This is a genomic window from Streptomyces sp. NPDC053076 (assembly GCF_044546845.1).
Taxonomy (GTDB): domain Bacteria; phylum Actinomycetota; class Actinomycetes; order Streptomycetales; family Streptomycetaceae; genus Streptomyces.
The window spans coordinates 364,959-480,065 of record NZ_JBITZL010000002.1 but is presented as its reverse complement, the minus strand read 5'-3'; the positions used below and the strand labels follow the sequence as shown (position 1 = coordinate 480,065).

96 protein-coding genes, 3 tRNA genes and 3 pseudogenes (1 of these 102 cut by a window edge) are annotated in these 115,107 nt (G+C 71.3%); 56 read left to right on the top strand and 46 right to left on the bottom strand.

Annotation, left to right across the window (positions count from 1 at the left end):
- Nucleotides 1–1,621: the 5' portion of a valine--tRNA ligase gene (locus tag ACIGYR_RS09440; protein WP_399596016.1), read on the bottom strand. The gene continues 1,004 nt to the left of window position 1, outside the view; the window shows 1,621 of its 2,625 coding nt (coding positions 1–1,621); it begins with the start codon at nt 1,619–1,621; its stop codon lies beyond the left edge, outside the window.
- Between the two features lie 137 nt (nt 1,622–1,758).
- Here ACIGYR_RS09440 and ACIGYR_RS09435 point away from each other — a divergent pair, with 137 nt between their 5' ends.
- Nucleotides 1,759–2,694, top strand: a complete 936-nt coding sequence (locus tag ACIGYR_RS09435; protein ID WP_399596018.1) for a hypothetical protein — start codon at nt 1,759–1,761, stop codon at nt 2,692–2,694.
- Between the two features lie 65 nt (nt 2,695–2,759).
- Here ACIGYR_RS09435 and clpX read toward each other — a convergent pair whose 3' ends face one another.
- From clpX to ACIGYR_RS09410, 5 genes are all read right to left on the bottom strand, one after another.
- Nucleotides 2,760–4,046, bottom strand: a complete 1,287-nt coding sequence (gene clpX / locus ACIGYR_RS09430) for an ATP-dependent Clp protease ATP-binding subunit ClpX (protein ID WP_014672712.1) — start codon at nt 4,044–4,046, stop codon at nt 2,760–2,762.
- A gap of 170 nt (nt 4,047–4,216) precedes the next feature.
- Nucleotides 4,217–4,882 (bottom strand): ATP-dependent Clp protease proteolytic subunit, encoded by a 666-nt coding sequence (locus ACIGYR_RS09425; RefSeq protein ID WP_391838310.1) that lies wholly within the window; start codon nt 4,880–4,882, stop codon nt 4,217–4,219.
- Between the two features lie 69 nt (nt 4,883–4,951).
- Complete coding sequence (locus ACIGYR_RS09420; protein WP_202516528.1) at nt 4,952–5,557, bottom strand: ATP-dependent Clp protease proteolytic subunit; 606 nt, start codon at nt 5,555–5,557, stop codon at nt 4,952–4,954.
- Nucleotides 5,558–5,998: 441 nt separating this feature from the next.
- Nucleotides 5,999–7,387 (bottom strand): trigger factor, encoded by a 1,389-nt coding sequence (tig, locus tag ACIGYR_RS09415; RefSeq protein WP_399596022.1) that lies wholly within the window; start codon nt 7,385–7,387, stop codon nt 5,999–6,001.
- 179 nt (nt 7,388–7,566) lie between these two features.
- A tRNA-Pro gene (locus tag ACIGYR_RS09410) sits at nt 7,567–7,643 on the bottom strand.
- A 161-nt stretch (nt 7,644–7,804) separates the two neighbouring features.
- Between ACIGYR_RS09410 and ACIGYR_RS09405 the strand changes: the two genes are divergently transcribed.
- A tRNA-Gly gene (locus ACIGYR_RS09405) sits at nt 7,805–7,875 on the top strand.
- A gap of 69 nt (nt 7,876–7,944) precedes the next feature.
- On the opposite strand, the gene ACIGYR_RS09400 is transcribed toward ACIGYR_RS09405, so the two are convergent.
- Nucleotides 7,945–8,310, bottom strand: coding sequence for a tyrosine-type recombinase/integrase (locus ACIGYR_RS09400; RefSeq protein ID WP_399596524.1), 366 nt, complete (start codon nt 8,308–8,310; stop codon nt 7,945–7,947).
- Between the two features lie 95 nt (nt 8,311–8,405).
- On the opposite strand from ACIGYR_RS09400, the gene ACIGYR_RS09395 reads away from it, so the two are divergent.
- Nucleotides 8,406–9,209 (top strand): tetratricopeptide repeat protein, encoded by an 804-nt coding sequence (locus ACIGYR_RS09395; protein WP_399596023.1) that lies wholly within the window; start codon nt 8,406–8,408, stop codon nt 9,207–9,209.
- A 171-nt stretch (nt 9,210–9,380) separates the two neighbouring features.
- Here ACIGYR_RS09395 and ACIGYR_RS09390 read toward each other — a convergent pair whose 3' ends face one another.
- The gene (locus ACIGYR_RS09390; RefSeq protein ID WP_030345093.1) at nt 9,381–9,575 is read right to left on the bottom strand and encodes a hypothetical protein; all 195 of its coding nucleotides are present in this window, start codon (nt 9,573–9,575) and stop codon (nt 9,381–9,383) included.
- A gap of 532 nt (nt 9,576–10,107) precedes the next feature.
- Between ACIGYR_RS09390 and ACIGYR_RS09385 the strand changes: the two genes are divergently transcribed.
- Nucleotides 10,108–11,202 (top strand): acyltransferase family protein, encoded by a 1,095-nt coding sequence (locus ACIGYR_RS09385; protein ID WP_399596025.1) that lies wholly within the window; start codon nt 10,108–10,110, stop codon nt 11,200–11,202.
- On the opposite strand, the gene ACIGYR_RS09380 is transcribed toward ACIGYR_RS09385, so the two are convergent.
- Nucleotides 11,192–11,671 carry an HD domain-containing protein gene (locus tag ACIGYR_RS09380; protein ID WP_399596026.1) on the bottom strand — a complete coding sequence of 160 codons (480 nt, stop codon included), beginning with the start codon at nt 11,669–11,671 and terminating at the stop codon, nt 11,192–11,194. The genes ACIGYR_RS09385 and ACIGYR_RS09380 overlap by 11 nt on opposite strands.
- Before the next feature lie 245 nt (nt 11,672–11,916).
- Nucleotides 11,917–13,086 carry a PP2C family protein-serine/threonine phosphatase gene (locus ACIGYR_RS09375; protein WP_399596027.1) on the bottom strand — a complete coding sequence of 390 codons (1,170 nt, stop codon included), beginning with the start codon at nt 13,084–13,086 and terminating at the stop codon, nt 11,917–11,919.
- A gap of 160 nt (nt 13,087–13,246) precedes the next feature.
- On the opposite strand from ACIGYR_RS09375, the gene ACIGYR_RS09370 reads away from it, so the two are divergent.
- Nucleotides 13,247–14,488 (top strand): GNAT family N-acetyltransferase, encoded by a 1,242-nt coding sequence (locus ACIGYR_RS09370; RefSeq protein WP_399596028.1) that lies wholly within the window; start codon nt 13,247–13,249, stop codon nt 14,486–14,488.
- Nucleotides 14,489–14,504: 16 nt separating this feature from the next.
- On the opposite strand, the gene ACIGYR_RS09365 is transcribed toward ACIGYR_RS09370, so the two are convergent.
- Both ACIGYR_RS09365 and ACIGYR_RS09360 read right to left on the bottom strand, forming a co-directional pair.
- Nucleotides 14,505–15,314: an Fpg/Nei family DNA glycosylase gene (locus ACIGYR_RS09365; RefSeq protein ID WP_399596029.1), complete on the bottom strand. Its 810-nt coding sequence runs from the start codon at nt 15,312–15,314 to the stop codon at nt 14,505–14,507.
- Nucleotides 15,315–15,349: 35 nt separating this feature from the next.
- On the bottom strand, nt 15,350–15,838 hold the full coding sequence (locus ACIGYR_RS09360) for a ribose-5-phosphate isomerase (protein ID WP_399596030.1): 489 nt from the start codon (nt 15,836–15,838) through the stop codon (nt 15,350–15,352).
- A gap of 256 nt (nt 15,839–16,094) precedes the next feature.
- Here ACIGYR_RS09360 and ACIGYR_RS09355 point away from each other — a divergent pair, with 256 nt between their 5' ends.
- Nucleotides 16,095–17,513: an amino acid permease gene (locus ACIGYR_RS09355; RefSeq protein WP_399596032.1), complete on the top strand. Its 1,419-nt coding sequence runs from the start codon at nt 16,095–16,097 to the stop codon at nt 17,511–17,513.
- A gap of 120 nt (nt 17,514–17,633) precedes the next feature.
- On the opposite strand, the gene ACIGYR_RS09350 is transcribed toward ACIGYR_RS09355, so the two are convergent.
- Complete coding sequence (locus ACIGYR_RS09350; RefSeq protein ID WP_399596033.1) at nt 17,634–18,221, bottom strand: biotin transporter BioY; 588 nt, start codon at nt 18,219–18,221, stop codon at nt 17,634–17,636.
- Nucleotides 18,222–18,657: 436 nt separating this feature from the next.
- On the opposite strand from ACIGYR_RS09350, the gene ACIGYR_RS09345 reads away from it, so the two are divergent.
- From ACIGYR_RS09345 to ACIGYR_RS09310, 8 genes are all read left to right on the top strand, one after another.
- Nucleotides 18,658–19,857: an ROK family protein gene (locus ACIGYR_RS09345; RefSeq protein ID WP_399596035.1), complete on the top strand. Its 1,200-nt coding sequence runs from the start codon at nt 18,658–18,660 to the stop codon at nt 19,855–19,857.
- 205 nt (nt 19,858–20,062) lie between these two features.
- Complete coding sequence (locus ACIGYR_RS09340) at nt 20,063–21,106, top strand: ABC transporter substrate-binding protein (protein WP_399596036.1); 1,044 nt, start codon at nt 20,063–20,065, stop codon at nt 21,104–21,106.
- 5 nt (nt 21,107–21,111) lie between these two features.
- Complete coding sequence (locus ACIGYR_RS09335) at nt 21,112–21,951, top strand: ABC transporter permease (RefSeq protein WP_399596038.1); 840 nt, start codon at nt 21,112–21,114, stop codon at nt 21,949–21,951.
- Nucleotides 21,927–22,661, top strand: coding sequence for an ABC transporter ATP-binding protein (locus ACIGYR_RS09330; RefSeq protein ID WP_399596040.1), 735 nt, complete (start codon nt 21,927–21,929; stop codon nt 22,659–22,661). Before ACIGYR_RS09335 ends, ACIGYR_RS09330 begins: the two co-directional genes overlap by 25 nt.
- Entirely contained in the window at nt 22,658–23,992 is a 1,335-nt protein-coding gene (locus tag ACIGYR_RS09325; RefSeq protein WP_399596042.1) for an LLM class flavin-dependent oxidoreductase, read from the top strand. The genes ACIGYR_RS09330 and ACIGYR_RS09325 overlap by 4 nt, the downstream gene beginning before the upstream one ends.
- Before the next feature lie 11 nt (nt 23,993–24,003).
- The gene (locus tag ACIGYR_RS09320) at nt 24,004–24,894 is read left to right on the top strand and encodes a TauD/TfdA dioxygenase family protein (RefSeq protein WP_391845553.1); all 891 of its coding nucleotides are present in this window, start codon (nt 24,004–24,006) and stop codon (nt 24,892–24,894) included.
- A 122-nt stretch (nt 24,895–25,016) separates the two neighbouring features.
- A complete protein-coding gene (locus ACIGYR_RS09315; RefSeq protein WP_399596045.1) occupies nt 25,017–26,402 on the top strand; it encodes an amino acid permease in 1,386 nt (461 codons plus the stop codon).
- Nucleotides 26,403–26,531: 129 nt separating this feature from the next.
- Nucleotides 26,532–27,179 (top strand): superoxide dismutase, encoded by a 648-nt coding sequence (locus ACIGYR_RS09310; RefSeq protein WP_399596047.1) that lies wholly within the window; start codon nt 26,532–26,534, stop codon nt 27,177–27,179.
- Between the two features lie 378 nt (nt 27,180–27,557).
- Here the strand turns inward: ACIGYR_RS09310 and ACIGYR_RS09305 are convergent, their stop codons facing one another.
- Entirely contained in the window at nt 27,558–28,220 is a 663-nt protein-coding gene (locus tag ACIGYR_RS09305; RefSeq protein WP_391845547.1) for a DsbA family protein, read from the bottom strand.
- A gap of 140 nt (nt 28,221–28,360) precedes the next feature.
- Here ACIGYR_RS09305 and pepN (ACIGYR_RS09300) point away from each other — a divergent pair, with 140 nt between their 5' ends.
- The 3 genes from pepN (ACIGYR_RS09300) to ACIGYR_RS09290 all read left to right on the top strand — a co-directional run bounded on the left by pepN (ACIGYR_RS09300) (nt 28,361) and on the right by ACIGYR_RS09290 (nt 33,198).
- The gene (gene pepN, locus ACIGYR_RS09300) at nt 28,361–30,943 is read left to right on the top strand and encodes an aminopeptidase N (RefSeq protein WP_399596050.1); all 2,583 of its coding nucleotides are present in this window, start codon (nt 28,361–28,363) and stop codon (nt 30,941–30,943) included.
- Nucleotides 30,944–31,150: 207 nt separating this feature from the next.
- Entirely contained in the window at nt 31,151–32,191 is a 1,041-nt protein-coding gene (locus ACIGYR_RS09295; RefSeq protein ID WP_399596052.1) for a hypothetical protein, read from the top strand.
- 197 nt (nt 32,192–32,388) lie between these two features.
- Entirely contained in the window at nt 32,389–33,198 is an 810-nt protein-coding gene (locus ACIGYR_RS09290) for an SGNH/GDSL hydrolase family protein (protein ID WP_399596054.1), read from the top strand.
- A gap of 79 nt (nt 33,199–33,277) precedes the next feature.
- Here the strand turns inward: ACIGYR_RS09290 and ACIGYR_RS09285 are convergent, their stop codons facing one another.
- The 5 genes from ACIGYR_RS09285 to ACIGYR_RS09265 all read right to left on the bottom strand — a co-directional run bounded on the left by ACIGYR_RS09285 (nt 33,278) and on the right by ACIGYR_RS09265 (nt 37,882).
- Nucleotides 33,278–34,471, bottom strand: coding sequence for a glycosyltransferase (locus ACIGYR_RS09285; protein WP_391845618.1), 1,194 nt, complete (start codon nt 34,469–34,471; stop codon nt 33,278–33,280).
- Between the two features lie 151 nt (nt 34,472–34,622).
- A complete protein-coding gene (locus tag ACIGYR_RS09280) occupies nt 34,623–35,762 on the bottom strand; it encodes a serine hydrolase domain-containing protein (protein WP_399596056.1) in 1,140 nt (379 codons plus the stop codon).
- Between the two features lie 208 nt (nt 35,763–35,970).
- A complete protein-coding gene (locus tag ACIGYR_RS09275; protein ID WP_391845537.1) occupies nt 35,971–36,438 on the bottom strand; it encodes an NUDIX hydrolase in 468 nt (155 codons plus the stop codon).
- On the bottom strand, nt 36,423–37,400 hold the full coding sequence (locus tag ACIGYR_RS09270; protein WP_399596058.1) for a pyridoxamine 5'-phosphate oxidase family protein: 978 nt from the start codon (nt 37,398–37,400) through the stop codon (nt 36,423–36,425). Before ACIGYR_RS09270 ends, ACIGYR_RS09275 begins: the two co-directional genes overlap by 16 nt.
- Before the next feature lie 2 nt (nt 37,401–37,402).
- Nucleotides 37,403–37,882: a VOC family protein gene (locus ACIGYR_RS09265; protein ID WP_399596060.1), complete on the bottom strand. Its 480-nt coding sequence runs from the start codon at nt 37,880–37,882 to the stop codon at nt 37,403–37,405.
- A gap of 126 nt (nt 37,883–38,008) precedes the next feature.
- Here ACIGYR_RS09265 and ACIGYR_RS09260 point away from each other — a divergent pair, with 126 nt between their 5' ends.
- Both ACIGYR_RS09260 and ACIGYR_RS09255 read left to right on the top strand, forming a co-directional pair.
- A complete protein-coding gene (locus ACIGYR_RS09260; protein WP_399596062.1) occupies nt 38,009–38,551 on the top strand; it encodes a CGNR zinc finger domain-containing protein in 543 nt (180 codons plus the stop codon).
- Between the two features lie 154 nt (nt 38,552–38,705).
- On the top strand, nt 38,706–42,041 hold the full coding sequence (locus tag ACIGYR_RS09255) for a S8 family serine peptidase (RefSeq protein WP_399596064.1): 3,336 nt from the start codon (nt 38,706–38,708) through the stop codon (nt 42,039–42,041).
- Nucleotides 42,042–42,350: 309 nt separating this feature from the next.
- Here ACIGYR_RS09255 and ACIGYR_RS09250 read toward each other — a convergent pair whose 3' ends face one another.
- Nucleotides 42,351–43,622: a hypothetical protein gene (locus tag ACIGYR_RS09250; protein WP_399596066.1), complete on the bottom strand. Its 1,272-nt coding sequence runs from the start codon at nt 43,620–43,622 to the stop codon at nt 42,351–42,353.
- A gap of 1 nt (nt 43,623) precedes the next feature.
- Complete coding sequence (locus ACIGYR_RS09245) at nt 43,624–44,208, bottom strand: RNA polymerase sigma factor (RefSeq protein WP_399596525.1); 585 nt, start codon at nt 44,206–44,208, stop codon at nt 43,624–43,626.
- Between the two features lie 329 nt (nt 44,209–44,537).
- Here ACIGYR_RS09245 and ACIGYR_RS09240 point away from each other — a divergent pair, with 329 nt between their 5' ends.
- Nucleotides 44,538–45,563, top strand: coding sequence for an aspartate-semialdehyde dehydrogenase (locus ACIGYR_RS09240; protein ID WP_399596068.1), 1,026 nt, complete (start codon nt 44,538–44,540; stop codon nt 45,561–45,563).
- Between the two features lie 438 nt (nt 45,564–46,001).
- Nucleotides 46,002–46,238, top strand: coding sequence for a hypothetical protein (locus ACIGYR_RS09235; RefSeq protein WP_391845527.1), 237 nt, complete (start codon nt 46,002–46,004; stop codon nt 46,236–46,238).
- 138 nt (nt 46,239–46,376) lie between these two features.
- Here ACIGYR_RS09235 and ACIGYR_RS09230 read toward each other — a convergent pair whose 3' ends face one another.
- Entirely contained in the window at nt 46,377–46,853 is a 477-nt protein-coding gene (locus ACIGYR_RS09230) for a DUF1203 domain-containing protein (RefSeq protein WP_391845525.1), read from the bottom strand.
- A 112-nt stretch (nt 46,854–46,965) separates the two neighbouring features.
- Here ACIGYR_RS09230 and pepN (ACIGYR_RS09225) point away from each other — a divergent pair, with 112 nt between their 5' ends.
- Nucleotides 46,966–49,539 (top strand): aminopeptidase N, encoded by a 2,574-nt coding sequence (gene pepN, locus ACIGYR_RS09225; RefSeq protein ID WP_399596071.1) that lies wholly within the window; start codon nt 46,966–46,968, stop codon nt 49,537–49,539.
- 147 nt (nt 49,540–49,686) lie between these two features.
- Here pepN (ACIGYR_RS09225) and ACIGYR_RS09220 read toward each other — a convergent pair.
- A pseudogene (locus ACIGYR_RS09220) lies at nt 49,687–49,967 on the bottom strand (LysR substrate-binding domain-containing protein); the annotation flags it as partial.
- Between the two features lie 173 nt (nt 49,968–50,140).
- On the opposite strand from ACIGYR_RS09220, the gene ACIGYR_RS09215 reads away from it, so the two are divergent.
- Nucleotides 50,141–51,661: a catalase gene (locus tag ACIGYR_RS09215; RefSeq protein WP_391845521.1), complete on the top strand. Its 1,521-nt coding sequence runs from the start codon at nt 50,141–50,143 to the stop codon at nt 51,659–51,661.
- Nucleotides 51,662–51,717: 56 nt separating this feature from the next.
- Here ACIGYR_RS09215 and ACIGYR_RS09210 read toward each other — a convergent pair whose 3' ends face one another.
- Together ACIGYR_RS09210 and ACIGYR_RS09205 are read right to left on the bottom strand one after the other, a co-directional pair.
- A complete protein-coding gene (locus ACIGYR_RS09210; RefSeq protein ID WP_399596073.1) occupies nt 51,718–52,116 on the bottom strand; it encodes a hypothetical protein in 399 nt (132 codons plus the stop codon).
- Between the two features lie 37 nt (nt 52,117–52,153).
- Nucleotides 52,154–53,116 carry an EamA family transporter gene (locus ACIGYR_RS09205; RefSeq protein ID WP_399596075.1) on the bottom strand — a complete coding sequence of 321 codons (963 nt, stop codon included), beginning with the start codon at nt 53,114–53,116 and terminating at the stop codon, nt 52,154–52,156.
- Between the two features lie 117 nt (nt 53,117–53,233).
- Between ACIGYR_RS09205 and ACIGYR_RS09200 the strand changes: the two genes are divergently transcribed.
- The 4 genes from ACIGYR_RS09200 to ACIGYR_RS09185 all read left to right on the top strand — a co-directional run bounded on the left by ACIGYR_RS09200 (nt 53,234) and on the right by ACIGYR_RS09185 (nt 59,014).
- On the top strand, nt 53,234–53,734 hold the full coding sequence (locus ACIGYR_RS09200) for a MarR family winged helix-turn-helix transcriptional regulator (RefSeq protein WP_399596077.1): 501 nt from the start codon (nt 53,234–53,236) through the stop codon (nt 53,732–53,734).
- A gap of 282 nt (nt 53,735–54,016) precedes the next feature.
- Nucleotides 54,017–54,784: an SDR family NAD(P)-dependent oxidoreductase gene (locus tag ACIGYR_RS09195; protein ID WP_399596080.1), complete on the top strand. Its 768-nt coding sequence runs from the start codon at nt 54,017–54,019 to the stop codon at nt 54,782–54,784.
- A 28-nt stretch (nt 54,785–54,812) separates the two neighbouring features.
- A complete protein-coding gene (locus tag ACIGYR_RS09190) occupies nt 54,813–57,731 on the top strand; it encodes a BTAD domain-containing putative transcriptional regulator (protein ID WP_399596082.1) in 2,919 nt (972 codons plus the stop codon).
- 86 nt (nt 57,732–57,817) lie between these two features.
- A complete protein-coding gene (locus tag ACIGYR_RS09185) occupies nt 57,818–59,014 on the top strand; it encodes an FAD-dependent monooxygenase (protein ID WP_399596084.1) in 1,197 nt (398 codons plus the stop codon).
- A 186-nt stretch (nt 59,015–59,200) separates the two neighbouring features.
- On the opposite strand, the gene ACIGYR_RS09180 is transcribed toward ACIGYR_RS09185, so the two are convergent.
- Nucleotides 59,201–59,707 carry a MarR family winged helix-turn-helix transcriptional regulator gene (locus ACIGYR_RS09180; protein WP_399596087.1) on the bottom strand — a complete coding sequence of 169 codons (507 nt, stop codon included), beginning with the start codon at nt 59,705–59,707 and terminating at the stop codon, nt 59,201–59,203.
- A 116-nt stretch (nt 59,708–59,823) separates the two neighbouring features.
- On the opposite strand from ACIGYR_RS09180, the gene ACIGYR_RS09175 reads away from it, so the two are divergent.
- From ACIGYR_RS09175 to ACIGYR_RS09155, 5 genes and pseudogenes are all read left to right on the top strand, one after another.
- Nucleotides 59,824–60,417 (top strand): malonic semialdehyde reductase, encoded by a 594-nt coding sequence (locus tag ACIGYR_RS09175; protein ID WP_399596089.1) that lies wholly within the window; start codon nt 59,824–59,826, stop codon nt 60,415–60,417.
- Nucleotides 60,418–60,504: 87 nt separating this feature from the next.
- Nucleotides 60,505–61,149, top strand: a pseudogene (locus tag ACIGYR_RS09170) (MFS transporter); the annotation flags it as partial.
- A gap of 202 nt (nt 61,150–61,351) precedes the next feature.
- Nucleotides 61,352–61,735 carry an MFS transporter gene (locus tag ACIGYR_RS09165; protein ID WP_399596091.1) on the top strand — a complete coding sequence of 128 codons (384 nt, stop codon included), beginning with the start codon at nt 61,352–61,354 and terminating at the stop codon, nt 61,733–61,735.
- A gap of 48 nt (nt 61,736–61,783) precedes the next feature.
- A complete protein-coding gene (locus ACIGYR_RS09160; RefSeq protein WP_391845503.1) occupies nt 61,784–62,305 on the top strand; it encodes a cupin domain-containing protein in 522 nt (173 codons plus the stop codon).
- Between the two features lie 398 nt (nt 62,306–62,703).
- Nucleotides 62,704–63,297: a TetR family transcriptional regulator gene (locus tag ACIGYR_RS09155; protein WP_399596094.1), complete on the top strand. Its 594-nt coding sequence runs from the start codon at nt 62,704–62,706 to the stop codon at nt 63,295–63,297.
- 107 nt (nt 63,298–63,404) lie between these two features.
- Here the strand turns inward: ACIGYR_RS09155 and ACIGYR_RS09150 are convergent, their stop codons facing one another.
- From ACIGYR_RS09150 to ACIGYR_RS09135, 4 genes are all read right to left on the bottom strand, one after another.
- The gene (locus tag ACIGYR_RS09150) at nt 63,405–63,686 is read right to left on the bottom strand and encodes a hypothetical protein (protein WP_391845500.1); all 282 of its coding nucleotides are present in this window, start codon (nt 63,684–63,686) and stop codon (nt 63,405–63,407) included.
- Nucleotides 63,687–63,916: 230 nt separating this feature from the next.
- Nucleotides 63,917–66,007, bottom strand: coding sequence for a 4-alpha-glucanotransferase (malQ, locus tag ACIGYR_RS09145; protein ID WP_399596096.1), 2,091 nt, complete (start codon nt 66,005–66,007; stop codon nt 63,917–63,919).
- A complete protein-coding gene (locus tag ACIGYR_RS09140; protein ID WP_399596098.1) occupies nt 66,008–66,298 on the bottom strand; it encodes a hypothetical protein in 291 nt (96 codons plus the stop codon). It abuts the gene before it with no gap.
- A 379-nt stretch (nt 66,299–66,677) separates the two neighbouring features.
- On the bottom strand, nt 66,678–67,214 hold the full coding sequence (locus ACIGYR_RS09135; RefSeq protein WP_391845494.1) for an HNH endonuclease: 537 nt from the start codon (nt 67,212–67,214) through the stop codon (nt 66,678–66,680).
- A 316-nt stretch (nt 67,215–67,530) separates the two neighbouring features.
- Between ACIGYR_RS09135 and ACIGYR_RS09130 the strand changes: the two genes are divergently transcribed.
- From ACIGYR_RS09130 to ACIGYR_RS09055, 16 genes are all read left to right on the top strand, one after another.
- A complete protein-coding gene (locus ACIGYR_RS09130; RefSeq protein ID WP_391845492.1) occupies nt 67,531–68,643 on the top strand; it encodes a mechanosensitive ion channel family protein in 1,113 nt (370 codons plus the stop codon).
- A gap of 402 nt (nt 68,644–69,045) precedes the next feature.
- Nucleotides 69,046–69,873, top strand: a complete 828-nt coding sequence (locus ACIGYR_RS09125; protein WP_399596101.1) for a hypothetical protein — start codon at nt 69,046–69,048, stop codon at nt 69,871–69,873.
- Between the two features lie 314 nt (nt 69,874–70,187).
- The gene (locus tag ACIGYR_RS09120; protein ID WP_399596103.1) at nt 70,188–71,399 is read left to right on the top strand and encodes an ROK family protein; all 1,212 of its coding nucleotides are present in this window, start codon (nt 70,188–70,190) and stop codon (nt 71,397–71,399) included.
- Between the two features lie 59 nt (nt 71,400–71,458).
- Nucleotides 71,459–72,802, top strand: a complete 1,344-nt coding sequence (locus tag ACIGYR_RS09115; protein WP_399596105.1) for an ABC transporter substrate-binding protein — start codon at nt 71,459–71,461, stop codon at nt 72,800–72,802.
- Nucleotides 72,802–73,743, top strand: coding sequence for a carbohydrate ABC transporter permease (locus ACIGYR_RS09110; RefSeq protein WP_391845484.1), 942 nt, complete (start codon nt 72,802–72,804; stop codon nt 73,741–73,743). The genes ACIGYR_RS09115 and ACIGYR_RS09110 overlap by 1 nt, the downstream gene beginning before the upstream one ends.
- Nucleotides 73,744–73,745: 2 nt before the next feature.
- The gene (locus ACIGYR_RS09105; protein ID WP_391845482.1) at nt 73,746–74,639 is read left to right on the top strand and encodes a carbohydrate ABC transporter permease; all 894 of its coding nucleotides are present in this window, start codon (nt 73,746–73,748) and stop codon (nt 74,637–74,639) included.
- A 7-nt stretch (nt 74,640–74,646) separates the two neighbouring features.
- A complete protein-coding gene (locus tag ACIGYR_RS09100) occupies nt 74,647–75,912 on the top strand; it encodes a 6-phospho-beta-glucosidase (protein WP_399596108.1) in 1,266 nt (421 codons plus the stop codon).
- On the top strand, nt 75,903–76,925 hold the full coding sequence (locus ACIGYR_RS09095) for an N-acetylglucosamine kinase (RefSeq protein WP_399596110.1): 1,023 nt from the start codon (nt 75,903–75,905) through the stop codon (nt 76,923–76,925). Before ACIGYR_RS09100 ends, ACIGYR_RS09095 begins: the two co-directional genes overlap by 10 nt.
- 32 nt (nt 76,926–76,957) lie before the next feature.
- Nucleotides 76,958–78,409 carry a purine-cytosine permease family protein gene (locus tag ACIGYR_RS09090; protein ID WP_399596112.1) on the top strand — a complete coding sequence of 484 codons (1,452 nt, stop codon included), beginning with the start codon at nt 76,958–76,960 and terminating at the stop codon, nt 78,407–78,409.
- A 218-nt stretch (nt 78,410–78,627) separates the two neighbouring features.
- Nucleotides 78,628–80,121 (top strand): hypothetical protein, encoded by a 1,494-nt coding sequence (locus ACIGYR_RS09085; RefSeq protein WP_399596114.1) that lies wholly within the window; start codon nt 78,628–78,630, stop codon nt 80,119–80,121.
- A gap of 14 nt (nt 80,122–80,135) precedes the next feature.
- The gene (locus ACIGYR_RS09080) at nt 80,136–81,167 is read left to right on the top strand and encodes a glutamate ABC transporter substrate-binding protein (RefSeq protein WP_399596527.1); all 1,032 of its coding nucleotides are present in this window, start codon (nt 80,136–80,138) and stop codon (nt 81,165–81,167) included.
- Between the two features lie 41 nt (nt 81,168–81,208).
- Nucleotides 81,209–82,489, top strand: a complete 1,281-nt coding sequence (locus ACIGYR_RS09075; protein ID WP_391845472.1) for a hypothetical protein — start codon at nt 81,209–81,211, stop codon at nt 82,487–82,489.
- Nucleotides 82,486–84,966, top strand: a complete 2,481-nt coding sequence (locus tag ACIGYR_RS09070) for a tetratricopeptide repeat protein (RefSeq protein WP_399596117.1) — start codon at nt 82,486–82,488, stop codon at nt 84,964–84,966. The genes ACIGYR_RS09075 and ACIGYR_RS09070 overlap by 4 nt, the downstream gene beginning before the upstream one ends.
- 4 nt (nt 84,967–84,970) lie before the next feature.
- Nucleotides 84,971–86,293, top strand: coding sequence for a PP2C family serine/threonine-protein phosphatase (locus ACIGYR_RS09065; protein ID WP_399596119.1), 1,323 nt, complete (start codon nt 84,971–84,973; stop codon nt 86,291–86,293).
- A 115-nt stretch (nt 86,294–86,408) separates the two neighbouring features.
- The gene (locus ACIGYR_RS09060) at nt 86,409–87,770 is read left to right on the top strand and encodes a VWA domain-containing protein (protein ID WP_399596121.1); all 1,362 of its coding nucleotides are present in this window, start codon (nt 86,409–86,411) and stop codon (nt 87,768–87,770) included.
- 57 nt (nt 87,771–87,827) lie between these two features.
- On the top strand, nt 87,828–89,759 hold the full coding sequence (locus ACIGYR_RS09055; protein WP_399596123.1) for an FHA domain-containing protein: 1,932 nt from the start codon (nt 87,828–87,830) through the stop codon (nt 89,757–89,759).
- Between the two features lie 27 nt (nt 89,760–89,786).
- On the opposite strand, the gene ACIGYR_RS09050 is transcribed toward ACIGYR_RS09055, so the two are convergent.
- The gene (locus tag ACIGYR_RS09050; protein ID WP_399596125.1) at nt 89,787–90,764 is read right to left on the bottom strand and encodes a methyltransferase domain-containing protein; all 978 of its coding nucleotides are present in this window, start codon (nt 90,762–90,764) and stop codon (nt 89,787–89,789) included.
- Nucleotides 90,765–90,840: 76 nt separating this feature from the next.
- On the opposite strand from ACIGYR_RS09050, the gene ACIGYR_RS09045 reads away from it, so the two are divergent.
- Nucleotides 90,841–91,245: a globin gene (locus ACIGYR_RS09045; protein ID WP_399596127.1), complete on the top strand. Its 405-nt coding sequence runs from the start codon at nt 90,841–90,843 to the stop codon at nt 91,243–91,245.
- A 171-nt stretch (nt 91,246–91,416) separates the two neighbouring features.
- On the opposite strand, the gene ACIGYR_RS09040 is transcribed toward ACIGYR_RS09045, so the two are convergent.
- From ACIGYR_RS09040 to ACIGYR_RS08995, 10 genes are all read right to left on the bottom strand, one after another.
- On the bottom strand, nt 91,417–92,208 hold the full coding sequence (locus ACIGYR_RS09040) for an ABC transporter permease (RefSeq protein ID WP_399596129.1): 792 nt from the start codon (nt 92,206–92,208) through the stop codon (nt 91,417–91,419).
- Nucleotides 92,205–93,278, bottom strand: coding sequence for an ATP-binding cassette domain-containing protein (locus tag ACIGYR_RS09035; RefSeq protein ID WP_399596131.1), 1,074 nt, complete (start codon nt 93,276–93,278; stop codon nt 92,205–92,207). The genes ACIGYR_RS09040 and ACIGYR_RS09035 overlap by 4 nt, the downstream gene beginning before the upstream one ends.
- A gap of 26 nt (nt 93,279–93,304) precedes the next feature.
- Nucleotides 93,305–93,970, bottom strand: coding sequence for a DUF4097 family beta strand repeat-containing protein (locus tag ACIGYR_RS09030; RefSeq protein WP_399596133.1), 666 nt, complete (start codon nt 93,968–93,970; stop codon nt 93,305–93,307).
- Nucleotides 93,971–94,513: 543 nt separating this feature from the next.
- Nucleotides 94,514–95,191, bottom strand: coding sequence for a hypothetical protein (locus ACIGYR_RS09025; protein ID WP_399596134.1), 678 nt, complete (start codon nt 95,189–95,191; stop codon nt 94,514–94,516).
- Nucleotides 95,188–95,601, bottom strand: a complete 414-nt coding sequence (locus ACIGYR_RS09020) for an acyl-CoA thioesterase (protein WP_391845450.1) — start codon at nt 95,599–95,601, stop codon at nt 95,188–95,190. The genes ACIGYR_RS09025 and ACIGYR_RS09020 overlap by 4 nt, the downstream gene beginning before the upstream one ends.
- A 6-nt stretch (nt 95,602–95,607) precedes the next feature.
- A complete protein-coding gene (gene ettA, locus ACIGYR_RS09015) occupies nt 95,608–97,272 on the bottom strand; it encodes an energy-dependent translational throttle protein EttA (protein ID WP_391845448.1) in 1,665 nt (554 codons plus the stop codon).
- Between the two features lie 131 nt (nt 97,273–97,403).
- Nucleotides 97,404–98,759, bottom strand: a complete 1,356-nt coding sequence (locus tag ACIGYR_RS09010) for a Cys-Gln thioester bond-forming surface protein (protein ID WP_399596529.1) — start codon at nt 98,757–98,759, stop codon at nt 97,404–97,406.
- Nucleotides 98,760–99,121: 362 nt separating this feature from the next.
- Nucleotides 99,122–99,598: a single-stranded DNA-binding protein gene (locus ACIGYR_RS09005; RefSeq protein ID WP_399596136.1), complete on the bottom strand. Its 477-nt coding sequence runs from the start codon at nt 99,596–99,598 to the stop codon at nt 99,122–99,124.
- Nucleotides 99,599–100,066: 468 nt separating this feature from the next.
- A complete protein-coding gene (locus tag ACIGYR_RS09000; RefSeq protein WP_400014204.1) occupies nt 100,067–102,064 on the bottom strand; it encodes a GTPase in 1,998 nt (665 codons plus the stop codon).
- 714 nt (nt 102,065–102,778) lie between these two features.
- Entirely contained in the window at nt 102,779–104,386 is a 1,608-nt protein-coding gene (locus tag ACIGYR_RS08995; protein WP_391845444.1) for a dynamin family protein, read from the bottom strand.
- Nucleotides 104,387–104,704: 318 nt separating this feature from the next.
- On the opposite strand from ACIGYR_RS08995, the gene ACIGYR_RS08990 reads away from it, so the two are divergent.
- Nucleotides 104,705–104,777, top strand: a tRNA-Arg gene (locus ACIGYR_RS08990).
- Between the two features lie 90 nt (nt 104,778–104,867).
- Here ACIGYR_RS08990 and ACIGYR_RS08985 read toward each other — a convergent pair.
- From ACIGYR_RS08985 to ACIGYR_RS08975, 3 genes are all read right to left on the bottom strand, one after another.
- A complete protein-coding gene (locus ACIGYR_RS08985) occupies nt 104,868–105,284 on the bottom strand; it encodes a tyrosine-type recombinase/integrase (protein WP_399596138.1) in 417 nt (138 codons plus the stop codon).
- 2 nt (nt 105,285–105,286) lie between these two features.
- Nucleotides 105,287–105,583: a hypothetical protein gene (locus tag ACIGYR_RS08980; protein WP_399596140.1), complete on the bottom strand. Its 297-nt coding sequence runs from the start codon at nt 105,581–105,583 to the stop codon at nt 105,287–105,289.
- 342 nt (nt 105,584–105,925) lie between these two features.
- Complete coding sequence (locus ACIGYR_RS08975; protein ID WP_399596141.1) at nt 105,926–106,705, bottom strand: GntR family transcriptional regulator; 780 nt, start codon at nt 106,703–106,705, stop codon at nt 105,926–105,928.
- 18 nt (nt 106,706–106,723) lie between these two features.
- Here ACIGYR_RS08975 and ACIGYR_RS08970 point away from each other — a divergent pair.
- Together ACIGYR_RS08970 and ACIGYR_RS08965 are read left to right on the top strand one after the other, a co-directional pair.
- Nucleotides 106,724–107,189, top strand: a pseudogene (locus ACIGYR_RS08970) (NUDIX hydrolase).
- Nucleotides 107,190–107,198: 9 nt separating this feature from the next.
- Nucleotides 107,199–107,618 (top strand): hypothetical protein, encoded by a 420-nt coding sequence (locus tag ACIGYR_RS08965; protein WP_399596143.1) that lies wholly within the window; start codon nt 107,199–107,201, stop codon nt 107,616–107,618.
- 8 nt (nt 107,619–107,626) lie between these two features.
- Here ACIGYR_RS08965 and ACIGYR_RS08960 read toward each other — a convergent pair whose 3' ends face one another.
- Nucleotides 107,627–109,396 (bottom strand): IS481 family transposase, encoded by a 1,770-nt coding sequence (locus ACIGYR_RS08960; RefSeq protein WP_399596533.1) that lies wholly within the window; start codon nt 109,394–109,396, stop codon nt 107,627–107,629.
- A gap of 1,005 nt (nt 109,397–110,401) precedes the next feature.
- On the opposite strand from ACIGYR_RS08960, the gene ACIGYR_RS08955 reads away from it, so the two are divergent.
- Together ACIGYR_RS08955 and ACIGYR_RS08950 are read left to right on the top strand one after the other, a co-directional pair.
- Nucleotides 110,402–110,659 (top strand): hypothetical protein, encoded by a 258-nt coding sequence (locus tag ACIGYR_RS08955; protein ID WP_399596144.1) that lies wholly within the window; start codon nt 110,402–110,404, stop codon nt 110,657–110,659.
- A 289-nt stretch (nt 110,660–110,948) separates the two neighbouring features.
- Nucleotides 110,949–111,626, top strand: a complete 678-nt coding sequence (locus ACIGYR_RS08950) for a hypothetical protein (RefSeq protein WP_399596146.1) — start codon at nt 110,949–110,951, stop codon at nt 111,624–111,626.
- A gap of 219 nt (nt 111,627–111,845) precedes the next feature.
- Here the strand turns inward: ACIGYR_RS08950 and ACIGYR_RS08945 are convergent, their stop codons facing one another.
- Nucleotides 111,846–112,433 (bottom strand): hypothetical protein, encoded by a 588-nt coding sequence (locus ACIGYR_RS08945; RefSeq protein ID WP_399596147.1) that lies wholly within the window; start codon nt 112,431–112,433, stop codon nt 111,846–111,848.
- 402 nt (nt 112,434–112,835) lie between these two features.
- Between ACIGYR_RS08945 and ACIGYR_RS08940 the strand changes: the two genes are divergently transcribed.
- On the top strand, nt 112,836–113,279 hold the full coding sequence (locus tag ACIGYR_RS08940) for a hypothetical protein (RefSeq protein ID WP_399596148.1): 444 nt from the start codon (nt 112,836–112,838) through the stop codon (nt 113,277–113,279).
- Nucleotides 113,276–115,107, top strand: a 1,832-nt coding sequence (locus ACIGYR_RS08935; protein WP_400014181.1) for a tetratricopeptide repeat protein, incomplete at its 3' end; no start/stop codon positions are given. The genes ACIGYR_RS08940 and ACIGYR_RS08935, both read left to right, overlap by 4 nt.

The following is a 115,107-nucleotide window of genomic DNA, read 5'->3' as shown; positions in this document are numbered from 1 at the left end:
TGACCGCGTTGCCGAAGGACTTCGACATCTTCTTGCCGAACTGGTCGCGGACCATGCCGTGCAGGGCGATGGTGTGGAACGGCGGAGTGCCGTCCATCGCGTACAGGCCGAACATCATCATCCGGGCGACCCAGAAGAAGAGGATGTCGTAGCCGGTGACCAGGACGGAGTTCGGGTAGAACTTCGCGAGCGACTCGGTCTGTTCGGGCCAGCCGAGGGTGGAGAACGGCCACAGGCCGGAGGAGAACCAGGTGTCGAGGACGTCGGTGTCCTGGTGCCAGCCCTCGCCGGTGGGCGGCTGCTCGTCCGGGCCGACGCAGACGACCTCGCCGTTCGGGCCGTACCAGACGGGGATGCGGTGGCCCCACCACAACTGGCGCGAGATGCACCAGTCGTGGAGGTTATCGACCCAGTCGAAGTACCGCTTCTCCATCTCCTGCGGGTGGATCTTGACGCGGCCGTCACGGACGGCGTCGCCCGCCGCCTTCGCCAGCGGGCCGACCTTGACCCACCACTGCATGGACAGGCGCGGCTCGATGGTGGTCTTGCAGCGCGAGCAGTGGCCGACGGAGTGGACGTACGGCCGCTTCTCGGCGACGATCCGGCCCTCGGCGCGCAGCGCGGCGACGATCGCCGAGCGGGCCTCCAGGCGGTCCATGCCCTGGAAGGGGCCGTGGACGGTGATGACGGCGTGCTCGTCCATCACGGTGATGGACGGCAGGCCGTGGCGCTGGCCGATCTCGAAGTCGTTCGGGTCGTGGGCCGGGGTGACCTTGACGGCGCCGGTACCGAACTCGGGGTCGACGTGCTCGTCGGCGACGACCGGGATGGAACGGTCGGTCAGCGGCAGCCTGATGAGCTTGCCGACGAGGTGCTTGTAGCGCTCGTCCCCGGGGTGGACGGCGACGGCGGTGTCACCCAGCATCGTCTCGGCACGGGTGGTGGCGACGACGATGGTCTCGTCACCCTCGCCGTACTTCATGGAGACGAGCTCGCCGTCGTCGTCCTGGTACTCGACCTCGATGTCCGAGATCGCCGTCAGACAGCGCGGGCACCAGTTGATGATGCGCTCGGCGCGGTAGATCAGCTCGTCGTCGTAGAGCTTCTTGAAGATGGTCTGGACGGCCTGGGACAGGCCCTCGTCCATGGTGAAGCGCTCACGCGACCAGGCGACGCCGTCGCCGAGGCGGCGCATCTGCCCGGAGATCTGTCCGCCGGACTCGCCCTTCCACTGCCAGACGCGCTCGACGAACGCCTCCCGGCCGAGGTCGTGCCGTGACTTGCCCTCCTTGCCCAGCTCGCGCTCGACGACGTTCTGGGTGGCGATGCCGGCGTGGTCCATGCCGGGCTGCCACAGCGTCTCGAAGCCCTGCATGCGCTTGCGGCGGGTCAGGGCGTCGATGAGGGTGTGCTCGAAGGCGTGGCCCAGGTGCAGGCTGCCCGTGACGTTCGGCGGCGGGATGACGACGGTGAACGGAGGCTTGTCGCTCTTCGCGTCCGCCTCGAAGTAACCGCGCTCTACCCAGCGCTCGTACAGCGGCCCCTCTACATCGGCCGGCGCGTACTGGGTCGGCAGTTCGGAGTCGGGCGCGGGTGGCTGCTGCTGAGCGTTCTCGGTCACGGGGGTCAGTTTAGAGGTGTCACGGGGCGGTCCCGAAACGCGTTTGTTCTGTAACGGTGCGGCCCCCGGTGCCGTGCGTCCTCCGGGCCTGGGTCAGGATGTCAGGAACACATAAGCTTCTGGAGGGGAACCCAGGAATGAGTCACAACCAGCCGGGCCCGTACGGCCAGCAGCCCCAGCAGCCGGGCCCGTACGGCCAGCAGGGGCAGCCTGGGCCGTACGGCCAGCCGGGCCCCTACGGCCAGCAGCCGCAGGCTCCGCAGCCCGGCTATGGGTACCCCCAGCAGGCTCCCGCGGCCCCGCCGCAGCCCGGTTACGGCTACCCGCAGCAGGGCGTACCGCAGCAGCCGGCCCCGTACGGCCAGCAGCAGCCGTTCGGCGTGCCCCAGCCCCCGCAGCCGGCCGGCGGGAAGAAGAAGACGGGTCTGATCATCGGCGCGGTGGCCGTGGTCGCCGCCCTGGCTGTGGGTGCGTACTTCGTGATCGGCGGCAGCGGCGGCGTCGCGGACGACGGGCCGCACAAGCTCACGGCTCCGGAGACGGTGCTGACGGAGTACAAGAAGAAGGACGGCAAGAGCGACACGATGACGGACGAGGATCTGAAGGACGCCGAGAAGTGGGGCGTGCACGATCCGCAGGACGTCAGTGCGCAGTACCAGTCCGGGGACGACGACAATCCGCTGAGCCTGAAGATGATCCAGTTCGGCGGTGTCTACGGCACGATCGACGACCCCGAGAAGACCGTCGACGCGATGTTCGCCTACATGAAGAGCGAGTCCCAGAAGGACAGCGACAGCAAGGACGTCGCCCTGAAGGGCGAGCCGAAGAAGTACGAGCCGGCCGGGCTCAACGGCGCGGTCCTCAAGTGCCAGCAGGCCACGGCACCCACGGGCAGCAGCTCCGGCGGGCCCAAGGACGTGACGATGTCGATCTGCATCTGGGGCGACCACAGCACCCTCGGCCTCGTCATGCCGATGGATATCGCAAGCCTCGCGGCGGGCAGGAGCGGCGACCCGGCCGTCGACGCCGAACTGGCCGCCAAGTTCCGCAACGAGGTCCGCGTCAAGGTCTGACGTCGTCGTGAGACACGCGAAGGGCCCCGGCCGGTCGGCCGGGGCCCTTCGCGTGCGTCCGTCTGTTACGCCGTCTTCTGCTCCCCCGAGCCCCGCCCGCGGGCGTCGCGCGGGATGAGGGTGGGGTTGACGTTGGAGAGGACCACGTCGGCGGTGATGACGACGCGGGCGACGTCCTTGCGGGACGGGACCTCGTACATCACGCCCTGGAGGACCTCCTCCATGATGGCGCGCAGGCCGCGGGCGCCGGTCTGGCGGAGGATGGCCTGGTCGGCGATGGCCTCCAGCGCCTCGCGCTCGAAGTCCAGCTCCACGCCGTCGAGTTCGAACAGGCGCTGGTACTGCTTGACCAGCGCGTTGCGGGGCTCGACCAGGATCTTCAGGAGCGCTTCCCGGTCCAGGTTGTGGACCGAGGTGATGACGGGGAGACGGCCGATGAACTCGGGGATCATGCCGAACTTGACCAGGTCCTCCGGCATGACGTCCTCGAAGACGTCCTTGGCCTCCAGCTCGCGCTTCGAGAGGATCGTGGCGCCGAAGCCGATGCCCTTCGCGCCCGCCCTCGCCTCGATGATCTTCTCCAGGCCGGCGAAGGCACCACCCACGATGAACAGGACGTTCGTCGTGTCGATCTGGATGAACTCCTGGTGGGGGTGCTTGCGGCCGCCCTGGGGCGGGACGGAGGCCGTGGTGCCCTCGAGGATCTTCAGCAACGCCTGCTGGACGCCCTCGCCGGAGACGTCGCGGGTGATCGACGGGTTCTCGCTCTTGCGGGCGACCTTGTCGATCTCGTCGATGTAGATGATGCCCGTCTCGGCCTTCTTGACGTCGTAGTCCGCCGCCTGGATGAGCTTCAGCAGGATGTTCTCGACGTCCTCGCCCACATACCCCGCCTCCGTGAGCGCCGTGGCGTCGGCGATCGCGAACGGCACGTTCAGCATGCGCGCCAGCGTCTGCGCGAGGAGGGTCTTGCCCGAGCCCGTGGGGCCCAGCAGCAGGATGTTGGACTTCGCCAGCTCGATCGCGTCGTCCCGGCCGCTCGCGCCGCCGTTCTCACCGGCCTGGACCCGCTTGTAGTGGTTGTACACCGCGACGGACAGGGCCTTCTTGGCGGCCTCCTGGCCGACCACGTAGCCCTCGAGGAACTCGTAGATCTCGCGGGGCTTGGGCAGCTCCTCCCAGCGGACCTCGCTGGTCTCCGCGAGCTCTTCCTCGATGATCTCGTTGCAGAGATCGATGCACTCGTCGCAGATGTACACACCGGGCCCTGCGATGAGCTTCTTGACCTGCTTCTGGCTCTTGCCACAGAACGAGCACTTGAGCAGATCGCCGCCGTCACCGATGCGTGCCACGGTGTGCTTCCCCTTCGCCTGGGAGACGCCTGGACGTTACAAGTCCAGCGGCTCCTGGTGCTGCCTTATGTCCGACGGTACCTTGCCGGACCGGGTGTTCGGGCCCCCCTTGGCAGGGTTCACTTTGACGTGCACCGCGCCAAGGGGGGCCGGAAGTGCTCGGTTCCGCGTCAGCGGACCGCGCTGTTGTTCAGCTTGCGGGTGGAGATGATCTGGTCGACGAGGCCGTACTCCAGCGCCTCCTCGGCCGTGAGGATCTTGTCGCGCTCGATGTCCTCGCGGATCTTCTCGAGCGGCTGGTTCGAGTGCTTGGCCAGCATGTCCTCCAGCTGCTCACGCATCCGGGTGAACTCGTTGGCGATGATCTCCAGGTCGGAGAGCTGACCGCGGCCGGTGGAGCCGGCCGGCTGGTGGATCAGTACGCGCGAGTTCGGCAGCGCCATGCGCTTGCCGGGCGTACCGGCGGCGAGCAGGATGGCCGCGGCGGAGGCCGCCTGGCCCATGCAGACCGTCTGGATGTCGGGCTTCACGAACTGCATCGTGTCGTAGATCGCCGTCAGGGCGGTCATGTCGCCACCGGGGCTGTTGATGTAGATCGAGATGTCCCGGTCCGGGTCCATCGACTCCAGGCACAGCAGCTGCGCCATGACGTCGTTGGCGGAGGCGTCGTCGATCTGGACGCCCAGGAAGATCACCCGCTCCTCGAAGAGCTTCGCGTACGGATCGTACTCGCGGATGCCCTGGGAGGTGCGCTCGACGAAGCGCGGGATCACGTAGCGGCTGTCGGGGCGGGGCCCTTCGTACATGCCGCTGGCGGCGCCGGGGAAGTTGGTCATGGGGTGTTCACCGTCCTGGTGGCGTTCTGGGGGCTTCGGTCTCGGCCGTGCGTGGCGTGGCCGGGCAGGTCAGGCACCGGTGCCGCCGCCTCCCGGAACACCCGAGGCGTGCGTGATGATCTCGTCAATGAGACCGTACTCCTTGGCCTCTGCCGGGGTGAACCAGCGGTCGCGGTCGCCGTCGCGGACGATCGTCTCGACGGACTGGCCGGAGTGGAGCGCGGTCAGCTCGGACATGGTCTTCTTGGTGCGCAGCAGGTACTGGGCCTGGATCTTGATGTCCGAGACCGTACCGCCCAGGCCCGCGGAGCCCTGGTGCATCATGATGTCCGTGTGCGGCAGGGCGAAGCGCTTGCCGGCGGTGCCGCCGGTGAGCAGGAACTGGCCCATCGAGGCCGCCATGCCCATGCCGATCGTGACCACGTCGTTCGGGATGTACTGCATGGTGTCGTAGATCGCCATGCCGGCCGTCACCGAACCGCCGGGGCTGTTGATGTAGAGGTAGATGTCCTTGTCGGGGTCGGCCGCAAGGAGAAGCAGCTGTGCGGTGATCTTGTTGGCGATGTCGTCGTCAACCTGCTGGCCGAGGAAGATGATCCGCTCGCCGAGCAGCCGGTTGTAGACCTGGTCGCCGAGGCCACCACCGATGGAAGGCTCGCCGGCGGCGGAGGGCATCAGATTCGTCACGTATCCACCTGCTCGTCTTACGACGGCGCCGGGCCGTCTCACGTCGTCCTGCCGGAGGCTTGGAGGGGGGTTTCAGGAGACTCCCCTGCCCCCGTATTCATGGACCCTAACGCTCAGGTCCCTTCGGGGAATCCCGGAGATGGGAGTGTTCGCCGGGGGCGTAGCGCTCGCACGGGGGCCAGGGCGGTTCGTGGAGGGGCGGGCGGCGCCCCGCGTCGCCGGGCCGCGGGCGCGTGGTGGCGGCTGGGCGGCGCCCTGCGTCGCCGGGCCGCGGGCGCGTGGTGGCGGCGGCTGGCACTCGCGCCGCCGGGCCGCGTGCCGCATCGCCCCAGGCCCCTGCGGCCGGGCCGGCCCACCGGGGGACGACACGGGCCCCCGGGAGACACTCCCAGGGGCCCGTCCGCGTCGTCAGAGGCGCCGTAGGGCGGTTCAGCCCTCGGTGCTCTCCTCGGAGGTCTCCGACGTCTCGGCGGTGGCCGACGCCTCGGCGGCCTCGGTCTCCTCCTCGTCGTCGCCCAGGTCGACGACCTCGCCGTTGGTGTCCTTCACCGTGGCGGCCTCGACCACGACGGCCAGGGCCTTGCCACGGGCCACCTCGCCGACCAGGAGCGGCACCTGGCCGCCCTCGACGACGGCCTGGGCGAACTGGTCGGGGGACATGCCGGAGGAGGCCGCACGCCGCATGAGGTGCTCGGTGAGCTCCTCCTGGTTGACGTTCAGCTGCTCCTTCTTGACCAGCTCGTCGAGGACGAACTGGGTCTTGATGCCCTTGACCGCGGCCTCGCGGGTCTCGGTCTCGAACTCCTCGGCGGTCTTGCCCTGGATCTCCAGGTACTTGTCGAGGGTGAGGCCCATCTGGCCGAGCTGGTGGTGCTCCAGGTTGTGCTTGCGGGTGTTGATCTCGTCCTCGAGGAGCTTCTCGGGGACGGGGACCTCCACCAGCTCCAGCAGCTTCTCCAGGACGCGCTCCTGGGCCTGCGTGGCCTGGTCGAACTGCTTCATGTTGGCGAGGCGCTTACGGCTGTCGGCCTTCAGCTCCTCCAGGGTGTCGAACTCGGAGGCGAGCTGCGCGAACTCGTCGTCCAGCTCGGGCAGTTCACGGGCGGCGACCTGGGTGACCTTGACGGTGACCTCGGCCTCCTTGCCCGCGGCGGAGCCACCCTTCAGCTCGGAGGTGAAGGTGGCCTCCTCGCCGGCGGACTTGCCCTTGACGGCGTCGTCGATGCCGTCCAGCAGCTCGCCGGACCCGATGGTGTAGGAGACGCCGTTGGCGATGCCGTCCTCCAGCACCTCGCCGTCGACCTTGGCCTCCAGGTCGATGGTGACGACGTCGCCGTCCTCGGCCGCGCGCTCCACCGGGGAGGTGGAGGCGAAGCGCTCACGGAGCTGCTCGACCGACTTCTCGATGTCCTCGTCGGTGACCTCGACGGCGTCGACCTCGACCTCGATACCGGAGTAGTCCGGGATCTCCACGGCCGGGCGGACGTCGACCTCGGCGGTGAAGTTCAGCGTCTCGCCGTCCTTCAGCTCGGTGATGTCCACCTCGGGCTGGCCCAGCGGGCTCAGCTCGGCCTCGTTGACCGCCTCGGTGTAGAACTTGGGCAGCGCGTCGTTGACGGCCTCCTCCAGCACCGCACCGCGGCCGAACCGCTGGTCGATCACTCGGGCGGGGATCTTGCCCTTACGGAAGCCCTTCACCGTGACCTGCTGGTTGATCTTCTTGTACGCCGCGTCGAGGCTGTCCTTGAGCTCCTCGAAGGGCACCTCGACAGTGAGCCGAACCCGGGTCGGGTTCAGGGTCTCCACGGCGCTCTTCACGGTTCGGTCTCCTTGTGGCTGACTTCTTGGGTTCTGCCGGAGCCAGACTGGTCCGGCGGATTTCGCCGCCCGGAGGAGTTCGTAGGCCGAGTGGGCCGGGACACACGGGCGGGCAGCTTGCATAGTAACCGCAGCCGGTCAGCGCCCCAAAAGGCGATCATCCCGACGTCATGTGCCGGTGGTCGGGGTGGCGGGATTTGAACCCACGGCCTTCCGCTCCCAAAGCGGACGCGCTACCAAGCTGCGCCACACCCCGTCTGGTGCGACACGTAGGGTACATGCCCCGGCCCTTCCCGTCGGCCGTATTCCTCCAGGCGGCACGCCCGGATCGCCCGGTGCCGAAGTCGTTGGCCTCGGCGCCCGGCGACCCGCTACGATGCCTTCAGTGCCGCGGTCACCGACCTGCGGCGCCCTGCTGCGGGCGTAGCTCAATGGTAGAGCCCTAGTCTTCCAAACTAGCTACGCGGGTTCGATTCCCGTCGCCCGCTCTGTGTGCCGAAGGCCCAGGTGAGAGGTTGATCTCCTCTTCCTGGGCCTTCGGCCGTTCCGGGGGTCGCTCAGCCGTCCGTGTCCCCCGCGTGCCCCTTCGGCCGGCGACGCCGCTTCAGAGCGTTCACGATCACCCCGTCCACCGCGTCGGCGATCTCCCGTTCACGGCGGTCGGAGGTGTGCTGATAGATCAGCGCCGCACGGGTCGAGCTGTGGCCGAGCCGGGTCATCAGCTCGCGCGTGCCGGCGTTCGTCTGGGACGCCAGCGTGTTGCCCGTGTGCCGAAGATCATGAAATCGGAGCCCCTTGATGCCCGCCTCGGCGCACGCCTTGTGCCACAGCCCGTTGAAGTGGTTCCGGCGAGGTGTGGCCCCTTTCGCGCCGACGAAGACGCGACCGACGACGCCGGCCGCCCGCTCCCGCCCGAGAGGCAGTCACACAGTGCATGAGGTCAGAACACGTCGTGGCTGGGACGGTCGGCTAATGGCCCCGCCTGTAGCCCGCCGGACAACGGTCTTAAAGTCTGTGCATGCATCTGGACGAGGGACGAAGGGCCGCCGAGGCCGGGGACTGGATAGCCGCGGGGCACGCCTTCGTCCGAGCCGCCATGGAGGGCAGTGCGCAGGGCGCCGAGCTGGCGACTCGGGTAACCGTCGAACTCGTACCGCTGGCGGACAGCGGGTCGGTGGAGGCCGCCGCGCTGCTCGCCGGGATCTATCTGGAGTATTCCCACGAGTCGGCCCTGCCCATGGCCGTGCGTTATGCGCGCGCGGCGGCCGAGGCCGGGCACCCGGCCGGACAGCGCACCTACGGGTACATGCTGATGATGGGTCTCGGCGTCGAAGAGGACCGCGAGCGTGCCGCCGAGCTGTTCCGGGCGGCTGCCGAGGGCGGGGACGCCTACGGCAGGTTCAACCTCGCCCAACTGATCGACGATCCCGACGAGTCCCTACGGCTGTTCGAGGCTGCCGCGCGGGAGGGGATCGTCGTCGCCGGTGCCGTGCTCGCAGACCGGCTGTCAGCGCTGGACCGGGACGAGGAGGCACTGGGTTGGTACGTCTGGGCGGCCGAGCGCGGGCATAAAGGGGCGATGAATGCCGCCGCCTGCTGGTACCGCGACGGCTTCGGCACCGCGCCGGACCCGGTTCAGGCGGTGCGCTGGTTCTTCGTCATGCTCGCGCACGGCGACGGAGACGGCATCCACGAGGCGATCCAGCTGGCGAAGGCCGGGGCCCTGGACGAGGAGCAGATGCGCGAGGCCGGGCGGCTCGCCGGCGATCCCGGGGCGGCGGAGGCCCTGATCAGCACGGTCCTGGGTGATGGTCGGGCCTGAGGCCCTGAAAGCGCGGCGGACACCGCGCCTTCGGAGATCGACACGCACGTGTGGGTCGGCGGCCGGGAACGTGTGGTCCGGCGGCCGGGGCAGAGCACTCGCACGAGTGACGTCCCGGCTCGGCCATCCGCGGACGGTGTTCAGCTCGGGCCCGCCGGCTCCCCCACCGGGTCAGAACCTGATCGAGTTGATGGACTCCGCTATCGAGTTCAGGAAGCGGTCGATCGATGGCGCCATGCCGGTCGAGGCCAGGAAGAAACCGAAGAGGATCGCGACGATGGCGGGGCCGGCCTTGATGTTCCCCCCTCGGATCAGCACCACCAGGATGATCGCCAACAGCAGCACCACAGACAGTGAAATGGCCACAACTGATCACACCCTCGGTCGGTCCGCTCTCCCGGCCCGGAGGTACGGCCCGCGCACCCCCGCCAGAACCATCGTGCCACCAACCCGGCCGCCGTATGCGGCTCGTGACACAACGTCGGACGACGACCCGGTTCGGGCGATCTTCCGCACAGTAATTCGAGCGGCCACCCACACGTGACTCACCGATGAATTACGCGACTTCGTTTCCGTGTCCACACATCTTGTGCGCAGGTAATTCGAATTGACGGCACAGGGGTCACGTATGCCCCAATTAGTCAGGATCAATCGGGACATCAAGGGCGAACTGGCGACCCGCGTGTGCGCACCATCACGTGAACACGGGAGGCAAGTTCGGTAAATCAATGGGCATCCGAACGCGATAACCAGGAATGACCGGGACGTTTTACGAAATCCCTCGGCCGGCGCTAGGGTGCCTGAGATGTTTGACGCCGCCTCGTCCCCCGGCCAGAACCGCAGGCCGCTCCCCCCGGCACAGTCGCCGGCGGACGGAGTGCCCGGTCCGCGTACCCCGATGAGTACGCAGGAGCAGCCGCAGCGGCAGACGGCGCCCGACAGACCCGGCAGACAGCGCGACGCGTTCTTCGACAACGCCAAGTACCTGGCCATCGTGCTCGTCGCGATGGGCCACTCGTGGGAGCCGCTGAAGGACGACAGCCGGATCCTGGAGGCCGCGTACACCGTCGTGTACGGCTTCCACATGCCGGCGTTCATCCTCATCTCCGGCTACTTCTCGCGCAGTTTCGACATGCGCCCGGACCGGCTGAAGCGGCTCATCACCGGAGTCGCCGTGCCGTACGTCCTGTTCGAGACGGCGTACCCGCTCTTCAAGAACCTCGTCACCGGCTCCCACGAGGACATCAGCCTTCTCGACCCCTGGTATCTGACCTGGTTCCTGGTCGCCCTGTTCGTCTGGCGGCTGACCACGCCCGTCTGGAAACTGATGCGCCGGCCGCTGCCGGTGGCCCTGGCCATCGCCATGCTGGCGACCGTCAGCCCGGACATCGGTGACGACCTCGATCTCCAGCGCGTCCTGCAGTTCCTGCCGTACTTCGTGCTCGGCCTGTGCATGAAGGCCGAGCACTTCCAGCTGGCGCGCCGCCGTTGGGTGCGGATCGCCTCGGTGCCGGTGTTCGGGGCGGCGCTGGCGTTCGGCTGGTGGGCGGTGCCGCGCATGAGCACCGGGTGGTTCTACCACCGTGACTCGGCACAGGAGCTGGGCGCCCCCTGGTGGTGCGGCCCGGTGATGACGCTCGCGATAATGGGCTGCTCGCTGGCGCTGACGGCCTGCTTCTTCGCCTGGGTGCCGGGCCGGAAGACGTGGTTCACGGCGCTCGGCGGGGGCACGCTCTACGGCTACCTGCTGCACGGCTTTCTGGTGAAGTTCGGCGACTACCGCGGCTGGTTCGAGCACTCCTGGCTGCACCGTCCGTTCGGCGAGATCCTGGTGACCGTGCTCGCCGCGGCCGCCGTCACGGTGCTGTGCACGCGGCCGGTGCAGCGTGTCTTCCGCTTCGCGATGGAGCCGAGGATGGAGTGGGCGTTCCGGCAGGACGCGGCCGGCCTGGCCCGCGAGCGGCACCGGCAGCGGGAGAAGGTCAGCGCCTAGCCGGGTCCGGTTCGGGGTCCGGTTCCGGTTCCACGCCGAGAAGTGCGCGCATCCGTGCGTACTTCTCGGTCAGCCGCTTCCGGGTCGGCTCGTCGAGCACCGCGAGGCGCCGCGGATCGGCGTTGTGCGCCAGGTCGGCCCGCTTCACCAGCAGCGCGCCGGGGGTGGCGAGGATCCGGTCGGCGTACGCCTCCGGCGGCTCGCCGGGCCGCTTGGTGAGGGCCCGCACGACGGCCTTGGTGCGCTCGGTGAGGGCGGCCGTGGCCAGCCATTCCTCGCTCAGCGCGGCGTCCTCCACGGAGTCGTGCAGCCAGGCCGCCGCGATCTGCTCCGGGTCGCCGCCGCGGACGCGGACGCCCTCGGCGACGGCCGCGAGGTGCTCGGCGTACGGCCGTCCGGCCTTGTCGCTCTGGCCGTCATGGGCGGCTCGGGCGAGGGCCTCGACCTCGGCGAGGGTGAGGTGGGTCATGCCCTCAGTGTCTCCTGCCGGGGTGCGAGGCGGAGGGGTTTCGCCTGCCCGCGGCCCGAGGGCGGGGGGACGCGCGGCGGGAGCGCGGGCAACCGGGCCTCCAGCCCCCTCCGCCCACGGCCGCGCGGCATCCCGGGGCATCACCGCCGCCGACCCCGCCTTCTGATTCAGCGGGGGAACCGGGCGTCCGCCCCCTCCGCCCACGGCCGGGCGAGGGCGTCATCTGCGCCGTCCCCGCCTTCGGCTCAGCGGGCGGCGGCCGCCTCGCGGCAGATCAGCAGCAGCGCCCGGTCGTCGTTGACGTCCTTGGCGACCGCTTCGATGAGATGCCAGGCGGCGCCGTGGAAGCCCCCGGCCACATAGCGGTCGGCCTCGCCGGTGAGCCGGTCGATGCCCTCCACGATGTCCCGGTCGGAGGTCTCCACCAGTCCGTCCGTGAACAGCATCAACACGTCCCCGGGGCGCAGCGAGCCCTTCACGGGGTCGAACTGGGCGCCGTCGTACACACCGAGCAGCGGACCCTCGGCCACCTTCTCCTCCCAGCGCCCGCTGCCCGCGCTCAGCTGGAGCCCCGGCGGATGGCCGGCGGAGTACAGCTCGTAGTCCCCGGAGTCCAGGTCCAGGACCAGGTGGATGGAGGTGGCGAAGCCCTCGTCCCAGTCCTGGCGGAGCAGATAGCCGTTGGCGGCCGGCAGGAAGGCGTGCGGGGGCAGGGAGCCGACGAGACCGCCGAAGGCGCCGGACAGCAGCAGGGCGCGCGAGCCGGCGTCCATGCCCTTGCCGGACACGTCGGTCAGCACGACCTCCAGCGTCCGGCCGCCGTTCGTGCGGGACGCGACGACGAAGTCACCGGAGAAGGACTGGCCGCCCGCCGGGCGCAGTGCCATCTCGTGATGCCAGCCCTTGGGCAGCTTCGGCAGCTTGCTCTGCACCCGGATCCGCTCGCGCAGGTCGAACAGCATGGTGCCGCCGCGCCGCCAGGGCACGCCGACCCGGCTGCGGAACTGCGCGGTCAGCAGCCCGAAGAAGCCGCACGCGGCGACCACCAGGACGATGCCCGGGGTGACCCGGGAGGGCCCCTCGGTGTACGGGCCGAGCCGCACCGACTCCACGATCAGCGCGGTGGCCGCCGCCGCGTACAGGCCGAGCAGGCTCGCCGGGCGCAGCAGCAGACCGCCGGCGACGATCGGCAGCACCAGGGTGGCCGGGGAGCACCACACCGATTCGAGGAGCGTCATGGCCGCGAGGACCGGGACGGTCAGCAGCAGCCCGGCGAAGGCGATCCAGTCGGAGCCGTCGCCACGGAAGTAGTCCACGGCGCTTCTGCGCATGCCGACGCGGGCCCGGTGCCACTGCATCTTCCACCGGGCCGTGAACTTCTCGGCCTTCGCTCGCCGCTGTCGTCCTGCTGCCATCAGTTCGGGACCCTATCCAGCCGACCGGCCGCTTGGCACGGGAGGTCCCACTTGTCCCCCGCGCGAGGTTCCGCTTCGGCGTTCGTCCGGCTGGTCGTAGCGCGCACCGGCGGGGGGAAATTCGCTGGCTCGTCCCCCTACGCCCTGATAGGCATGGCCCATGGGGACTGAGCACGGAACCGAGTTGAAGAGGCTGCGCCCGGAGGAGTTCGACCGGTGGTGGGACCACCTGTTCCGTGCCTTCGGCGGCGGCCCCGCCTCGTCCGAGGAACGCGAACTGGACAAGTCGGTCACCGAGTTCGACCGCTCCCTGGCCGTCTGGGACGGGGACACGCTCGTGGGCACGTCCGGGGCCTTCAGCTTCCGGATGACCGTGCCGGGCGGGGCGGTGGTGCCCACCGCCGGCGTGACGATGGTCAGCGTGGCCGCGACGCACCGGCGGCGCGGGGTGCTGACCTCGATGATGCGGCGGCTGCTGGACGACGCGCGCGCCAAGGGGGAGCCACTGGCCGCGCTGTTCGCCTCCGAGCCCGCGATCTACGGCCGCTACGGGTACGGCTCGGCGACCTTCCAGCTCAGCGCCGAGATCGACACCGGCCGGGTGACACTGGCACTGCCCGAGGGCACCGACGAGGTGCGCGTGCGCTACGCGCCGCCCGCCGACGTCCTCGACGAGTGCGAGGCGGTGTACGCGGCCCTGGTGCCCCACCGCCCCGGCATGCTGGCGCGACAGCCCGGCTGGGAGCGGGCCGGTCTGCTGGACCCGGAGAGCGGGCGGGACGGGGCGTCGGCCCTGCAGTGCGTGCTGACCGAACGGGACGGCGAGGTCACCGGGTACGCGCGCTTCCGCACCAAGATGGGCTGGGGGCCGAGCGGTCACGACGGCACGGTGACCCTGGAGAGCCTGGCCGCGCTCGATCCGGCGAGCGAGGCCGCGCTGTGGCGTTTCCTGTTCGGCATCGACCTGATGACGACGCTGAAGCTGCGGAGCCGGCCGGTCGACGACGCCTGGCAGCACCTGGTCTCCGACATCCGCCGCTGCCGGGTGCAGTCGAGGGACGCCGGGTACGTCCGTCTCGTGGACGTGGGCGCGGCCCTGTCGGCCCGCACGTATCCGGCACCCGTCGACGTCGTCTTCGAGGTCGAGGACGCCTTCTGCCCGTGGAACACGGGGCGTTGGCGGCTGACGGGCGACCCGAAGGGCGCGTCGTGCGAGCGTACGACCGACGCGGCCGATCTCGCGCTGTCCGCACGGGAGCTGGGAGCGGCCTACCTGGGCGGGGTGACCCTGCTGTCGCTGGCGGCGGCCGGGCGGGTGCGGGAGCTGCGGCCGGGGGCACTGGCGGAGGCGTCGGTGGCGTTCGGCTCACCGGTGGCCCCGTGGCTGCCCCACGGCTTCTAGGGAACGCGCCCGCCGATCACGGTTCCTGGCAGCCGGGGCACCAGAAGAGGTTGCGGGCGGCGAGGCCGGCGGTGCGGATCTCGTCGCCGCAGACGAGGCAGGGCAGGTTCGCGCGGCGGTAGACGTACACCTCGCCGCCGTGGTCGTCCACGCGGGGTGGGCGGCCCATCGCCTCCGGGGTGTGCTCGGGGCGGACGGTGTCGATCCGGTTGTTCCGCACGCCCTCCCGCATCAGCTCGACCAGGTCGGCCCAGAGGGCGTCCCACTCGGCCGGGGTGATGTCCCGGCCCGCACGGTACGGGTCGATGCCGTGCCGGAAGAGCACCTCGGCGCGGTAGACGTTGCCGACGCCGGCGACGACGTTCTGGTCCATGAGGAGCGCGGCGATGGTCGTACGGCTGCGGGAGATCCGCCGGTACGCCGCGCCCGGGTCGGCGTCCGCGCGCAGCGGGTCGGGGCCGAGCCGGGCGTGGATCGCGGTCTTCTCGGCGTCCGTGATGAGGGCGCAGGTGGTCGGGCCGCGCAGATCGACGTACGCCGTGGCGTTCGCGAGCCGGAGCCGGACGGTGTCCGTCGGCGGGGGCGCGGGGGCGTCACCGAAGCCGACCTTGCCGAAGAGGCCGAGGTGGATGTGGACCCACTCGGCGGCCCGGAAGCCCAGGAAGAGGTGCTTGCCGTGGGCCTCGGTGGCGGTCAGCTCGGTGCCGTCCAGGAGGACGGCGGCGTCGGAGAACTTGCCCTGGGGGCTGGTGACCCGGGGGGCCGTGCCCGAGAAGCGGTCGGCGTAGTCGTGCGCCAGCCGGTGAATCGTGTGCCCCTCTGGCACCGTTCCCTGTTCCTTCCAGCCCCCCGGGGGAGAGCTCAGTCCTGCTGCGGGTGGTGGGCCGGGATCGGGGGGAGGTCGCCCGTGGTCTCGTACGCCGACAGCATGTCGATGCGGCGGACGTGGCGCTCGTCACCGGAGAACGGGGTGTTCAGGAAGACCTCGACGAACTTGGTCGACTCCTCCGTGCTGTGCATACGCGCACCCACGGCCACCACGTTGGCGTTGTTGTGCTGGCGGCCGAGCGCCGCCGTCTCCTCGCTCCAGGCCAGCGCGGCGCGCACGCCCTTCACCTTGTTCGCGGCGATCTGCTCACCGTTGCCGGAACCGCCGATCACGATGCCGAGGGCGTCCGGGTCCGCCGCCGCCTTCTCCGCGGCGCGCAGGCAGAACGGCGGATAGTCGTCCTGGGCGTCGTAGATGTGGGGCCCGCAGTCGACGGGCTCGTGGCCGGCGGTCTTCAGCCACTCGACGAGGTGGTTCTTCAGTTCGTAGCCCGCATGGTCCGAGCCGAGATACACGCGCATGCCACGAGTGTGACACGGCTGTTCCGGGGCAGCAGCCCCGGGTGTGGACGCGGAATCCACGGCCAAAATGTGAGCCAGACCATAGAACCTCAAGGGAACCTCAAGTAACGATACGGAATCAGAGGTTCCCGAATTCGTTCGCCTCGGATTCACTGGACCGACTCGTACACCGCTCGTGCGATGTCCCGTACCCAGCCCCACAACGGCACCCCCGCTCGTACGGGAAACGCTCCACCGGCGCAAAGGAAATCCGTCCATGACCCCTGGTTCCGGACTTCAAGCAGGCCTCAAGAACCGCCATCTCACGATGATCGCCATCGGAGGTGTGATCGGTGCCGGACTCTTCGTCGGCTCCAGCTCGGGCATCGCCACGGCGGGCCCCGGCATCCTGCTGTCCTACGCCCTCGTCGGCACCCTCGTCGTCCTCGTGATGCGGATGCTCGGCGAGATGTCCGCTGCCAACCCCACCTCCGGCTCCTTCTCCGCGCACGCCGACCGTGCCCTCGGCCGCTGGGCCGGGTTCTCCATCGGCTGGCTGTACTGGTTCTTCTGGGTCGTCGTGCTCGCCGTCGAGGCGACCGCCGGCGCCAAGATCCTCGAAGGCTGGGTCCCGGCCGTCCCGCAATGGGGCTGGGCGCTGATCGTGATGTTCGTCCTGACCGCCACCAACCTGGTCTCCGTCGGTTCCTACGGCGAGTTCGAGTTCTGGTTCGCCGGTATCAAGGTCGTGGCGATCGGCGCGTTCATCGTCGTCGGCCTGCTGGCCGTGTTCGGCGTGCTGCCGGGCGTGCACGCCGACAAGGCGAGCTTCGGCAACCTGACCGGCGAGGGCGGCTTCCTGCCACACGGTCCGGGCGCGATCCTCACCGGTGTTCTGCTGGTCGTCTTCTCCTTCATGGGCAGCGAGATCGCCACCCTGGCGGCCGGCGAGTCCGAGGACCCGCAGAAGGCGGTCACCAAGTCCACCAACAGCATCATCTGGCGTATCGGCGTCTTCTACCTGGGCTCGATCCTCGTCGTGGTCTCGCTGCTGCCGTGGAACGACCCGTCCATCAAGAAGGACGGCTCCTACGTCGCCGCGCTGAACTCCCTCGGCATCGCGCACGCCGGCGAGGTCATGAACGTCATCGTGCTGACCTCGGTGCTGTCCTGCCTCAACTCCGGCCTCTACACGGCCTCCCGGATGGCCTTCTCGCTCGGCCAGCGCGGTGACGCGCCCAAGGCGTTCGCCCGCACCACCTCCCGCGGTGTTCCGCGGACCGCGATCCTCGCCTCGGTCGTCTTCGGCTTCGTGGCGGTCTTCTTCAACTACCAGTACCCGGACACCGTCTTCCTCTTCCTGCTCAACTCCAGCGGCGCGGTGGCCCTGTTCGTGTGGCTGGCCATCTGCTTCTCGCAGCTGCGGATGCGGAAGATCCTCCAGCGCGAGGCACCGGAGAAGCTCGTCGTGAAGATGTGGCTGTACCCGTACCTGACCTGGGCGACGGCCGCGATGATCGTGTTCGTCCTGGTCTACATGCTGTTCGACACCGAACACGACGGCCGGGAGACGGTGCTGCTGTCCCTGCTGGTCGCGGCGGTCGTGCTGGTGATCTCGGCGGTGAAGCAGAAGCTCCAGGCGAACCGTCCGGCCCCCGCCGCCGAGGCCCCGGCCGACAAGGTCTCCATCGGCTGATCCGGTCCCGGACCGGACCGTCCGCAGCGGACTCCGCCACAACGCACATGGCCGCACAACCTGACGAAGGTGTCAGGGTGTGCGGCCATGCCGCGTTCCGCGGACCTACGGCGTGGGTGCCTAGCGCTCGCCGGCGAACTTCCAGGCGGTGGGCAGCACGCCCATCGCCAGCACGGCCTTGAGGGCGTCACCGATCAGGAACGGGGTGAGGCCGGCCGCGATCGCCTCGGACGCGGACATGTGGGCCGCCAGCGCCAGGTAGGGCACGCCGACCGCGTAGATGACGGCCTCGCCGAGGATCATCGTGCCGGCCATACGCAGCGGGGAGCGGTCGGCGCCGCGGCGGGCCAGGGCGCCGACGAGGGCGGAGGCGAGCAGCATGCCGAGGATGTAGCCGAAGGAGACCATGCCCGCGCCGGAGTCGCCGTTCGCGAACCAGGGCATGCCGGCCACACCGGCGACCGCGTAGAGAGCGAGGGAGGCGAAGCCGCGGCGGGCGCCGAGGGTGGTGCCGACGAGCAGTGCGGCGAAGGTCTGGCCGGTCACCGGCACCGGGGAGCCGGGGACCGGCACCGACAGCTGGGCCGCGAGGCCGGTGAGCGCGGCGCCGCCGACGACGAGGGCGGCATCGCGGACGCGGGAGGACGGCAGCAGGTCGGCGAGGACTGCGCCGGGGCGGGCGACGGCGGTGGCGGTGGCGGTGCTCATGGGGACTCCGCGGGTGACGAGTACATGCTGGGACACGGTGACGCTATCCCAGCCGACTCGGGCCGATCACCGTCAGCGCTCGACAAAGGACGGAGCGAGAGCTTCGTGGGCTCCGGACAAAGACCGCCGGTCACACCGGGCGGGGCGTGACACTGATCACTGAGGCAGGGACGTTTCCCTCACGCGGTGCGGGCGCCGCGGGCTGTGCGGTTTCGCCAAACGAACCCTGGTCGTCTGGTCGGATTCACCTCTCCTGCCCTACTCTTCCAGCCATGGTCGCCCAGTCCCGGTACCTCACCTCGCGTCGCTATGTCGACCTGCGACGCCAGGGCACGGCCACCTGTCGCCGTCCGGGGTAGGGGCGGGCTCTTCGGCGCGCCTCGCCCGCTTTCGAGTCTCCGAGACGTGTCGGCCCCGTTCCCGAGGACGGTCCTCCATGCCCCGTACCGCGCTTCCCGCCCTTGCCTCCCCCGTCCCGCGTGCCGCCGACAGCGACCGGCGGCGCACCAGTGCCAGCGTCGTGCTGCGGTCCGTGCTGGAGCACGGACCGGTGGCCCGCAGCACCATCGCCCGGCTGACCGGGCTGTCGCCGGCGTCGGTGACCGAGCACTGTGCCCGGCTCGCCGAGCGGGGCCTGATCCGGGAGTCCGCCGCGGCCCGCCGCTCGAACGGGGTGGGCCGGCCGCACGTCCCGCTGGACCTGGACGACAGCCGCTTCCTGGTCGCCGGGGTGCACGTGGCCGTGCCGTACACCACGGTGGCGCTGCTGGACCTACGCGGCCGGGTGGTGGCCCGGCAGGAGCTGCGGCACGGGGGGACCGAGCCCGGCCGGGTGCTGGCGCGGGCCGCCGACGGCCTCGCGGGGCTGCTCGCCGAGGTGCCGGACCGCCGTCCGCTGGGGGTCGGGGTGGCGGTGGGCGGCTGGGTGGACCGGGAGACCGGCACCGTGATCGAGCACGGGTTGCTGGGCTGGCGGGAAGTGCCCGTGCGGGAGCTGCTCGGCGCCCGCACGGGTCTGCCGGTCCAGGTGGACGGCCACGCACGGGCGTTGGTGAACGGGGAGCGGCTGTTCGGGCGGGCCCGGGGCAGCCGCAGCGTGCTGCACCTGTTCGTGGGCAACATGGTCGACGCGGCCTTCGCGACCAATGACGAGGTGCACCACGGTCCGCGCTCGGCGGCCGGGGCGATCGCCCATCTGCCGGTGCCGGGCGGCACCGAGCCGTGCGCGTGCGGCCGTACCGGCTGCCTCCAGGCGGAGTTGAGCGAGCGGACGCTGTGCCGGCGGGCCCGGGCGGCCGGGGTGACCGACTCGGCCAATCCGATGCATGTGGTGGCCGCGGCGGCGGGCGGGGACGCGGTGGCCCGGCGGCTGCTGGTGGACCGGGCGCGGATGACCGGGCGGGCGGCCGGGCTGCTGCTGGACGTGCTGAACCCGGAGACCGTCGTGGTGACCGAGGTGGGCGTCATGCACTTCGAGGACTGCCTGAACGCGCTGCGGGAAGCGGCCGGAGACAGCCGTGCGGCGTCCGTACTGCCGACGAGTTTCCCGGATTCGGTACTGGCGGTGGCGGGTGGATCCGTCATGTTCGACGTGCTGTTCCGGGATCCGCTGAGTGCGTCACCTGAGCCTATTTAATTCAGAAACTCGGAATGTTGACAGGAGTCGCTCATGGCCGGGAACATGCTGGTCATGGACGTACTCATCAGCTGTCGCACCTTCTGTTGCTGACATATTGCCGCGCATGAAGCGCGTGTTTCTCGCTGTGTGAGTTTCCCTTCTCCGGCCTGCCGTCCCGGAATTCTTCCTGCCTTTCCCCTCTTTTTCCCCTGGGAGTCCTCCCATGCACCGTCGTGCCTTTCTCACCTCCCTGGCCGGGGCGTCCGCCGCCGTCGCGGGCCTCAGCGGCTGCGCCAAGGGCGATGCCTCCGCCGACACCGGGGGCGCCGCCACCGAGCCGCTCGCCGCCAAAGTCCCGGCCGGCACCAGTCTGAAGATCACCTCCTACCTGGGCCAGCAGCAGCTCCAGTTCAAGCTGGCGAAGCTGCCCGAGCTGCCCTTCACGGTGTCGAGCTGGGCGAACATCGGGGCGGGCCCGGATGTGATCAACGCCTTCCGCGCCCATTCCCTGGACCTCGCCAACAACGCGGGTATCCCGCCGATCCAGGCGCACTACCAGGGCTTCGACGCGAAGATCGTGGCGATCGACATCACCCGCAAGCCCAACTACCTCTTCGCCACCAAGCCCGGCAGCGACATCCGCACGATCGAGGAATTCCGGGGCAAGCGGCTCGCCTTCTCCCAGGGGCAGGCCCAGGGTGTCGTCCTGCTGCGGGCGCTGAAGCAGGCCGGCCTGAAGTACGACGAGGTGAAGCTGGTCCCGCTGACCAGCAACCAGTTCCTGACCGCGCTGCAGTCCGGCCAGGTGGACATCGCCCCGCTCGCCAACAACCAGGCGCCGGCGTACCTCAAGCAGTACGAGGGGAAGGGCGCCCACGTCATCCGGACCGGCGTCGTCGACCTGCTCAACCTGCTGTGGGCGCCGCAGGCGGTGCTGAACGACCCGGCGAAGGCAGCCGCGATCGCCGCCTACATCCCCCAGTGGGCCAAGGGCCAGGTGTGGACGTACGAGCACCCGGACGTATGGAACGAGGAGTTCTACGTCAAGACGCAGAACCTGACCCTGGAGCAGGCGAAGTCCATCACCGCCCTCACCAACAAGCCCCTCTTCCCGCCCAGCTGGGACGAGGCGATCAAGTGGGAGCAGGAGACCGCCGATCTGCTCGCCGAGGGCGGCTTCGTGAAGAAGTTCGACGTGTCCTCGCTCTTCGACCACCGCTTCGAGTCCATCGCCGCCAAGGCCGTACCGGCGGAGTACCGGAGGTGACCGCCGTGACCACGACGACGACAGCCCCTGCGGCGCAGGCCGCCGAGGAACTTCCCCAGGTCCGCCGGCGCCGCCGGCTCTCCCCCGGCCGTCAACTGCCCGCCGCCCGGCTCATCGGCCCGCTGCTGCTGCTCGTCCTGTGGGCCGCCGCCTCGGCCGCCGGAACGCTCGACACGGGTGCCGTTCCGGCGCCCTGGACGGTCCTGCGAACCGCCGGCCATCTGTGGACCGACGGCACCCTGCCCACCGATGTGCTGACCTCCCTGGAGCGAGCCGGCTACGGTTTCGCGATCGGCCTGACCGCCGGGGTGCTGCTCGCCCTGGCCTCCGGCCTCAGCCGGGCCGGTGAAGCGCTGATCGACGGGACCGTGCAGCTCAACCGGGCGATCCCCACCCTCGGTCTGATCCCGCTGTTCATCCTCTGGCTGGGCATCGGGGAAACCTTCAAGATCGCCATCATCGCGATCGTCGTCTACGTCCCGATCTATCTGAACACGCACGCCGCGCTGTCCGGCATCGACAGCCGCTTCGTCGAACTCGCCGAGGTCCAGGGCCTGTCGAGGTTCGCCTTCATCCGTCAGGTCGTGATCCCCGGCGCGCTGCCCGGCTTCTTCGTGGGACTCCGGCTCGGCGTCACCGGCTCCTGGCTGGGCCTGGTGGTCCTGGAGCAGATCAACGCCACCAGCGGCCTCGGCTACCTGATGTTCCAGGCGCAGAACTACGGCCAGAGCGACGTCATCCTGGTCGGCCTGCTGATCTACGGCGCCTTCGGCCTGGTCTCCGACAGCGTGGTCCGACTCATCGAACGGAGGGTGCTGTCATGGCGCCGCACACTGAGCAGCTGACCCGGCCCACCGTCCGGCTGCGCGGACTGACCCGGTCGTTCGGGGGCCGTACGGTCCTCGACGGCATCGACCTCGACCTGCCCGCCGGACAGTTCACGGCCCTGCTCGGCCACAGCGGCTCGGGCAAGTCCACCCTGCTGCGCGCGGTCGCCGGCCTGGACCACGGGGTGACCGGAAGCGGGCAGCTCACCGCGCCCGAACGGGTCTCCGTGGTGTTCCAGGACTCCCGGCTGCTGCCCTGGCGCCGGGTGCTGGACAACGTCCTGCTCGGCCTGGACGGCAAGGACGCCGGGGAACGCGGCCGGGCCGCGCTGCGGGAGGTCGGGCTGGGCGGCCGCGAGCGGGCCTGGCCGGGCGAGCTGTCCGGCGGCGAGGCCCAGCGGGCGGCGCTGGCCCGCTCCCTGGTGCGCGATCCCGAACTCCTGCTCGCGGACGAGCCGTTCGGCGCGCTGGACGCGCTCACCCGGATCCGGATGCACAACCTGCTGCGCGACCTGTGGAAGCGCCACCGGCCGTCCGTGCTGCTGGTCACCCACGACGTGGACGAGGCGATCGTGCTCGCCGACCGGGTCCTCGTCCTGGACCAGGGCCGGATCGGCCTCGACCTGGCCATCGACCACCCCCACCCGCGCTCCTACCGCGAGCCGGTGCTGGGCGCCTACCGCGAGCGGCTGCTGGCCGCGCTCGGTGTCACGGAGGACCACGCATGACCAGACAGCTCCATCTGAACGCGTTCCTGATGAACACCGGCCACCACGAAGCGTCCTGGCGGCTGCCGGAGAGTGATCCGTACGCGCACGTCGACCTCGCCCACTACGTCGGCCTGGCACGGACCGCCGAACGCGGCACCTTCGACTCCCTCTTCCTCGCCGACGGCCCCCAGCTGTGGAACAACCTGGCCCAGCGGCCGGCCGGCGCCCTGGAACCGCTCACCCTGCTGACCGCGCTGGCGACGGCCACGGAGCACATCGGCCTGATCGCCACCGCGTCCACCTCCTACAACTCCCCCTACAACCTGGCCCGCAAGTTCGCCTCGCTGGACATCATCAGCGGCGGCCGGGCCGGCTGGAACATCGTCACCACCGCCGGCGTCGAGGCCGCCCGCAACTTCGGCCTGGACGCCGAGCCCGCGCACGCCGAGCGGTACGCGCGCGCCGCCGAGTTCCTGGACGTGTCCCTCAAGCTGTGGGACAGCTGGGAGGACGACGCGGTCGTCGCCGACAAGGCGGCCGGCGTCTGGGGCGACGACAGCAAGATCCACCCGCCCCGGCACAAGGGGACGTACTTCAGCGTCGCCGGGGCCCTCAACGTGCCGCGCACCCCGCAGGGCTATCCGCTCCTGGTCCAGGCGGGGTCCTCGGCGGACGGCAAGGCGTTCGCCGCCCGGTACGCGGAGGCGGTGTTCACCGCCCAGCAGACCCTCGCCGACGCGCAGGAGTTCTACGCCGGCCTCAAGTCCCTCACCGGGCAGGCCGGACGCGACCCCGGGCACATCAAGGTGCTGCCCGGCATCGTCCCGGTGCTCGGGTCCACCGAGGCCGAGGCACGGGCCGCCGAGCAGCTGCTGGAGGACCACATCGTGTACGACCACGGGGTGGGCCGCCTGGAGAGCCTGCTGCACCTGGAGCCCGGGACGCTGGAGCTGGACGCCCCGCTGCCCGCCGGACTGGCACCCGAGTCCGCCATCGAGGGGGCCAAGAGCCGCTACACGCTCGTGGTCGAGCTGGCCCGGCGCGAGCGGCTGACCGTGCGGCAGCTGGTCGGGCGGCTCGGCGGCGGGCGCGGGCACCTCACCTTCGCCGGGACGCCCGAGCAGGTCGCCGACCAGATCGAGACCTGGTTCACGCAGGGTGCCGCCGACGGTTTCAACATCATGCCGGCCGTGCTGCCCTCCGGCCTGGACGCCTTCGTCGAACACGTCGTACCGCTCCTGCGCGCCCGTGGCCTGCTGCGCACCGAGTACGGGCCCCGCCAGACCCTGCGGGAGCGCTACGGCCTGCCCCGCCCCGCCAACCAGTACCTGACCCCCGCGTTCGCCTGAGAGGAACCCTCATGTCCATCGAGATCACCAAGGTCACCGCACGCATCGGCGCCCGGGTCTCCGGCGTCGACATCTCCGGACCGCTCGCCCCGGAGCAGGTCGGCGCGATCCGCGAGGCGCTCAACGTCCACAAGGCGCTGGTCTTCGACGACGTCCGCCTGGACGACGCAGGCCAGCAGGCGTTCGCCCGCCATCTCGGCGACCTGACCACCGCCCACCCGACCGTCGGCGCGGTCGACGGCGCCCCGAACGTGCTGCCGGTCGACAGCGAGCGGGGCCGCGCCAACCACTGGCACACCGACGTCACCTTCGTCCTCAACCCGCCGCAGGCCAGCACCCTGCGCTCGCTGACCGTTCCGCCGTACGGCGGCGAGACGCTGATCGCCAACGCGGCGGCGGCCTACCGCGATCTGCCCGAGCCGCTGCGCCGTCTGGCCGACACCTTGTGGGCCGAGCACACCAACGACTACGACTACGCGGTGCCGGACGAGGAGATCGACGAGGAGAAGGCCGCCCAGCGCGCCCGGTTCACCTCGATCACGTACCGCACCGCGCACCCCGTGGTCCGCGTGCATCCCCTGACCGGCGAGCGCGGGCTGTTCATCGGCGGGTTCGCGCAGCGGATCACGGGCCTGTCGGCGGGCGAGTCCCGCAAGATCCTCGACCTGCTCCAGGCGTACGTCACCCGCCCGGAGAACGTGCTGCGCCACCGCTGGTCGGAGAACCAGCTGGTGCTCTTCGACAACCGCATCACCCAGCACTACGCCATCGACAACTACGACGGGCGGCCGCGGCGCCTGCACCGGGTGACCGTCGCCGGTGACGTCCCGGTCGGCATCGAGGGCAAGGAGAGCTACTCGATCGAGGGTGACGCCTCGCACTACACCCCCGTGGCCGCGTAACCGGGGGTTCACCCTGCGTGCAGCGGGTGTCCGTATAGTGGGCGGCCCCTTCGCCTGAGCGGACGGGCCGCCCACACTGGCGGGGTTTTTGCCCGCCTATTGCACTGGGAGAGCCGCGCCCCATGCCCAGCAGCACCACCACGGAGACACCGCCGCAGCAGCGAGCGGACGGCTCCCTCTCCCACGGCCTCAAGCAGCGCCACCTGTCCATGATCGCTCTCGGCGGGGTGATCGGCGCCGGGTTGTTCGTCGGTTCCGGCGCGGGCATCGCCGCCGCCGGCCCGTCCATCGTGGTCGCCTACGCGGTCTCCGGCCTGCTGGTGATGCTGGTCATGCGGATGCTCGGCGAGATGTCGGCCGCGTACCCGTCGTCGGGGTCGTTCTCGGCGCACGCCGAGCGGGCGATCGGCCCGTGGGCCGGCTTCACCGCGGGCTGGTCCTTCTGGGTGCTGCTGTGCACGGCGGTCGGCCTGGAGGGCATCGGCGCCGCGAGCATCGTCCAGGGCTGGCTGCCGGGCACCCCGCAGTGGATGTGGGTGGCGCTGTTCATGGTGGTGTTCTGCGGGGCGAACCTGACCGCCGTGAAGAACTTCGGCGAGTTCGAGTTCTGGTTCGCCGCGCTCAAGGTCGGCGCGATCTCCCTCTTCCTGATCCTCGGCGTGCTGGCCATCGCCGGCGTACTGCCGGGCACCGACTCCCCCGGCGCGTCGCACCTGACGGACTTCATGCCGAACGGCAGCGAGGGCCTGCTGGTGGGCCTGCTCGCCTCGGTCTTCGCGTACGGCGGCCTGGAGACGGTCACCATCGCGGCGGCCGAGTCGGAGAATCCGGTCCGGGGCGTCGCGTCCGCCGTCCGTACGGCGATGTGGCGCATCGCCCTGTTCTACATCGGCTCGATGGCGGTCGCCGTCACCCTGGTGCCGTGGGACGCCAAGGAGGTCGTGGAGAAGGGTCCGTACGTCGCCACGCTCGACCACCTGGACATCCCCGGCGCGGGCCAGCTGATGAACGTGGTCGTCCTGGCCGCCCTGCTGTCCGCGATGAACGCCAACATCTACGGCGCCTCCCGCATCGCCTACTCGCTGGTCGAGCGCGGCCAGGGCCCGAAGGCGCTGTCCAGGCTGTCCGGCGGAGTGCCCCGGATCGCGGTCCTCACCTCGTGCGTCCTCGGTTTCGTCTGCGTGCTGCTCAACTACTGGCGCCCGGACGACATCTTCCGCTGGCTGCTGAACATGATCGGCGCGGTCATCCTGGTCGTCTGGATCTTCATCGCCGTGTCCCAGCTGCGGCTGCGCCGCCGCATCGAGCGCGAGGCCCCCGAGAAGCTCGTCGTGCGCATGTGGGCGTTCCCGTGGCTGACCTGGGTCGCGCTGGCCGGCATGACCGCGATCTTCGTCCTGATGGCCCGCGAGCCGGACACCCGTGTCCAGCTGTACTCGACGGGCGGCATGACCCTGCTCCTGGCCGCGGTCGGCTACGGCTGGCAGCGGGCGCGCGCCCGGCGCTGAGACCTGCTCCGGCCGGCGACCGGCGAGGCCCCCACGTGCGACACGTGGGGGCCTTTCTGTTACTCCGAAGCACTTATTGCTAGCGTGTAGTTGCAAGATACTTGCAATAAGGTTCCGGAGGGGACACCCATGCCCGTCTACACGTTGCCCGACCTGCCCTACGACTACTCCGCGCTCGCTCCCGTGATCAGTCCCGAGATCATCGAGCTGCACCACGACAAGCACCACGCGGCCTATGTGAAGGGCGCCAACGACACCCTGGAGCAGCTGGCCGAGGCGCGGGACAAGGAGACGTGGGGTTCGATCAACGGCCTGGAGAAGAACCTGGCCTTCCACCTGTCCGGGCACATCCTGCACTCGATCTACTGGCAGAACATGACCGGCCCCAAGGACGGCGGCGGCGAGCCGCTGGCCGCCGACGGCGTGGGTGACCTGGCCGACGCGATCACGCGGTCCTTCGGCTCCTTCGCCGGCTTCAAGGCGCAGCTGTCCAAGGCCGCGGCCACCACCCAGGGCTCGGGCTGGGGCGTGCTCGCCCATGAGCCGCTCAGCGGCCGGCTGATCGTGGAGCAGGTCTACGACCACCAGGGCAACGTCGGCCAGGGCGCCACCCCGATCCTGGTCTTCGACGCCTGGGAGCACGCCTTCTACCTCCAGTACCGGAACCAGAAGGTGGACTTCATCGAGGCGATGTGGCAGGTGGTCAACTGGCAGGATGTCGCCCGCCGGTACGAGGCCGCCAAGTCCCGCGCGGACGTGCTGCTGCTCGCGCCCTGAGCGGCCCCGGATCGTCCTGCCTCGTGATCGTCTTCTCACCCTTCACGGCGGCAGGCGGATGAAAGGAGACCCCCGCGAGGACGTGACTCGCGGGGGTCTTCCCCACCCCCCGACTCCACCGATCCGTCGACGCCGAGTTCAACCGGGCATCCGTATCCGGGAAATGCCCTGGCCGACGAGGCTTGCGGGTATGAACTCACTGACCGTGCGCGCGGCGCGCCGGAGCGCCCGGCACCCCTGGCGGGCCCTCCTCGGCTGGCTGCTGTCCGTGGGGTGACGGTCGCCATGGACCGGGGCCTGTTGCGGCGGCCGTGACGGGGTGCAGCCGGGCGGCGGACGGGCCCGCCGCGCCGGCGGCACCGGGCCCGTCTCAGGGGGTCACAGGTTGCTGAAGTCGGGGCCCTTGGTACGGGAACGCTTGATCTCGTAGAAGCCCGGGACCGAGGCCACTGCGATCGTGCCGTCCCACAGGCGGGCCGCCTCCTCGCCCTTGGGGGCGGGGGTGACGACCGGGCCGAAGAAGGCGATCTGCTCGCCGCCGGGTCCCGGAACCGCGATGACGGGGGTGCCGACGTCCTGGCCGACCTTCTCGATGCCCTCCTTGTGGGAGGCGCGCAGCTCGGCGTCGAACTCGAAGTCCTCCTGCTCGGCGTACTCGATCAGCTCGGCGGGCAGTCCCACGTCCGCGAGCGCGCCGGCGATGGCCTCCACGGTCGCGCCCTCGCCGTTGTTGTGGACGCGGGTGCCGAGCGCGGTGTAGAGCGGGCCGAGGATGTCGTCGCCGTGCTTCTGCCAGGCCGCGGTGACCACGCGCACCGGCTTCCACGCCTGGGTCGCGAGCATGTCCCGGTAGTCCTCGGGCAGCTCGTCCAGCTTGTCCTCGTTGAGGACGGCGAGGCTCATGACGTGCCAGCGGACCTCGATGTCACGGACCTTCTCCACCTCCAGCACCCAGCGGGAGGTCATCCAGGCCCAGGGGCACAGCGGATCGAACCAGAAGTCGACGGGGGTCTTGCCGGACGAGCGAGCGGTCTCGGACATGGTGCTCCTCAGCGAAAAGGTCTTTTGAAGGGGCAACGACGTCGGCGGGACCGGCATTCCCTGGTGCCCACCGTCAGGAGCGCATGGCAGGATCGCTCCTGTTCAGCCACCACTGACGCGACCACGAGGGAGTGCCGCCCGTGCCCGGTGAGAATCTGTCCCGCGACGAGGCCCGGGAGCGGGCCGCCCTGCTGTCCGTCGACGGGTACGACGTGTCCCTGGACCTGAGGTCCGCCGTCGGCGACGGGAACGGCGAGCCGCGCACGTTCCGCTCGGTGACCACCATCCGCTTCCGCTGCACCGAGCCGGGGGCGTCCAGCTTCGCCGACCTGATCGCGCCGGGCGTCACCGCCGTCTCGCTCAACGGCCGGGACCTGGATCCGGGAGAGGTCTTCGACGGCTCGCGGATCGCGCTGGAGGACCTGGCCGCGGAGAACGAGCTGGTGGTGGACGCGCAGTGCGCCTACTCCCGCACCGGCGAGGGCCTGCACCGCTTCGTCGACCCGGAGGACGGCGAGGTCTACCTGTACACGCAGTACGAGCCGGCCGACTCCCGCCGCGTGTTCGCGAACTTCGAGCAGCCGGATCTGAAGGCGCCGTACCGCTTCGAGGTGCGGGCGCCCGAGGGCTGGACGGTGTGGAGCAACGGCGCCGGTGAACTCGACGACGGTGTCTGGCGGTTCGCGGAGACCAAGCCGATCTCGACGTACATCACGTGTGTGGTGGCGGGCCCGTACCACTATGTGACGGACTCCTACACCCGCACCTTCGAGGACGGCTCGAAGCTGGAGATCCCGCTGGGCGCGATGTGCCGCAAGGGCCTCGCCCCGCACTTCGACGCCGAGGACGTCTTCCTGGTCACCAAGCAGGGCCTGGACTTCTTCCACGACCACTTCGACTACCCGTACCCGTTCGGGAAGTACGACCAGTCCTTCGTGCCGGAGTACAACCTGGGTGCGATGGAGAACCCGGGTCTGGTGACCTTCCGGGAGGAGTACATCTTCCGCGGGAAGGTGACACAGGCGTCGTACGAGGCGCGGGCCAACGTCATCCTGCACGAGATGGCGCACATGTGGTTCGGCGACCTGGTCACCATGGTGTGGTGGGACGACCTGTGGCTGAAGGAGTCCTTCGCGGACTTCATGGGCACGTTCGCGAACGTGGGCGCCACCCGCTTCAAGGACGCCTGGACCACCTTCGCCAACCGCCGCAAGGCCTGGGCCTACCGCGCGGACCAGCTGCCCTCCACGCATCCGATCACGGCGGACATCCGGGACCTTCAGGACGCCAAGCTGAACTTCGACGGCATCACCTACGCCAAGGGTGCCTCGGTGCTGAAGCAGCTGGTGGCGTACGTCGGCCAGGACGCGTTCCTGGAGGGCGCCCGGCGTTACTTCAAGCGCCACGCGTACGGCAACACGCGCCTGGACGACCTGCTGTCGGTGCTGGGCGAGACGAGCGGCCGGGACATGACGCAGTGGTCCCGGTCCTGGCTGGAGACGGCGGGGGTGAACTCGCTGACCCCGCAGGTGCTGCTGGACACCACGGGCGGCCGGATCGCCGAGCTGGCCGTGGTCCAGGAGGCTCCGGAGGCGTACCCGACGCTGCGCCCGCACCGGGTCGCCGTGGGCCTGTACCGCCGTACGCCCCAGGGCACGCTGGAGCGGTACGCGCGCGTGGAGACGGACGTGCACGAGCCGCGTACGGTCGTGGCCGAGCTGGCGGGCGCCGAGGCGCCGGAACTGGTGCTGGTCAACGACGACGACCTGACCTACTGCAAGATCCGTTTCGACGAGACCTCGCTGGCGACCCTGCGGACGCACCTGGGCGCGCTGACCGACCCGCTGGCCCGGGCGCTGTGCTGGTCGGCGCTGTGGAACCTGACCCGGGACGGGCTGCTGCCGGCGCGGGAGTTCATCGACCTGGTGCTGCGCTTCGCCGGCCGCGAGTCGGACATCGGTGTGCTCCAGATGCTGCACGCCTGGGCGAACTCGGCGCTGGTGCACTACGTGGCGCCCGCCTGGCGGGAGACCGGCGGGGAGCTGCTGGCCGAGGGCGCGCTGCGGGAGCTGCGGGCGGCCGGGCCGGGCAGTGAGCACCAGCTGGCCTGGGCGCGGTTCTTCGCGGCCGTGGCCGCCACGGAGCCGGACCGGAAGCTGCTGAGGGATCTGCTGGACGGCACGACCGAGGTCGAGGGGCTGGAGGTGGACCAGGAACTGCGCTGGGCGTTCCTGGAGCCGCTGGCGACGCACGGCGCGGCCGACGAATCGGTGCTGGCGGCGGAACTGGCCCGCGACGACACTGCGTCCGGCAAGCGGCACCAGGTGCGCTGCCTGGCCGCGCGCCCGTCGGCGGCGGTCAAGGCGCAGGCGTGGGCCCAGGTGGTGGAGGCGGACACGCTGTCCAACGCGCTGGTGGAGGCGACGATCGCGGGCTTCGCCCAGCCGTCGCAGCGGGAGCTGACCGCGCCGTACGCGCAGCTGTACTTCGCCGCGATCGAGCGGGTGTGGCGCGAGCGGTCGATCCAGATCGGCATGGACGTGGTGCGGGGCCTGTTCCCGGCGCTGCAGGACCGTCCGGAGACCCTGGACGCGACGGACGCGTGGCTGGCGGCGCACGAGGACGCGGCCCCGGCGCTGCGCCGGCTGGTGCTGGAGGCACGGGACGACCTGGCGCGGGCGCTGCGCGCACAGGCGTGCGATGCGGCGGCCTCCGACCACTGATCTTTGGCCTGAGCTTGCCCGGTCGGTGACCGTTACGAAATTCGGGCAAACGCAGCCGTAACCCCTGGTCCGCACCCGATCGGACCAGGGGTTTTCGGTGCCTACTCGGCACCCGAACACCTGACCTTTAGTCCCGTCTTGTCCGCATTTCTCGACGGCCGTGTAACAGCGGTTAAAGGCGGGACCCGGCGCGGGAATCCCGACGCCATGACCCACAACACCCCGCTCTCCCCCCGTCCCCTGCACCACCTCTCCGACGTCCACCGCCGCGTCCTGACGACGGCCCAGCTGCGCGCCCACGGCGTGCCCTCGGCCGCACTGAGCGAGCAGTGCCGCCCCAACGGCCCGTGGCGGGAGCTGCTCCCGAACGTGATCCTGCTGCACCCCGGCCCGCCCACCGGCGAGGAGCGGCTGCACGGCGCCCTGCTGTACGCCGCTCGCGCGGCGGAGCCGGGCGTCCCGGTCCAGCCGACGGCCGAGAGCCCGCACCGGCCGGTGTACGCGGAGGCGGTGATCACCGGGCTGGCGGCGCTGACCCTGCACGGCTTCTCGACCACCCCGCCGCTGACCTCGCTGGACCACGTGGACGTCCTGGTGCCGCGGTCGCGCCGACCGCGCTCCACGGGCTACGTCCGCGTCCTGCGCACCTCCGCCCTGCCCACCCCGCAGGCGGTGACGGGGCTGCCGGTGGCGCCGGTGCCGCGGGCGCTGGCGGACGCGGTGGCGGAGCTGACGGACGCGGAGGCGGTACGCCGGCTGCTGACCGAGTCGGTGCGCGGCGGCCACTGCGAACCGGCCGCCGTCGTCCGGGAGTTGAACCAGGCGAAGCTGCTGAGCCGCCCGCACGTGGTGGACGCGGTGGACGCGCTGCTGGCGGAGGGCCGCTCGATCGCCGAGGACCGGCTGTACCGGATGGTGCGCGAGTACGGCCTGCCCGACCCGGTCTGGAACGTCGACCTGCGCCTGCCCGGCGGCCCGCACCTGGGCGGTCTGGACGCCTACTGGCCGGAGCAGGCGGTCGCCGTCGAACTCGACACCCGCGCGCCCCGTCAGGACGACGACGCGCTGTGGTCGGAGTACGCCCGCAAGCGGGAGCACCTGGAGCGTCTCGGCATCACGGTCGTGTACATCACGCCGAGGAAGCTCCGGGAGTCCCTGGAGCAGCAGGCGGCGGTGGTGCGGACGGCGCTGATGGCGTCCGGCGACCGCGACCCGGCCGCCTACGTCGTGGTGCTGCCCCGGTCGTGACGGGCCGGGACCGGCGGGCAGGGGGGCGCCGGAAAGACCGTCAGGAGGGGAGCGGAGGGGCCACCGGGCCACAGGCCGGCGGCCCCTCCGCAGGTGTGCCGCCGCCGGGCCACTTGTGCTGCGCCGCCCGGGTGAGGGTTCACCGCAACGGACCAGCGGGACGGGCGGAGCCGGGCGGACCGCGATACAGGAGAGTCATGAGAAAGCCCCGAATAGCGGCCGGCGCGTGCTCCCTCCTCCTCGCGGCCGCCTGCGCGTTCGCCGCCCCCGCGACGGCTCAAGTGGCGTCCCGGGCCGTGGCCGGCGGCTATGTGGCCCTCGGCGACTCCTACTCCTCCGGTGTCGGCGCCGGCGACTACCTGGCCTCCGGCAAGGAGTGCAAGCGCAGCAGCCGGGCGTACCCCGTGCTGTGGGCCGAGGCCCACGCGCCGACGACCTTCAGCTTCGCCGCGTGCAACGGCGCCGACGCGAAGGAGGTCCTGACCGAGCAGCTCGGCCACCTCAGCGCCCGCACCGGCCTGGTCACCCTCACCGTCGGCGGCAGCGACACGGGCTTCGTCGGCGTCCTGGCGACCTGCGCGTTGGGCGGCCCCCAACGGTGCCTGTCCGCCGTCTCCCGTTCCCGCGCCGTCATGGACAGCACGCTCGCGGGCGACCTCGACGTCCTCTACACCGCCATCCGGAACCGGGCACCCGCCGCCCGTGTCGTGGTGCTCGGCTACCCGCACCTCTACCACCTGCGGGGCAGCTGTGCGCTGGGCCTCCAGGACGGTGCACGCACCACCCTCAACGACGCCGTGGACCACCTCAACGCGGTGATCGCCCAGCGCGCCGCCCTCCACGGGTTCACCTTCGCCGACGTGACCGCCGCCTTCACTGGCCACGAGATCTGCTCGTCCAGCCCGTGGCTGCACAGCGTCGACGTGCTGGCGATCACCGAGTCGTACCACCCGACGGCACCGGGGCAGTCGCTCGGCTACCTGCCGGCCCTCACCCGCGCGTCCTGAATCACGCCTCGCACCCACGGCCCGCCGACGGTGACCCCAGTCCGGGGATCCGGGGAGGGCCGGGGCCGGGGGCCGGGGTCTACAGCGGCTCGGGCAGCGCCGGCAGGCGCGAGGCCCGGGTGTGGACGCCGTCGAGCAGCGCGGCGTACGCCGCGATCATCCGCGTACGGCTGAAGCGTTCACGGCTCGCCGCCGACGCCGGGGCGAGTCCGGCGCGGCCGGCGACCGCCGCCGTCCAGGCCAGCGCGATGGCCTCGGGGTCCTGCGAGGTCACGAAACCGTGGCCCCGGACGATCTCCGCGCTGTCGCCGACGTCCGTCGTCACGGGAACGGCGCCGCACATCATGCCCTCGATCAGGCACAGCGGCGCCGCCTCCCCGGAAGCGGAGGTCAGGGCGACGACGTCGGCGCCGGCGTAGACGGTCTCCATGTCGCGGCGTACGCCGAGGAGGCGGACCCGTCCGGCGAGATGCCGGTCCGCGCCGAACGCGCTCGCGATGTCGGCTGCCAGGGCGGGGTTCGCGCCGTCCATGCCCGCGCCGCACATCAGGACCCGGCCCTCGGGCTCACGGGCGAGCCAGGCTCGGGCGGCCCGCAGAAGGAGCGGGACGTTCTTCATCGTGGCGTAACGGGCCGCGAAGACGATCACCGGTGCCGCGGCCGGGATGCCCAGGGACGCGCGGAAGGCGAGCCGGGCCGCCGCGTCCGGGCGGAAGCGCAGCAGGTCCACCCCGTTGGGGATGACGTGCAGCAGTTCGCGCGGGATGCCGGCGGCCTCGTACGCGGCCCGTGTGGACTCGGCGCAGCACACGCAGGCCACCACCGTGCCGTCGGCGATGGCGGCCTTCAGCTCGTCCAGGGCGGGGCCCTGGTTCTCCGGGTCGGAGCGATGCAGGCAGACCACGACCGGACGGCGGGGCAGCCCGGCCTGGTTGAGCAGCGCCAGCGGCTGCTCCTTCAGCGAGAGGATCACGTCGGCCGCGGCCATCGACCGTGCGGTCTCGGCCAGCTCCGGCCCGCTGAAAACATGCGCCGCGACCGTGCCGTCCACCAGGCCGGCGGTGCGGCCCAGGGAGGTGACGCCGACCGCGCCGGCGGTCAGCGCCCGGTAGCAGGCGTCGTCCTCCATGCGCTGCCGGGTGGCCTCGCGGTGGACCTCGCCATGGATGCTGAGTACCTGGTGGGACTGGCCGCCCTCGGCCAGTCCCAGAACGATGTCGGAGTGCACGATCCGGGCTCCCCCGGAGAAGAACCCCTCATAGACCGACAGCACACGCAGTTCGTGCCGAGCGCGCACACGACCACCCGCCTCGCATAAATGATCGAAAAGATCCAGCCATCCCCGTTCACAGCGGGTTAGCCGATATGAGGCGGTACGGACATTGCGTGCGAGTTAACGCAGAACTACGCGAATGAAACGTCGGCTAACAGAATTCCTTCTCGATCACGGGCCCCGGCTCGCCCGTCCAGTCCGCGTTGAGATTGAGGGCGAGGGCATGGCGTCCGTCCGCCGTCGTCACGGCCGAGGACGTGGAGCCGTGGATGCCGCCGTCGTGGCCCCAGACGTGGACACCGCAGGTCAGCCTGGTGTCCATCAGGCCGAGGCCGTAGCGGACGTTCGGGACTCCGTCGATCTTCACCGTCGTCTTCATCTCCTTCAGCTGGCGCGCCGGCAGGAGCTTTCCGCGCAGCAGGGCGCCGTAGAAACGGTCCAGGTCCGCGGAGTCCGAGATCATTTCGCCTGCCGAGGAGGCGAGGGAGGGGTTGAGGGTCGTGACGTCGTACGTCGGGCCCGTCGCCGCCGCGGCGAGTTTGGAGTAGGCGCGGCTGCTCGGCCGCGGGACGGTGACCCTGGTGCCGGGGACGGAGGTGGCCGTCAGGTGCAGGGGGGCGATGACGCGGCGGTTGATCTCGGTGGCGTAGGAGCGGCCCGTCACCTTCTCGATCACCATGCCGGCCAGGACGTAGTTGGTGTTGGAGTAGCTCCAGGACGTGCCCGGCGCGAACTCCGGCTCGTGCCGCATCGCGATCGCCACCAGGGTGCCCGGGGCGAGGGTGTCGTAGCGGTGCCGGAAGAAGCCGTCCTTGAGGAAGTGGGCGCGGCCGAAGTCGTCGTCGGACGTGTAGTCGTAGATGCCGCTGGTGTGGTTGAGCAACTGGCGGACGGTGATGCGGCGGCCGTCGTGTCCGTGACCGCGCACCGTGCCGGGCAGCCACCGGTCGACCTTGTCGTCCAGGGAGAGCCGGCCCTCCGCCTCCAGCTGGAGCAGGACGGTGGCCACGAAGGTCTTGGTGATGCTGCCGACACGGTAGCGGTCGGCGGCCGAGCGGGGCTTGCCCGTGCGCAGGTCGCCGACGCCCGCCGTGGTGGACCAGGTGCCGTGGGCGTCCCGCACGGTGGCGGTCACGCCGGGTACGCCGGCCTCGACCGCCGCCTCGATCGCCTCGCGGGTGGCCGAGTGGCCGCCGCCGGAGTGGCGTGCCGAAGCGGCCGCGGCCGGGGCAGCCAGGGCCGCCGTGATAAGCAGGGCGGTGCTGCCCACGAGAGTCGCGCGTACGCGCATGTGTTCCCCCAACCGGTGATGTGTGGTGCGGTCGGGGGTAGGGACCCGGGGGTGCGGCGGGAGGGTTGCCCCGGTGGGGTCGGTTGAGTGACTTTCAGCCTTTCTTGGTGGATCACGGGGGCCGGGGCGGGCACGGAGTGGATCGCGCGGGGCCGGGGCGGGCACGGAGTGGATCGCGCGGGGCCGGGGCCGGTCACTCCTCGTTCATCTACTGGGGCAGGGGAAGGTCCTTCAGGCGTCCGTGCGGGGGGCGTTCGCGCCACAGCCGCAGGGCCACGTCGACCAGGCGTACGCGGGTGAGCCCGGGCACGGCGTCCAGGTCCTGCCAGGCGGCGAAGTCGGTGGAACCGCCGATCTCGTACCGGAGTTCGCCGCCGGTCACCTCGCCCTCGTAGACGATGCGCAGCCCGTGGTGGTCGGTACGGCGCAGCGGGCGCCCGCCGGGGAAGACACGCCGGGAGGAGTCGACGCCGAGGAGACCGGTCACCTCGATGCGGTAGCCGGTCTCCTCGGTGACCTCGCGGCGGACGGTGTCGTACGGGTCCTCGCCGTGCTCCATGCCGCCGCCGGGCAGCACCCACTCGGGCGTGCCGTCGGGTCCCGGTGAGCGGGCGAGCAGGATCTGTCCGTCACGAACGCACACGGCGTAGGCCGCCACCCTCAACTTCCTTCGCATTCCCTGACGTTAGCGGGCGGATTGGCCGGTGAGTACTGCGGCGGGGACCAGCGCAGCGGCAGGGCGGCCGGGGTCCGGCGGGCCTCGGTGAGGGTGAAGCGGACGGCGCGGGTGCCGTCGGGGGCGAACTCGGTGCGGGCCTCGCCGGTGAGCTGGAGGGTGGTGCCCGTGTCCCAGTCCAGGAAGAGCAGGCCGGCGCGCGGGTCGGCGCGCAGGTTGCCGAGGCTGAGGAACATGGCGTTGCCGGAGTAGTCGGGCCAGGCCAGCTCGCGCGGTGAGGTGACGCGGACGAAACCGGGGTTGCCGCCGCGATGGCTGACGTCGGCGCCGGCGTCGTGCGTGGTGGCGAGGAAGAAGGTGTCGGCCGCGCGGATCGACTCCGCCGAGGAAGGGTCCAGTTCGGTCAGCCGGCGGGGGGTGCCCGGGACCCGGTCGGCGACCACCTCGTACGACTCCCTGCGCTGGATGTACTGGGGGCAGTTGGAGAAGACCCGGTCGGCCTCGACGGCGAAGCCCCGTGCCGTCGGCCTCAGCCTGCCGTTGAGGCGCATACGGCGGCGGGTGCGGGGGTCCAGGGCGATGGTGCCGATCGGGGTGCCGGGGGTCCTCAGGGCCGTGGCGAGCGGGTCGGGACCGTCGTTCGGGAACGGGGCGCGCCGCGGGGGAAGGGCAGGGGCGCCACTTCGCGCCCACCCGCCGGACCCCCGCCCGGCACCGGTGTCCACGGACATCTGCCGGGGCCCGGTGGCCCGGACGAAGCCCGGGGGCCCCGTGAGCGGTGAGGCCCACACCCGCCCCGTCCCCGGGTCCGCCGCCCCCACCACCAGCAGGGGCTGGAGCTCCAGGAAGGCCGCGGCGACCACCTTGATGTCCTGACCCAGGGAACGCCCCACGTGGTCGGCGCGCTCGCGGACGCCGACCAGGTCCTGCACCGCCCGCGAGCCCGCGTGATAGACGCCCATCTCTAGAAGAAGCCGCAGGTGGGGGCGGAGGCGTAGGGGGCGGGGGCGTCCCCGGCGCCGTGCGGTACGGAGATCTCCAGACGGGTGCCGTCGGGGTCGTGGAAGAAGATCCCGCCCGAGGCCGAGCCCTCGCGGTGGGCCACCACGCCGTCGTGGGCGAACTCCACGCCGGCCGCCCGCAGTGCCGCCTCGTACGCGCGGACCCGGTCCACCGAGTCGACGGTGTAGGCGAGGTGGTGCAGTCCGGCCCGGCCGCCGTCGTACGGCTCCCGCGCCTGCTGCCAGAGGGTGAGGACGAGCTCGCCGCCGTCGCCGTGGCCGCTGCCGTCGCCGTGGCCGCTGCCGTCGCCGAGGAAGGCGTAGCGCCGGCCGTCCTCCTCGCCCGCGGAGAGCAGGGCGAAGCCGAGGACGTCCCGGTAGAAGGCGAGCGAGCGGTCGAGGTCGGTGACGTTGAGGCCGGTGTGGCCGGTGCGCAAGCTCATGGTTCTCCCCTTCGACGTGCCTGCCGCGCAGGCATCTCTAACCGTCGTCAGCCACAGTAGAAGGTTAGTTCCGACCCGGTCAACCGGTCACGTACGCTTGACCGGTTAGTCGAGGAGGAATGCCCGATGTCCACCGCCCGAGACCCCCGCCCGCTCACCGGCGAGCCCCTCGCGCTCGATCTGCTCAACACCCGCTGGAACAGGGACGGCGTCACCCAGGACCTGCTCGCGGACCCGGCGGGGCTCGCGGTGTGGCTCGACGGCAACGGGCTGGCCGGCACCCACCCGGCCGACGCGGAGGTGCTGCGCCATCTGCGCACGGCGCGCGAGGCACTCAAGGCCGCGGTGGACGGGTCACCGCGGCAGGCGGCGCCGCTGGTGGACGCCGTACTGGAGCACGGGCGCATCCGGGCCCGGCTGACCGCCGGCGGTCCGGCCGAGGAGCCCGAGTTCGCCGACCCGTCGTGGGCCCCGGCCTGGCTCGCCGCCCGGAACTACCTGGAGTTGCTCACGCGGGCTCCGGAGCGGATCCGCACCTGCGCCGGCGGCAGCTGCATCCTGCACTTCTACGACACCTCCCGGAACGGCACCCGCCGCTGGTGCTCGATGGCCGCGTGCGGCAACCGGGCGAAGGCGTCCCGCCATTACGCGCGTTCGAAGGACAACTGAGTAAATACCAGGCTATCGACGCCTGAACCGCTCAAATCCCATCGCGGGTTTTCCCCATACGTTCATCTCGTTTCGGTCAACGGTCCCCAAATTCCGGACCCTTCGGTAAAGCTGAGCGCTCTCGTCCGCTCGTTCCTTTACCTGAGGGATGCCGATGACCCACACCCCCGAGCGTGATCCCATATCCGGCCCGAGACGCCTGGCCCGCATAGCCGTGGCCGTGGGCGTGGTGGCCGCCCTCTCCGCGGCGGGACCGATACCCCTGGCCCTCGCCGCGGACACTTCCCCATCGCTCGACGCGCGGGAGGTGTCCCCCTCCGCCCCGGCCGCCGGCCAAGGCGTCAAGTCCGCTCATGACAAGCTCGGTTCGGACGACGCCGACGCGCTCGCCGCGGCCAAGGCCGACGGCGCCAAGAACATCACGATGATGATCGCGACCGCCCCGGGGCAGACCGAGCAGGTCGCCCGGGAGCTGGACGCGGTCAAGGGCGGCTCGGTGGGCCGCAGCTACGACAAGGTCGGTTACGTGCGGGCCACCGTGCCCACCGGCAAGGCCGACGCGGCCATCAAGGCGGCGGCGGGACTCTCCTCGGTGCACGCCATCGACCTCAGGCGGGAGATCCCGCTCGACGACCCGGCGCCGGGCGCGGACACCGCCGCCAAGTCCGCGAAGGCGACGGGGGCGTACCCGGCACCGGGCAGGAACACCCCGGCGGAGAACCCGTACAACCCCTCCTTCGAGACCGGAGCCGTCGATTTCGTCGACGCGCACCCGAAGGCGGACGGCCGCGGTGTCACCATCGGCATCCTCGACTCCGGCGTCGACCTCGGCCATCCGGCGCTGCAGAAGACCACCACCGGCGAGCGCAAGATCGTCGACTGGGTCACCGCGACCGACCCGATCCTCGACAGCGACGGCACCTGGCGCCGGATGACCAACCCGGTCAGCGGGCCGTCCTTCAGCTACGGCGGCGCGGCCTGGACGGCGCCCGCGGGCGACTACCAGGTCAGCCTGTTCCGCGAGTCCGCGACGGCCGGCGGCGACGCCAAGGGCGACGCCAACCGCGACGGCGACACCACCGACGCCTGGGGCATCCTCTACGACCCGGCCGCCGGCACCGTCCGCGTCGACCTGAACAACAACCTCGACTTCACCGACGACGCACCCATGAAGCCGTACAAGGACGGCTACCAGATCGGGTACTTCGGCACCGACGACCCGAAGACCGACGTCGTCGAGCGGCAGCCGTTCGTCGTGCAGATCCGCAAGGACGTGCCCACCGACCCGTACGGCGGCGACTGGGTCGGCAAGAAGGCCGACTTCGTCAACATCGGCGTCATCGAGTCCGAGCACGGCACGCACGTGGCCGGCATCACCGCCGCCCACGGACTGTTCGGCGGCAGGATGAACGGCGCCGCCCCGGGCGCGAAGATCGTCTCCTCCCGGGCCTGCACCTGGACCGGCGGCTGCACCAACGTCGCGCTCACCGAGGGCATGATCGACCTCGTCGCCAACCGCGGCGTCGACATCGTCAACATGTCGATCGGCGGCCTGCCGGCACTGAACGACGGCAACAACGCGCGCGCCGAGCTGTACACCCGGCTCATCGACACCTACGGCGTCCAGCTGGTGATCTCCGCGGGCAACTCCGGCCCCGGCGCCAACACCATCGGCGACCCCGGCCTCGCGGACAAGGTGATCTCGGTCGGCGCGGCCATCTCCAAGGAGACCTGGGCCGCCAACTACGGCTCGGCCGTCGCGAAGAAGTACGCGATGATGCCCTTCTCCTCGCGCGGCCCCCGTGAGGACGGCGGCTTCACCCCGACGCTGAGCGCGCCCGGCGCCGCGATCAACACCACGCAGACCTGGCTGCCGGGCTCCCCGGTCGCCGAGGCGGGCTACTCGCTGCCGGCCGGCTACTCGATGCTCCAGGGCACCTCGATGGCCTCCCCGCAGGCCGCCGGCGCCTCCGCGCTGCTGCTGAGCGCCGCGAAGCAGAAGGGCATCGACCTCACCCCGGCCAAGCTGCGCACGGCGCTGACCTCGACCGCCGACCACATCAAGGATGTGCAGGCGTACGAGGAGGGCGCGGGTCTGATCAACATCGTGGACGCGTGGGACGCCATCCGTGACGACGCCACCGCCCACGACTACACGGTCAAGGCCCCGGTCGACACCGCGATCGACTACGCCCTGAAGACCCCGGGCTTCGGCACCGGCCTCTACGACCGCGAGGGCGGCCTGAAGGCGGGCCAGAAGAAGACGTACGACGTCACCATCACCCGCACCTCCGGCCCGGACAAGGCCGTCCGGCACGAGCTGCACTTCGAGAACAACGCCGGGCACACCTTCCGGATCGTCGGCGACGACGTCGTCGGGCTGCCGCTGAACCGGCCGGTGACCGTCAAGGTGCAGGCCGCCCCGGAGTCGGCGGGCATCAAGAGCGCGATCCTGGAGGTCGACGACCCGAAGACCGAGGGCATCGACAGGCAGGTCCTCTCCACCGTCGTGGTCTCGGACCCGGTGCGCTACACCCAGTCCGCCACCGGTTCGGTCCAGCGCAACAGCACGCGGTCGTACTTCCTGACCGTGCCCGAGGGCGCGACGTCGCTGGAGGTCGCGATCGGCGGGCTGAAGGACAAGAGCCAGACCCGGTTCATCGCCATCCACCCGTACGGCGTCCCGTCGGACAACACCGGCACCCCGTACTGCTACAACAACTACCTGGACGGCAACGGCTGCAAGCCCGACGTGCGCTCGTACGCGGCCCCGCAGGCCGGCGTCTGGGAGGTCGAGGTCGAGGCGCGCCGCACCTCACCGCTGCTCGACAACCCGTACAAGCTGGACGTCACCGTCCTCGGCGCGGCCTTCGACCCGGAGACCGTGACCGTCCCCGAGGCCAAGGCCGGCACCCCGGTGACCGCCTCCTGGAAGGTGACCAACAAGTACGCCGCGCTGGACGGCAAGCTCGTCGGCGGCCCGCTCGGCTCCGCCAAGTCGGCCCGGCCGGCCATCAAGGAGGGCGAGACGCAGACCAGCACGGTGGTCGTCCCCGCCGGTGCGACCTCGCTCGACGTCGCCATCGGGGGCGTCTCGGACACGGCGGCCGACCTGGACCTGACGGTGTACGACGCGTCCGGCAAGGAGGTCGGCAAGTCCGCCGACGGTGATGCGGAGGAGGCGGTCTCGGTGCCGTCCCCGGCCGCCGGCACCTACACCATCGAGGTCGTGGGCTACTCGGTCCCGTCCGGCTCCACCGACTACGACTACCGGGACGTGTTCTTCTCCTCCGCGCTCGGTTCCGTCACGGTCGGCGACTCGGCCCCCGTCGAGCTGGGCACGGGCGCGTCGGCGACGGTGACCGGCCAGGTCACAGCCGCCGCCGAGGCTCCGGCCGGCCGCGAGTTCTTCGGCCGGGTGCAGCTGGTGAACGCGCACGGCACGGTCGTCGGCGTCGGCAGTGTGAAGATCGAGAAGGTCACGCCGTAACGGGCTGACGCGAAGGTCACGCCGTAACGGGCTGACGCGAAGGTCACGCCGTAACGGGGTGACGCGAAGGGGAGGGGCGGGTGGCCTGACGGACACCCGCCCCTCTTCCTTGCTCGTCCCGGTTCTTCTCCGCCCCACCGGGCCGGGTCCGGTTTCTCTTCGTCCCGCCCGGCCGGCCCCGGCTCTTGCTCTTCCCGCCCGGCCGGGCCCGGTTCTTCCTCCTCCCACCCGGCCGGGCCCGGTTCTTCCTCTTCCCGCCCGGCCGGGTCCGGCGATCCGGGGGTCCGGTCGGGACGGCTCCCTCCCGGCTCAGGAGGCGTCGTCGGAGGGGCAGGACAGAGCGCGGGAGCCGGGCAGGGCCTCGGTGATCCAGGCGCGCTCGGCGGCCACGCGGGCGTCGCCGACGGCCCACAGGCTCGCGTACCGCTCGCCCCGAGCGACCGTGACGAGCGCGTGCTGTCCCGTGCGCGGCGCCGGCCACGCGCCCGCGTCGAGCAGGAAGCCGACCTCGGCCGGGCCGTGCGCGGGCCGGTAGGAACGGCTCACGGTCAGCGTGACCCGGCTCCGGGCGGAGTCCTCCTGCCGCTCCACCCGCGTCACCGTTCCCTCCACGACCAGCCGGGAGCAGGCCAGTTCGCGTTCCGGGTCCGCCGGCCGCTCGCCGGTTGCGGACGTGCCGCTCGCGGCGTCGGCACTCTTGGACGCGCCGCCGTCGTCGTCCGTCAGGCCACCCTGCGTCACCAGCCGGCCGAAGCCCAGGGCCAGGGAGAACACCGCGACACCGGCGAGCGAGCCGAGCGCGATCCGCACGGCCCGACGGGGCCCACTCGCCCGCCCCGGCCGCGGCGGACGGGCCGGCCGGGCAGGGCGGACACGGCGGACACGGCTCCGGGGGCGGCGAGGGCGAGCAGAAGCCCCGGCCCGCACGGCACCGCTGACCACCGCCGTCCCTCCAACCGCCGCATCACCGACCGCCGGTTCTCCGGCTGCCGGTTCTCCGGCTGCCGCGTCACCGGCCCCCGGCTCTCCGACCTCTGTCCCTCCGGCCTCCGCATCCCCGGCCGCCGCATCACCGGTCCCCGGCTCTCCGACCTGCGTCCCTCCGACCTCGGTTCCGGCCTCCGCATCCCCGGCCGCGACCGCCGTCTCCCCGGCCACCGCGCCTCCGACCACGACGCCCCCGGCCGCCGCGTCCCCAGCCGCCCTGCCCCGGGCCACCGCGGCCCCGGACCGCTCCTCCCCCTCCTCTCCCGTCAGTGCCTCGGCCAGCCACGCCAGTCGGTCCCGCAGCACCGCCACGTCGGTCTCGGCCGCCCGGTGTTCGGCGAGGAAGGCGGGGTCACGGTGGGCCTCCTCGGGCAGCGGGTCGCCCGTGATCGCGGCCATCAGCGCGTCCATCCCGTCGTACTCCTCGCGGTTCCCGTGCTTCCTGTAGTCCTCGCGGTTCCCGTGGTCCCCGTACTCCTCGCGGCTCCCCTTGTCCTCGCGGTTCCCTTGCCCCTCGTGGTTCTCCTGCCTCCCGTACGCCCCGTTGCCCCCGGCGTTTGCGGCGTCCCGCGCGTCCTCGTGTTCGGCGGGCATGTCACACCACCTCGTCCCCGTGCAGCCGGTCGCGCAGCGCGCGGACCGCCGTGTGCAGCCTGCTCTTCACCGTGCCCTCCGGGACACCCAGCTCCTCGGCGATGCCCCGCACCGGCAGGTCGGCGAAGAAACGCAGCACGACCACCTGCCGCTGGGCGGCCGGCAGCTCGTCCAGGCCCCGGGCGACGGCGAGGGAGAGCAGGCTGGTCTCCTCGCCGGAGGGGTGCGCCGGCTCGCGCAGCGCGGCCAGCCGCTCCCCCAGCCGTTCCTGGCGCCGCTTGGCCCGGTGCCAGTCCATGGCCAGATTGGAGGCGACCACCGCGGCCCACGCCGACACGTCCCGCGGTGCCTCGCGACCGCTCGCCGTCCGCTCCAGCAGCCGCAGCCGTACCTGCTGTACCCCGTCCGGCAGGTCGGACTGCGGCACCCCGCCGAGCGCGAGCACCGCCCGCACCCGCCGTTCCTGGGCCGCGTCCAGCGGATCGTCGCCGGCAGGGCCGGGTATGCCGGTCCCACCGGTCCCACCGCTCCGGTCCGTGCCGACGACGGACGATCCCTGGTCGCGGCGCGCCTTTCCGCGCAGCACAAGCCACCCCCTCACGCGTTTGCCCCTACGACGCGGCCGCGAGCCGAAACGTTCGGCCCGGCGGAGCCGGTCGCCGAGGCGTACGTCACACCTTCGTATGGCCGGAGCCCGCACGGGCAGGGGCGGGACAGCACAGCTTCCGGCGCGGGCCCACCGCGGAGGGAATTTCTGCAGCTCAGCGGCGTGCCAGGTGGACATACGGAACCGTATGCGGGGAGATCGTGTCCCATTCCTCGGGCACGGGCTGCAAAGAATTGGACAGCTGGACCGGGGTCGGCCGCATCATGGAAAAGCCCCGGTCAGGCAAGAGACATACAGAGGGAGTCGCTGTGAGGGTCGGAATCGTCGGAGCCACCGGTCAGGTGGGCACGGTCATGCGCAGGATCCTCGTGGAGCGGAACTTCCCGGTCACGGAGCTGCGCCTGTTCGCCTCGGCCCGTTCCGCCGGGTCCGTGCTGGACGGCGTGACGGTGGAGGACGCGACGACCGCCGACTACACCGGCCTGGACATCGTGCTCTTCTCGGCGGGCGGCGCGACCTCCAAGGCGCTGGCCGAAAAGGTGGCCGCGCAGGGCGCCGTCGTGATCGACAACTCCTCGGCCTGGCGCAAGGACCCCGAGGTCCCGCTGGTGGTCTCCGAGGTGAACCCGCACGCGATCGCCGACCGTCCCAAGGGCATCATCGCCAACCCGAACTGCACGACGATGGCGGCGATGCCCGTGCTCAGGCCGCTGCACGAGGAGGCCGGTCTGGAGGCGCTGGTCGTCGCCACCTACCAGGCGGTGTCCGGCTCGGGTCTCGCGGGCGTGGCCGAGCTGCACGGCCAGGTGCAGAAGGTGGCGGCCGAGGCCGACAGGCTCACCCACGACGGCTCGGCGGTCGACTTCCCCGAGCCGCAGGTCTACAAGCGCGCCATCGCCTTCAACGTGCTCCCGCTGGCGGGCAACATCGTCGACGACGGTCTGAACGAGACCGACGAGGAGCAGAAGCTGCGCAACGAGTCCCGCAAGATCCTGGAGATTCCCGAGCTGAAGGTCTCCGGCACCTGCGTGCGCGTGCCGGTCTTCTCCGGCCACTCCCTCCAGGTCAACGCCCGGTTCGCGCGCCCGATCTCCCCGGAGCGTGCCACCGAGCTGCTGGCGAAGGCGCCGGGCGTCGCCCTCTCCGACATCCCGACCCCGCTGCAGGCGGCCGGACAGGACCCGTCGTACGTCGGCCGTATCCGCCGCGACGAGACGGCGCAGAACGGTCTCGCCCTGTTCATCTCCAACGACAACCTCCGCAAGGGCGCCGCGCTGAACGCGGTGCAGATCGCGGAGCTGGTGGCGGCGGAGCTGTCCTCGAAGGCGAAGTAACGCACCTACGCGGCACAGGGGCGGTCACGGTCACGTGGCCGCCCCTTCCGCGTGACGGCCCGGGATGAGGGCCGCCGCCCCCGCGAGAACGCGCCTGTGACCAGTACGGCGGTCAGGGCCACTCCGTCCGCCGGTGGCCGCAGGCCGGCGCGCACCTCCCGCGTGACCTGACCCTGTCCAGGTGAGCGGGGCGTGAGCCGTTCGAGATGCCGAGCGATCGATGGGCGGCTAGCGTGTTGGAGGAGGGCCGCGATCGGGCGGTGTGCCCCGCCATCGGCGAGTGCCCTGTTCACCGGGGCCGGCAGCCCCACCGGCACAGGCCGTGCCTGTCGCCCCCACAGCAGCACCCAGGACCGCGCAGTGCGCGTTCGCACCGCGTCAGCGGCCATCGCCCCCGTACCGGAAACCCCCACGAGGGCGTCGAAGGAAGGTAGGCCCATGAAAGCACAACGCGTGAGGCGTCTCTTCGCGATATCCGCGGCCGGCGTTCTCCTGGCCGGCGGCGCCACGCTCAGCGTGGCGGGTACGGCCTCGGCCGCGACCCCGCACCAGGTCACCACCAACCGCGGCTGCGGCTGGTACGGCAACTGCGGCGGTTACGGTTACGACTTCTTCGGCAACGGCTTCCGCAACGGCTTCTACGGCACCGGCGTCGTAGTGGTCGTGGTGGGCTGATCGCGGTCGCGGACCCCGCGTCCGCCACGCCCGGACCGGAGCCGGACGGGCCTCTCGCCCGTCCGGCTCCGGCATGCCCGCGGGGCCTAGAGGCTCCGGTCCGACCTTTCCGACCTTGGGGCTCCGGTCCGTCGGTGCTCAGGACCCGCGCACCTCGTACAGGAAGCAGCCGTACTCCACCGCCCGGACGTGCACCAGGGCCACCTCCGGGTCGTCGAAGGCCGCCGCGAGGGCGGGCGGGAAGTCGTCCGGATCCGCCACCAGCCGGCCGCCGAGGATCCGGCCGTCGGCCGAGTAGCGGCGCAGCGTGCGGTGGTCGTTGGTGAACGGCAGGACCCCGCCGGCCGGGCCCGGGCACTCCTCGGCGTGGATGAAGACCGGTCCCTGCTCGTCGTAGGCGCCCGGGTCGGCGCCCGTCTCGGCCGCCCAGCGGCGCAGCGGCGCGTACGAGACGAGAGCGATCCGCTCCCCGGGGGTGCTGTGGCGCAGACAGCAGCGCAGGGGCGCGCCGCCCTCCGCGTCGGTGAACGGGGCCATGGGCCGGCCGGCGTCGTCCGCAGTGCGCAGCTCCTTGAGGGCCGCGGGGGCGATGGGGTGTGCGATGTGCGTCGTCATGCCCTCAGGGTCCCGCCGCGCCACCGTGCCCACCGGCGGGATAAGGACATCGCGTTCCGCGCGGATCCCATGGAAGGATGGCGCAACCGACACATAACGAGGAGTTGACCGGGTGCCTGGCACAAATCTGACTCGCGACGAGGCGCGGCAGCGGGCCGAGCTGCTCTCCGTCGACTCGTACGAGATCGATCTCGACCTCTCCGGCGCGCAGGAGGGCGGGACCTACCGGTCCGTGACCACGGTGCGCTTCGACGTGGCCCGCGGCGGTGCCGAGTCCTTCATCGACCTGGTCGCCCCGGCCGTCCACGAGGTGATCCTCAACGGCGACCAGCTGGACCCCGACGAGGTCTTCGAGGACTCGCGGATCGCCCTGCCGGGACTGCTGGCGGGCCGCAACGTCCTGCGGGTCGTCGCGGACTGCGCCTACACCAACACCGGTGAGGGCCTGCACCGCTTCGTGGACCCGGTGGACGAGCAGGCATACCTGTACACCCAGTTCGAGGTCCCGGACGCCCGCCGCGTCTTCGCCTCCTTCGAACAGCCGGATCTGAAGGCCACCTTCCGGTTCACCGTGAAGGCGCCCGAGGGCTGGACCGTCGTCTCCAATTCGCCGACCCCGGAGCCGAAGGACCACGTCTGGGCCTTCGACCCGACCCCGCGCATCTCGACGTACGTCACCGCGCTGATCGTCGGCCCGTACCACTCCGTGCACAGCGTGTACGAGAAGGACGGCCGGTCCGTCCCGCTCGGCGTGTACTGCCGCCCCTCGCTCGCCGAGTTCCTCGACTCGGACGCGATCTTCGAGGTGACCCGGCAGGGCTTCGACTGGTTCCAGGAGAAGTTCGACTACGCCTACCCCTTCGAGAAGTACGACCAGCTCTTCGTGCCCGAGTTCAACGCGGGTGCCATGGAGAACGCGGGCGCGGTCACCCTCCGGGACCAGTACGTCTTCCGGTCCAAGGTGACCGACGCGGCCTACGAGATGCGGGCCGCCACGATCCTGCACGAGCTGGCCCACATGTGGTTCGGCGACCTGGTCACCATGGAGTGGTGGAACGACCTGTGGCTGAACGAGTCGTTCGCCACCTACGCCGAGGTCGCCTGCCAGGCCGCCGCGCCCGGCTCGAAGTGGCCGCAGGCGTGGACCACGTTCGCGAACTCGATGAAGACCTGGGCGTACCGGCAGGACCAGCTGCCGTCCACGCACCCGATCATGGCGGAGATCCGCGACCTGGACGACGTGCTCGTCAACTTCGACGGCATCACCTACGCCAAGGGCGCGAGCGTGCTCAAGCAGCTGGTGGCGTACGTCGGCGAGGACGAGTTCTTCAAGGGTGTGCAGGCGTACTTCAAGCGGCACGCGTACGGCAACACCCGCCTGTCCGACCTGCTGGGCGCCCTGGAGGAGACCTCCGGCCGCGACCTGAAGACCTGGTCGAAGAAGTGGCTGGAGACCGCCGGCATCAACGTCCTGCGGCCCGAGATCGCCACCGGCACCGACGGGGTCATCACCTCCTTCGCCGTCCGCCAGGAGGCCCCGGCACTGCCGGCCGGCGCCCAGGGGGAGCCGACCCTGCGCCCGCACCGCATCGCGATCGGCCTGTACGACGTCGACGAGGCGAGCGGCAAGCTGGTGCGCACCGAGCGGATCGAACTGGACGTCGACGGCGAGCTGACGGCCGTGCCGCAGCTGAGCGGCAAGCGCCGCCCGGCGGTCGTCCTGCTCAACGACGACGACCTGTCCTACGCCAAGGTCCGCCTGGACGAGGAGTCGCTGAGGACCGTCACCGAGCGCCTCGGTGACTTCGAGGCGTCCCTGCCGCGTGCCCTGTGCTGGGCGTCGGCCTGGGACATGACGCGGGACGCCGAGCTGGCCACCCGCGACTACCTCGCGCTGGTGCTGTCCGGCATCGGCAAGGAGTCCGACATCGGCGTCGTGCAGTCCCTGCACCGCCAGGTGAAGCTGGCCATCGACCTGTACGCCGACCCGGCCGCCCGGGACGCCCTGCTGACCCGCTGGACGGACGCGACGCTGGCCCACCTGCGCGCGGCCGAGCCGGGCAGCGACCACCAGCTGGCCTGGGCACGCGCCTTCGCGGCGTCGGCCCGGACGCCGGAGCAGGTGGACCTGCTGGACGCCCTGCTGGACGGCGCGACGACCATCGAGGGCCTGGCCGTCGACACGGAGCTGCGCTGGGCCTTCGTGGAGCGGCTGGTGGCCGTCGGGCACTACGACGAGGCGGACATCGCGGCCGAGTACGAGCGGGACAGGACGGCGGCCGGTGAGCGGCACGCGGCCACCGCCCGCGCGTCCCGTCCGACGCCGGAGGCGAAGGCGGAGGCGTGGTCCTCGGTCATCGACTCCGACAAGCTGCCCAACGCCGTGCAGGAGGCCGTGATCAGCGGCTTCGTGCAGACGGACCAGCGGGAGCTGCTCGCGCCGTACACGGACGCGTACTTCGAGGTCCTCAAGGATGTCTGGGAGGCCCGTTCGCACGAGATGGCCCAGCAGATCGCCATCGGCCTGTACCCGGCGGTCCAGGTCTCCGCGGAGACCCTGGCCAAGACGGACACCTGGCTGGCCGCGGCCGAGCCGAGCGCGGCCCTGCGCCGCCTCGTCTCGGAGTCGCGCTCGGGCATCGAGCGCGCGCTGAAGGCCCAGGCGGCGGACGCCGCGGCGGCCTAGCGGGACGTCTGTGGGGGGCGCTCGGTGCCGCACCGGGCGCCCCCCGTCTGTCCCCACACCCCGGACGTGCCCGCCGTGGGCGGTGTGTCCCGGAGCCGCGTGGCGCCGCCGTCGGCGGTGTCCCGGAGGGCTCCGAGCAGTCCGTCCTCACACCCGGGTGGCGCCGCCGTCGGCGGTGTCCCGGAGGGCCCTGAGCACCCGGCGCACCGCCCGTCCGGACTCCCCGCCCTTGCGTACGGCCGCCACCACGTGCCGTACCGGCCGGTCCGGGCCCAGTTCCCGCAGGACCACGCCCGCCCGTCGGCCGGCCGCCATGCGCATACCAGCGCGACGCCCATGCCCGCCTCCACCATGGCCAGGATCGCGGTCCAGCCGGAGGCCGAGTGCCCCTGGCGGGGGCTGAAGCCGGCCGCCTCGCATGAGGGTGTTTAGGGCGCCCGCTCACGGTCACGCGACTGATGAGAGCCGAACTGCCGGCGAGCGCAGATCCCGCCCGCCCGTGAGATGGGGCGGGCCCGGGGCGTCCCGGCACCGCCTCGCCGGACGCACCCTCGCGTGCGACGCGCACGCGATCGCCCAGTGCACGAGGAAAGGCGTACTCATGACGGAGTTCCACCCCGCCACCACCACGGACTCGGGCGCGCCCGTCGAGAGCGACGAGCACTCACTCACCGCGGGTCCCGGCGGGCCCATCCTGCTCCAGGACGCCTACCTGATCGAGCAGATGGCGCAGTTCAACCGGGAGCGGATCCCCGAGCGCCAGCCGCATGCCAAGGGAAGCGGCGCCTTCGGTCACTTCGAGGTGACCCACGACGTCAGCGCCTTCACCAAGGCGGCCCTGTTCCAGCCGGGTGTCCGCACCGATCTGGTCGTCCGTTTCTCGACCGTCGCGGGCGAGCGCGGCAGCCCGGACACCTGGCGCGACCCGCGCGGCTTCGCGGTGAAGTTCTACACCAGCGAAGGCAACTACGACATGGTCGGCAACAACACGCCGGTGTTCTTCGTGAAGGACCCGATGAAGTTCCAGCACTTCATCCGGTCGCAGAAGCGCCGCGCGGACAACAACCTGCGCGACCACGACATGCAGTGGGACTTCTGGACCCTCTCCCCGGAGTCCGCCCACCAGGTCACCTGGCTGATGGGCGACCGCGGCATCCCGCGGACCTGGCGCCACATGAACGGCTACACGTCCCACACGTACATGTGGATCAACGCCGCCGGTGAACGCTTCTGGGTCAAGTACCACTTCAAGACCGACCAGGGCATCGAGTTCCTCACCCAGCACGAGGCCGACCAGATGGCCGCCGCCGACACGGACTACCACACCCGGGACCTGTTCGAGCACATCCGGGACGGCGACTTCCCGAGCTGGACCCTGTACGTCCAGGTGATGCCGTACGCGGAAGCCGCGGACTACCGCTTCAACCCGTTCGACCTGACCAAGGTGTGGCCGCACGGGGACTACCCGCTCATCCCCGTCGGGCGCATGACGCTCGACCGGAACCCCACCGACAACCACGCCCAGATCGAGCAGGCGGCCTTCCAGCCGAACAACTTCGTCCCCGGCATCGGCCCGAGCCCGGACCGCATGCTGCTGGCCCGGCTGTTCTCGTACGCGGACGCCCACCGCTACCGCATCGGCGCCAACTACCAGCAGCTCCCGGTGAACGCCCCGGTCGTCGACGTCCACACGTACTCCAAGGACGGGGCGATGGCCTACCGGAACACGACCGACCCGGTCTACGCCCCCAACTCCAAGGGCGGCCCCGCGGCCGACACCGAGCGCTACGGATCCCCGCCGAGCTGGGCGGTCGACGGCGAGATCACCCGCGCCGCCTACGTCTCCCATCCGGAGGACGACGACTGGGGGCAGCCCGGCACCATGGTGCGCGAGGTCCTGGACGACGCCGCCCGCGACCGGCTGGTCGACAACGTCGTCGGTCACCTCCTCAACGGAGTCACCGAACCGGTCCTCGAACGTGCCTTCACCTACTGGTCGAACATCGACGAGACCATCGGCAAGCGCATCGCCGACGGCGTACGCGCCAAGGCCGGCGAGAAGGATCCGAAGGCCGCCGAGCAGGCGAACCCCGCGCGACGCTCCATGCAGGAGAAGGCGTGAAGCCCGCCCAGCGCTCCACGCACGAGAGGGCGTGAACCCCGCGCGGTGAGGAGTCGTCAGCGGCGGGCGCCCGCGCCGAGCACCACCCCGGCCAGGACCAGCGCCAGGCACAGCAGTTGAGGCCATCCGGTGTGCTCGCCGAGCACGGCCCAGGACAGCAGGGCCACGAAGGACTCCAGCAGGACGTACCGGGCGTGGCGCCGGAACAGGTGCCCCTGCTGCCAGGTCCGCCGGGCACCGAAGGGGGCGAGGGCGAGCAGTGCGATCACCCAGCGCCAGAACGCGTGCTGGACGGGCGGGACGCTGTCGTGCAGGCCGCGTGCGGTGACGAAGCTGCCGGACCGGACGACCGTGGCGAGGGCGGCACAGGCGAGGCCGACGAGAGCGGCGGCCCGCCCCGGGTGAGTGGGGCGGGCCGCCGGGGCGGTGGGGGTCCGGTGTGCGGCTGCGGTCACAGGGGGCCTTTCCGTACGGGGGATCGGGTGGATGCCCCTACCGTCGCCGCGCCGGAACTGTCAGGTCCATCGAATCTTTGCGACTGTTCCTTTCAGTCCGCCTGAACGATCGCACCTCCCCGCCTCCGAGCTGTCCCGCCACCGTCGCTGCGAACGCCAGCGCCATGCCCATCGTCTGCACCGGTGTGAGCGCCTGGCCGAGGGCCGCCCAGCCGACGACCGCCGCCGTCAGCGGGGACAGCGGGCCGAGGAATCCGGCCTGGGTCACGGTGAGCCGGCCGATCCCGCGGAACCAGAGCCAGTAGGCGACGGCCGTGTTGGCCAGGGCGAGATAGAGGTAGCCGCCGACGGCACGACCGTCGAGGGCGGGCGGGGCGCCCTCGGTCAGGGCCGCCAGCGGTGCGATGAGCAGTCCGCCCGCGGTGAGCTGCCAGCCGGTGAGCGCCAGCGGGCCGACTCCGGCGGGGCGGCCCCAGCGCTTGGTCAGCACGGTGCCGGTGGCCATGGCGGCGGTGGAGGCGAGGGCCGCGAGGACGCCGATGAGGTCGAGTGCCCCGGCCCCCTTCAGCACGACGAGGCTGACGCCGAACGCGGCCACCACCCCGGTGAGCAGTGTGCGGGGGGCCGGCCGCTGACCGAGCAGCAGCGCCGAGAGCCCGACGACGAGCAGCGGGCCGACCGAGCCGACGACCGCCGCCATGCCGCCGGGCAGGCGGTACGCCGCGACGAACAGCAGCGGGAAGAAGGCTCCGATGTTCAGCGCCCCGAGCACGGCCGCCTTGGCCCACCAGGCGCCGCGCGGCAGCACCCGGGTGACGGCGAGCAGGAGCAGCCCGGCGGGCAGGGCGCGCATCAGGGCCGTGAACAGCGGGCGGTCCGGCGGCAGGAACTCGGTGGTGACCGCGTAGGTGGTTCCCCACGAGACAGGGGCGAGCGCGGTGACGGCTATGACGGCGGTGGTGGCGGTCGCCGAGGATCCGGCCGGGCGGAGGGTGGCCATGGAGGGCTCCTGTCGAATGGGGCACGCGTTTGATCGCTGATAAGTAGCTTAGCGCTAAGCTACTTAGAGTCAAGTGGCTTGCTTGCGGACAAGCGGAACACCGTCGATACTCACCGCATGCAGTCACAACCAGCGGACTCCGTCGACGCGATCATCGAGCAGTGGGCGCGGGTGCGGCCCGACCTGGACACCCGGGCGATGGAGGTCTTCGGCCGGATCTTCCGGCTCTCCCGCGCGATGGGCGACCGGATGGAGAAGGCGTACAAGCCCTACGGCATCTCGCGCGGTGAGTTCGACGTCCTGGCCACCCTGCGCCGCTCCGGCGAGCCCTACGCCCTCTCACCGCGCCAGCTGTCGGCCGCGCTCATGCTCACCACCGGCGGGATGACCGGCCGTCTCGACAAGCTGGAGCGCGCCGGACTGCTGCGCCGCTCCCCCGATCCGCACGACCGGCGCGGCCTCCAGGTGACCCTCACCGAGGAGGGGCTGCGGCTGATCGACGAGGCGGTGGCCGCGGGCCTGGCGGAGGAGAGCGCCGCCCTGACCGCCCTGAACGCCGAACAGGCCGACCAACTGGCCGGCCTGCTGCGGGAGTTGCTGAACGCGACGCCCGAGTAGCCGACGAGCCGCCTGGGCCCGCGTGCCGGGGGGTGCCCCTATCAGCGTGACCCCCGCGGGTGGGGGTTTGCAGAAGTCCCCGTCCCGGAGCATCGCGCACAGGACGTCAGCCCGGCGTCTGGCGGGACAGAGCAAGGCCTGAGTGTGGTGGATCCCCTGGGCGATGGTCGGCCGGCGCCGACGTGCCCCGTGAGCCCGCGGTGAGTTTCCGGTGAGCCCTCGCCGCGACTGTTGGGTCATCGCCGGATCCGCCGCGGACCGGCCATCGGACAGGGAGCGACGATGAACGTTCTGACCGGCAAGACGGCACTGGTGACCGGCGGCTCGCGGGGAATCGGCCGGGCGGTCGCGCTGCGGCTGGCGGCCGAGGGCGCGCTGGTCGCCGTCCACTACGGCGGCAACGACCAGGCGGCCAAGGAGGTCGTGGGGCAGATCGAGGAAGCGGGCGGCCGGGCGTTCGTGATCCGAGCGCGGTTCGGCGAGGCCGGCGCGGTGGACCGGCTGTTCGAGGAACTGACCGTGGGGCTGGCGGGGGCCGGGCTGGACATCCTGGTCAACAACGCGGGCATCAGCTCGGGCAACTCGATCTCGCAGGTCACCGAGGAGGAGTTCGGCAGGCTGATGGAGATCAACGTCGCTACCCCGTTCTTCGTGGTCCAGCGCGCGTTGGCACTGCTGAACGAAGGTGGACGCATCATCAACATGGGCTCCACGGCCAGCCGGTTCGCCGTCTCCACCCAGATCGGCTACACGATCAGCAAGGCGGCGCTGGAGTCGATGGCACCGTCGCTGGCCAACGAGCTCGGCCGTCGCGGCATCACGGTGAACACGGTCGCGCCGGGCGCCGTGCGGACCGACATGACCGCGGGCTACACCTCCGTCCCCGAGGTGGTGGCCGCGCTGGAGTCGATCACCGCGCTGGGGCGGCTGGGCGAGCCGGAGGACATCTCGGACGTCGTTGCGTTCCTGGCCGGTCCGCAGGGCCGCTGGGTGACCGGTCAGACCCTCGACGTCTCGGGCGGGACCTTTCTCGGCCCGATCACCCCTTGATCCTTCTCGCCGATGAATAATCTCCGGCATGCGGTTCGGAATCCTCGGCGAGACTCGGGCATGGCACGGCGACGGCGGCGAGGTCCCGTTGGGCGGACCGGCCCGACGGGCTCTGCTGGCCCTGCTGTTGGTGCGCCCCGGAGATGTCGTCTCGACGGACCGGCTGGCTGACGAGATCGACCCCACCGGGGCGCTTTCGGCGCATTCGCTGCAGTCCCAGGTGTCCAGGCTCCGTACCGCACTGGGCGCCGGGGCGGCGATCGAACGCGCCGGCGCGGGGTACCGGATCGTGGTCGATCCGGACGATGTGGACACCTCCCGGTTCGAGCGCTTGGCCGGCGAGGGCCGTGCGGCGCTCGCCGGCGGCGACGCCGGACGGGCGGTCGTGCTGCTGCGCGAGGCGCTGGAGCTGTGGCGGGGACCGGCGCTGGCCGACCTGCCCGAGAGCGAGACGGCCCGGGCCGTCGCCGTGCGGCTGGAAGAACGTCGGCTCGGGGCACTCGAAGACCGCATCGAAGCGGGGCTACGGCTCGGTGAGCACAGGACGGTCGTACCTGAGCTGCGCGAACTGGTCGGCTGTCATCCACTCCGTGAACGGCTGGCGGGGTTGCTGATGCGGGCGCTGTTCGCCGAGGGCGGGCAGGCCGAGGCGCTGGTGGTGTTCGAAGAGACCCGGCGGCATCTGGCCGACGAGCTGGGCGTCGATCCCTCGGCCGAACTGACGGCGCTGCACCGGGAGCTGCTGAGCATCGATCCGACGGCGTCGCCCGCCGCTCCGCCCGCCCAACTGACGAATTTCGTGGGGCGCGCCGATGAGGTGAGTGAGGTCGCCGAGGCGTTGCGGGTGGCTCGGCTGGTCACCCTCCTCGGGCCGGGCGGCGTCGGCAAGACCCGGCTGTCCGTCGAGGTCGCGGGTGTCGGGGGCGCTGCCGGCCAGGTGTGCTTCGTGGAGCTGGCACCGCTGCGCGACGGCGCCGGCCTGCCGCATGCCCTGCTGGGCGCGCTCGGCCTGCGGGAGAACGGGCTCCAGATGGACGGCGGCGCGAAGGCGCCGGTCGATCGTCTGATCGCGGCGCTGTCCGACCAAGTGCTGCTGCTCGTCCTGGACAACTGCGAGCACCTTGTCGACGACATCGCGAGGCTGGCGGCGCGGCTGCTGGCGACCTGCCCGCGGCTGCGTGTGCTGGCGACGAGCCGGGAGCCGCTCGGCATCATCGGCGAGCACCTCTACCCCGTACGGCCGCTCGACGAGGACGCGGCCGTACGACTGTTCACCGAGCGGGCCGGTGCCGTGCGGCGCGGCTTCACCGCCGACTCCGCGGTCGTGCGGCGGATCTGCGCGGCGCTGGACGACCTGCCGCTGGCCATCGAGCTCGCGGCGGCACGGTCACGCACCCTGGACATCGACGACCTGGCGGAGCGACTGGACGACCTCCTCGCCGTCGGCGCCCGCGGCAACCGCACGGCGGACGAGCGGCACCGCACGCTGCGCTCGGTGGTCGCATGGAGCTGGGACCTGCTCTCCGCGCCCGAGCAGCGGGCCGCGCGGCGGTTCACCGTCTTCGCCGGGGGCGCGACGGCCCAGTCCGCGGTCCGGGTGTGCGGCACCGACGCTGAGACGCTGGAGGCTCTGGCCGACAAGTCGCTGCTGGAGGTCGCGGGCGGCCGCTACCGGATGCTGGAGACGATCCGCGCGTACGGTGCCGAACGGCTCGACGCGGCGGGCGAACGCGAGTCCGTGCGGCGCGCCCACGCCCAGCGCCTGGTGGAGCTCGTGCGGTTGGCCGACCCGCATCTGCGGCGGGCCGAGCAGCTGGAGTGGCTGCCCGTGGTCGCCGCCGAGCACGATGACCTTCTGGCGGCGCTGCGCTGGGCAGTCGAGCAGCCGGCAGTACAGACGGCCTTCGAGCTGCTCGCCGCGGCGTTCAACTACCTGTGGATCCGGGGTGCGTCCGCGTCAGTCGCGCCGCTGGCGATCGCACTGCTCGCATCGGTGGGCGAGGCGGTCCCCGACGGGCTCGGCGAGGAGTACGCGACGTGCGTACTGCTCGCCGGAGCGGCGTCGGCCACGGGCGAAGCCGGGGGGCAGGTGTGGCAACGGCACCGTGCGACGGCCGGCAAGGCGCTGATGGCCGCGTGGCCCGGCGACCGCTCGGGCCGCTATCCGGTCGTCCTGCTGCTGTGGATGATGCGGAACGCAGGCGGACCGGACCCGCAGGGTGCGTACGCGCTCGTCTCGTCCCAGCGCGACTGTCCCGAGCCGTGGGCGCGGGCCGCCGCCCACTATGTGGCGGGGTTCGGGCACCTCGGCCGGCGGGATCCCGCCGCGGCCGAAGACGCCTTCAGCCAGGCGCTGGAGGGATTCCGTTCGCTCGGTGACCGCTGGGGCATGGCGCTGGCCCTCGACACGCTGGCCGGCGTGGCCGGCGCGCGCCGTGACCGGAGGCGGGCGATCGCGCTGACCGACGAGGCCCTGGTGCTCACCGAACAACTCGGCGCCCTGGAGGACAGCGCCGACCTGCTGGTCAACCGGGGCGATCACCTCGCCGGGGACGACGCGGCGGGGGCACGTACCGCCTATGCGGACGCCGCCGCGCTCGCCCGCCGCGCCGGCAGCTCCACCTACCTGGCGGCTGCGCTCCGCGGGCTCGGCGACATCGCTCTGGAGGCGGGCGACCTGGCAGAGGCGGAACGGCTCTACGGCGAGGCGCTGGAGCGGATCGATCCGCACTGGATCAAAGGCCTGGGGCCCCGGGTGCGCGCGCTCATCGGCCTCGGTCGCGTCGCGGCGGCCCGGAGCCACCACACGGAGGCGCGCAAGCACTACCGGCAAGCCGCCGAGGTCGCCGACACGGCCGGGGCGCACGCCCCGGAGGTGCTGCGCATGCTGGGGTTGCCCGAGAAGGCCGTGGAATCCGTCCTCGAGGCCGTGGCCGCGGACCGGTGAGGCGGATCGTTCCTCCGCGGGGAGCGGGCGAGCCCGGTGAGCCCACGGTGAGCCCGCGGTGAGCGCTCCCGTGGAGAGTCTGAGGCATGACGGACCTCAAGGTACTGATCTCCGGCGCCTCCGTCGCCGGCCCCGCGCTCGCCTACTGGCTCCATCGGCATGGTTTCCAGGCCACCATCGTGGAGCGCGCCCCCGCGCTCCGCGACGGCGGCTACGCCGTCGACTTCCGCGGCGAGGCCCACCTGACGGTCCTGCGCCGCATGGGCATCCTGGCCGACCTCGAGCGCGTCCGGACGGGCATGGGATCGATGTCCTACGTCAACAGGGCGGGCAAGCCGCAGGCCGAGCTGCCCGCGGACATGTTCGCCGGGGACATCGAGATCCTCCGGGGCGACCTGGCCCGGATCCTGTACGACGCCACCAGGGAGCGTACCGAGTACGTCTTCGGCGACTCCATCACTTCGCTCACCGAGGACGCCCATGGCGTGACCGTGTCCTTCGAGCACGGTGCGGCGCGCCGGTTCGACCTGGTGGTCGGCGCCGACGGGCTGCACTCCGGCACCCGCCGCCTGGCGTTCGGTCCGGAGGAACGCTTCGTGAAGCACCTGGGCGTGCACTGCGCGGTCTTCACCACCGCCAATCACCTCGGGCTCGACCGCACCGGGCACGCCTACCGCACCGCGGGCAGGCTCGTCGCGCTCCACAGCGCCCGCCACAACACCGAGGCCAGGGCCGTCTTCTACTTCGCCGCGCCGCAGCTGGATGTGGACCGCCGTGACGTGGCGCGGCAACAGGCAGTCCTCGCCGAGACCTTCGCCGGGAACGGCTGGGAGAGCGACAGGCTGCTGCAGGACATGCGGTACGCGCCCGATTTCTACTTCGACTCGGTCGGCCAGGTCCATATGGACACCTGGTCCCGCGGCCGGGTCGCCCTGATCGGCGACGCCGCCTACTGCCCGTCCTCCCTGTCGGGCATGGGGTCGGGCCTCGCTCTGGTCGGCGCGTACGTCCTCGCGGGCGAGCTGGCCGCCGCGCGCGGTGACCACCGCGTCGCGTTCGGGCGGTACGAGGAGGAAATGCGCGAGTATGCGCTGGGCTGTCAGAAGATGGGGGACGGGGTCGCCAAGCTGATGGTCCCGGGAAGCCGCGCCATGGCCACGCTCCTCAACCGCTATTACAAGATCATGCCTTACCTGCCGGGCAAGAACATGGCCTCCAAGATCGCCCGCAAGGCCGCTGAGAACATCACGCTCCGCGAGTACCCGGCATGTGCCCGGCGTTGAGCGCGCGACTCGGAGGTGGATCCGAGCAGGGCGGCGCCGGTCGCGCCGGCGACCTCGCCCTGAACGGCGGCTCCTGAAAGGCGCGAGGTGGTGGCTCGGCCGGACGCCGCGCACCGGCGGCATCACCGACGGGGTACGGCAGTCATCACCTCCCGCTCACCGTGTGCTCGGCCTGTCGGACCGTCATCACTTGATGGTGGTGTCGCCGAGGGCCTCCAGCACTCGGCGGAGGCCCTCGGCGGTCCTGTCGACCAGGTCGCGGTCCACGTCGGCGAGCAGCTGTGCGTAGTTCGCCAGATGATCGGCGAAGGCGGCCCGGGTGATCTCGTGTCCGTGTTCGGTGAGGCGGATCTTGATGGTGCGCCGGTCGCCGCCATCCCGTACCCGCTCGACCAGGCCCTTGGCCTCCATCTTGTCGATGCGGTTGGTGATCGCACCGGAGGTCACCATGGATGCCTTGAGGAAGGCCCCGGCGGTGAGAGTGTAGGGCGGCCCCGAGCGCTGCAGCGTGGTGAGCACGTCGAACTCGCCATGCTCCACGCCGTGTGCGGCGGCCGCGGCCCTTGCGGACTTGTCGACCACCCGGGCCAGCCGCTGGATCCGCCCGAAGAGCTGCACCGGCCAGAGATCCTCCACCACGTCGGGGCGCTCCTCAGCCCACTGACCGATGATCGTGTCCACGACATCGCTCATACCGTCACTCCCCTCAAGGGACATCTTCTCAACGTTAAGACACTTGACGTTGAGAGTATCGAACTGCTTTTATCTTAACGTTGAGATTATCAAGGTTGAACGACAGGAGCGCCCCGATGTCCGAACTCGCTCTCCACCCCACCGCCCAGGACCTCCTCTTCCGCCAAGCCCGCACCGCCAACACCTTCACCGCCGAGCCGGTGACCGAGGACCAGGTCCAGGCGATCTACGACCTGGTCAAGTACGCCCCTACCGCCTACAACCAGTCGCCGCTGCGGGTGGTCCTGGTCCGCTCCGGCGAGGCCCGCAAGCGGCTCGTCGACCGCATGGACGAGGGAAACCGGCGCAAGACCGAGTCCGCGCCGCTGATCGCGATCCTCGCCGCCGACAACGAGTTCCATGAGGAGCTCCCCGCGCTGCTCCCGCACTTCCCACAGGCCAAGGACCTCTTGTTCGCCGACCGTCCGGTCCGCGAGGAGTCCGCGCTGCTCAACGCGACGCTGCAGGCGGCGTACTTCATCCTCGGCGTGCGGGCGGCGGGGCTGGCCGCGGGGCCGATGACCGGCTTCGACTTCCCTGGTGTGCAGAAGGAGTTCCTGGACGACGACCACACGCCGCTGATGGTCGTGAACATCGGCCGCCCCGGAGCGGACGCCTGGTTCCCGCGCTCGCCGCGGCTCGCCTACCACGAGGTCGTCACCACGGTCTGAGCTGCCCGAGCAGCTTGGCCCGCCGGAACCGCCCACCTGTCTTCCCAGAGCCCTCCCCGCCGACTCGCTCACATCCCGGAGCCTGCCATGTCTCTGCTTGCCCGCCCCCGCCCCGCCGCGCAGGCGCCGGCCCCCGCCACTCCGGCTTCGCGCCATGTCCCTGCCGCATGGCTGGCATTGCTGGCCACCCCGGTCGCCGCGAGCGCCAACAGCCCGGTTCTGATCCTGCCCGACATGGCTGGCTCGCTCGGCATCCCTACGGCCACGGCGACCTGGCTCGTCACGGTCTTCGCCTGGGCCATGGCCGTCGGCACCCCGCTGATGGCGGCCCTGCTGCGCCGCCGCGGCCTGGGCGACACGCTCCGGCTGAGCGCGGCCCTGATCGTGGTCGGCACCGCGGTCGTCGCCGTGGCGCCCTGGCTGCCGCTGGCCATGGCAGGCCGGGCGGCCCAGGCGGTGGGCGGCGCGGGCCTGGTCACCGCGGCGATGAGCCTGGCGGGCTCAGTCCGCCGAATGGGGGTGATCACGGCGGGCTTCGGGACGCTGGGCGCGATCGGGCCCCTGCTCGGCTCGGCGATCGCGGACACCGCCTCCTGGCGGGCGTCCCTCGCCGTCGGGGCGGTCGCCCTCCTGGCCCTGCCGGCGGTCATGCGCCGCGCCGACCTGTCCGCACCCGAGCAGAGCACCCCCTTCGACGGCCGGGGCGCTGCCCTGCTGGTTCTGACGGCGACGGCCCTCGTATTCATCACGCGCCACCCGCTCCCGGCGGTGGCCGCCTCCCTGCTGACGACCGCGCTACTGGCCCTGCACATCCGGTCACCCCACGGGCTTCGTCCCCGCCGCACTGCTGCGAACCCGAGCCTTCACCCTCTCCGCCCTACTCGCCTGCACCTTCGCGACCTCGTACTTCACGCTGCTCTTCACCATCCCGCAGTTGCTGCGCGACCGTACCGACTGGTCGACCTCCACGATCGGCACCGGCCAACTGGTCGCCCTCCTCGCGGGCTCCGTGCTCTCCACGGTGCTGGCCGCGGTCTCGGCCCGCCTGGGCCGCCCACGCGTCCTGACGATCCTGCTCACGGTCGGAGCGCTGGCCCCGCTCACCGCCGTGCTGACCCCTTGGGCGCCGCTGCTCCTGCTGGTCGCGACGCTGGCCGTCTTCACGACGAGCGCGGGCCAGGCCACGCTCGCGGTATACGCCACCCAGGCCGCGCCGACCACTCAACGTCCCACCGCGATAGGCCTGTTCAACCTCTGCTACCAGCTGGGCGGTGCCTTCGGCCCGGCGATCGCAGCCATGATCACGCTCGGCGCCTGACACGCCCCGAGTCGGTCCCATCCCACTCTCACACTCAGGAGCACCCTCATGAACGAGGAAACACCCACCATGCCCGCGACCACGACCCCGCTCGAGGCGGTGCTGACCCGCCACGCAGATGCCGAGACCTGCGCCGACCCGAGCAGCGTGATGACCCTGCTGGCCGACTCGGACGGCACCGCAGGCGGCTGCACGAGCTACCGCTCCACCTTCGCGAAGGGTGCGATAGGGGCACCTGCCCACTTCCACACCCGGGCATCGGAGCTCTTCTTCGTCATCAGCGGCGCCCTCCAGGTCCTGGTGGGCGAGGAAGTCACCGTGCTCGAGGCGGGCGACTTCCTCTCCGTACCGCCGCACACCCCGCACGCCTTCGCGGCCGCCCCGGGCCGCGAAGCGGATGTCCTGTTCGTCTTCACCCCCGGTATGGGCAGGTTCGACTACCTGCGCCTGCTCGGCCGGGTGATGCGCGGCGAGGCGGACCCGAAGGAGATCGCCGAGTCCTCGGAACGCTTCGACAACCACTACGTCGACAGCCCGGTCTGGCGCGCCGCCCTGGAGCGTTCCGCGTGATCGACTCCACGACCCGGATCCGGGTGGCCAGGCCCTCACGGGACCTCGCTGGGACAAGGACGGCGTGACCGTCGCCGACCCCGACGGGTACCTGCTCGTCCTGTGCTCACGCAACTGGACCATCTGAACCCGCGGCCACCCAGCGGCCCGGCGGACTTGCCCGCCTGCACCAGGACGCCTGACGGTAGCCGTCCGGTGCAGGCGGGCTGTCGCCGCCCAAGCCATCGACTCGACACGGGGAGAAAGCCCTGCCAACTCCGAAGGCCAGGCGCCCCGTTGCGCGGCCACCAAGAAGGTAATGGGGAGGCCGGGCGGGGTGGGCCGCAGGCGGGCGGTGAGGGTGGACGCCGGTGTCAGGCCGCGGGGCGGCCCACAGGTGTTGACCTACGCTTGTTGGCATGCCGGCCAGCACCGAGAACCAGCCCGCGGCCCCGTCCCCGTCCCGCCGCTCCGACGCCACCCGCACCGCCATCCTCGCCGCCGCCCGCGAGCGCTTCGCCTCCGACGGCTACGAGCGGGCCACCATCCGGGCCATCGCCAGGGACGCGCGGATCGACCCGTCCATGGTGATGCGGTACTTCGGCAGCAAGGAGGGGCTCTTCGCCGCGGCCGTCGCGCTCGACCCGCGGCTGCCGGACCTGGCGCGCGTGCCGCGGGACGAGGTCGGCCGCGCGCTGGTGGACCACTTCCTCGGCCTGTGGGAGGAGAACGAACAGCTGACGGCCGTCCTCCGGGTCGGCGCCACCAACGAGGCCGGGGCCGAGCGGATGCGGCGCGTCTTCCAGGAACAGCTGCTGCCGGTGGCCCGGCAGGTGTGCCCCGATCCCGAGCAGGCGCCCGCCCGGGCCGCGCTGTGTGCCGCGCAGCTGCTGGGGCTGGCCCTCACCCGCTTCGTGCTGCGGCTGCCGCCGGCCCGGGCGCTCGCGCGGGAGGAGCTGGTGGCCTGGCTGGGCCCGACGGTGCAGCGGTATCTGACCGCGCCGAACCCCTGACCGGCCGGGCGGACGAAAACGCCGGGGGCGCCGGTCTCACCCGGGTACGCGCGCGTGCGTACCGACGGGAGGACGGGCGCCCCCGGCGATCGAACCAGTGGGTCCGGTCAGGCCTTGGCCCGGGCGTCGGACTTCACGTTGATGTTGGAGGAGGTGGTGTCCTTCTTGGCCCGCGACTTGTCCAGCGCCATGACCAGCCCGGCGATCACCACGAACAGCACGACCGGGAGAAAGACGTAGAGGCCCAGCGTCTGGATGACGCTCAGGCCCTTGCCTGGGTCGTCACCGTCGTCGCGGGCCAGCGCGAGCGCGGGGGACGACATGAGCAGCATCATCAGCGTCGTACCGGCAGCCAGGGCGCCGGCGCGCAGGGCGTTCTTCTTGTCCACGGAATCAAGTTAGCGAACCGCAGTCGGGCCCGCGCGCTCGGGGTGCCTTACCGGGGCAGGGCGCGCCCGCGCCGGTCGGCGGAACACCTGCGCCCGTGGCGCCTCACCCGGGCAGGGCGCTCACTCCGGTCGGCGGAACATCTGCGCCCCTGGTACCTCACCCGGGCAGGGCGCGCCTGCGCCGGTCGGCGGAACGCCTGCGCCCCTCGCGCCTCACCCTGGCAAGGCGCTCACTCCGGTCGGCGGAAGACCTCCAGCAGGCCCCGCAGCCGGGGCGAGGCCACCAGGTCCTCCAGCGGCACCGGCCGGCCCTCGCGGTCCGCGATCGGCAGCCGCCAGTTCGGGTACTGGTCCCAGGTGCCCGGCAGGTTCTGCGGACGGCGGTCGCCGGTGCCGTCCGGGAGCCAGACGCCGATCAGCCGGGCGGGAGTGCGCAGCAGGAAGCGGTGGACGGCGCGGATCTCCTCCTCCTCGTCGGAACCGGGCGGTCCGGCCGCCGGGCTGTCCAGCAGGCCGAGGCTGCCCAGCAGGGCGAGCCACTCGGCGGCGTCGGCGGTGGCCTCGGCGCGTTCCTCTGCCGCCGAACGGGTGAGCAGGCCGAGGCGGTCGCGCAGGTCCACGTGGTCGCCGGTGAGCCGGGCGGCGGTGGGCGGCAGGTCGTGGGTGGTGGCCGTGGCCAGGCAGTCGGCGCGCCAGCGCTCGGGGGGCAGCGGGTGGCCGTCGCCCTCCCAGTCGCGCTCGAACCAGAGCACGGAGGTGCCGAGCACCCCGCGCCGCTGGAGTGCCTCGCGCACGCCCGGCTCGACGGTGCCCAGGTCCTCGCCGATCACGACCGCCCCGGCGCGGGCGGCCTCCAGGGTGAGGATCGCGAGCATGGCGTCGGCGTCGTAGCGGACGTAGGTGCCCTCGGTGGGTGGGCGGCCCTGGGGAACCCACCAGAGCCGGAACAGGCCCATGACGTGGTCGATGCGCAGGGCGCCGGCGTAGCGGAAGAGGGCGCGCAGGAGGTCGCGGTAGGGGGCGTGGCCGGTGGCGGCGAGCCGGTCGGGGCGCCAGGGCGGCAGCCCCCAGTCCTGGCCGCGTGCGTTGAAGGCGTCCGGTGGGGCGCCGACGGACATGCCGGCGGCGAACACGTCCTGCTGGGCCCAGGCGTCGGCGCCGGCCGGGTGCACGCCGACGGCGAGGTCGTGCACGATCCCGACGGGCATGCCGGCCTCGCGGGCGGCGCGCTGGGCGGCCCGGAGCTGGCCGTCGGTGAGCCAGGCGAGGCGGGCGTGGAAGGAGACCCGGTCGGCGAGTTCGGTGCGGGCGCGGGCGGTGGCGGCGGAGCGGGGGTCGCGCAGCCCGTCCGGCCAGCGGTGCCAGTCGGAACCGTGGACCTCGGCGAGGGCGCACCAGGTGGCGTGGTCGTCGAGGGCCTGGCCGTGGGCGGCGCGGAAGGCGTCGTAGGCGGCCTGCCGGCCGGGGCCCAGGGGGGTGGCCAGGACCAGCTCCAGCGCCTCCCGCTTCAGTTCCCACACGGCGTCGCGGTCGATGAGGGCGCCCTTGTCGAGGACGTCGGCGCGCAGCCGGGCGGCCCGCTCCAGCAGCCCGCTCAGTCGCGCGCGGTCCTCGGCGTAGGCGAACTCGGGGATGTCCTCGACGCGCAGGTGGACGGGGTCGGGGAAGCGGCGGGAGGAGGGACGGTAGGGGGAGGGGTCGGTGGGGGCGCCGGGTACGGCCGCGTGCAGCGGGTTGACCTGGACGAATCCGGCGCCGGCGGTGTGTCCTGCCCAGCCGGCCAGCTCGGCGAGGTCGGCGAGGTCGCCCATGCCCCAGGAGCGGTGGGAGAGCAGCGAGTACAGCTGGACGAGGAGGCCGTGGGAGCGGCCGGGCGGGGCGGGCAGCCGGTCCGGGGCGACGACGAGGCACGCCTGGCCGGTCCGCCCGTCGGGGGCGGTGGCGGTCAGCCGGTGGACGCCGAGCGGGAGGTCCGCGGCCTCGTCCCGGATCTCTCCGTGTTCCGTCTCGACGCTCAGCCGGGTGCCGGCGGGCAGGGCGGTGAGGGCGGCGGGCGGTTCGGCGCCGGCCCACTGGACCACGGTGGGCGGCAGCAGGCGCTCGCGCAGTTCGCGTTCCCGGGCGGTGAGGGCGGCGCGTACGGCGGCCGGGCCGGTCGCGTCGACGCCGAGGGCGGCGAGGGCGGCGGTGACGGCGCAGGCGGGGACCTGGACGGTACGGTCCGGGGCCGGGCGGTAGGCGGTGGCGACCCCGTGCAGCTCGGCGAGCCGGGCGAGGTCCGAGGAGTGCGTGCCGGGGGGCTCGTCGGGCGCCGCGGTCATCTACAGCCCCGGTGCGAAGGAGACCGGGACCGGGTCGGGCTCGCTGGTCAGCGGTGCGGCCTCGGCGAGCGGGGGCTCGCTGGTCAGCGGCTCGGCGTCGGGCAGCGGCGGCTCACTGGTCAGCGGCGCCTGGGTGCAGGCGCTCTCGGCGCTGAAGACGCACAGCGGCGCCGCGTCGGTCCGGGCCGCGGGGTCCGCCGCGCGTTCGCGCCGGGCGGCTTCGTACTGGGCCGGTTTGTACCGGGCGGGTTTGTACTGGGGCGGGATCGAGACAGGTGCCGGTGCGGCCACGGGGCCTCCTTGTCGGTGCGCCGGACGATGCTCCGGCTTCGGACGGTCAACGGCAGCCCTACCCCGTGAGCCCCGAGCCACGCGCGGCAAAACGCGGGGCGGGGTGATCCGGCGCCTGCCCGGCGGTGGCTGCCGGCGCCCTCCGCGGCCCGCGGCGCCTCGTGCCACCGCCCGCGTCGGGCTTGACCGGTACACCGTCCACGGCGCCCCTGACCGGTTCCGGTGCGCGCGGTGCGGGGCCCGCCCGGGGGAGGCTCCGGTGCCGGACCCGGGGCGGGCCGGGCGCCGGAGGGGCACGGGGTTTCGGCCCGGCCCCCGCGCGCACCGGTGCCTGCCCGACGGCGGCGGGCACCTCCGCACACGAACGAGCCCGGACCGACTAGGCGGAGATGCCGTCGATCCGGGCCATGGCATCATCCGCGCCGTACGGTTGCAGGTACGGCAGCCAGCGTGGATCCCGATGCCCGGTCCCGATGATGCGCCAGGCCAGCCCGGAGGGCGGGGCCGGTTTGTGGCGCAGCCGCCAGCCCAGCTCGACGAGGTGGCGGTCGGCCTTGACGTGGTTGCAGCGGCGACAGGAGGCCACCACGTTGTCCCAGCGGTGTTGTCCCCCGCGGCTGCGCGGGATGACGTGGTCGACGCTGGTTGCGACGCCACCGCAGTACATGCACCGGCCCCCGTCCCGGGCGAACAGCGCCCGGCGGGTAAGAGGAACGGGCCCCCGATAGGGAACCCGGACGAATCGCTTGAGCCGGACCACGCTGGGTGCGGGGACTGTGACGGTTGCGCTGTGCAGATAGGCGCCGGATTCCTCGAGGGAGACAGCCTTGTTCTCCAGGACGAGGACGAGCGCGCGGCGGAGCGGTACGACGCCGAGCGGCTCGTACGACGCGTTGAGGACCAGGACATGCGGCACGGGTGCCTCCTTGGGCGTCGGCGGCGCGTGGCTTGCGCCGGGACGATCTGCAGTCAGTCTCCCCTCATGCCTGGTGGAAGCGCCACCATGTCCCGGTAACGGGCTGGGAGTGTTTTCGACCACACCTGATTCATCCCCCGGACCGCGGCCTGTTCAAGCCCGCGTGAGCCGTGTCTCTCCTTCCCGCCTCCTGTGCCGATCGGCCCGAGGCACACACGATGCCCCGTTAGTGTGGTTGTCCTGTCCGTCCGGTGACCTTTTCGTGACCTTGACCGCACGCCGGTACGGACCGCGCAGCACCTTGGAGGTACCTGCCGTGTCGTCCCTGCCCGCCGTCCTGCTGGCCGCCGGTGCGTCGCCGTCCCCGTCGCCGTCCCCCTCGGGGTCCACGGCCCCGGCCGTGCCGTCGCTCCAGGACGCCCAGGAGAGCGCGACGAACGCGGCGAGCTGGGTCGAGCGGAACTGGTCGACGTGGCTCGCGATGGGTCTGCAGATCCTGCTGATCGTGGTCGTGGCGGTGGCGCTCCGGGCGGCGGTGCGACGGGCGATCAGCAAGCTGATCGACCGGATGGGCCGCGCCCCGCAGACCTCGGAAGGCGGTGCGCTGGGCGGGCTGCTGGTCAATGCCGAACGGCGTCGGCAGCGCTCGGCGGCGATCGGCTCGGTGCTGCGCTCGGTGGCGAGCTTCCTCATCCTCGGCACGGCCGCGCTGATGGTGCTGGGCACCTTCAAGATCAACCTTGCGCCGTTGCTGGCGTCGGCCGGTGTCGCGGGCGTGGCGATCGGTTTCGGCGCGCGGAACCTGGTCACGGACTTCCTGTCCGGCGTTTTCATGATCCTGGAGGACCAGTACGGCGTCGGTGACGTGATCGACGCGGGTGTGGCCTCCGGCGAGGTGATCGAGGTCGGGCTGCGTGTGACCAAGCTGCGCGGCGACAGCGGTGAGATCTGGTACGTCCGCAACGGCGAGGTCAAGCGGATCGGGAACCTGTCGCAGGGCTGGGCGACGGCCGGGGTCGACGTGACCGTGAAGGCGAGCGAGGACCCGGACAAGGTCAAGGCCACGCTGGACGAGGTCGCCGAGAAGATGACCAAGGAAGAGCCCTGGAACGAGCTGCTGTGGAGCCCCATCGAGGTGCTCGGCCTCGACTCGGTGCTGATCGACTCCATGGTGGTGCGGGTGTCGGCCAGGACGATGCCCGGCAAGTCGGTGACGGTGGAGCGGGAGCTGCGCTGGCGGATCAAGCGGGCGTTCGACGCGGCGAGCATCCGCATCGTGGGCGGCGCGACGGCGGTCGAGGACGTGGAGGACACCCCGGACGCGACGGCGACGGTGGCGGCCCCGTCGGTGTACTCCAACGCGGACTCCCCGCAGGCGGCGGCGACGGCACCGATCGCCCCCCAGCGGTCGACGCCTCCGGCGAAGTAGCCGAACGGTTCAGCACGCTCGTTCACCCGCGCCGCCGTCGGCATCCCCCTCCGCGCCCGCGTCTGCAGCGCCGCCTGGCGTCCGCGCACGCCGTCTCCCCCGCCTCGTCGTCCGGCACAGCGCCACGACCGCGCTCGCCCTGCGCAGCCCCCGCCTGCGGACCGGACAAGCCGACAAGCGCACAAGGGGGGCGGCAAACTGCGCATGCAGGCGCTCTGACCAGCGAAGACCACCTCCGTGACGCACGCGTGACGCGGCCCTGACGCGGCTCGGGCCACAGATCGTCCACACAGGAACCCCGCGTTCCGTCCACATCCGCTGATCCTTTAGGGTCACCACCACAACGGGCCCTTGTTCTGGAGCGCCATGCCGCCCAGGGGCCCGTCTCGAATGTGGGGAAGCATGCGAAAGCTCGCCATGGGTACCGCCCTGTCCGGTGCCCTCGCCCTGGCCGGCCTGGCCGCGCCCGCCGCCTCGGCGGCCGGTACGCCGGACCTCAAGTTCTCCGGCGTGACCGTGAACCACGGCAAGCCGGTCGTGGTGGGCACCACCGAGGCGGTGACCGTACCGGTCTCGTACACCCTGACCCGGCCCAAGAACCTGGTCATCGACCAGAAGAAGACCGTGCAGGCGGTGATGCTGTACCTCGGCACCCTGAAGTCGATGGACAACGACCTGAGCCCGGACACGCCACCCGTCTGCGAGGCGACCGCCACGACCGGCACGACGGTCACCGAGAACTGCACCGAGAAGATCCTCGCCGATCCGGGCATGTCTCTGTACGAGGCCGCCGACGCCGCCACCTGGAAGGCGGCGGGCATCTACGTGCACAGCGACGAGACCGTCTCGGACGACTACCTGCACAGCGAGAACGACATGACGGCCTGGGGCGGCCTCGCCTCGGTGAAGGTGCTGCGCGCCACCCGGCTGACCACCGACGCAGCCCCGGAGCCCGTGGTGAAGGGCGGGACGCTGACCGTCAAGGGCAAGCTGACGCGCGCGAACTGGACGGCCGGCAAGTACACCGGTTACCAGGGGCAGAAGGTCGTCCTCCAGTTCAAGGCGGACGGCGGCTCGTACACGAACCTCAAGACGATCACCTCCGGCACCGGGGGCGCCCTGTCCACCACCGTGAAGGCGACCCGGAGCGGCGGCTACCGCTTCGTCTTCGCCGGTACGGCCTCCACGGCCGCGAAGACGTCCGTCGGCGACCACGTGACGGTCAAGTAGTCCGCGGCGGTCGCGCAGTCCCGTGACGGTCGCGTAGTCCATGGCGGTCGCGTAGTCCGTGACGGTCGCGTAGTCCGTGGCAGTCGCGTAGTCGCCGAGGGCCACCCGTGCCCCGCCACCGACGCCCCCGAGGTAACGACTCTGTTGCCTCGGGGGCGTTGTCTATTGACGCCCCCTTCGTCCTCGGCTTACGTTCCTCCCACCCAAATAGGAAACTTTCCTAACAGTGATCTTCGGGCGGCCGGTGATCAAGACTGGACGTCGCGCCGAGGTCACTGAAAAGCTGGGCGGCTGGAAAGGCAGGTGTCGACCCCATGGCAGGAACCGCCGGTACGCCGGGCACCCCGCGCGTCCTGCGCGCCATGAACGACCGCGCCGCCCTGGACCTGCTGCTGGAGCACGGGCCGCTGTCACGCACCCGGATCGGCAAGCTCACCGGCCTGTCCAAGCCCACCGCCTCGCAGCTGCTGGCCCGCCTGGAGGCGGCCGGACTCGTGCGGGTCACCGGCACCAGCGAGGGCCGGCCGGGCCCCAACGCCCAGCTGTACGCGGTCAATCCCGGTGCCGCGTACGCCGCCGGACTCGATGTCACCCCGGACCGCATCCGCGCCGCGGTCGCCGACGTGACCGGCCGCACGGTCGGCGAGCACGAGCTGCCCACCCCCGGCCGGCGACCGGCGCAACCGGTCGCCCAGCAGGTCACCGACGCCCTCGACGGCGCCGTCAAGGCCGCCGGGCTCGCCCGGTCCGACGTGCACCGGCTGGTCATCGGCACACCCGGTGCCTTCGACCCCAACACCGGGCGGCTGCGTTACGCCTCCCACCTGCCCGGCTGGCACTCCCCCACGCTGCTCGACGAACTCGCGGCGGCGCTGCCGATGCCGGTGGAGTACGAGAACGACGTCAACCTCGTCGCCATCGCCGAACAGCGGCTCGGCGCTGCCCGCGGCCACGCGGACTTCGTGCTGCTGTGGAACGAGGAGGGCCTCGGCGCCGCCCTGGTCCTCGGCGGCCGGCTGCACCGCGGCTGGACCGGCGGGGCCGGCGAGGTCGGTTTCCTGCCGGTGCCGGGCACCCCGCTGGTGCGGCAGGTCACCAAGGCCAACAGCGGCGGCTACCAGGAACTCGCGGGCTCCCAGGCCGTACCGAAGCTGGCCCGGGAACTCGGCATCGCGGACGTCCCCGCGGGACCGCACACCGATGCCGCCGCCGAACTCGTGGCCCGCGCCGCCGACCACGCGGGCGGCCCCCACCGGGAACTGCTCCAGGCGTACGCCACCCGGCTGGCCACCGGTCTCGCCTCGCTCGTCTCCGTCCTCGACCCCGAACTCGTCGTCCTCAGCGGCTCCGCCCTGACGGCCGGTGGCGAGGTGCTGCGCGCCCTCGTCCAGGCCGAGCTGGAGGAGCTGGCCGCGGCCCGGCCCCGGCTGGTCGTCGGCGACGTCCGCGAACACCCCGTGCTGCGCGGCGCACTGGAGTCCGCGCTCGCCGCCACCCGCGACGAGGTCTTCGACACCTCACGCTGAACCCCGCGCACCCCGGCAGCACCTTCTCTTCCGTCCACCCGTCCCTGGGAGACCTCGCCATGCCCGAAGTCATACCGTCGATCGCCCGAAAAACGGCTTTTGCCCTGACCGCGTCGCTGGCCCTGCTCACCACCGCCTGTACCGGCCAGTCCGGCTCCGGCGCCTCGGACGACCCGTCGAAGGACACGACGATCAACTTCTGGCACGCCTGGAGCGCGCCGAACGAGGTGAAGGCGGTCAAATCGCTGGTCGCCGGCTTCGAACAGGCCCACCCCCACATCCACGTGAACGTCGTCGGCAACATGACCGACGACAAGATCAACCAGGCGCTGCGCGCCGGCGGCGACAAGGCCCCGGACGTGATCTCGTCCTTCACCACCAACAACGTGGGCAGGTTCTGTTCCTCGGGCGCGCTGGTGGATCTGAACCCGTTCTTCAAGAGGTCGGACATCGACCCGGAGAAGACGTTCCCGAAGCCGATGAACGAGTACACCCGGTTCGACGGGAACCGCTGCGCGGTGCCGCTGCTGGGCGACGCGTACGGCCTCTACTACAACAAGACGGCGTTCGCCGAGGCCGGTATCAAGACCCCGCCGAAGACCTGGTCCGCATTCGAGGCGGACGCCAAGAAGCTGACCATCACCCGGGGCGACGGCTACCAGCAGCTCGGGTTCATGCCGAACTATCACGGCTGGGAGTCCACGACCGAGCACTACTTCGGGCAGTTCTCGCCGACCTACTTCGACCAGGACGGCAAGTCGAACATCGCCAAGGACCCCGCGTTCGAAAAGGGCTTCACCCTCCAGAAGAAGCTCGTGGACGAACTCGGCGGATTCCAGAAGCTGGAGAGGTTCCGGGCCACGCTGGGCGACGAGTGGGGCGCCAGGCACCCGTTCCACACCGGTCAGGTCGCCATGCAGCTCGACGGCGAGTGGCGGCTCGGAATGGCCGAGGAGGCCAAGCCGGAGTTCGAGATCGGCGTGGCCCCGCTGCCCGTCCCGGACGACCAGGCCGACCAGTACGGCAAGGGCTACATCACCGGCACCATCGCGGGCATCGCCGCCACCAGTCACAAGCAGAACGCGGCCTGGGAGCTGGTGAAGTACATGACGACGGACACGGACGCGGTGGTCGGCTTCGCCAACGACATCCACAACGTGCCCTCCACGTTCGCCGCGCTGAAGTCCCCGAAGCTGAAGTACGACCCGCGGTTCAAGACCTTCCTCGACATCGCCGGCAACCCGAACTCCACCAGCACGCCCGCCTCGGTCAACGGCGGTGTGTACCTGGTGACGATCCAGCAGTTCGGCTACGACTACGAGAGCGGCAAGGCCACCGACCTGAAGGCCGGGCTGAAGAAGACGGCCGCGCAGATCGACACGGACATCGCGCAGGCGCAGTGATGAGCACCGTCACCCTCGCGTCGAAACGCCGGCGCTCGGCCCTCGTCACCCTCGCCTTCATGTCACCGTGGCTGATCGGCTTCGCGGTCTTCTTCGCCTACCCGCTGATCTCCACGGCCTACTTCTCCTTCATGCACTACGACGGCTTCCGGCCGCCGCGGTGGAGCGGCGGGAAGAACTGGACGTACGTCTTCGAGCACTACCCGCTGTTCTGGCCCGCCCTGCGCAACACGCTGTGGCTGGTCGTCGTGGTGGTGACCCTCCGGGTGCTCTTCGGGCTCGGCATCGGCCTGCTCATCACCAGGATCAAGACGGGGACGGGCGTCTTCCGCACCCTGTTCTACCTGCCGTACCTCGCCCCGCCGGTCGCCGCGACCATGGCCTTCGCCTTCCTGCTCAACCCCGGTACGGGCCCGGTCGACTCCCTTCTGGAGAAGGTCGGTGTCCCCGCACCGGGCTGGTTCACCGACCCCGCCTGGTCCAAGCCGGCCCTGACCCTGCTCTTCCTGTGGGGCGTCGGCGACCTGATGGTCATCTTCATGGCCGCGCTGCTCGACGTACCGGCGGAGCAGTACGAGGCGGCCGAGCTGGACGGCGCGTCCGCGTGGCAGCGTTTCCGCTACGTCACGCTGCCGAACATCTCCCCCATCGTGATGTTCGCCGTGGTCACCGGCGTGATCCAGACCATGCAGTGCTACACGCAGCCGCTGGTCGCGGGGAAGGTCGCCTCCGGTGTGATCCAGGGCGCGGGCACCCAGTTCGAGCCCGGCTACCCCGACAAGTCCACACTCACCCTCCCCCAGCTCGTCTACAACCTCGGCTTCCAGCGCTTCGACTACGGCTCGGCCTGCGTGGTGGCGCTGGTGCTGTTCGCCCTGTCGATGGCGTTCACCGCGCTGCTGATGCGGCGCCGGGGCGGCCTGATCCAGGCAGGTGACTGACCATGACCCAAGTACTGCGGCAGCCGGTGAAACCGGCGCCGCTCGTCTCCGGGGCCGAACGCACCGCCCGCCGCAAGGCGGTGCTGGAGTGGATCGCGGTCCACTCGCTCGGTGTCGCCGCCGCGCTGTTCTTCACGCTGCCGTTCGTGTTCGTGTTCCTGACCTCGCTGATGAGCGACAGCCAGGCCCTGAGCCGGGACCTGATCCCGCACACCTGGGAGTGGGGCAACTACCGGAAGGTCTTCGACACGCCCGGCTTCCTCACCTGGTGGAAGAACACGCTGCTCTACGCCGGGCTGGGCACCGTCCTGACCGTGGTGTCCTCGCTCCCGGTGGCGTACGCGCTCGCCAAGTTCCGCTTCCGGGGCCGCAATCTGTCGCTCATGCTGGTGATCTCGATGATGATGCTGCCGCCGCAGGTGGTCGTCATCCCGATGTACCTGTTCTGGGCGAAGCAGCTGGACCTGTCGGGCACCCTGTGGCCGCTGATCGTCCCGATGGCGTTCGGGGACGCGTTCTCCGTCTTCCTGCTGCGCCAGTTCCTGATGACGATCCCGAACGAGTACCTGGACGCGGCGAAGGTGGACGGCTGCGGCGACCTCAGGACCCTGCTGCGGGTGGTCCTGCCGATGGCGAAGCCGGGCATCGCCGCCGTGGCCCTCTTCCAGTTCTTCTCCGCCTGGAACGACTACTTCGGCCCGCAGATCTACGCCTCGGAGAACCCCGGCGCCTGGACCCTGTCCTACGGCCTGGAGTCCTTCAAGGGCGCCCACCACACCGACTGGAACCTGACCATGGCAGCGACGGTGCTGGTCATGGCCCCCGTGATCCTCGTGTTCTTCTTCGCCCAGAAGGCGTTCGTCGAGGGCGTCACGCTCACCGGAGTGAAGGGTTGAACCTCGTATGAAACTCACCGTGGTCGGCGGAGGCTCGACCTACACCCCCGAACTCATCGACGGTTTCGCGCGCCTCAGGGACACCCTGCCCATCGAGGAACTCGTCCTCGTGGACCCGGCCGCCGAACGCCTGGCACTGGTGGGCCCACTGGCCCGCCGCATCTTCGCCAAGCAGGGCCACGCCGGCCGGATCGTCACCACCGACGACCTGGACGCGGGTGTCGACGGCGCCGACGCCGTCCTGCTCCAGCTGCGCGTCGGCGGCCAGGCGGCCCGCGAGCAGGACGAGACCTGGCCGCTGGAGTGCGGCTGTATCGGCCAGGAGACCACCGGCGCGGGCGGCCTGGCCAAGGCCCTGCGCACCGTCCCGGTCGTCCTCGACATCGCCGAACGGGTCCGCCGTGCCAACCCGCGGGCGTGGATCATCGACTTCACCAACCCGGTCGGCATCGTCACCCGTGCCCTGCTCCAGGCCGGGCACCGGGCGGTCGGCCTGTGCAACGTGGCGATCGGCTTCCAGCGGAAGTTCGCGGCCCTGCTGGGCGCGGCACCGGCCGATGTGCATCTGGCCCATGTGGGCCTGAACCACCTCACCTGGGAAACAGGTGTGCGACTGGGGGGCCCGGAAGGCGAGAACGTCCTGCCGAAGCTCCTGGCCGAGCACGGCGAGGCCATCGCCGACGACGTCCGTCTGCCCCGCCCCCTGCTGGACCGCCTGGGCGTGATCCCCTCCTACTACCTGCGCTACTACTACGCGCACGACGAGGTCGTCCGCGAACTGCGCTCCAAGCCGTCCCGGGCCGCGGAGGTGGCCGCCATGGAGCGGGAACTGCTGGCGATGTACGGCGACCCGGCCCTGGACGAGAAGCCGGCGCTGCTCGCCAAGCGCGGCGGCGCCTTCTACTCGGAGGCGGCCGTCGACCTGGCGGCGGCGCTGCTCGGCGGCGGAGGAAGCCCGTACCAGGTGGTGAACACGCTCAACAGGGGCACGCTGCCCTTCCTCCCGGACGACGCGGTGATCGAGGTGCAGGCGGCGGTCGGCCCGCAGGGACCGGTCCCGCTGCCGGTGCCGGAGCTGGACCCCCTCTTCGCGGGCCTGATCGCGAACGTGACGGCGTACGAGGACCTGGCGCTGGAGGCGGCCCTGCGCGGCGGCCGGGACCGCGTCTTCCGCGCGCTGCTCTCGCACCCCCTGATCGGCCAGTACGCGTACGCCGACACCCTCACCGACCGGCTCGTCGCACACAACCGGGAGCACCTGGCGTGGGCCTGACCGCACAGCCGCCGACGGTTCTCGCCATCGACGCGGGCAACAGCAAGACCGACGTGGCCGTCGTCACCGCCGCCGGCGAGGTCCTGGCCACGGCCCGTGGCGGCGGCTTCCGGCCGCCCGCGGTGGGGGTGCCGGCGGCGCTGGACGCGCTGGCCGAACCGGTCGCGCGCGCCTTCGCGGACGCGGGTGTGCCGTCCGTCTCCCATGTGTCGGCCTGCCTGGCCAACGCCGACCTCCCGGTGGAGGAGCAGCAGCTGGCGGAAGCCCTGCACGCGCGCGCGTGGGGGACGTCGGTGGAGGTCCGCAACGACACCTTCGCGATCCTGCGCGCGGGCGTCGCCGAGCCGCGCGGTGTGGCGGTGGTGTGCGGGGCGGGCATCAACTGCGTGGGCATGCGCCCCGACGGCCGTACCGCCCGCTTCCCGGCCATCGGCCGTATCTCCGGTGACTGGGGCGGCGGCTGGGGCCTGGCCGAGGAGGCCCTGTGGCACGCGGCCCGCGCGGAGGACGGCCGCGGTGAACCCACCTCCCTCGTCCGCACCCTCCCCGCGTACTTCGGCCTGCCGACCATGTACGCGCTCATCGAGGCCCTGCACCTGCAGCACATCGGCCACGACCGGCGGCACGAGCTGGCCCCCGTCCTCTTCGCCACGGCGGCGGACGGTGACCGGGTGGCCCGCACGCTCGTCACCCGGCTCGCGGAGGAGGTCACGGTGATGGCCACGGTCGCCCTCAGCCGCCTGGACCTCCTCACCGAGGAGACCCCGGTGCTGCTGGGCGGCGGGGTCCTCACGGGCGGCCACGCCCAGCTGAACGACACCGTCCGCGACCTCCTGGCCGTCCGCGCCCCCAAGGCCACCGCGCGCATCGTCACGGCGAGCCCGGTCCTGGGCGCGGCCCTGCTGGGCCTGGACCGGCTGGGGGCGGGGCCCAAGGCCCAGGAGCGGGCGCGAGGGCACTGGGAGCCGGACCGACCCGAGTCGTCGCCGGAGGGGAGCCGGGCAACAATGTGACCTGAAGGGCGGGCCCGTCCTCGGGAGGCACCATGAGCACATCGGCCGAGCCAAGGGTGTCCGGCCTTGAGGTCCGGTCCATCGACTACGTCCCGCTGGACGAGCGGCACGGGAAACTGTGGCATCTGGGTCCGCTGTGGTTCATGTCCAACGCCCAGATCGCCACCCTGGCGGTGGGGCTGGTCAGCATCACCGAGGGCGGCAACCTCGTCTGGTCTCTGCTGGCCATCGTCTCCGGCACCGTGATCGGCACGTTCTTCATGGCGTTCCACTCGGCCCAGGGCCCCCAGCTGGGCCTGCCGCAGATGATCCAGTCGCGGCCGCAGTTCGGCTACGTCGGCGCCCTGCTGGTGTGGCTCTTCGCCTATGTGCAGTACGCGGGGTTCAACGTCTTCAACAGCAGCCTCGCCGCCGAGGCCCTGCACACCACGGTGCACGGGGGCGTCAAGCTGTGGGTGGTGGTGGTCACCGTGGTGGCGCTGGCCGTCGCGCTGGTGGGCTACGACGTCATCCACAAGGCCGAGCGGTTCCTGACGTACCTCTTCCTGGTGATCTTCGGGATCTTCACCGTGGGCGTCCTGGTCACCCTGCACTACCCCGCGGGCTCCTTCGACCTGGGCGCCTTCAAGTGGACGCCTTTCCTCGCCCAGTTCGGCGTGGTCGCGGGCTACCAGATCAGCTGGGCCATCTACGTCTCGGACTACTCCCGCTACCTCCCGCCGGACGTGACCGTCCGCAAGACCTTCTACTGGACCTACTTCGGCTCCGCGCTCGGCGGGGTCTGGCTGATGGTGCTCGGGACGCTGCTGGCCGCCTGGGCCGGCAAGGACTTCGACACGATCCCGTCGATCGACAACGCGGGTGACAAGGTGTTCAGCGGGTTCGGCGCGATCGTGCTGCTGTTCTCGGCACTGGGCCTGGTGTCGGTGACCGCGCTGAACATGTACGGCGGGTCGCTGACCCTCATCAGCGCCATCGACTCCTTCAGACGGGTCCGGCCGACGCTCGCCGTACGACTGGTCACCCTCGCGTTCACCGCCGCGCTCTCGCTCGTCGGCGCGCTGGCCGCGACGTCGAACTTCCTGGAGAACTTCGAGAACTTCCTGCTGCTGGTGCTCTACCTGTTCATCCCGTGGACCGCGGTGAACCTCATGGACTACTACGTGGTGCGCCGCGGGCACTACGCCATCGCCGAGATCTTCAACCCGAACGGCATCTACGGGCGGTGGGGCTGGCACGGCATCATCGCGTACCTCGTCGGCTTCGCCGTCATGGTCCCCTTCTTCTCCGTCGGGACCCTGTACGTCGGTCCCGCCGCCGAGGCGCTCGGCGGAGCCGACATCTCCCTGTTCATCGGGCTGCCGGTCTCCGCCCTGCTGTACTGGTGGCTGACCCGGTCGATCGACGTGGCGGCCGAGACCCGCCTGGCCGAGGCGGAGGCGGCGGAACTGGAGCAGGCCGCCCACGAACACCGGGAACCCTGAGCGGCGGCGGGCACCGGGCGCCCCGGGCGGCACCCGGCACCCGGCACCCGGCACCCGGCACCCGGCACCCGGCACCCGCGGGGAACCGAACAAACGCACCCGGCGTATTCATGAGCGGCGCACGCTGCGATCCGATCAAGATCCAGTGAAGGCCGGTGCGGATTGCCGGCCCGGGCGGCGATACTTGGCGGCGAACAGATGACCATGGGGGAGGTCGAGTGACACACCCGCCGAAGAGCAGCGCGCCGCCGCCGACCGTATTCGCCGGCCTCCCCGGATCCACCGGCGTCCCCGGTACGCCCGGCGCCCCCGGTACGCCCGGCGCCCCCGGTACACCCGGCGTTCCCGCCCAGCCCGGGCGGCCCGGCACCGCCGTCGCGGCCGTGCCGCCGCCCGCGCGCCGGACCGCCTTCGCCGAGGGTGCCGAGCGAGTGCGGGCCGCCGCGACGACCGAGCCGGGGCGGCTGCGGATCATCGGTGCGGTGCTGGCCCTGGTGGTCGTCGCCTTCGGGGCGGTCACCGCCTGGCAGACCAGTGCGCGCTCGGCCGCCGCCGACGACGTGCTGCGCCGCAGCCAGCCGCTCAGCTCCGGGGCGGCCGGCATCTACCGGTCGCTGGCCGACGCCAACACCGCCGCCTCCAGCGGCTTCCTGGCGGGCGGCCAGGAGAACGCGGGCTCCCGCGACCGGTACGAGAAGGACATCCGGACCGCCGCCGCCGGGCTCGTCACCGCCGCCGCCAACGCCGAGCCCGGATCGGCCTCCGAGGCGACCATCGCCAGGCTGAACCGGCTGCTGCCCGAGTACAAGGGCCTCATCGAGCGGGCCCGGACGTACAACCGGCAGGGCTATCCGGTGGGCGGCGCCTATCTGCGGTACGCCAACGAGAAGATGCAGAAGGAGATGCTCCCGGCGGCGGAGACGCTCTACACCACGGAGAACCGCCGGCTCGACGCCGACTACGGGGACGCGAGACCGTACCCCTGGACGGCGATCACGCTCGGCCTGCTCGCCCTCGCCGTGCTCGGCCTGGCCCAGCACCGGATGTACCGGCGCACCAACCGCGTCCTCAACCACGGCCTGGTCGCCGCCTCCGCCGCGACCACCGTCGCCCTGCTGTGGCTGGTCGTCGGACACGCGGTCGCCCGGTCCGGGCTCGACGGCTCCTACGACCACGGGATCCGCTCGCTCAACGTGCTGCACGACGCCCGCATCGCCTCCCTGAAGGCACGCGGGAACGAGAACCTGAGCCTGGTGGCGCGCGGCGCGGAGACCATCACGGTCGACGGCAAGCCGTACGACGCCTACTACTACGCCTTCGACAAGGACATGACCGTGCTCGGCGCAGGGCTGTCCGAGGCCGCGAAGCTCGCCGACGACCAGGGGGGCACCACACCGGTCGAGGCGGCCCAGGGGAACATGGCGGTGTGGAAGCAGCGCCACGCCTCGGCCCGGGCCGAGGACGAGAACGGCAACTACCAGCAGGCCCTGGACAAGGTGATCGGCGCCAAGGGCGCGACCGGCGAGTGCTTCGACAGCGTCGACCGCAATCTCGCCCGGGCCATCGACCACGAGCAGGCCGAGTTCCGGCAGGCGGCCACCGACGGACGCGACGCCATGACCGGCCTGCCGGTGGGCGCCGCCGTCCTCGCGGTGCTGGCAGCGGCCGGCGCCGTCGCCGGCATCGGACGCAGACTTTCGGAGTACCGGTGACAGGGGGCAAGGCGATGTACGTGAGCCGTGCGCGGACCTCCCTGCGGGGCTGGGGCGGGGTCGCCGCCATGGCGGTGCTGTGCGCGCTGGCGCTCGCGTTCGCCCTGCTGCTGCCGTGCACCCAGAAGACGCCGGACGCCCCGCGGCAGGCCGGACGGAGGCTCGCCACCGGCACCCAGGCCCGCGTCGACGGGTGCGAGGACGCCGAGGCGCACCGGCAGACGCTCGCCCCCTCCGGCGCCGACGGGCCGACGATCGCCGCCATCAAGGCCCGCACGGGCGCCAAGCGCAAACTGATCGTGGGCGTGGACCAGAACAGCTACCACTGGGGCTACCGCAACCCGAACACCGAGGGCGCCCAGCTGGAGGGTTTCGACATCGACCTGGCGCATCAGATCGCGCAGGACATCCTCGGCGACCCGGACGCGGTGCAGTTCAAGGCGATCCCGACCAGCCGGCGCATCCCCGCGATCCAGGACGGGCGCGTGGACATGGTCGTACGTACCATGACGATCACCTGCGAACGGCTCCAGCAGGTCGCGTTCTCCGCCCCCTACTTCAAGACCGGCCAGCAGGTCCTCGCGTCCAAGTCGTCGCCGGTGACCGGCTACAACGACTCGCTGGCGCGCAAGAAGGTGTGCACGGCGGCCGGTTCGACCGCGTACGCCAAGCTGGACGCCGACAAGAAGGCCGGCCGGCTGCCCGCCTCCACGGACATCTCCACCACCGTCCCCAGCCAGCTGGACTGCCTGGTCCGGCTGCAACTCGGTGAAGCGGACGCGGTGGTGACCGACGGCGCGCTCGCCGCGAGCCAGGCCGCCCAGGACCCGACCGTCGAACTGAAGGGCGCGGCGTTCACGGAGGAGTACTACGGCGTGGCGATGAAGGAGGACGCCACCGATCTGGTACGCCGGGTCAACCGCGTTCTGGTGGACTATCGCGCGCACGGCTGGCAGACGTCGTACGACAGGTGGCTGTCGGCGACACTGGGCGAGGACCCGTCCGCGTCGAAGCCGCCCGAGCCGCAGTACCTGCGCGGCAGTTGAACCACACCCGACCGGAACACACAGCAAGCGAGAGGTGATCGATGGGCGTCACGGACCCCGCCGGGCCGGTGATGGACCGGGACGAGGTGGACCGTGCGCTGGCGCGGCTCGGCCAGGAGCACGAGGCGATCGAGACCTCGCTGCTGGCCCTGCAGGACCATGCGGGCCGCAGACTCCTCGAAGGTGCCGAGCTGGCTGGCGTCACCAAGGAACGCTGGCAGGCCGCGGACGACCGGATCACCCTGCTGTGGGGGTACTTCGACGCCTACACGGCCGCGCTGCGCTCCGCCCGGGAGATCCGCGCCCGGCGCCGCTGGTCCAGCCGCGAGGATCTGGCGGAGCTGACCGGGCTGCTGCGCGGCGAGTCGGTGACCGTCACCGGAAGCGCGCACGGCAGGCTGAGCGAGTCGTTCACGCTGTCCGCGCTGGTGGACCGGATGAACGAGCTGTACGCGACGAGCCTGGACGTGATCGTCGCCGCCGACGCCGTGTGGTCGGCGCTGCCCGCGCGGATCGATTTACTCGCCGCGGAACTCCAGCGCACCCGGGGACTCGCGCACTCCGTCGGGGTGCGCCCGGGTGAGCATCCGGCCGGGGACGACCTGGAGCGGATCACGCGCACGCTGACCAGGCTGCGCGAGGACGTCGTCGCCGACCCGCTCGCGTTCTGGGTGCCGACCGAGGGCAGTTCGGCGCCCGGCGGCGGACGCCCGGACACGACGGTGTACGACCGTGAGGCGCGCGCCCTGGAGGACGTGCGCCGGGAGATCGACGCGGTGCTGACGGTGCGCCAGGACGCCGAGACGCGGCTGATCCGGCTGCGGGACGTCCTCTCGCGCGCGGACCGCACGCTCGCCGAGGCCCGCACCGCGCGCGGCGAGGTGCTGGCGAAGATCGCCGCGACGGAGGTGCCGGTGGTGAGCGGGCCGCCGACCGCGCTCCAGGAGCAGCTGGCGACCGCCGCCGAGTACCGCAGGCAGGCCCAGTGGCACCGGCTCTCCCCGCTGCTGGAGTCCCTGGAGCGCAAGGCGGAGGACGAACTGCTGCGCGCCCGCGAGTCGTTGACCGCGGTCACCGCGCCGCTCGCGGTCCGCGCCGAGCTGCGCGGCCGGCTCGACGCCTACCGGGCGAAGACCGTCCGGCACGGCCTGGCCGAGGACCCGCTGCTCATCGAGCGGTACGACGCGGCCCGCCGCATGTTGTGGAGCGCGCCCTGCGACCTGCGCGTGGCCGAGCAGGCCGTGCTGCGCTACCAGCAGGCGGCGGCGGAGGCACTCGGCAGCGTGCGCGCGCCGCAGGACCGTAAGGGGGACCAGTCATGAGTCAGCCGGGGCAGACCTGCCAGCGGCCGGGCTGCGAGGGCACGTACGAGGACGTCGGCGGCGGCGAGCTGTACTGCGACACGTGCGGTCTGGCGCCGGTCGTCTCCGCGAGCGGGATGGTCGGCTCGCCCCCGACCGGCGTCACCAAAGGCTCGGTGAGCTCGGGCAGTTCGCGCAGCTCCCGCAGTTCCCGTACCTCCTCGCAGTCGTCGAGGTCGCGCCGCTCGGTGTCCGGGCGGCTCTCCCGGTCGGTGTCGGGGAAGTCCACGGGCCGCTCGGTGTCGGTGCGCAGCTCGGGGTCCTCGTCCGGCACCTCCACCCGCGGGCGGCTGGGCGTCGGTCTGGTCTCCGTGCCGCAGGTGCCGCGGCCCGACCCGCGCGCGATGGTGCTGGAGAACCCGGAGGTGCCCGAGCGCAAGCGGTTCTGCTCGCGGTCGGACTGCGGGGCGCCGGTCGGCCGGGCCCGGGGCGACCGGCCGGGCCGCACGGAAGGTTTCTGCACCAAGTGCGGGCACCCGTACTCCTTCGTGCCCAAGCTGAAGGCCGGGGACATCGTGCACGGCCAGTACGAGGTCGCGGGGTGTCTCGCGCACGGTGGGCTCGGCTGGGTCTACCTGGCGGTGGACCGGGCCGTCTCCGACCGGTGGGTGGTGCTCAAGGGCCTGCTGGACACCGGCGACCAGGACGCGATGGCCGCGGCCATCTCCGAGCGGCGCTTCCTCGCGGAGATCGAGCACGCCAACATCGTGCGGATCTACAACTTCGTGGAACACCTGGACCAGCGCACCGGCTCCCTCGACGGCTACATCGTCATGGAGTACGTCGGCGGCAAGTCCCTGAAGGAGATCGCCAACGCCCGCCGGGCACCGGACGGCCGGCGCGACCCGCTGCCGGTGGAACAGGCGTGCGCCTACGGTATCGAGGCCCTGGAGGCGCTCGGCCATCTGCACAGCCGGAACCTGCTGTACTGCGACTTCAAGGTCGACAACGCCATCCAGACCGAGGACCAGCTCAAGCTGATCGACATGGGCGCGGTCCGCAGGATGGACGACGAGGAGTCGGCGATCTACGGCACGGTCGGCTACCAGGCGCCGGAGGTCGCCGAGACCGGCCCGTCGGTGGCCAGCGACCTCTACACGGTGGGCCGCACCCTGGCGGTGCTCACCTTCGACTTCCAGGGCTACACGACCGTCTACGCCGACTCCCTGCCCGACCCCGACACCATCGAGGTCTTCCGCCGCTACGAGTCCTTCTACCGGCTGCTCGTCCGCGCCACCGACCCCGATCCGGCCCGCCGGTTCGCCTCCGCGCAGGAGATGGCCGAACAGCTGACGGGCGTGCTGCGGGAGGTCGTCTCGCTTCAGACCGGTCGGGCCCGGCCCGCGCTGTCGACGCTGTTCGGACCCGAAGTGAAGGTCACGGACACGGAGTTGTTCCCGCTGCCGGACGGGGAGGTGTCCCGGCTGGGGGCGCGGCCGGCACGGGCGGCGCGCAAGCGCGGGCAGGCCCCCGCCCCGGCCCTCGTCCCGCCGGCCCTGGTCAAGCCCGTCGACACGCCCGTCGCGGCGCTCGCCCTGCCGGTCCCGCTGGTCGACCCGGCCGATCCCAACGCCGGTTTCCTGGCGGGCCTGATGACCTCCGCGCCGGCCGAGCTGATGGGCGCGCTGGCCGCGGCGCCCGCGCAGACCGTGGAGACCCGGCTGCGGCAGATCCGCGCCCGGCTGGAGAGCGGCGACCACCAGGGCGCGCTGATGAGTCTGGCCGAACTGGACGGAGAACGGCCCGACGACTGGCGGGTGGTGTGGTATCGGGGTGTGGCCGCCCTGGTCACCGGCGACTTCGAGGGCGCCGCGCTCTCCTTCGACGCGATCTACGACGCCTTCCCCGGCGAGGCCCCGCCCAAGCTGGCGCTCGGCCTGTGCGCGGAGGTGCTCGGCCAGCTGGACAACGCGGCCGAGTACTACCGCCTGGTGTGGACGACCGATCCGAGCTTTGTGAGCGCCGCGTTCGGGCTGGCCCGGGTACAGCTCGCGGCCGGGGACCGGCGTGGCGCGGTGACGACGCTGGAGTCGGTGCCGGAGTCCTCCATCCACTACACGGCCGCCCGGGTCGCCGCCGTCCGGGCCCGGATCGGACAGCGCACGGCGGGCCCCGGTGACGTACCGTTCCTGGACGACCTGACGGCCGCCGCCGGGCAGGTCGAGGCACTCCAGGTCTACGGTCTGGACCCGGCCCGGCGCGAACGGCTGTCGGCGGAGGTGCTCGGCTGCGCGCTGGACTGGATACTCTCCGGGGGTCAGGGCGCCGGGACCGCCGCCGGAAGCAGAGTGCTGCTGGGCAGCGGTCTGGACGAGCGGGGTCTGCGCTTCGGCCTGGAGCGCGCCTATCGCACGCTGGCCCGGCTGGCGCCCGGCGGTGAAGAGAGGATCGAGCTGGTGGAACGGGCCAACCGTTACCGCCCCCGGACGTGGGTGTAAGTCGATGTCGCAGATGCCCCGGCAGGCCGCACTGCCGAAGTGCCCGAGCTGCGCGGAGCCCGTGGAGTCGGGCGACCTGTTCTGCGGAGCGTGCGGACAGGACCTGTCGGTGGTGGCCGTGCCGCCGCAGGACCATCCGACGCTCGCCATGACCGGCTCCGCCGCGCCCGGGGACGGTGTGGACTGGCCCGCTCCCGAGCCGGCCGGCTCCGGCAGCCCGCCCTCGGCGCATCTGCCGACGGACCTGCCGGGCACCGACTCGGGTGACACGCCACTGCCCGGACATCAGTGCGGATCCGGTGAGTCCGCCGGGTCCGGGGTGCGGTTCGACCGGCCGGCGGAGCCCGACGAGTACCCGTTGCAGGCGCCGGACCCGCGGCTGGCCGCCGGTGCCGCCGCGCCGGCGGACCCGGCGCAGGTGTGCGTGGCCTGCCGGGCGGGCCGGGTGGACGACGACGGCTACTGCGAGAACTGCGGGCACGCCCAACCGCGCGAACGCGACCACCTGGAACGGGAGACGGGTCCGGTCGCCGCAGTCAGTGACCGGGGGCTGCGCCACCACCGCAACGAGGACGCCTTCGCCGTCGGCCACACCTCGCTGCCCGACGGCACCCCGGCGGTCATGGCGATCGTCTGCGACGGCGTGTCCTCCGCGACCCGCCCGGACGACGCCTCCCTGGCCGCCTCCCAGGCCGCCGGTGACATCCTGCTGGCCGCGCTGCCGCGCGGCACCCACCCGCAGCAGGCGATGCACGAGGCGATCGTCGCCGCCGCGGAGGCCGTCAACGCGCTCGCCGAGGAGCCCGCCACGGCCCGCGAGCACGCCCCGCACCAGAACGCGCCGGCCTGCACGATCGTCGGCGCGGTGGTCACCTCCGGACTGCTGGTCGTGGGCTGGGTCGGTGACAGCCGCGTCTACTGGGTGCCCACCGATCGCGGCGCACCGCCCGCCCGGCTGACCGAGGACGACTCCTGGGCCGCGCAGATGGTCGCCGCCGGGCTGATGAGCGAGGCCGAGGCGTACGCCGACGAGCGCGCCCACGCCATCACCGGCTGGCTCGGCGCGGACGCCTACGAACTGGAGCCGCACACCGCCTGCTTCAAGCCGGACCGGCCCGGCGCGGTGCTGGTGTGCACCGACGGCCTGTGGAACTACGCCGAGACGGCCGAGGAGATGTCCGACATCGTCCCGCCGGACGCGGCGGCCCGCCCACTGCACTCGGCCCGGGTACTGGTCGGGCACGCCCTGGACGGCGGGGGCCACGACAACGTAACAGTGGCGGTCCTGCCGTTCCCGGCACCGCCGCAGGGGGCAGGATCGGCCTGAGGGCCGTACAGGACGGGAATACGGCACGGGGAAGCCGAGGCAGACCGGAGGGGACCGGTCCGCCGACAGTCATCGCCTCGCGTCAGCGGGGTGTCCGAGGGGGATGCGATCAAGCATGGCCAATTTCGCGAAGTCGAACGTGCCGCGGTTCTCGGTGGACGTCTACCAGAACGAGTACCTGCCCGAGGGCGGCACCGAGGTCAACGCCATCGTCACGGTGACCGCGACCGGCGGCGGCACCATCGGCGCCGCGGTCTCCGCGCCCGTGTACACACCGGGGCAGCGGCCCTCCGCCGCGGTGGCCGTCATGGTCGACTGCTCCGGGTCCATGGACTACCCGCCGACCAAGATGCGCAACGCCCGGGACGCCACGGCCGCCGCGATCGACACCCTGCGCGACGGCACCCACTTCGCGGTGATCGACGGCACGCACGTCGCCAGGGAGGTCTATCCGGGCGGCGGGCGGCTCGCGGTCGCCGACAGCACCACCCGCGAGCAGGCCAAGCTGGCGCTGCGCCGGCTGAGCGCGGGCGGCGGTACGGCCATCGGCACCTGGCTGCGGCTCGCCGACCGGCTGCTGTCCGCGGCGGACGTCAGCATCCGGCACGGCATCCTGCTCACCGACGGCCGCAACGAGCACGAGTCACCGGAGGACCTGCGGGCCGCGCTCGACGCCTGCGCCGGCCGGTTCACCTGTGACGCGCGGGGCGTGGGCACCGACTGGGAAGTGAAAGAAGTCACAGGGATCGCCTCCGCGTTGCTCGGCACCGCCGACATCGTCGCCGACCCGGCGGGCCTCGCCGCCGACTTCACGCGGATGATGGAGACGGCGATGGGCAAGGAGGTCGCCGACGTCGCCCTGCGGGTGTGGACGCCGGTCGGCACGACCATCCGGTTCGTCAAGCAAGTCGCTCCCACGGTGGAGGACTTGACCGGCCGCCGCGCCGAGGCAGGGCCGCGGGCCGGGGACTACCCGACCGGGTCGTGGGGCGACGAGTCCCGGGACTACCACCTGTGCGTGACGGTCCCGCCGGCCGGGCTCGGCCGGGAGATGCTCGCCGCGCGCGTATCCCTGGTGGTGCCGCAGGCCGGGGGCGCCTCCGCCGGGGGAGGGGCGGCGCACCACCTCGGCGCGCAGGGACTCGTACGGGCCGTGTGGACCGACGACATGGCCGCCTCCACCTCGATCAGCCCCCAAGTCGCCCATTACACCGGGCAGGCGGAACTGGCCCAAGCCATCCAGCAAGGGATCGATCTGCGCAAAGCGGGCGATTTCGATGGAGCAACGGCCAAACTGGGGCGCGCGGTTCAGCTCGCGAGCGCCTCGGGGAACGCCGATACTGCGAAACTGCTTGCGAAGGTGGTGGACGTGGTCGACGCCGCGACAGGTACTGTGCGGTTGAAGACGAGGGTCGCGGAGGCGGACGAGATGACTCTGGAGACCCGGTCCACAAAGACTGTTCGTGTAAAGAAGTGACCCTGGAAGCGACCCGAGCGATCCAGGCCGACCCTTAGGAGAAGGGGAAGCACCGACATGCCGACCTGCCCGAACGGACACCAGTCGGGTTCCGACGACTGGTGCGAGGTCTGCGGTCACCGCATGGCCGGTGCCGTACCTCCGCCCCCGCCGCCCCCGCCCGCCGGTGGCGGCTACGGCTTCCCGCCGCCCGCCGGCCCGAGCGGTCCCGGTGGCCAGGCCGGCGGGGGGCGCCCGCACCCTGGCGCCGCGCCGGAACCGGAGCTGTGCCCGCAGTGCCGTACGCCCCGCGAGGGTGGCGCGCCCTTCTGCGAGGAGTGCCGGTGGAACTTCCTGACCAACACGGCGACCTCGTACACCCCGGCCGCTCCGCGCCCGCCGCAGCCGCGGTTCCAGCCGCCGAGCGCGACGTACGGCAGCGGTGACGCGTACGAGTACCAGGGCTCGCGGCCCTCGCAGATGAACCGGCCCGCCGAGCCGATCCCGTCGTTCGGCAGCGAGCCGTCGGGGCCGACGCCGTTCGGCGGCGACCGCGCCCCGTCCGGCCCGCCGACCACCCCCGGCCCCTCGGGACCGCCCGCGTTCGGCACCGGCAACCAGCGCCCGCCGGGGCCCCCGCCGGCCTTCGGCCAGGGCCCGGCGCAGGGTCAGGGCCCGAGGCAGGGCCCGGGTCAAGGTCAGGGCCCGGGTCAAGGTCAGGGCCCGGGTCAAGGTCAGGGCCCGGGTGCCGGTGGCCCCTCCGGTCCGTCCGGGTTCGGTGGCGGCCGGGGACAAGGCCCCGGCGACCCGTCCGGCTTCGGTGGCGGCCAGGGGCAGGGCCCCGGCGGCCCTTCCGGGTTCGGTGGCGGTCCGGGTCAGGGTCAGGGTCAGGGCCCGGGTGCCGGTGGCCCCTCCGGCCCGTCCGGCTTCGGTGGCGGCCGGGGACAAGGCCCCGGCGACCCGTCCGGGTTCGGTGGCGGCCAGGGGCAGGGCCCCGGCGGCCCTTCCGGGTTCGGTGGCGGTCCAGGTCAAGGTCAGGGTCAGGGCCCGGGTGCCGGTGGCCCCTCCGGCCCGTCCGGCTTCGGTGGCGGCCAGGGGCAGGGCCCCGGCGGCCCCTCCGGGTTCGGTGGCGGTCCGGGCCAGGGTCCCGGTGGGCCCGGCGGTTCGTCGGCCTTCGGGGGTGCCCCCTCCGGTCCCGGTGGATCCGCTCAGCCCGGCCCCGGCCCCTCCGGCTTCGGCGATCCCTCTCGTCCGGTACCGCCGCCGCCCGGGCCGACGCCGCCCGCCGGCCCGCCCGGGCCGACGCCGCCCGCCGGCCCCGGCGGTGCCCCGCAGGCGTTCCAGCAGTCCGGGGCGTCGGCTCCGCCCGCGTTCCCGCAGGAGACCGGCCGGCCCCCGGCCGGCGGCCCGCCCTCCGGCGGCCCCTCCTTCGGCGGCAGTGACGACTGGGTGCTCTCCCCGCCGTCGTCCTCCGGTCCGGCCGGACCGGGCCAGGGGCCCGGCGGCCAGGGCGGTTACGGCTATCCGCAGCCCGGCGGCACCCAGGCGCCGCCCGGACCGGGTGGCTTCCCCCAGGCGCCCCAGGCGCCCCAGACGTCGCAGCGGACCACCTGGACCGCGACCGTCGGCCCGGACCGCGAGTACTTCATGGCGATGATGCACCGCTCCGGCCCCGAGGCCGCGGGTCTGAACCTGCCCGCGTACTCGCCGGAGCAGCAGCGCACGCTCAACGGCAATCAGATCTCGATCGGGCGCCGTCGGCACTCCACCGGCGACACCCCCGACATCGACCTGTCGGTGCCCCCGGAGGACCCGGGCGTCTCGCACCAGCACGCGGTGCTCGTGCAGCAGCCGGACGGCAGCTGGGCGGTCGTCGACCAGAACTCGACGAACGGCACCACGGTCAACATGTCGGAGGAACCGATCCAGCCGTTCGTGCCGGTCCCGCTCCAGGACGGCGACCGGGTGCACGTGGGCGCCTGGACGACGATCACCGTCCGCCGGGGCTGAGAAGCGGGATCCCGCCGGGTCGGGGGATCAGGGCAGGGGCCAGGCGTACGGCCCCTCCGGGTCGTCCAGCCACGCCCAGGCGTACTCGCCGCCGACTGTGACCCCGTACCGTCCGCGGCCCGGTTCGCCCTCCCGCTGCCACAGGGAGTACGCCTCCAGCGGATCGAGGGTGCCCCGGGTCAGCGCGAGCAGGAAGTGGAACGGCTCCTGCTCGCGGGCCCGGTTCGGCAGCCCGGCCAGACAGACGCCCTCGGGCTCCGCCCTGTGCTCGCCGCGCAGCGGCACGAAGAAGGCGGCCTGGGGCAGGAAGCGGCCCTCGGCGTGCTCCGCGTCCCGCACGGTCAGCACGAGCAGGCCGGTGGCGAGCGGAGTCAGGACGCGCGCGCCGGGGCGGCACTGGGCGAGCCAGGCCCGCGGCACGGTGCGCAGCTCGCAGGTGGCGATGATCCGGTCGAAGGGGGCGCGTTCGGGCGCCCCGCGCGCGCCGTCGCCGGTGACCACGGCCGGCTGGTGGCCGGCCGCCGCCAGGTGCCGCCGGGCCGACTCGGTGATCTCCGGGTCCAGGTCGACGGTGGTGACGAGCGCGTCGGCGCCGAGCCGGTGGGCGAGCAGGGCCGCGTTGTAGCCGGTGCCGGCGCCCACCTCCAGGACCCGGTGGCCGTCCTCGACGCGCAGGGCGACCAGCATCCGTGCCATCAGGGAGGGCTGGCTGCTGGAGGAGAGCAGCTCGCCGTCGCGCAGCCGGGTGGCCAGTGGGACGTCCTCGTAGGCGCCGCGCACCCAGCGTTCCCGGGCCGCCGGGTCAAGGCTCTCGCCCCAGCGGCGTTCGTAGCCGCGCGGTCCTGCGACGTAGTAGTAGGGCACGAACAGATGCCGGGGCACCGCCGCGAACGCCTCCCGCCACGCCGGGTCTTCGGCCCAGGCCCCCTCGGCGTCGATCTCCCGCACCAGCGCGGCCCGCGCCGCGGCGGCGAGAGCTTCGATCCCGGAGTCGTAGGCGCCCATGGTGTCCACAGTAGGGGCGAGCGGGCCCGGTCCTAAGCCTTGAGTCCTGGGTCGCCCCGTCTGAGACCATGGACAGGTGAATGAGATTCGGCGCGGCACGCTTCAGGAGCAGACCTTCTACGAGCAGGTCGGCGGGGAGGAGACCTTCCGCCGGCTCGTCCACCGTTTCTACGAGGGCGTCGCCGGGGACCCGATCCTGAAGCCGATGTACCCGGAGGAGGACCTGGGGCCGGCCGAGGAACGGCTGACCCTGTTCCTGATGCAGTACTGGGGCGGGCCCACCACCTACAGCGACAACCGCGGCCACCCCCGGCTGCGTATGCGGCACGCCCCGTTCACCGTGGACCGGGCGGCGCACGACGCCTGGCTGCGGCACATGCGGGTGGCCGTGGACGAGCTGGGGCTGTCCGAGGAGCACGAGCGGACGCTGTGGAACTACCTGACGTACGCCGCCGCCTCGATGGTGAACACCCCGGACTGACGGGTCGCCGCTGAGGGTCGAGTGCCGGTCACTGGCCGCCGTTCCCGGCGAGCCGGACGCCGGTGCCCGATGGCCGAGAACGCCGAAGGGGCGGCGCAGCCCGACGGGTGCCGGTGTACGCCGTCCTCGGGCGGGACGAGGTGCGGGAGGTGGCCCGCGCTGTCCTGGCGGTTACTTCGGGTCGCGGCTGAACGTCGAGGACGACCAGACGTACCCGAGCGCCGCGAGACCCAGGCACCAGGCGACGGCGAGCCACCCGTTGTGGCCGATCTCGCTGCCGAGCAGCAGGCCCCGGAGGGTTTCGATGGCGGGGCTGAACGGCTGGTACTCGGCGATCGGCTGGAACCAGCCCGGCATCGCATGGACCGGGACGAACGCGCTGGAGAGCAGTGGCAGCAGGATCATCGGCATGGCGTTGTTGCTGGCGGCCTCGGCGTTCGGGCTGATCAGGCCCATGCCGACCGCGATCCAGGTGAGCGCCGTGGCGAAGAGCACGAGCAGCCCGAACGCCGCGAGCCATTCCAGGACGGTGGCGTCCGTGGAGCGGAAGCCGATGGCGACGGCGACGGCGCCGACGAGGACCACGCTGATGATCGACTGAAGCACGCTGCCGACGACGTGCCCGACGAGCACGGAGCCGCGGTGGATCGCCATCGTGCGGAAGCGGGCGATGATGCCTTCGGTCATGTCGTTGGCGACGGAGACCGCGGTGCCGACCACGGTGCTGCCGATGGTCATCAGCAGCAGCCCCGGGACGATGTAGGCGATGTATCTCGAGCGGTCCGGACCGCCGCCGCCGATGCCCGCGCTCATGGTGTCGCCGAAGATGTAGACGAAGAGCAGCAACAGCATGATCGGGGTGAGCAGCAGGTTCAGGGTGAGCGACGGGTAGCGCCGGGCGTGCAGGAGATTGCGGCGCAGCATCGTGGTCGAGTCGCGCACGGCGAGGGAGAGGGAGCTCATCGGGCGGTCTCCTTGGGCGGGCTGGACTGGCTGGACTGGTTGGGCCGGCCGGGCCGGCTGGACTGGCTGGGCAGACCGGGCCGGCTGGACTGGCTGGGCAGGCCGGGCTGGTGGTCGGTGCCGGTCAGGGCGAAGAAGACGTCGTCGAGGTCGGGGGTGTGCACGGTCAGCTCGTCGGCTTCGATGCCGGCGGAGTCCAACCGGTCGAGGACGGCGCGCAGTTCACGCTGGCTGCCGTCGCTGGGGATCCGCAGCGTGAGGGATTCGTCGATGGGGGTCCCCCCGCTCGAGCGAAGCCGGGAGCCGGGGAGGGGGACCTCGCGCAGTGCGGAGGCGGCGGTCCGGTACGCGGCCGGATCGGTGAAACGGAGGCGGACGTGTCCGCCGGGGATGAGCCGTTTCAGTTCCTCGGCGGTGCCCTGGGCTGCGATCTTGCCGTCGTGGAGCACCGCGATGCGGTCGGCTAGCTCGTCGGCCTCGTCCAGGTACTGGGTGGTGAGGAAGACGGTGACGCCGTCGGTGACCAGTTCGCGGACGATCTGCCACATGGTGTGCCGGGAGCGCGGGTCGAGACCGGTGGTCGGCTCGTCCAGGAAGATGATCCGCGGGTCGCCGACCAGGGTCATGGCGATGTCCAGGCGGCGCTTCATGCCGCCGGAGTAGGTGGCGGCGGGCTTCTTCGCGGCCTCGGCCAGGTCGAAGCGTTCCAGCAGCTCTGCGGCGACCCGTCGTCCCGCGCGCTTGGGCAGGTGGTGCAGGTCCGCCATGAGGAGCATGTTCTCCTCACCGGTGATCAGGCCGTCCACGGCGGAGAACTGTCCGGTGACACCGATCGCGGCGCGCACGGCCTGCGCAGCGGTGGCGAGGTCGTGGCCGCCGACGTGCAGGTCGCCGGCGTCCGCGGTGATGAGGGTGGAGAGGATCTTCACGACGGTGGTCTTGCCGGCGCCGTTCGGGCCGAGCAGGGAGAAGATCGTTCCCTCCGGAACGGCAAGGTCGACACCGTCGAGGACGACCTTGTCGCCGTAGGACTTGCGCAGTCCGTTCGCCGCGATGGCCAGGTTGGTCATGAGGGGTGCTCCCTTTCCCGGGCTGCTCACAGGCTGCGGGCGGTGATGTTGCCGTAGGCGGTGGTGGCGTGGATGGCCAGGCCGGCGGCGCCGTCGCTGTTCTTGAGCGCGTTGTGGATCCGGCCGTAGGAGGTGCCGGCGTCCAGCGATGCGGAGACGCCGCGGGCGGCGCCCACCGAGATCTCGCCGTGCTCGGTGCGCAGCGTGACCGTGCCGCGCACGGCCTCGGTGATGTGGATGTCGCCCTTCTGGGTGCTGATCTCCGCGGGGCCGCCCAGGCGGCCGACCGCGAGGTCGCCGGCGAGGAGGGTGAGGCGGGCGCCGTCGGTCTCGTCGAGCTTGACCGTGCCGTGCGCGCCCTCGAAGGCGACGTCGCCGAGCCGGCCGACGCCCCGGAACTCGGCGCTGGCCGCCTTCGCCTCGACGCGGGAGCCGGCGGGGAGCTGGACGGTCACCTCGATGGCTCCGGAAGGGCCGAGGATCTGGTTCTTCGCCGAAGCCTTGACCCGCAGGACGCCGTCGACGTACTCGACGGTGGTCTGCTCGGCCACCTTCACATCACGGCTCCGGGAAGCGTCGGCGGGCACGATCTCGACCGTGGTGTCGGCCCGGTCGGCGGCGATGAACCGGAGATGTCCCGCGGGGATGTCGAGGACGACGGAGATCGGGTCGGGGGTGTCGAACTTCTGCATCGTGCTCTCCCGTTGACTCGTTGTTTCGAACACAGGAAACGCTACGTTGCGTTCGGAAATCGCTCAAGCAGTCTGTTGCACACATTCCTCATTCTTGCAGGTCAGACTAGAGAAATCATTGCAACGGATGAGAATTCAACGCAACAATGACCGGCCGACTCGTTGCAACGATGCAAAGTGAACGCTACGTCGAGGCAGCCAGGAGCACACGGGGACACGATCCGCCGAGCGTCTCGTCCGCACCATGAGCGCGGGAAGGACCGCCCGCCCTCTCACCCGCCATCGCGGCAGGGTTATGGCGTGACGTGGATACGGCGTGACGTCGACACGGCGTGGCGAGGATGCGGGGTGCCGGGGTGCCGGGGGTGCGACGTGCCGGGCGCACGGGGTGCCCGGGGGCACGGGGTGCCCGGTGCACGGGGGGCGCGGGGTGCCCGGAGGGGGCGCGGGGTGCCCGGGGGGGGGCGCGGGGTGCCCGGGGGCGGGCGTGGGCAGGCGAAACAGGCCGCTGAACCGGAACCGGGCCGAGGAGAAGCGCGCGGCTCAGCGCACGCTGAGGCCGAGGGAGCCTAGGGCCGCCTGGCGCACGGCCACCGAGCCGTACGGCGTGCGCAGCCGCAGCCACGCCCCCGAAGCGAACAGCCCGGTGTCCCCGGGCTGGGTCCCCGGGCGCAGGAAGCCCAGTGCCTGGGCGGCGTGGACGGCCCGGACGGGCAGCCGGGTGCCCGTGATCTGCCGGGACCAGATGTCCCGTCCGATCCGGTCCAGCTCCGCGCGGGTACGCCTCTCGGGCCCGAGCTCCTCGGTGCGGGAACGGAACTCGGCCACCACTTCGGCGACCGTGGCGCGCAGCGCGTCCGGGGCGGGCAGCCCGGACTCAGGCTGCCAGCCGGTGCGTGGCGGGAGCACACCGGCCCACGGAGGTCCCGTGACCGCGCCCGGGACGGCGGCGGTGGCCGCCCGCTCGTCGACAGACTCCAGGAACTCACCGGCGGAGACGGTCACATCGAGGGAGACGTCGAGCCCGTCCTCGTACGGCTTGGCCAGCCGCACCGCGCGGACGGCCAGCACCTCGAAGGACGGCGGCCGGCCGAAGACGGCGAGGGCCGTGCCGGCCGCCTGCAGTCGCACCGCTGCTCCACGGTCGTAGTGGAGCAGCCGGGAGAGGAAGGCGGCGAGGTCCGCCGCCTCCGTCTCGTCGGCCAGGTGCAGCACCGTCATGCGGCGACGGCCTCCTCGTCGGCCCCGTCCGTGTACTCCTGGAGGAACTCGCGCTCCTCCGCGGTGATCCGGCGCGGCCGCTGAGCCTCGAAGTCGAACGGTACGACCACCGTCGAGGCCCGTACGTAGACCTGGTCGTCGTCCTTCACCTCGTAGGTGATGGTGAAGGACGCGGCCTTGATCTCGCTGACCCACAGCTCGATGTCGACCGGGTGGTGCCGGTGGACGAGCTGCCGCTTGTAGTCGATCTCGTGGCGCGCCACCACGGACCCCTGCTTGAACTCCTTGTCCGGGCGGAACAGGAAGTTGATCCGGGCTTCCTCCAGGTAGCGGATGAAGACCGCGTTGTTGACATGTCCGTACGCGTCCATGTCGGACCAGCGCAAGGGACAGCGGTAGAGGTGGCGCAAGACCGATCAGCCCCGGGTCAGCTTCTTGTAGGTGGCACGGTGCGGACGCGCGGCGTCCGGACCGAGCCGCTCGATCTTGTTCTTCTCGTACGACTCGAAGTTGCCCTCGAACCAGAACCACTTCGACTCACCCTCGTAGGCGAGGATGTGCGTCGCGACGCGGTCGAGGAACCACCGGTCGTGGGAGACGACGACGGCGCAGCCGGGGAAGTCCAGCAGCGCGTTCTCCAGGCTGGAGAGGGTCTCGACATCGAGGTCGTTGGTGGGCTCGTCGAGGAGCAGCAGGTTGCCGCCCTGCTTCAGGGTCAGCGCCAGGTTGAGCCGGTTGCGCTCACCGCCGGAGAGCACGCCGGCCGGCTTCTGCTGGTCCGGGCCCTTGAAGCCGAATGCCGACACATACGCCCGGCTCGGCATCTCGACCTGGCCGACGTTGATGTAGTCGAGCCCGTCGGACACGACCTCCCACAGCGTCTTCTTCGGGTCGATGTTCTCGCGGCTCTGGTCGACGTAGGAGATCTTCACGGTCTCGCCGACCTTGATGTCGCCGGAGTCCGGGGTCTCCAGGCCCTGGATCATCTTGAACAGCGTGGTCTTGCCGGCGCCGTTCGGGCCGATGACACCGACGATGCCGTTGCGCGGCAGCGTGAAGGACAGCCCGTCGACGAGCATCTTCTCGCCGAAGCCCTTGTGCAGGTCGTCGACCTCGACCACGACACTGCCCAGGCGCGGGCCCGGCGGGATCTGGATCTCCTCGAAGTCCAGCTTCCGCATCTTGTCGGCCTCGGCGGCCATCTCCTCGTACCGTGCGAGACGGGCCTTGGACTTGGCCTGGCGCCCCTTGGCGTTGGAGCGGACCCACTCCAGCTCTTCCTTGAGCCGCTTCTGCCGCTTGGCGTCCTTCTGGCCCTCGACCTTGAGGCGGGCGGCCTTGCTCTCCAGGTACTTGGAGTAGTTGCCCTCGTAGCCGTGCAGGCGGCCGCGGTCGACCTCGCAGATCCAGCCGGCGACGTTGTCCAGGAAGTACCGGTCGTGGGTGACGGCCACGACGGTGCCCGGGTACTTGGCCAGGTGCTGCTCCAGCCAGTTCACCGACTCGGCGTCGAGGTGGTTGGTGGGCTCGTCGAGGAGCAGCAGGTCGGGCTGCTCCAGCAGCAGCTTGCAGAGCGCGACGCGGCGCTTCTCGCCACCGGAGAGGTTGGTGACGGGCCAGTCGCCGGGCGGGCAGCCGAGGGCGTCCATGGCCTGCTCCAGCTGGGCGTCCAGGTCCCAGGCGTTGGCGTGGTCCAGTTCCTCCTGGAGCTTGCCCATCTCGTCGAGCAGCGCGTCGGAGTAGTCGGTCGCCATCAGCTCGGCGATCTCGTTGAACCGGTCGAGCTTGCCCTTGATCGAGGCGACACCCTCCTGGACGTTCTCCAGGACGGTCTTCTCCTCGTTCAGCGGGGGCTCCTGGAGCAGGATGCCCACGGTGTAACCGGGCGAGAGGAAGGCGTCGCCGTTGGACGGCTGCTCCAGTCCCGCCATGATCTTCAGCACGGTCGACTTACCGGCACCGTTCGGACCGACGACGCCGATCTTCGCCCCCGGCAGGAAGCTCAGGGTGACGTCGTCGAGGATCACCTTGTCGCCGTGCGCTTTGCGCGCCTTGCGCATGGTGTAAATGAACTCAGCCAAGAGAAACCGTCCGGCAGCTTGAAATCTGGCAGTGGGCAGATACACCCCATCTTGCCTGACGGCTACCCCTGGGGGGAAACCCGTTACCTCGGAGAGCCCTGACCTGGGGCTTCGCTGCCACTGCCCCGGTGTCATTCGCCCGCCTCGGTCTCCCTCCTGCGCAGCACGACCAGGACCGCGCCGCCGATCACGACCAGTCCGATGGCCACCCCCGCGATCATGGGAGTGATCGCGGAGCCGCCGGTCGCGGCCAGGTCGGTGGGGTCGACGGTGCTGCCGCCGACCGTGGCCGGGCTGGGCTCGTTGGGCAGCTGGGCCGCCTGCGTGGTGATCGAACCCTGCGTCTTGCAGTCCAGGACACCGGTGAAGCGGTGGCTGAAGCCGTACGGACCGGTGATCGTGAAGTCGTAGGTCTGGTCCTCCTGGAGCGGCACGGTCACCGTGCGGGAGGCGCCCGCGGGGATCGTGTGTTCGGCCCCCATCAGCTGGAAGGTGAACGGCTCGTCGCCCTTGTTGACCGTGGTGATGTCCACGCCGCCCTTGGCGCAGTTCTTGCGGGCCGAGACCGCCGGTATGGCGCCCTTGGCCGCCCAGCCGGCCGTGACGGTCGCGGAGACGGTGGACTCGCTGGAGCCGGCCAGGATCTGCGTCTGGCTGCGGCTCTCGGAGGCGAAGGCCCGGCCCACCGGCACGGTCGTCGACGCCTGCACGGTCAGCTGGGCCGTGCCTTCCCCGCCACCGGCGTGGTCGGACCCGTCAGCCGTGTCCTCGGGGATGTCGAAGAACAGCTGGCTGCCGTCCTTCGCCGAGTCGATCACCTTGCCGGTCTTGTCGGTGATCCGCACGCCACTGCCGGCCGGGTCCGCCGGCGGGCTCACCGTGACCGCGCTCGCGTTGGTGTGCACGGTCACCGGTCCGAGCCGGTCGCCGGGCCGGCCGGAGACCGCGGGCGGGTCCAGGGTGAGCGAGGCCCGCGGCTCGGCGGCGCCTCGGGCGCTCTTCTGCAGGTAGTCGGCGAGCTTCTCCGCCTGCGGGTCGACGGCGTCGACCTCGGCGCCGTCGGAGTAGCGCCAGATGGCCACCTGGGTGCCGGCCGCCGCGTCCTGCTCGGTCAGCCCGCTCGTGCCCGCCTGACGGGCGAGCGCGGCGAGGTCGTTGACCTGGGGGTAGGAGTGCTCCAGGATCCAGTGGATCCGGCCCGCGTCCTTGTTGGTGCCCAGCGAGGTACCGCTCCAGGGCGTCTCCTGGTATCTGGCGTCCCGCTGGGTCGGGTTGTGGAGGTCCACGCAGTACGTCTGCAGGGTGCCGCCACCGTCCACGGACATCTCGAACAGGCCCGCCGACACCCGCTGGTCGCCACCGTCCTGGTGGATCACGGCCTCGCCGTAGGTTTTCAGACCGTTGATCGTGGCCGTCGCCCCGCCCTGGGTCTGCGGTGTCCCGTCGGCCACGGCCGTACCGGCGCCGGACAGCACACCGGCCGCCATGAGGCCCGACACCGTGGTGACGGCGGCCAGACGGCTCTTTCCGGTGGACCGGCAGAACCCAGAGAGCGCAGCAAGCACAGAATTCCCCTTCGAGCAGGACCCGTTGGACGTGGGGGACGGTCCCACCAGCAGAATCAGCAGCCCCTAGGGGCACGCCCCGGCATCCTATGGATCAGCCGGAGTACGACCCGCCGATCGGATCATCCGATGGGCGATCCGATCCGCAATCGTTATCGCCGGGACGGTCCGTGAGCCTGTCCGCATCGACAAATGCATCGGTACATACAGCGTGTTCACGCAGTACGCACAGGACGTTCAGAGTCGTCCGGCAACCGCCCGCGAGACTTCGCCGCGAACTGACGTCACGTCACCGCCACTGCGGCTTGGTCTTGTTGTGGGTTCTGCCCGTCCTGCCGGTCCGCCGGGCGCGGTGCCTCCCAGTTCGGCTCCGGCCGGGCCGCCGCCGGCGTGCCCTCCGGCTTGGCCGCGCGCTGGAAGAGCGCCGTACCACGCGCCAGATCGTGACCGATCGCCACGGCGTCGATGTCGGCGGAGGTCCACTGCTGTTGTCCCTCCCGCACCTCCGTGCGCACCTTCAACCGGCCCTGGACGACGACCGGCTGGCCCACCTCCACACACGCGGCCACGTTCACCGCGAGCTGGCGGTTGGCCCACACCGTGAAGAAGTTGGTGTGCCCGTCCGTCCACGCGCTCTTCTCCCGGTCCCAGTAGCGAGCGGTCACCGCGAGCCGGAACCTGGCCGACGGCCCCGCCGCCAGCTCCCGGTACAACGGCTGGGTCGCCACGTTCCCCACCACACAGACGATCGTCTCGTTCATGTCCTCGCTCCCCTCCCCCGCCCAGCCCTTCCGGCCGGGCGGACGCGCGTACGGGCCCGTCCCGTACGGCTGCGTCTGCCGTGCCGGCGCGTATGACTGCCGTACGCGCCCGCACGTCCCGCCGACCGCCCGCACCGGCCCGCCGTGTCTTCTGCCGGACCCGCCGTGCGATCGCCGTGACCTCAGACTGCCTCCGCCGGGCCGAGCCCGCTGAGCGCTGTGGACGACCGCCCACCTGTGGAAAACTCCGCCGCCCGCACGAGTGACCCCCGCCTCTCGCGCCCGTCACCCACCCGTCACCAGCTGCCCTCCGACCCCACCCCTCCCAGCCGCCCTCGCCCCCGGCCCCTCACCGGGCGTCCTCTCACCCCAGGCGTCACAGCTCCCCTCCCGCCCAACACCCTGCCGGCTGCCCTGTCACCCCAGGCGTCACGGCTCCCCTCGCACCCAATCCCCTGCCGTCCGTCCTCACCTCACCCCGGCCCGAACGACCCTCCCGTACTGCTCCCGGACCTCGCGGTACCGCAACAGCTCCGACGCCACCGGATCGAGTACCCGGGCCCGGCCGCAGCTCGCCGCCGCCTCCCGCAGCCGCCGTTCCGCCTCCTGGCCGTAGCGCCGCGCGGGCCCCCGGGCCGCCATCCGGCAGCCCCACTCCACCAGCGGCCCGCCGACGATCCCGCACACCATCAACAGCACCGGAACACCCAGGTTGGGCGCCATCACCCCGGCGATCTGCCCCGCCAGCCACGCGCCGCCCACGATCTGCAGCAGCGTCATCGCGGCCTGGACCAGTACGGCCACCGGCCACCAGCCCGGCCGCGGCGGGCGGCCCGGCGGGAGCCCCGCCCGCGCCGCCAGCTCGTCCAACGCCTCGGACAGCCCCTGTGAACCACGTACGGCCGCCTCGCGCACTGCCTGGGCCCACGGCGTGGGCAGCCCGGCCGAGGCCCGGTCGGAGACCGTCCGGACCGCCTGTTCCACCCGCTGACGGGCTGTGGCCTCCTTGTCCGCCTGGTTGCGTACCGCGAGGCGACCCGTCGTGGACTCGCCACGGCCCTGGTACCAGCGCCACAGGCGCAGCCAGGGAGTGCCGCAGGCGCGGTTGGCGTTGCGCAGCCAGGCGCGCTCCGCGGCCTCGCCCGCCGCGGTGGCGCCCACCGCGTCGGCGAGCCGCGCGGCGAACTCCTCGCGCGCGTCCTCGCTGAGACCGGTCCGCCGCCCGGCGGCGTACACGGGCCGCAGCTCGGCGGCGGCGGCGTCCACGTCGGCCGCCACCCGGCGGGCCGCCGCGCCGCGTTCCGCCACGAACTCGCCGAGCACCTCCCGGAGGTCGCCCACGCCGTCGCCGGTGAGCGCGGACAGCGCCATCACCGTCGCACCCGGTTCGCCGTGCTCGCCGAGCGCGATGCCGTCCTCGTCCAGCAGCCGCCGCAGGTCGTCCAGGACCTGGTCGGCGGCGTCCCCGGGCAGCCGATCCACCTGGTTCAGGACGATGAACATGACCTCCGCGTGGCCGGCCAGCGGCCGCAGGTAACGCTCGTGCAGGACGGCGTCCGCGTACTTCTCGGGGTCGACCACCCAGATGACCGCGTCCACCAGCTTCAGGATCCGGTCGACCTGTTCGCGGTGCTGCACGGCGGCGGAGTCGTGGTCGGGCAGGTCGACAAGCACCAGTCCACGCAACTGTCCCTCGTTGTCCGGGCTGTGCAGCGGCCGGCGGCGCAGCCGGCCCGGGATGCCCAGCCGGTCGATGAGGGCCGCCGCGCCGTCGCTCCAGCTGCACGCGATGGGGGCGGCCGTGGTCGGGCGGCGTACGCCGGTCTCCGAAATCGCCACTCCGGCAAGGGCGTTGAACAGCTGTGACTTGCCGCTGCCGGTGGCGCCGGCGAGGGCGACGACGGTGTGCCGGCCGGAGAGTTTGCGGCGGGCGGCGGCCTCGTCCAGGACCCGGCCCGCCTCGGCGAGCGCCTGGCCGTCCAGGCGGGTACGGGAGAGTCCGACGAGTTCGCGCAGGGCGTCCAGGCGTGAGCGCAGCGGGCCGTCGTACGCCAGCGGGGCGGGGGTGTGGCTGCCGGGTCCGCGTTGGCTGTGTTCCGCGGCGGAGGCTCGCTCGGCGGCGAGGGCGGCGGAGGTGGCCTCGGTGACGCGCCGCGCGATGAGCCCGTCGTCCCAGTTCTCCGAGGACCCGGGGTCGGCGTCCTTGCCGGTGTCGGTGGAAGGCGCCCCGCTGCGGGAGGCGGTAGTGGTGTCGGCGGCGGTAGTGGAGGTCTTCGCCCTGGGGGGCGTGGCGTCGGCTGCGGGGCGGGGCTTCGCGGAGAGGGGCTTCTGAGAGGGCGACTTCTGGGCAGGCGACTTCTGGGAAGGCGACTGTTCGGAGTGGGACTGCGGGCGGGGGAGCGTGACGCCTTCCTCGGCGCCGCGCCAGCGCGCGGGACGGTCACGCTCGGCGTTCTCGCCCCGCACGCGCGCGTGACGCTCCGGGGCCCCGCTCACGTCCTTCTCGGCGCTCTGGCCTTCCGCTCCGTCCTGACCTTTCTCGGCGTTCAGGCCCGTCTCGGCGTTCAGGCCGTCCCCGTCCTTTCGGCCGTCCTCGTCCCTTAGGCCGTCCTCGCCCCTTCGGCCGTCCTCGTCCCTTCGGCCGTCCGCGCCGCTCGGTTCCCTCTCACTCCTCTCCCCGCTCTCACCCCGCTCGCTCGTCACGCGCGCGTGGCGTCCGCCGCCGACGTCCCGGCTCTCACCTCGGCCCTCTTCGTGGCCGTCGCCGTCGTCCCCGGCCCGCTGTCCGGAAGGCTCACCACTCCTGCCCTCGCCCTCCTCCTGGCCCTCGGCCGCACGCCGGCCCTCCTCCTGGCCCTCGGCCGCACGCTGGCCCTCCCCCTGGCCTTGGCTCTGGCCTTGGCTCTGGCCTTGGTTCTGGCCTTCGGAGCGGCTGATGACGGCGGGCCGGAGGTCCGCAGTGCGGTCGGTGCGGGAACGGTCGGCGCCGCGAGGTTCCTTCACGAGGCTCAGACGCACCTGAGGGATGCCGCCGGTGCGCTCGGCCGTGTCCATGGCGCCCGAGCCGGTGTGAACGCTGTGTTCCGAGGACCCGGTGTCGCCGCTGCCGCTGCCGTGGTCGGTGCGCCTCATGTGGTCGGTGTGCTCCGTGTGGTTCTGGTCAGTGACGGCGGTCACCGGTCACCTCTCCTTCTGCAGTACGGACAGCGCGGCGATGAGTTCGGCCTGGGGCTCGGGACGGACGTCCAGGGCGTCGAGCGGCGCGAGGCGCCGCTCGCGTTCGGCGTGCATGACGCGGTCCACGTGCTCGATGAGCAGCCGTCCCGCCCGGTCGCGCAGCCGCAGCACGCCGTGCGCGCCGAGCCGCTCGGCGAGCCCCTCGCCGGCGGTACGCGCCCTGCGCCCGCCCAGCACCGCCGTGGCGACGAGGGCGGCGACGACCTCCGGGTCCGGTGCGCCGGTGCGCTCCAGGACCCGCACCTCGTCCTCGGCGTACTCCTCCAGTTCCCGTCGCCAGCGCCGGGCCGCGAGCCCGATGCGGTGCTCGGCGCTCTCCAGCGAGGTGCCGCGACCGGCGAGCTCCGGGGCACCGGCGGCGGGCTCGCGCCGCCAGGCGTCGTCGACTCGTTCGTCGGCGGCGGTGACGGCGCACAACAGCAGGGCGGCCAGGCTCTCCACGAGGGCGTCGAGGAGTTCCCCGGCGGTGCAGTCCAGGGGGAAGGCGCGCCACCGCTTGAGGGCGTCCCCGGCGAGTACGGCGCCGGCCTGGAGGCGTGCCCGCACGCGCGCGTGCTCGCTGTCGTAGGCGCCCTCCACGGCGGAGGTGAGCCGGAGGGCCGCCGCGTACTGGGCTGCGGCGGCGCTGGCCAGCTCGGGCATGCGGGACTTGAGCGAGTCGAGCAGGCCGTGGGCCGTACGGGCCATGACGTGCTGGCGGGCGGCGGCGTCCTGGGCGTGGTGGACGAGCCAGCTCTTCAGGGGTGCGACGGCGGTCGCGGGCAGCAGGCCGGCACCCCAGGCGGACTCGGGCAGCTCGGGCACGGTGAAGCGGGGTACGTCGCCGAGGCCGGCCTTGGTCAGCAGGGCGCCGTACTGCCGGGAGACCTCTGAGACGACCTGGTGGGGTACCCGGTCCAGGACGGTGATGAGGGTCGCGTCGTACTCCTTGGCGGTGCGCAGCAGGTGCCAGGGGACGGCGTCGGCGTAGCGGGCGGCCGTCGTGACCATGATCCAGATGTCGGCGGCGCAGATCAGCTCCGCGGCGAGGACGCGGTTGTCCGCGATCAGGGAGTCGACGTCGGGGGCGTCGAGCAGGGCGAGCCCGCGCGGGAGGGAGTCGACGGTCTCGACACGCAGCACGCGCGCGGGCTCCTCGTCCTGGAGGAGGAATTCGTCGGTGGGGTCCCGGTGGGGGGACCACACGCGGGTCAGTTCGGGGAGCACACGCATGCCGCTGAACCAGTGATGGTCCTCCGGATGGCAGACGAGGACCGGGGTCCTGGTGGTCGGCCGGAGCACGCCCGCCTCGCTCACCCGCCGGCCGACGAGGGAGTTCACGAGCGTCGACTTGCCCGCGCCCGTGGAGCCGCCGACGACGGCCAGCAGCGGCGCCTCGGGCCGCCGCAATCGGGGCACGAGGTAGTCGTCGAGCTGCGCGAGGAGTTCGTCGCGGTTGGCACGCGCGCGTGGCGCCCCGGCCAGGGGGAGCGGAAAGCGTGCGGCGGCAACACGGTCGCGCAGACCGGAAAGTGTGTCGAGCAGCTGAGGCCGTACGTCCAAGGTCACCACATGTGAAGAATGCCCAATTTTAGGGGAATTCTGAAGCATATGGACATGTCTGCGCGCCGACGGAACAGAAAGGACAGATGGGATGACCGGGACACGGGCGCTGTCCAGGCATAACGAGTGCACAACACCCGGTGCGACAGGCGGCAAAAGCGGTGCGCGATTCGCACCTGCCTGCGATTATCAGGACCGCTTCACCGAACCTCCACATTGAGCCACGGAGGGGAAGCGACAGGGTCAAGGATCCGGGAGCCCTATCCTTGTCCCCGGCAACGTCACGGATCGACCCTCACAGGGCACCAGGCACGAGGCCACCCACCGGCCCCCGTAGCTCAGTGGATAGAGCAGGCGCCTTCTAAGCGCTTGGCCGCAGGTTCGAGTCCTGCCGGGGGCGCCCTCTGTGACCAGCGAAAACGCCCCGCAGGGGATCTCCCCTCCAGGGCGTTTCGCGTCTCTGACGGCAACGCTGACGGCAACGGGCCCGTCACTCATCGTCGGCGAGCAGGCTCCCCAGCTGATCCAGAGCGGCACGCTTCTCGGTCATGTCGGCATGCGCATAAATGTTCATGATCACGTCCAGGGCGCTGTGCCCGACGATGTCGCGAATGATGTGCGGCGGGGCGCCAAGGCCGAGAAGCAGCGTCACGCAGGTGTGCCGGAGGTCGTGGAGACGCACGTCCAGACTGAGCCTCTCCCGGATCGGGTAGAAGTGCCGGTTCAGGTTCCGGGGCTCGATCGGGGTCCCCCGTCTGGGGGTGAAGACCAGACCGGTTTCCCGCCACTGCTCCCCCGCCACCCGGCGCTCCTCGTCCTGGCGCACACGGTGCCGGCGGAGCGCGTCGACGCACACGACGGGGAGGGGTACGGGCCGCTCCGAGCGACGCGCCTTGGGCGCGGTCAACGTCAACTCACCGTTGACCCGCTGCAGGCCGTACGGATCTCCAGCGGCGATCCCCCCTTCAGGTTTACATCCGACCAGTGCAGCGCCAGCAGCTCACCACGCCGCAGACCGAGGTACAGCGCGAGCACGTAGGCCGCACTCAGGCGGTCGTCGCGCACGTCACCCAGGAGCTTCTTGGCCTCGGTGACGGACAGGCCGCGGCCGACCCGGTACCGGGGAGTCTGCAGCTGCACGAGCTTGGCGAGGTTGCGCTGCACGAGCTCCTCGCGAACCGCGTGCTGGAGGGCGTTCCGCAGCACCGCGTGAAGATACTGGACCAGGCGGGGAGACAGCCGCCGCTCACAGCATCGCTTGGGGGTGGCGGCACAGCAGCGGCGCGCGCCGGCCGGACGGGCGACGTCACGCTTCTGCGCCAGTCAGTACCAGACGGGGCGCCGCCGATCTGCGGGATCTTGGCGAACATCACGGTGGCGGCGGAGGTGTCGACGGGGACCTGACGCGCGGTGGATCACTCCTCTATAGGTGCTGAACTCTATCACTCATGTACATGAGCACCATGAAGAAGTGTGTATTACTCCTATACATGAGTCAACCTCCCGCGAAGAAGAACTCGCAGCGGGCTGGACGGAGTTGAGCGTGTGTCAGTCCTCAGCCGGGATCTTGTACTCGAAAACGAACTGGTCAGCGGCCATGAGGGTGTCGCAGACCTCGACCACCCGCCCCTCGGTCGTACGCGCCTCACGGATCAGATGAACCAGCGGCGCACCCGCGCTCAGCGCGAGCTCGGATGCCTCCGCCTTCGAGGCCGGACGCGCCTGGAGGGTCTCAACGAACTCGGCGAACTCGTGTCCGTGGTCTTCTAGTCGGGCGTAGATGCCACCCCCGCCAGGGTTCTCGGCGAACAGCTCGGGGATGTCCTTCACGACGTCCCATGGGAGGTACGACGTCGCCGTCTCGACGGGAGTGCCGTTGCGGAAGTAGAGGCGACGCCGGGCAAGCACCTGGGTGCCGGCGGGGACGGCCAGTCGCCGGGCGGCATCCTCTGGGGCCTCCATGGGACCGATGTACAGGACGCTCACCTTGGCCGTGGCACCAGACTGCGCGAACTCGGCAAGGTAAGCGGCCTTGCCACCACTGCGATGCGAGCGCCGGAAGCGATCGGAGGACCGATGCCGCACCGGCGGGCGATCCTTCACGATCGAGCCCTTGCCGTGCCGGGTCTCCACGAGCCCGCTGGCACGCACCTCAACCATGGCCTTGCGAATCGTGCCGCCCGAAACGCCGTAGCGCTCGACCAGCTCGGACTCGCTCGGCACCATCTCACCAGGCTTGAGGACACCGGCCCGGATCTGCTGGACGATTTCCTCGGCGATCTGTACGTACCGAGGTACGGACCTCTCACCTCCTACCGCGGTTCCCATAGTCCTTCTCTTCCTCCTATGCTCCTGTACATGAGTAGCAGCGCCCAGGAAGGCCAGTCAACGCCACTGCACTCCGTGTCTGTCGCCGGTGTGGTGGTGCGCGAGGACGGCCGACTCCTGGCGATTCGCCGCGCGGACAACGGCACTTGGGAACTTCCCGGCGGCGTACTCGAACTCAAGGAGACCTCAGAGGCCGGCGTCGCCCCCGAGATCCTGGAGAAGACCGGCATTCACGTCGAGGTGGACGAACTGACCGGGGGTCTACAAGAACACGACCCGGGGCGTCGTTGCCCTGGTCTTCAGGTGCAAGCCCTCCGGCGGGGCCGAGCGCACGTCCAGCGAGTCGACCGCCGTCGACTGGCTCACGCCGGAAGAAGTGTCGGAGCGCATGTCGGAAGTCTTCGCCGTCCGCCTCCTGGACGCACTGGACAGCGATGGCCCGCACGTACGCAGTCACGACGGCAAGCACCTACTTCGCCGATAGGGGGCGGTCATGACGGCGGAGAACACCTCGGCCAGGGAACCCAGCCATCTCGCCGAGTCGAGAGGCGTCTACGGGTTTCTCGACGAGATACGGCAACGCCCTGGCATGTGGGTGCGTCACCGCTCCCTCCAGCACCTGGACTCAATCCTGATTGGCTACAGAGTCGCGATGGAAGTCCACGGCGTCCACGAGGACGACTTCCCCTTCTGGGGTGTCGACGACCGAGGCCCGTTCGAAGAGTGGCTGCAGCAGCGTCGCGGCCAGCACAGCGCTCTGGGATGGCCGGTCGAGATCGAGCGTGACGCCGAAGCAGCGGGCGTACCAGCGATCGAGCTGTTCTTCAGCCTCCTCGACGAGTACCGAGCCGAGCAGTCCCGGTCTGTCGAGTCTCAGTTGATGATTGACGGGTTGGCGTCGGGTGATGCTTGACGTCTGCCCTAGACGATCTTCCGGCGGTTGTGTTCGCCGGACTTGCGGACCACCACCTCCTTCCTGGTGACACGGGGAACGGTGGTGATCAGCTCTTGGCCGTGGAAGACGCGGATGGTGTCCTCGCTCAGGTGGGCGGTGACGACCTGGTGGGCATAGCCGCGGCCGAGCTGGATGCGTTGTCCGGCGACCATGAAGCCGCCGACGCTGCTGACCGTCCGCTCGGCGATCTGCTCGGCGGGCGGAGGCAGCAGCGGTGGCGGCCCGGCCGGACGCCCGCCTTGCAGGCGCCCGCAGGCCGAGGGCGGCAGCGGGCTGGGCAGGGTGGCCTGCAGAACACGCTGCTCGTTGAGGACCTGCAACACTTTGCCGTCGAGCCGGAGGGTGACCCGCAGTCCGGCGAACGGCCAGCCGACCAGGACCTTGTCACCGCCCAGGCCGACGTAGCCGAGCGCATTCACGGTCCGGTCCACCTCCACCGCCCCCTTCGTGTCCTTCACCGGGCCGAGGTCGTCCGCCCAGGGGCCGGCAGGTCGGGCGTCTCCGCCGGCCAGCAGGGCTTTAAGGTCCCGGCCGGACAGCTTCGAGGGCAGCGTCTTGTGCCGGCCGCCGCCGATGAGGACGTGCAGCCGGTTCACGTCGATCCGCAACGTCACCGTGGTGCCGGCCAGCGCCGGGCCGAACCAGATCTGCTGCCCACGCAAGCTCGGGTTCCCCGACGCGGGAACCACCCGCTCCACCTCGATCGCGCCGACCTCGCCCTCGGCCATCGGCCAGGAAACCGGCTCGGCCGCAGGCAGTGGAACATCCGGAGCCGGGACCGGGTCGAGGCGGGCGGGCAGGACCACCGGCAACGCGTCCTGCTCGGACCGCGGCCTGGGAACGAAGCGACTGGCCGGGACGGCCATGTCCAGGGCCTGATGCGGCCGCATCCGGTTGTAGTCCTCCAGCCAGGCATCCACCACCGCCTGCGCTGTCGCCAGGTCGACGAACGGTGCATGGCCGTCCAGGAGTTCACGCCGCAGAGTCTGGTGGAAGCGCTCGATCTTCCCCGTGGTCGTCGGGGACTGCGGCTTCGTCAGCCGGTGGGTGATGCCATTCTCCCGGCAGATCCGGTCGAACATCGACTCGCCCGGCTTGCCGGGACTGAAGCGGGCGGTGAACTGCTTGCCATTGTCGGTCAGCACCTCTGCGGGCACTCCGAACCGCACCAGCGCCTCACCGAAGGCCAGACACACCACCCGGGCCGTGGCCCGCTGCACCACCTTCGCGATCACCATGAACCGCGAGTGGTCATCGATCCCGGTGACCATCTTGCACTCACTGCCATCGGCCGGCAGGACGCCGCCGACGATGTCCATCTGCCACAGCTCCATCGCCGCCGACCGCTCCCACCTGCGGTAATCCGACCGGCGACGCCTACGCACCCCGGGCTCGACCAGACCGTTGCGGACCAGGACCCGGTAGACCGTCGCCCGGGACGGCACCGGCGTGATGCCCCTGCGCTCCGGCTCGTGCACCAGCCGCCGGGGACCCCAGCCGGGATGCCGGCGCCGTAACTCACACACCACCGCCTCCACCTCCCCGGCGATCCGGTGCGGACACGAGGCCGGCCGGTGCGACCGGTCCGCCAGCCCCGGCAGACCCGACTGCCCGTACTTGCGCACCCACGAGTGCACCGACTGCCTCGACACCCCATACCGGGCCGCGACTTGAGTGACCGGAACCCCCGCGGCGACCTCCATCACCGCGTGATACCGCTGCTCGACCACGCTCAACTCCACCAGCACGGCCCCGGCCCTCCCTGCACGCGAATACGACGCGCACAGCCAAGCCGAGGCAAGCGGTGTCAAGCATCAGGCGAAGCCACAACGTCAAGCATCAACCGAGACAAGACACAAGCGCCTGATCCCAGCGGGATAAAACCTTCTCTCCATCATCGAGCCCCGGCTGCGCTCCGCTCCGCCGGGCGCGCTTCCCGGCTCCGCTGCGCGCCGCGCTCCTGCCTTCGGCCCGCTCGCGCGCGCTGCGCCGACGCGCGCCCACGTGTGGATAGGGCCGGGTGGCCATGAGTCGATCACCGCATAGCGCGGCAAAGCTCAAAGAAGTGCCTCCGGCGGGGGCGCTCAGGCTCCGAGATGGCGGGGGCGCCGTTCGCGAGTGCCGGCCGAGTTGTGGCGTGCGCGGGGAGCTCCCATCCCGTCTGCCATCGACCCAGGCGAAGCCGAGCAGACGCGGCCCATGGCGTCCAGGTCGTTCGTACAGTGGCGCGCTCCACCTGGACGCCAGGAACCACGTCTGCTCCACGGTGTGTGGGTCGACGGCGTACGGGATGGAAGCGGGGGTGAGTGGTGGGTGCTGGGGGTGCGCATCGAGATCGAGGGCGACATGGTCACCCTGGCACCACCGACCGACCCTACGGCGATCGACCATCATCAGACTTGTGTGACGTTCGCCACTACTAAATCGGGACGAAGGTTGTGTAGCTACACGCATCTATGGCTGCGTTAGGGTGGGGTTGGCAGAGCTTGTCAGTGTGGTGTGATAAGGCGACGCAAAGGTGCAGGTCAAGCGGTCACTGTCTCGTAGCTAGAGGTAGCTCAAGTTGACCCTAGTTAGCCTGAGTTGGCCTGCGGGGACCGCCATGCCAAGGACTCGGGCTTTGCCTCGGCGGAAACGTACTGTCGCGGTCGTGCCCTACCGTTGGAGCACCAACACCGAAGGGCGCGCCCGCCTTTGGCAAGGGGAATCGGGCGCGCCCTTCTGACAACCAAGGAGGACGTATGCCCATCCTGGGCTTCGGCGGACTGTCGGTGCTTGACACCCACCTGCTTGACACTGTCGCACGCGGGCGTCACAGTTTCAAGAAGATCATGATCCCGCTGGCCGTGGTCGTGGCGTGTGTGATCAACGCCGACGCGGTGACCGCTCTCGTTCGCCAGGCTACGTGGCTGGTGGTCGCCCTGATCGTTCTGATCGTCGTACAGGCGATCGCTGCGCGCTTCCCGCAGTCGCGTGTCAAGCCCGTCGGCATTGCCTGACATCGACAGCTGACACCAACAGCGGCGAACACGACCGGACGAGAGCGGCTCCCAGCGGTCGGTAGGCCCTCCTAGGGCTGGGATTCTTCCAGCCCTCAGGGAGCCCTTGATCGACCTGATAAGGATGAGGCCAGACCTCAAAGCTTTCACCTCGTACGGGCGCCGTCCTCACGGTGGGGCGGCGCCCGTCGCCTTGCCTCGGTCCCAAAACTCCAGCCCGGAGCCGCTACGCCGCACACGTTCCCAAAGAGCAGGTCGCCCTGGGCATGTCATGCGGCATCATGCGCGTGTGGAGATTGCTCGCTTAGTGCTCGACTACCTCAAGGTCATCATCTGGCCCGCTGTGACCGTAGTAATCGTTTACGGCTTCCGAAGCCAGCTCAGAGACCTCATACGCAGAGTTCGGATGCTGAGCGCGCCAGGTGTTGACGCTGAGTTCTCCAACGAGGTCATCGCTGCCAGCGCAGATGCAGAGGTGGCGGTACTGAACAATCACCTTGGGGGTCCCGACCAAACTGAGTTGCCGCCCGCACTCGACCACGGGGCACAACCCGCGGCGCCGCCTGGGGCAGATTCCACCGGCCGGCCACAGGGCTCGTTCGTCCGCGCTTACTACAGGGTGGCTCCAGACGACGACCCTCTCCTGACCCTCGCAGAGACGCACTCAAACGCCGCAGTCGTCGCAGCCTTCCTAGGAGTAGAGGCCCAGCTGCGACGACTTGAAGATCAATATCTACCGGCATCACGATTTCGGTTGCCGGTCAGGCGCCTAGCCGAGCGACTAGACCTGCCCCCCGACATCAGAGCATCGATCATCGAGCTAAGCCAAGTGCGCAACGAAGTCACCCATGGCCAACGCTACGCTGTGACTCCTGAGGCGGCCCGTACTTATGTCCGCAGCTGTCGAGAGATGATCGATTGGCTTGAAGAGCGTGGGCACCAGCAGATGATGTTCGACCTCGATTAGGCAGGCACGGGCCGCAGGCCAGAGACCTAGCTGTCCGTCTCAGTTTCCGTCTCATTCAGGGGTGGACGCCGACGTTCAGGAGAGTTCGGCCGTCGGCTGTCGTTGAACGGCCGGACGGACATAGACCCAGGTGAACGCCCCGGCATCAGGCCAGCCAGACCACCAACAGACTTGGAAAGCGTGTTGACGCAACCGCTGCCTAACACCAGCTCAGAGTGCTCACACGGCGCCTCTCTGGGCGCGCCGCCGGGTCAACTGTTCGTCGATATCATTGATGAAGAGAGCGAGGAGGTCCCCCTCCTTCACCTGCCTGCCGCTGTGCCCGAAATCTCGGCGAATTGCGGACAAGAGTTCCTCGAAGCTAAATATCGTATCCTCAGCTTCGGGAACTTGCGCTTCCCGCTTAAATTTTGACCAGGCAAGCAGAACATCGTCGGAAGCCCACGTAATTAGATCTGGCGTGATTTCCCGCAGGAACTGTGCCACTTCATCTGCGTTCGAAGAGTCGGGGTTCATGACCGTCCTCATGAGCCCACTTACGAGCCTGGTGTAGACGGGGATTTTACTGGCTCGAATTTCTGCCTCGACGGACTTCCGGCGTTCGAGGTAGCGTCCAATGACCAATGTGGCAACGGTTACGAGAACCGTTGCCATCGCCGTTACGGCTGCAGCAGCAACCGTAGGGTTCACGCCATGGAAAACTTGTCGCCCCACGTACCTCGCCAAGAAGGCTACGCCCTCCACCGCACCAAACAGCAGGGCGGCAAGGACTGCGAGGCTACCTATCCCCTTGATGAATGCGCGCATGGGTGCACTGTGGCACGACGCCCAGCGTCGACGAGACGAATCGGCGGCAAGAGCCGGTGGTCTACAGCCGCCTCGGGCCTTCCGGTACCCACCCGGGCAGGAGGCCGCGCGGAGCTGGCGTTCCGTGGCCGCACCACAAGCGCACCAGATCGAACGGGGAACAGCGGGGAACCACGGTGAAGACCAGCGGCGCCGACGACGGCGCAGAGCAACCATCAGCGCAGGTCAGCGTCTGAATCGACCGCAACTGATCTCAGCTTCCCAAGCTGAGGGCGCGCACCCTGTCTACGGCGACGGTCGCCGCAGTCCAAGTTCTCTCTGCTAAGCGATGGTGGAACCGCTCGGGGTGGTTTGGGCGTTTGAGCTGTGTGAATGGGGCTGTGTTCCTAGGCTGGATCGCCTGTGGCCGTGAAGATCGGGGGACAAGTGAGCACCGAGATAGTGCAGTTGGTGGAGCAGGCGGGGCCGTATCTGTCGACTGCGGTGGGCGCGTACGGGGCGGCGGTGTTCTCTCGGGCGGAGAGCGCGGCGGTGGATGCCACGGCGAATCTGGGGCGGGGCATCCTGCAAGCGGTGTGGCGCCGCCGTGATGCGCAGGGCCGGGCGGAGCTGGAAGCCGCGGTCCAGGACGCGGCCGAGGCGCCGGAGGATGCGGACGCTGCGGCCGCTGTGCGTCAGCAGGTCAAGCGTGCGTTGCGCGAGGACGCCGAGTTGCTGGCCGAGCTGGCCCGGATACTGCCCGCGGCCGGGGAGACGGTGAACGTGACGGCCTCGGGTGAGCGGTCGATCGCCGCGAAGACCATCGGCACGGCCGTCACCGGAGACCACACGACGATCCAGCCATGACAGACGGTGCGGTAGCCGGGGGCGGCGGTCTGCAGGCGACGGGCGCCCGGTCCATGGCGGTGGGCGGTGATGTCGGTGTGGCGATCACCGGGGACGGGGCCCGGGTGGTGGTGCTGCCGGCCGAGGCGGTGCGCTGGGCCAGGGAGGTGGAGGCGCCGCCGGGGGCCGGGAATCTGCCCGGGTCCGCGTCCGGGGTGTTCGTCGGACGCCAGGACGAGCTGGCCGAGTTGCGCCGGCTGCTTGCCGCCGAAGGGGAGGCTGCGGTCACCCAGGTGTCCGGGACGCGGGCGATTCATGGGCTGGGCGGGATCGGCAAGAGCACGCTCGCCCTGCACTACGCCCACACCTTCCGGCGCACGTACACGCTGGTGTGGTGGATCAACGCCGCGAGCACCGAGCAGATCGTCACCAGCCTGGCCGCCCTGGCTGTGCGGCTGTGCCCGCAGTGGGCCGCCACCGTAGGGGTGCAGGAGCGGGCGGCGTGGGCGATCCTGTGGCTGCAGTGGCATCCCGGTTGGCTACTCGTGTTCGACAACGTCGAAGACCCCACCGACCTGCGCCACTACCTCGGCACGCTCCCGGACGGGCATCACCTGGCCACCAGCCGCATCGCGACCGGCTGGCACGCCATCGCCCCCGCCATGCCCCTGGGCCTGCTGGATGCCGAGGCGGCCGTGGGCCTGCTGTGCACCCTCGCCTTCGGGCCGCAGCACACCCTCACACCACAGCAGCGCCGGGACGCCGCCGCCCTTGCCACCGACCTCGGCTACCTGCCGCTGGCGCTGGAACAGGCCGGCGCCTACCTCTTCGAGACCGGCACCTCGCTGGCCGATTACCGGCAAATGCTGGGGCACGTCATGGACACGGCTGCAGGCGGGATCGATCCCGAGCGGAGCATCGCTCGGATCTGGCACCACACCCTGACCGCCATCGAACGCCGCGACCCCCAGGCCGTCACGCTCCTCGACGCCATCGCCTGGCTGGCACCCGACGACATTCCCCGGGCCATGCTCGCCCCGCTCTGCCCCGACCCGCTCACCCTCGGCGAGGCCCTGGGCGCCCTGCACGCGTACAACATGATCGCCTACAGTGCCGACCGCCAGGACGTCAGTGTCCACCGTCTCGTGCAGACCGTTCTGCGCCACCGACCCGCCACCGACCCCGACGGCTACCCACCCGGTCGGCGAGACGCCGAACACCTCATCCAGCAGGCCCTGCCCGACGAGGACACCGACACCTCACGGTGGGAGCGGCTCCTTCCCCACGTCGTTGCCGTCGCCGATTCCACACCACCCGACAGCCCGGCATCGACCGAAACGGCGGGCGCCTATCATGCCGCCGCTCAATACCTGTACCGCCAAGGGCGCGACTCCCACACCATCCCCCTGCGCAAAACCACCCTCGCCCAGTACGAGCAGATCCTGGGCGACACCCACCCCTACACCCTGGCCAGCCGCAATAACCTCGCTCGCGCCTACCGGGTGGCGGGGGACCTGGAGCGGGCCATCCCCCTGTACGAGGCCACACTCACCCAGCGCGAGCAGGTCCTGGGCGACACCCACCCCGACACCCTAATCAGCCGCAACAACCTCGCCTACGCCTATCAGTCGGCGGGAGATCTGCAACGGGCCATCCCCCTGTACGAGGCCACACTCACCCAGCGCGAGCAGGTCCTGGGCGACACCCACCCCAACACCCTGACCAGCCGCAACAACCTCGCCAGCGCCTACCAGTCGGCGGGAGATCTGCAACGGGCCATCCCCCTGTACGAGGCCACACTCACCCAGCGCGAGCAGGTCCTGGGCGACACCCACCCCAACACCCTGAC

Bases quoted from the DNA above. Each gene is read 5' to 3' on its own strand.
- ACIGYR_RS09435 (WP_399596018.1), top strand. From the start codon at position 1,759: ATGAGTCACAACCAGCCGGGCCCGTACGGCCAGCAGCCCCAGCAGCCG.
- ACIGYR_RS09425 (WP_391838310.1), bottom strand. From the start codon at position 4,882: ATGACCAACTTCCCCGGCGCCGCCAGCGGCATGTACGAAGGGCCCCGC.
- ACIGYR_RS09420 (WP_202516528.1), bottom strand. From the start codon at position 5,557: ATGCCCTCCGCCGCCGGCGAGCCTTCCATCGGTGGTGGCCTCGGCGAC.
- ACIGYR_RS09395 (WP_399596023.1), top strand. From the start codon at position 8,406: ATGCATCTGGACGAGGGACGAAGGGCCGCCGAGGCCGGGGACTGGATA.
- ACIGYR_RS09385 (WP_399596025.1), top strand. From the start codon at position 10,108: ATGAGTACGCAGGAGCAGCCGCAGCGGCAGACGGCGCCCGACAGACCC.
- ACIGYR_RS09380 (WP_399596026.1), bottom strand. From the start codon at position 11,671: ATGACCCACCTCACCCTCGCCGAGGTCGAGGCCCTCGCCCGAGCCGCC.
- ACIGYR_RS09375 (WP_399596027.1), bottom strand. From the start codon at position 13,086: ATGGCAGCAGGACGACAGCGGCGAGCGAAGGCCGAGAAGTTCACGGCC.
- ACIGYR_RS09370 (WP_399596028.1), top strand. From the start codon at position 13,247: ATGGGGACTGAGCACGGAACCGAGTTGAAGAGGCTGCGCCCGGAGGAG.
- ACIGYR_RS09360 (WP_399596030.1), bottom strand. From the start codon at position 15,838: ATGCGCGTGTATCTCGGCTCGGACCATGCGGGCTACGAACTGAAGAAC.
- ACIGYR_RS09355 (WP_399596032.1), top strand. From the start codon at position 16,095: ATGACCCCTGGTTCCGGACTTCAAGCAGGCCTCAAGAACCGCCATCTC.
- ACIGYR_RS09350 (WP_399596033.1), bottom strand. From the start codon at position 18,221: ATGAGCACCGCCACCGCCACCGCCGTCGCCCGCCCCGGCGCAGTCCTC.
- ACIGYR_RS09345 (WP_399596035.1), top strand. From the start codon at position 18,658: ATGCCCCGTACCGCGCTTCCCGCCCTTGCCTCCCCCGTCCCGCGTGCC.
- ACIGYR_RS09340 (WP_399596036.1), top strand. From the start codon at position 20,063: ATGCACCGTCGTGCCTTTCTCACCTCCCTGGCCGGGGCGTCCGCCGCC.
- ACIGYR_RS09330 (WP_399596040.1), top strand. From the start codon at position 21,927: ATGGCGCCGCACACTGAGCAGCTGACCCGGCCCACCGTCCGGCTGCGC.
- ACIGYR_RS09325 (WP_399596042.1), top strand. From the start codon at position 22,658: ATGACCAGACAGCTCCATCTGAACGCGTTCCTGATGAACACCGGCCAC.
- ACIGYR_RS09320 (WP_391845553.1), top strand. From the start codon at position 24,004: ATGTCCATCGAGATCACCAAGGTCACCGCACGCATCGGCGCCCGGGTC.
- ACIGYR_RS09315 (WP_399596045.1), top strand. From the start codon at position 25,017: ATGCCCAGCAGCACCACCACGGAGACACCGCCGCAGCAGCGAGCGGAC.
- ACIGYR_RS09310 (WP_399596047.1), top strand. From the start codon at position 26,532: ATGCCCGTCTACACGTTGCCCGACCTGCCCTACGACTACTCCGCGCTC.
- ACIGYR_RS09305 (WP_391845547.1), bottom strand. From the start codon at position 28,220: ATGTCCGAGACCGCTCGCTCGTCCGGCAAGACCCCCGTCGACTTCTGG.
- ACIGYR_RS09295 (WP_399596052.1), top strand. From the start codon at position 31,151: ATGACCCACAACACCCCGCTCTCCCCCCGTCCCCTGCACCACCTCTCC.
- ACIGYR_RS09290 (WP_399596054.1), top strand. From the start codon at position 32,389: ATGAGAAAGCCCCGAATAGCGGCCGGCGCGTGCTCCCTCCTCCTCGCG.
- ACIGYR_RS09280 (WP_399596056.1), bottom strand. From the start codon at position 35,762: ATGCGCGTACGCGCGACTCTCGTGGGCAGCACCGCCCTGCTTATCACG.
- ACIGYR_RS09275 (WP_391845537.1), bottom strand. From the start codon at position 36,438: ATGCGAAGGAAGTTGAGGGTGGCGGCCTACGCCGTGTGCGTTCGTGAC.
- ACIGYR_RS09270 (WP_399596058.1), bottom strand. From the start codon at position 37,400: ATGGGCGTCTATCACGCGGGCTCGCGGGCGGTGCAGGACCTGGTCGGC.
- ACIGYR_RS09265 (WP_399596060.1), bottom strand. From the start codon at position 37,882: ATGAGCTTGCGCACCGGCCACACCGGCCTCAACGTCACCGACCTCGAC.
- ACIGYR_RS09260 (WP_399596062.1), top strand. From the start codon at position 38,009: ATGTCCACCGCCCGAGACCCCCGCCCGCTCACCGGCGAGCCCCTCGCG.
- ACIGYR_RS09255 (WP_399596064.1), top strand. From the start codon at position 38,706: ATGACCCACACCCCCGAGCGTGATCCCATATCCGGCCCGAGACGCCTG.
- ACIGYR_RS09250 (WP_399596066.1), bottom strand. From the start codon at position 43,622: ATGCCCGCCGAACACGAGGACGCGCGGGACGCCGCAAACGCCGGGGGC.
- ACIGYR_RS09235 (WP_391845527.1), top strand. From the start codon at position 46,002: ATGAAAGCACAACGCGTGAGGCGTCTCTTCGCGATATCCGCGGCCGGC.
- ACIGYR_RS09230 (WP_391845525.1), bottom strand. From the start codon at position 46,853: ATGACGACGCACATCGCACACCCCATCGCCCCCGCGGCCCTCAAGGAG.
- ACIGYR_RS09215 (WP_391845521.1), top strand. From the start codon at position 50,141: ATGACGGAGTTCCACCCCGCCACCACCACGGACTCGGGCGCGCCCGTC.
- ACIGYR_RS09205 (WP_399596075.1), bottom strand. From the start codon at position 53,116: ATGGCCACCCTCCGCCCGGCCGGATCCTCGGCGACCGCCACCACCGCC.
- ACIGYR_RS09200 (WP_399596077.1), top strand. From the start codon at position 53,234: ATGCAGTCACAACCAGCGGACTCCGTCGACGCGATCATCGAGCAGTGG.
- ACIGYR_RS09195 (WP_399596080.1), top strand. From the start codon at position 54,017: ATGAACGTTCTGACCGGCAAGACGGCACTGGTGACCGGCGGCTCGCGG.
- ACIGYR_RS09190 (WP_399596082.1), top strand. From the start codon at position 54,813: ATGCGGTTCGGAATCCTCGGCGAGACTCGGGCATGGCACGGCGACGGC.
- ACIGYR_RS09185 (WP_399596084.1), top strand. From the start codon at position 57,818: ATGACGGACCTCAAGGTACTGATCTCCGGCGCCTCCGTCGCCGGCCCC.
- ACIGYR_RS09180 (WP_399596087.1), bottom strand. From the start codon at position 59,707: ATGAGCGATGTCGTGGACACGATCATCGGTCAGTGGGCTGAGGAGCGC.
- ACIGYR_RS09175 (WP_399596089.1), top strand. From the start codon at position 59,824: ATGTCCGAACTCGCTCTCCACCCCACCGCCCAGGACCTCCTCTTCCGC.
- ACIGYR_RS09160 (WP_391845503.1), top strand. From the start codon at position 61,784: ATGAACGAGGAAACACCCACCATGCCCGCGACCACGACCCCGCTCGAG.
- ACIGYR_RS09155 (WP_399596094.1), top strand. From the start codon at position 62,704: ATGCCGGCCAGCACCGAGAACCAGCCCGCGGCCCCGTCCCCGTCCCGC.
- malQ (WP_399596096.1), bottom strand. From the start codon at position 66,007: ATGACCGCGGCGCCCGACGAGCCCCCCGGCACGCACTCCTCGGACCTC.
- ACIGYR_RS09125 (WP_399596101.1), top strand. From the start codon at position 69,046: ATGCGAAAGCTCGCCATGGGTACCGCCCTGTCCGGTGCCCTCGCCCTG.
- ACIGYR_RS09120 (WP_399596103.1), top strand. From the start codon at position 70,188: ATGGCAGGAACCGCCGGTACGCCGGGCACCCCGCGCGTCCTGCGCGCC.
- ACIGYR_RS09115 (WP_399596105.1), top strand. From the start codon at position 71,459: ATGCCCGAAGTCATACCGTCGATCGCCCGAAAAACGGCTTTTGCCCTG.
- ACIGYR_RS09110 (WP_391845484.1), top strand. From the start codon at position 72,802: ATGAGCACCGTCACCCTCGCGTCGAAACGCCGGCGCTCGGCCCTCGTC.
- ACIGYR_RS09105 (WP_391845482.1), top strand. From the start codon at position 73,746: ATGACCCAAGTACTGCGGCAGCCGGTGAAACCGGCGCCGCTCGTCTCC.
- ACIGYR_RS09100 (WP_399596108.1), top strand. From the start codon at position 74,647: ATGAAACTCACCGTGGTCGGCGGAGGCTCGACCTACACCCCCGAACTC.
- ACIGYR_RS09090 (WP_399596112.1), top strand. From the start codon at position 76,958: ATGAGCACATCGGCCGAGCCAAGGGTGTCCGGCCTTGAGGTCCGGTCC.
- ACIGYR_RS09080 (WP_399596527.1), top strand. From the start codon at position 80,136: ATGTACGTGAGCCGTGCGCGGACCTCCCTGCGGGGCTGGGGCGGGGTC.
- ACIGYR_RS09075 (WP_391845472.1), top strand. From the start codon at position 81,209: ATGGGCGTCACGGACCCCGCCGGGCCGGTGATGGACCGGGACGAGGTG.
- ACIGYR_RS09070 (WP_399596117.1), top strand. From the start codon at position 82,486: ATGAGTCAGCCGGGGCAGACCTGCCAGCGGCCGGGCTGCGAGGGCACG.
- ACIGYR_RS09065 (WP_399596119.1), top strand. From the start codon at position 84,971: ATGTCGCAGATGCCCCGGCAGGCCGCACTGCCGAAGTGCCCGAGCTGC.
- ACIGYR_RS09060 (WP_399596121.1), top strand. From the start codon at position 86,409: ATGGCCAATTTCGCGAAGTCGAACGTGCCGCGGTTCTCGGTGGACGTC.
- ACIGYR_RS09055 (WP_399596123.1), top strand. From the start codon at position 87,828: ATGCCGACCTGCCCGAACGGACACCAGTCGGGTTCCGACGACTGGTGC.
- ACIGYR_RS09050 (WP_399596125.1), bottom strand. From the start codon at position 90,764: ATGGGCGCCTACGACTCCGGGATCGAAGCTCTCGCCGCCGCGGCGCGG.
- ACIGYR_RS09040 (WP_399596129.1), bottom strand. From the start codon at position 92,208: ATGAGCTCCCTCTCCCTCGCCGTGCGCGACTCGACCACGATGCTGCGC.
- ACIGYR_RS09035 (WP_399596131.1), bottom strand. From the start codon at position 93,278: ATGACCAACCTGGCCATCGCGGCGAACGGACTGCGCAAGTCCTACGGC.
- ACIGYR_RS09030 (WP_399596133.1), bottom strand. From the start codon at position 93,970: ATGCAGAAGTTCGACACCCCCGACCCGATCTCCGTCGTCCTCGACATC.
- ACIGYR_RS09025 (WP_399596134.1), bottom strand. From the start codon at position 95,191: ATGACGGTGCTGCACCTGGCCGACGAGACGGAGGCGGCGGACCTCGCC.
- ACIGYR_RS09010 (WP_399596529.1), bottom strand. From the start codon at position 98,759: ATGGCGGCCGGTGTGCTGTCCGGCGCCGGTACGGCCGTGGCCGACGGG.
- ACIGYR_RS09005 (WP_399596136.1), bottom strand. From the start codon at position 99,598: ATGAACGAGACGATCGTCTGTGTGGTGGGGAACGTGGCGACCCAGCCG.
- ACIGYR_RS08975 (WP_399596141.1), bottom strand. From the start codon at position 106,705: ATGGGAACCGCGGTAGGAGGTGAGAGGTCCGTACCTCGGTACGTACAG.
- ACIGYR_RS08965 (WP_399596143.1), top strand. From the start codon at position 107,199: ATGACGGCGGAGAACACCTCGGCCAGGGAACCCAGCCATCTCGCCGAG.
- ACIGYR_RS08955 (WP_399596144.1), top strand. From the start codon at position 110,402: ATGCCCATCCTGGGCTTCGGCGGACTGTCGGTGCTTGACACCCACCTG.
- ACIGYR_RS08945 (WP_399596147.1), bottom strand. From the start codon at position 112,433: ATGCGCGCATTCATCAAGGGGATAGGTAGCCTCGCAGTCCTTGCCGCC.